The 114996-nt window shown below is 60.1% G+C and carries 102 protein-coding genes and 1 other RNA gene (2 of these 103 only partly in view); 53 read left to right on the top strand and 50 right to left on the bottom strand.

The features are described 5' to 3' along the window. The 3 genes from BSF40_RS13980 to BSF40_RS13970 all read left to right on the top strand — a co-directional run. On the top strand, window positions 1-483 hold the 3' portion of the coding sequence (locus BSF40_RS13980) for a LuxR C-terminal-related transcriptional regulator (RefSeq protein WP_095965554.1). The gene continues 2256 nt to the left of window position 1, outside the view; only the last 483 of its 2739 coding nucleotides appear in the window; the start codon falls outside the window, past its left edge; the stop codon is at window positions 481-483. Between the two features lie 87 nt (window positions 484-570). Then, window positions 571-1212 carry an MBL fold metallo-hydrolase gene (locus BSF40_RS13975; protein ID WP_095965553.1) on the top strand — a complete coding sequence of 214 codons (642 nt, stop codon included), beginning with the start codon at window positions 571-573 and terminating at the stop codon, window positions 1210-1212. Between the two features lie 102 nt (window positions 1213-1314). Continuing rightward, on the top strand, window positions 1315-2055 hold the full coding sequence (locus BSF40_RS13970; protein WP_095965552.1) for an OmpA family protein: 741 nt from the start codon (window positions 1315-1317) through the stop codon (window positions 2053-2055). Between the two features lie 272 nt (window positions 2056-2327). Here the strand turns inward: BSF40_RS13970 and BSF40_RS13965 are convergent, their stop codons facing one another. Then, window positions 2328-2762, bottom strand: a complete 435-nt coding sequence (locus BSF40_RS13965) for a YhcB family protein (RefSeq protein ID WP_007972560.1) — start codon at window positions 2760-2762, stop codon at window positions 2328-2330. A gap of 144 nt (window positions 2763-2906) precedes the next feature. Between BSF40_RS13965 and BSF40_RS13960 the strand changes: the two genes are divergently transcribed. The 3 genes from BSF40_RS13960 (at window position 2907) to zapE (ending at window position 6101) form a co-directional block, all read left to right on the top strand. Continuing rightward, window positions 2907-3536: an alpha/beta hydrolase gene (locus BSF40_RS13960; RefSeq protein WP_095965551.1), complete on the top strand. Its 630-nt coding sequence runs from the start codon at window positions 2907-2909 to the stop codon at window positions 3534-3536. Between the two features lie 24 nt (window positions 3537-3560). Then, window positions 3561-4916, top strand: a complete 1356-nt coding sequence (locus BSF40_RS13955; RefSeq protein ID WP_095965550.1) for a tryptophan--tRNA ligase — start codon at window positions 3561-3563, stop codon at window positions 4914-4916. A 90-nt stretch (window positions 4917-5006) separates the two neighbouring features. Further along, a complete protein-coding gene (gene zapE, locus BSF40_RS13950) occupies window positions 5007-6101 on the top strand; it encodes a cell division protein ZapE (protein WP_033047639.1) in 1095 nt (364 codons plus the stop codon). Between the two features lie 105 nt (window positions 6102-6206). On the opposite strand, the gene BSF40_RS13945 is transcribed toward zapE, so the two are convergent. The 5 genes from BSF40_RS13945 to BSF40_RS13925 all read right to left on the bottom strand — a co-directional run bounded on the left by BSF40_RS13945 (window position 6207) and on the right by BSF40_RS13925 (window position 12707). Beyond that, complete coding sequence (locus tag BSF40_RS13945) at window positions 6207-7190, bottom strand: asparaginase (protein WP_095965549.1); 984 nt, start codon at window positions 7188-7190, stop codon at window positions 6207-6209. Window positions 7191-7267: 77 nt separating this feature from the next. Continuing rightward, window positions 7268-8461 carry a hypothetical protein gene (locus tag BSF40_RS13940; RefSeq protein ID WP_095965548.1) on the bottom strand — a complete coding sequence of 398 codons (1194 nt, stop codon included), beginning with the start codon at window positions 8459-8461 and terminating at the stop codon, window positions 7268-7270. A 16-nt stretch (window positions 8462-8477) separates the two neighbouring features. After that, entirely contained in the window at window positions 8478-9365 is an 888-nt protein-coding gene (locus BSF40_RS13935) for a nitrilase family protein (RefSeq protein ID WP_095965547.1), read from the bottom strand. Between the two features lie 207 nt (window positions 9366-9572). Beyond that, the gene (locus BSF40_RS13930) at window positions 9573-11519 is read right to left on the bottom strand and encodes an FAD-dependent oxidoreductase (protein WP_095965546.1); all 1947 of its coding nucleotides are present in this window, start codon (window positions 11517-11519) and stop codon (window positions 9573-9575) included. 267 nt (window positions 11520-11786) lie between these two features. Continuing rightward, entirely contained in the window at window positions 11787-12707 is a 921-nt protein-coding gene (locus BSF40_RS13925) for a GlxA family transcriptional regulator (protein ID WP_172435712.1), read from the bottom strand. 221 nt (window positions 12708-12928) lie between these two features. Here BSF40_RS13925 and BSF40_RS13920 point away from each other — a divergent pair, with 221 nt between their 5' ends. Then, the gene (locus BSF40_RS13920; protein ID WP_095965544.1) at window positions 12929-14065 is read left to right on the top strand and encodes an acyl-CoA dehydrogenase family protein; all 1137 of its coding nucleotides are present in this window, start codon (window positions 12929-12931) and stop codon (window positions 14063-14065) included. A 104-nt stretch (window positions 14066-14169) separates the two neighbouring features. Here the strand turns inward: BSF40_RS13920 and BSF40_RS13915 are convergent, their stop codons facing one another. Continuing rightward, window positions 14170-15210, bottom strand: coding sequence for an NADP(H)-dependent aldo-keto reductase (locus BSF40_RS13915; RefSeq protein ID WP_095965543.1), 1041 nt, complete (start codon window positions 15208-15210; stop codon window positions 14170-14172). A 246-nt stretch (window positions 15211-15456) separates the two neighbouring features. Between BSF40_RS13915 and rplM the strand changes: the two genes are divergently transcribed. The 7 genes from rplM (at window position 15457) to BSF40_RS13880 (ending at window position 20345) form a co-directional block, all read left to right on the top strand. Then, window positions 15457-15885: a 50S ribosomal protein L13 gene (gene rplM, locus BSF40_RS13910; protein WP_007917032.1), complete on the top strand. Its 429-nt coding sequence runs from the start codon at window positions 15457-15459 to the stop codon at window positions 15883-15885. Window positions 15886-15899: 14 nt separating this feature from the next. Continuing rightward, window positions 15900-16292 carry a 30S ribosomal protein S9 gene (rpsI, locus tag BSF40_RS13905; protein WP_003228056.1) on the top strand — a complete coding sequence of 131 codons (393 nt, stop codon included), beginning with the start codon at window positions 15900-15902 and terminating at the stop codon, window positions 16290-16292. A 268-nt stretch (window positions 16293-16560) separates the two neighbouring features. Next, window positions 16561-17154, top strand: a complete 594-nt coding sequence (gene petA, locus BSF40_RS13900; RefSeq protein ID WP_095965542.1) for a ubiquinol-cytochrome c reductase iron-sulfur subunit — start codon at window positions 16561-16563, stop codon at window positions 17152-17154. Next, a complete protein-coding gene (locus BSF40_RS13895) occupies window positions 17154-18365 on the top strand; it encodes a cytochrome bc complex cytochrome b subunit (RefSeq protein WP_095965541.1) in 1212 nt (403 codons plus the stop codon). The genes petA and BSF40_RS13895 overlap by 1 nt, the downstream gene beginning before the upstream one ends. Then, complete coding sequence (locus BSF40_RS13890) at window positions 18365-19147, top strand: cytochrome c1 (RefSeq protein WP_095965540.1); 783 nt, start codon at window positions 18365-18367, stop codon at window positions 19145-19147. The genes BSF40_RS13895 and BSF40_RS13890 overlap by 1 nt, the downstream gene beginning before the upstream one ends. A gap of 150 nt (window positions 19148-19297) precedes the next feature. Further along, on the top strand, window positions 19298-19915 hold the full coding sequence (locus BSF40_RS13885; protein ID WP_007972581.1) for a glutathione S-transferase N-terminal domain-containing protein: 618 nt from the start codon (window positions 19298-19300) through the stop codon (window positions 19913-19915). Between the two features lie 16 nt (window positions 19916-19931). Further along, a complete protein-coding gene (locus BSF40_RS13880; RefSeq protein WP_007972582.1) occupies window positions 19932-20345 on the top strand; it encodes a ClpXP protease specificity-enhancing factor in 414 nt (137 codons plus the stop codon). A 166-nt stretch (window positions 20346-20511) separates the two neighbouring features. Here BSF40_RS13880 and BSF40_RS13875 read toward each other — a convergent pair whose 3' ends face one another. From BSF40_RS13875 to BSF40_RS13860, 4 genes are all read right to left on the bottom strand, one after another. Further along, a complete protein-coding gene (locus BSF40_RS13875) occupies window positions 20512-21090 on the bottom strand; it encodes a BON domain-containing protein (protein ID WP_095965539.1) in 579 nt (192 codons plus the stop codon). Beyond that, a complete protein-coding gene (locus tag BSF40_RS13870; protein WP_007972584.1) occupies window positions 21087-21680 on the bottom strand; it encodes a phosphoheptose isomerase in 594 nt (197 codons plus the stop codon). The genes BSF40_RS13875 and BSF40_RS13870 overlap by 4 nt, the downstream gene beginning before the upstream one ends. A gap of 104 nt (window positions 21681-21784) precedes the next feature. After that, window positions 21785-22147: a YraN family protein gene (locus BSF40_RS13865; RefSeq protein ID WP_095965538.1), complete on the bottom strand. Its 363-nt coding sequence runs from the start codon at window positions 22145-22147 to the stop codon at window positions 21785-21787. Then, entirely contained in the window at window positions 22147-23958 is a 1812-nt protein-coding gene (locus tag BSF40_RS13860) for a penicillin-binding protein activator (protein WP_095965537.1), read from the bottom strand. The genes BSF40_RS13865 and BSF40_RS13860 overlap by 1 nt, the downstream gene beginning before the upstream one ends. Window positions 23959-24135: 177 nt before the next feature. On the opposite strand from BSF40_RS13860, the gene rsmI reads away from it, so the two are divergent. The 18 genes from rsmI (at window position 24136) to lpxC (ending at window position 43752) form a co-directional block, all read left to right on the top strand. Beyond that, complete coding sequence (gene rsmI / locus BSF40_RS13855) at window positions 24136-25041, top strand: 16S rRNA (cytidine(1402)-2'-O)-methyltransferase (RefSeq protein ID WP_172435706.1); 906 nt, start codon at window positions 24136-24138, stop codon at window positions 25039-25041. 75 nt (window positions 25042-25116) lie between these two features. After that, window positions 25117-25470, top strand: an RNA gene (gene rnpB / locus BSF40_RS13850) — RNase P RNA component class A. 448 nt (window positions 25471-25918) lie between these two features. Further along, the gene (gene mraZ, locus BSF40_RS13845; RefSeq protein WP_007917012.1) at window positions 25919-26374 is read left to right on the top strand and encodes a division/cell wall cluster transcriptional repressor MraZ; all 456 of its coding nucleotides are present in this window, start codon (window positions 25919-25921) and stop codon (window positions 26372-26374) included. Then, window positions 26371-27318, top strand: coding sequence for a 16S rRNA (cytosine(1402)-N(4))-methyltransferase RsmH (rsmH, locus tag BSF40_RS13840; protein WP_007972589.1), 948 nt, complete (start codon window positions 26371-26373; stop codon window positions 27316-27318). Before mraZ ends, rsmH begins: the two co-directional genes overlap by 4 nt. Next, window positions 27315-27608 carry a cell division protein FtsL gene (gene ftsL / locus BSF40_RS13835; RefSeq protein ID WP_007998257.1) on the top strand — a complete coding sequence of 98 codons (294 nt, stop codon included), beginning with the start codon at window positions 27315-27317 and terminating at the stop codon, window positions 27606-27608. Before rsmH ends, ftsL begins: the two co-directional genes overlap by 4 nt. After that, window positions 27608-29347, top strand: coding sequence for a penicillin-binding protein 2 (locus BSF40_RS13830; RefSeq protein WP_172435711.1), 1740 nt, complete (start codon window positions 27608-27610; stop codon window positions 29345-29347). The genes ftsL and BSF40_RS13830 overlap by 1 nt, the downstream gene beginning before the upstream one ends. Next, window positions 29347-30810: a UDP-N-acetylmuramoyl-L-alanyl-D-glutamate--2,6-diaminopimelate ligase gene (locus tag BSF40_RS13825; RefSeq protein WP_095965535.1), complete on the top strand. Its 1464-nt coding sequence runs from the start codon at window positions 29347-29349 to the stop codon at window positions 30808-30810. Before BSF40_RS13830 ends, BSF40_RS13825 begins: the two co-directional genes overlap by 1 nt. Continuing rightward, a complete protein-coding gene (gene murF, locus BSF40_RS13820; RefSeq protein WP_095965534.1) occupies window positions 30803-32170 on the top strand; it encodes a UDP-N-acetylmuramoyl-tripeptide--D-alanyl-D-alanine ligase in 1368 nt (455 codons plus the stop codon). The genes BSF40_RS13825 and murF overlap by 8 nt, the downstream gene beginning before the upstream one ends. Continuing rightward, window positions 32170-33252, top strand: coding sequence for a phospho-N-acetylmuramoyl-pentapeptide-transferase (mraY, locus tag BSF40_RS13815; protein WP_015096766.1), 1083 nt, complete (start codon window positions 32170-32172; stop codon window positions 33250-33252). The genes murF and mraY overlap by 1 nt, the downstream gene beginning before the upstream one ends. Window positions 33253-33258: 6 nt before the next feature. After that, complete coding sequence (gene murD, locus BSF40_RS13810; RefSeq protein WP_095965533.1) at window positions 33259-34605, top strand: UDP-N-acetylmuramoyl-L-alanine--D-glutamate ligase; 1347 nt, start codon at window positions 33259-33261, stop codon at window positions 34603-34605. Beyond that, window positions 34602-35819, top strand: coding sequence for a putative lipid II flippase FtsW (ftsW, locus tag BSF40_RS13805; protein ID WP_095965532.1), 1218 nt, complete (start codon window positions 34602-34604; stop codon window positions 35817-35819). The genes murD and ftsW overlap by 4 nt, the downstream gene beginning before the upstream one ends. Then, complete coding sequence (murG, locus tag BSF40_RS13800; protein WP_095965531.1) at window positions 35809-36879, top strand: undecaprenyldiphospho-muramoylpentapeptide beta-N-acetylglucosaminyltransferase; 1071 nt, start codon at window positions 35809-35811, stop codon at window positions 36877-36879. Before ftsW ends, murG begins: the two co-directional genes overlap by 11 nt. Next, window positions 36872-38332, top strand: a complete 1461-nt coding sequence (gene murC / locus BSF40_RS13795; protein ID WP_007989894.1) for a UDP-N-acetylmuramate--L-alanine ligase — start codon at window positions 36872-36874, stop codon at window positions 38330-38332. The genes murG and murC overlap by 8 nt, the downstream gene beginning before the upstream one ends. Then, window positions 38329-39312 carry a D-alanine--D-alanine ligase gene (locus BSF40_RS13790; protein ID WP_095965530.1) on the top strand — a complete coding sequence of 328 codons (984 nt, stop codon included), beginning with the start codon at window positions 38329-38331 and terminating at the stop codon, window positions 39310-39312. The genes murC and BSF40_RS13790 overlap by 4 nt, the downstream gene beginning before the upstream one ends. Before the next feature lie 4 nt (window positions 39313-39316). Beyond that, the gene (locus BSF40_RS13785) at window positions 39317-40186 is read left to right on the top strand and encodes a cell division protein FtsQ/DivIB (RefSeq protein ID WP_095965529.1); all 870 of its coding nucleotides are present in this window, start codon (window positions 39317-39319) and stop codon (window positions 40184-40186) included. Between the two features lie 15 nt (window positions 40187-40201). After that, window positions 40202-41461, top strand: a complete 1260-nt coding sequence (gene ftsA, locus BSF40_RS13780) for a cell division protein FtsA (protein WP_007972611.1) — start codon at window positions 40202-40204, stop codon at window positions 41459-41461. 73 nt (window positions 41462-41534) lie between these two features. Beyond that, window positions 41535-42728 carry a cell division protein FtsZ gene (gene ftsZ, locus BSF40_RS13775; RefSeq protein ID WP_007972612.1) on the top strand — a complete coding sequence of 398 codons (1194 nt, stop codon included), beginning with the start codon at window positions 41535-41537 and terminating at the stop codon, window positions 42726-42728. 112 nt (window positions 42729-42840) lie between these two features. Next, the gene (gene lpxC, locus BSF40_RS13770) at window positions 42841-43752 is read left to right on the top strand and encodes a UDP-3-O-acyl-N-acetylglucosamine deacetylase (RefSeq protein WP_007939852.1); all 912 of its coding nucleotides are present in this window, start codon (window positions 42841-42843) and stop codon (window positions 43750-43752) included. Between the two features lie 183 nt (window positions 43753-43935). On the opposite strand, the gene BSF40_RS13765 is transcribed toward lpxC, so the two are convergent. The 7 genes from BSF40_RS13765 to BSF40_RS13730 form a co-directional block, all read right to left on the bottom strand. Then, on the bottom strand, window positions 43936-45438 hold the full coding sequence (locus BSF40_RS13765) for a sensor domain-containing diguanylate cyclase (protein WP_095965528.1): 1503 nt from the start codon (window positions 45436-45438) through the stop codon (window positions 43936-43938). Window positions 45439-45685: 247 nt separating this feature from the next. Beyond that, window positions 45686-45910, bottom strand: a complete 225-nt coding sequence (locus tag BSF40_RS13760) for a hypothetical protein (RefSeq protein ID WP_095965606.1) — start codon at window positions 45908-45910, stop codon at window positions 45686-45688. A gap of 280 nt (window positions 45911-46190) precedes the next feature. Next, window positions 46191-47555 (bottom strand): heavy metal sensor histidine kinase, encoded by a 1365-nt coding sequence (locus BSF40_RS13755; RefSeq protein ID WP_095965527.1) that lies wholly within the window; start codon window positions 47553-47555, stop codon window positions 46191-46193. Then, complete coding sequence (locus BSF40_RS13750; RefSeq protein WP_095965526.1) at window positions 47545-48222, bottom strand: heavy metal response regulator transcription factor; 678 nt, start codon at window positions 48220-48222, stop codon at window positions 47545-47547. Before BSF40_RS13750 ends, BSF40_RS13755 begins: the two co-directional genes overlap by 11 nt. A 9-nt stretch (window positions 48223-48231) precedes the next feature. Continuing rightward, entirely contained in the window at window positions 48232-51333 is a 3102-nt protein-coding gene (locus BSF40_RS13745) for a multidrug efflux RND transporter permease subunit (RefSeq protein WP_095965525.1), read from the bottom strand. After that, window positions 51330-52490, bottom strand: a complete 1161-nt coding sequence (locus BSF40_RS13740) for an efflux RND transporter periplasmic adaptor subunit (RefSeq protein WP_095965524.1) — start codon at window positions 52488-52490, stop codon at window positions 51330-51332. The genes BSF40_RS13745 and BSF40_RS13740 overlap by 4 nt, the downstream gene beginning before the upstream one ends. A 573-nt stretch (window positions 52491-53063) precedes the next feature. Continuing rightward, window positions 53064-54032 (bottom strand): LysR family transcriptional regulator, encoded by a 969-nt coding sequence (locus BSF40_RS13730; RefSeq protein WP_095965523.1) that lies wholly within the window; start codon window positions 54030-54032, stop codon window positions 53064-53066. Window positions 54033-54373: 341 nt separating this feature from the next. On the opposite strand from BSF40_RS13730, the gene BSF40_RS13725 reads away from it, so the two are divergent. The 4 genes from BSF40_RS13725 (at window position 54374) to BSF40_RS13710 (ending at window position 59295) form a co-directional block, all read left to right on the top strand. Next, window positions 54374-55873, top strand: a complete 1500-nt coding sequence (locus tag BSF40_RS13725; protein WP_095965522.1) for an efflux transporter outer membrane subunit — start codon at window positions 54374-54376, stop codon at window positions 55871-55873. Window positions 55874-56012: 139 nt separating this feature from the next. Next, window positions 56013-58217 (top strand): FUSC family protein, encoded by a 2205-nt coding sequence (locus BSF40_RS13720; RefSeq protein ID WP_095965521.1) that lies wholly within the window; start codon window positions 56013-56015, stop codon window positions 58215-58217. Next, window positions 58207-58407, top strand: coding sequence for a DUF1656 domain-containing protein (locus BSF40_RS13715; protein WP_015096751.1), 201 nt, complete (start codon window positions 58207-58209; stop codon window positions 58405-58407). The genes BSF40_RS13720 and BSF40_RS13715 overlap by 11 nt, the downstream gene beginning before the upstream one ends. 24 nt (window positions 58408-58431) lie before the next feature. Further along, window positions 58432-59295 carry an HlyD family secretion protein gene (locus BSF40_RS13710; protein ID WP_095965520.1) on the top strand — a complete coding sequence of 288 codons (864 nt, stop codon included), beginning with the start codon at window positions 58432-58434 and terminating at the stop codon, window positions 59293-59295. Between the two features lie 195 nt (window positions 59296-59490). On the opposite strand, the gene BSF40_RS13705 is transcribed toward BSF40_RS13710, so the two are convergent. The 16 genes from BSF40_RS13705 to yaaA all read right to left on the bottom strand — a co-directional run bounded on the left by BSF40_RS13705 (window position 59491) and on the right by yaaA (window position 79821). After that, entirely contained in the window at window positions 59491-59880 is a 390-nt protein-coding gene (locus tag BSF40_RS13705) for a DUF4440 domain-containing protein (protein ID WP_095965519.1), read from the bottom strand. Between the two features lie 137 nt (window positions 59881-60017). Further along, window positions 60018-60842: an SDR family oxidoreductase gene (locus BSF40_RS13700; RefSeq protein WP_095965518.1), complete on the bottom strand. Its 825-nt coding sequence runs from the start codon at window positions 60840-60842 to the stop codon at window positions 60018-60020. Between the two features lie 34 nt (window positions 60843-60876). Continuing rightward, window positions 60877-61341, bottom strand: coding sequence for a multidrug transporter (locus tag BSF40_RS13695; RefSeq protein WP_095965517.1), 465 nt, complete (start codon window positions 61339-61341; stop codon window positions 60877-60879). 293 nt (window positions 61342-61634) lie between these two features. Continuing rightward, window positions 61635-63086 carry a mannose-1-phosphate guanylyltransferase/mannose-6-phosphate isomerase gene (locus BSF40_RS13690; RefSeq protein ID WP_095965516.1) on the bottom strand — a complete coding sequence of 484 codons (1452 nt, stop codon included), beginning with the start codon at window positions 63084-63086 and terminating at the stop codon, window positions 61635-61637. A 213-nt stretch (window positions 63087-63299) separates the two neighbouring features. Continuing rightward, window positions 63300-63956 (bottom strand): alginate O-acetyltransferase AlgF, encoded by a 657-nt coding sequence (locus tag BSF40_RS13685; RefSeq protein WP_095965515.1) that lies wholly within the window; start codon window positions 63954-63956, stop codon window positions 63300-63302. A gap of 14 nt (window positions 63957-63970) precedes the next feature. Next, the gene (locus BSF40_RS13680; protein WP_095965514.1) at window positions 63971-65146 is read right to left on the bottom strand and encodes an alginate O-acetyltransferase; all 1176 of its coding nucleotides are present in this window, start codon (window positions 65144-65146) and stop codon (window positions 63971-63973) included. Between the two features lie 11 nt (window positions 65147-65157). After that, complete coding sequence (locus BSF40_RS13675; RefSeq protein ID WP_015096743.1) at window positions 65158-66723, bottom strand: MBOAT family protein; 1566 nt, start codon at window positions 66721-66723, stop codon at window positions 65158-65160. A gap of 214 nt (window positions 66724-66937) precedes the next feature. Continuing rightward, window positions 66938-68059, bottom strand: a complete 1122-nt coding sequence (locus BSF40_RS13670) for a mannuronate-specific alginate lyase (RefSeq protein WP_095965513.1) — start codon at window positions 68057-68059, stop codon at window positions 66938-66940. An 8-nt stretch (window positions 68060-68067) separates the two neighbouring features. After that, window positions 68068-69516 carry an alginate O-acetyltransferase gene (locus BSF40_RS13665; protein ID WP_095965512.1) on the bottom strand — a complete coding sequence of 483 codons (1449 nt, stop codon included), beginning with the start codon at window positions 69514-69516 and terminating at the stop codon, window positions 68068-68070. Window positions 69517-69526: 10 nt separating this feature from the next. Next, window positions 69527-71104, bottom strand: coding sequence for a mannuronan 5-epimerase AlgG (algG, locus tag BSF40_RS13660; protein WP_095965605.1), 1578 nt, complete (start codon window positions 71102-71104; stop codon window positions 69527-69529). A 26-nt stretch (window positions 71105-71130) separates the two neighbouring features. After that, window positions 71131-72615, bottom strand: a complete 1485-nt coding sequence (locus tag BSF40_RS13655) for an alginate export family protein (RefSeq protein WP_095965511.1) — start codon at window positions 72613-72615, stop codon at window positions 71131-71133. Next, a complete protein-coding gene (gene algK, locus BSF40_RS13650) occupies window positions 72612-74123 on the bottom strand; it encodes an alginate biosynthesis TPR repeat lipoprotein AlgK (RefSeq protein WP_095965510.1) in 1512 nt (503 codons plus the stop codon). Before algK ends, BSF40_RS13655 begins: the two co-directional genes overlap by 4 nt. Window positions 74124-74132: 9 nt before the next feature. After that, complete coding sequence (locus BSF40_RS13645) at window positions 74133-75302, bottom strand: alginate biosynthesis protein Alg44 (protein ID WP_095965509.1); 1170 nt, start codon at window positions 75300-75302, stop codon at window positions 74133-74135. Between the two features lie 36 nt (window positions 75303-75338). Then, complete coding sequence (alg8, locus tag BSF40_RS13635) at window positions 75339-76820, bottom strand: mannuronan synthase (protein ID WP_095965508.1); 1482 nt, start codon at window positions 76818-76820, stop codon at window positions 75339-75341. Window positions 76821-76915: 95 nt separating this feature from the next. Beyond that, window positions 76916-78232 carry a nucleotide sugar dehydrogenase gene (locus BSF40_RS13630; protein ID WP_095965507.1) on the bottom strand — a complete coding sequence of 439 codons (1317 nt, stop codon included), beginning with the start codon at window positions 78230-78232 and terminating at the stop codon, window positions 76916-76918. Between the two features lie 809 nt (window positions 78233-79041). Continuing rightward, window positions 79042-79821, bottom strand: a complete 780-nt coding sequence (yaaA, locus tag BSF40_RS13625; protein WP_095965506.1) for a peroxide stress protein YaaA — start codon at window positions 79819-79821, stop codon at window positions 79042-79044. 279 nt (window positions 79822-80100) lie between these two features. Between yaaA and BSF40_RS13620 the strand changes: the two genes are divergently transcribed. The 6 genes from BSF40_RS13620 (at window position 80101) to BSF40_RS13595 (ending at window position 85443) form a co-directional block, all read left to right on the top strand. Beyond that, on the top strand, window positions 80101-81225 hold the full coding sequence (locus BSF40_RS13620; protein ID WP_095965505.1) for a polysaccharide deacetylase family protein: 1125 nt from the start codon (window positions 80101-80103) through the stop codon (window positions 81223-81225). 336 nt (window positions 81226-81561) lie between these two features. Then, complete coding sequence (locus tag BSF40_RS13615) at window positions 81562-82956, top strand: PhoH family protein (protein ID WP_007972659.1); 1395 nt, start codon at window positions 81562-81564, stop codon at window positions 82954-82956. A gap of 233 nt (window positions 82957-83189) precedes the next feature. After that, complete coding sequence (gene moaC, locus BSF40_RS13610; protein WP_007972660.1) at window positions 83190-83663, top strand: cyclic pyranopterin monophosphate synthase MoaC; 474 nt, start codon at window positions 83190-83192, stop codon at window positions 83661-83663. Next, a complete protein-coding gene (gene moaD / locus BSF40_RS13605; RefSeq protein ID WP_095965504.1) occupies window positions 83660-83902 on the top strand; it encodes a molybdopterin converting factor subunit 1 in 243 nt (80 codons plus the stop codon). The genes moaC and moaD overlap by 4 nt, the downstream gene beginning before the upstream one ends. 3 nt (window positions 83903-83905) lie before the next feature. Further along, the gene (moaE, locus tag BSF40_RS13600; protein WP_095965503.1) at window positions 83906-84358 is read left to right on the top strand and encodes a molybdopterin synthase catalytic subunit MoaE; all 453 of its coding nucleotides are present in this window, start codon (window positions 83906-83908) and stop codon (window positions 84356-84358) included. A 308-nt stretch (window positions 84359-84666) separates the two neighbouring features. Next, a complete protein-coding gene (locus BSF40_RS13595; RefSeq protein ID WP_095965502.1) occupies window positions 84667-85443 on the top strand; it encodes an ABC transporter substrate-binding protein in 777 nt (258 codons plus the stop codon). 134 nt (window positions 85444-85577) lie between these two features. Here the strand turns inward: BSF40_RS13595 and BSF40_RS13590 are convergent, their stop codons facing one another. The 5 genes from BSF40_RS13590 to BSF40_RS13570 form a co-directional block, all read right to left on the bottom strand. Continuing rightward, a complete protein-coding gene (locus BSF40_RS13590) occupies window positions 85578-86219 on the bottom strand; it encodes a transcriptional regulator (RefSeq protein WP_007972668.1) in 642 nt (213 codons plus the stop codon). Window positions 86220-86309: 90 nt separating this feature from the next. Further along, window positions 86310-87437, bottom strand: coding sequence for an FAD-binding oxidoreductase (locus tag BSF40_RS13585; RefSeq protein ID WP_095965501.1), 1128 nt, complete (start codon window positions 87435-87437; stop codon window positions 86310-86312). 150 nt (window positions 87438-87587) lie between these two features. After that, window positions 87588-88532 (bottom strand): ornithine cyclodeaminase family protein, encoded by a 945-nt coding sequence (locus BSF40_RS13580; protein ID WP_095965500.1) that lies wholly within the window; start codon window positions 88530-88532, stop codon window positions 87588-87590. Window positions 88533-88655: 123 nt separating this feature from the next. After that, on the bottom strand, window positions 88656-90146 hold the full coding sequence (gene rhlB / locus BSF40_RS13575) for an ATP-dependent RNA helicase RhlB (RefSeq protein ID WP_095965499.1): 1491 nt from the start codon (window positions 90144-90146) through the stop codon (window positions 88656-88658). Window positions 90147-90255: 109 nt separating this feature from the next. Beyond that, window positions 90256-90912, bottom strand: coding sequence for an alpha/beta hydrolase (locus tag BSF40_RS13570; RefSeq protein WP_095965498.1), 657 nt, complete (start codon window positions 90910-90912; stop codon window positions 90256-90258). 468 nt (window positions 90913-91380) lie between these two features. Here BSF40_RS13570 and BSF40_RS13565 point away from each other — a divergent pair, with 468 nt between their 5' ends. The 6 genes from BSF40_RS13565 (at window position 91381) to BSF40_RS13540 (ending at window position 97791) form a co-directional block, all read left to right on the top strand. Continuing rightward, complete coding sequence (locus BSF40_RS13565; protein ID WP_007972676.1) at window positions 91381-92412, top strand: amino acid ABC transporter substrate-binding protein; 1032 nt, start codon at window positions 91381-91383, stop codon at window positions 92410-92412. Window positions 92413-92477: 65 nt separating this feature from the next. Next, entirely contained in the window at window positions 92478-93659 is a 1182-nt protein-coding gene (locus tag BSF40_RS13560) for an amino acid ABC transporter permease (RefSeq protein WP_095965497.1), read from the top strand. 10 nt (window positions 93660-93669) lie between these two features. Continuing rightward, the gene (locus tag BSF40_RS13555) at window positions 93670-94767 is read left to right on the top strand and encodes an amino acid ABC transporter permease (RefSeq protein WP_095965496.1); all 1098 of its coding nucleotides are present in this window, start codon (window positions 93670-93672) and stop codon (window positions 94765-94767) included. A 10-nt stretch (window positions 94768-94777) separates the two neighbouring features. Then, entirely contained in the window at window positions 94778-95542 is a 765-nt protein-coding gene (locus BSF40_RS13550; RefSeq protein WP_007972685.1) for an amino acid ABC transporter ATP-binding protein, read from the top strand. Between the two features lie 289 nt (window positions 95543-95831). Further along, entirely contained in the window at window positions 95832-96491 is a 660-nt protein-coding gene (locus tag BSF40_RS13545; protein WP_095965495.1) for a FadR/GntR family transcriptional regulator, read from the top strand. Beyond that, window positions 96481-97791: a CynX/NimT family MFS transporter gene (locus BSF40_RS13540; protein ID WP_095965494.1), complete on the top strand. Its 1311-nt coding sequence runs from the start codon at window positions 96481-96483 to the stop codon at window positions 97789-97791. Before BSF40_RS13545 ends, BSF40_RS13540 begins: the two co-directional genes overlap by 11 nt. A 7-nt stretch (window positions 97792-97798) precedes the next feature. On the opposite strand, the gene BSF40_RS13535 is transcribed toward BSF40_RS13540, so the two are convergent. The 5 genes from BSF40_RS13535 to BSF40_RS13515 all read right to left on the bottom strand — a co-directional run bounded on the left by BSF40_RS13535 (window position 97799) and on the right by BSF40_RS13515 (window position 103698). Further along, window positions 97799-98449 (bottom strand): DUF1120 domain-containing protein, encoded by a 651-nt coding sequence (locus BSF40_RS13535; RefSeq protein ID WP_095965493.1) that lies wholly within the window; start codon window positions 98447-98449, stop codon window positions 97799-97801. Between the two features lie 78 nt (window positions 98450-98527). Next, window positions 98528-99136 (bottom strand): DUF1120 domain-containing protein, encoded by a 609-nt coding sequence (locus tag BSF40_RS13530; RefSeq protein WP_095965492.1) that lies wholly within the window; start codon window positions 99134-99136, stop codon window positions 98528-98530. Between the two features lie 86 nt (window positions 99137-99222). Beyond that, window positions 99223-100365: a DUF1120 domain-containing protein gene (locus tag BSF40_RS13525; RefSeq protein WP_095965491.1), complete on the bottom strand. Its 1143-nt coding sequence runs from the start codon at window positions 100363-100365 to the stop codon at window positions 99223-99225. Between the two features lie 10 nt (window positions 100366-100375). Then, window positions 100376-102859: a fimbria/pilus outer membrane usher protein gene (locus BSF40_RS13520; protein ID WP_095965490.1), complete on the bottom strand. Its 2484-nt coding sequence runs from the start codon at window positions 102857-102859 to the stop codon at window positions 100376-100378. Between the two features lie 92 nt (window positions 102860-102951). Beyond that, window positions 102952-103698 carry a fimbria/pilus chaperone family protein gene (locus BSF40_RS13515; protein WP_095965489.1) on the bottom strand — a complete coding sequence of 249 codons (747 nt, stop codon included), beginning with the start codon at window positions 103696-103698 and terminating at the stop codon, window positions 102952-102954. Window positions 103699-104172: 474 nt separating this feature from the next. On the opposite strand from BSF40_RS13515, the gene BSF40_RS13510 reads away from it, so the two are divergent. From BSF40_RS13510 to BSF40_RS13495, 4 genes are all read left to right on the top strand, one after another. After that, window positions 104173-104796 (top strand): response regulator, encoded by a 624-nt coding sequence (locus BSF40_RS13510; RefSeq protein ID WP_095965488.1) that lies wholly within the window; start codon window positions 104173-104175, stop codon window positions 104794-104796. Window positions 104797-104906: 110 nt separating this feature from the next. Continuing rightward, window positions 104907-105377 (top strand): nuclear transport factor 2 family protein, encoded by a 471-nt coding sequence (locus BSF40_RS13505; RefSeq protein ID WP_015096714.1) that lies wholly within the window; start codon window positions 104907-104909, stop codon window positions 105375-105377. A gap of 40 nt (window positions 105378-105417) precedes the next feature. Next, window positions 105418-105702, top strand: coding sequence for a GIY-YIG nuclease family protein (locus BSF40_RS13500; RefSeq protein WP_015096713.1), 285 nt, complete (start codon window positions 105418-105420; stop codon window positions 105700-105702). An 84-nt stretch (window positions 105703-105786) separates the two neighbouring features. After that, complete coding sequence (locus BSF40_RS13495) at window positions 105787-106722, top strand: glutathione S-transferase family protein (protein ID WP_095965487.1); 936 nt, start codon at window positions 105787-105789, stop codon at window positions 106720-106722. Between the two features lie 107 nt (window positions 106723-106829). Here BSF40_RS13495 and BSF40_RS13490 read toward each other — a convergent pair whose 3' ends face one another. Both BSF40_RS13490 and yejK read right to left on the bottom strand, forming a co-directional pair. Then, window positions 106830-107180 (bottom strand): glutaredoxin family protein, encoded by a 351-nt coding sequence (locus BSF40_RS13490; RefSeq protein ID WP_015096711.1) that lies wholly within the window; start codon window positions 107178-107180, stop codon window positions 106830-106832. After that, a complete protein-coding gene (gene yejK, locus BSF40_RS13485; RefSeq protein WP_095965486.1) occupies window positions 107180-108184 on the bottom strand; it encodes a nucleoid-associated protein YejK in 1005 nt (334 codons plus the stop codon). Before yejK ends, BSF40_RS13490 begins: the two co-directional genes overlap by 1 nt. A gap of 396 nt (window positions 108185-108580) precedes the next feature. On the opposite strand from yejK, the gene BSF40_RS13480 reads away from it, so the two are divergent. After that, window positions 108581-108862 carry an HU family DNA-binding protein gene (locus BSF40_RS13480; RefSeq protein WP_007905514.1) on the top strand — a complete coding sequence of 94 codons (282 nt, stop codon included), beginning with the start codon at window positions 108581-108583 and terminating at the stop codon, window positions 108860-108862. Between the two features lie 71 nt (window positions 108863-108933). Here BSF40_RS13480 and rlmF read toward each other — a convergent pair whose 3' ends face one another. From rlmF to BSF40_RS13460, 4 genes are all read right to left on the bottom strand, one after another. Further along, window positions 108934-109962 carry a 23S rRNA (adenine(1618)-N(6))-methyltransferase RlmF gene (gene rlmF / locus BSF40_RS13475; protein WP_095965485.1) on the bottom strand — a complete coding sequence of 343 codons (1029 nt, stop codon included), beginning with the start codon at window positions 109960-109962 and terminating at the stop codon, window positions 108934-108936. Between the two features lie 244 nt (window positions 109963-110206). Beyond that, on the bottom strand, window positions 110207-113053 hold the full coding sequence (locus BSF40_RS13470) for a valine--tRNA ligase (RefSeq protein ID WP_095965484.1): 2847 nt from the start codon (window positions 113051-113053) through the stop codon (window positions 110207-110209). A 244-nt stretch (window positions 113054-113297) separates the two neighbouring features. Then, window positions 113298-114614 (bottom strand): MFS transporter, encoded by a 1317-nt coding sequence (locus BSF40_RS13465; RefSeq protein ID WP_095965483.1) that lies wholly within the window; start codon window positions 114612-114614, stop codon window positions 113298-113300. Between the two features lie 261 nt (window positions 114615-114875). After that, on the bottom strand, window positions 114876-114996 hold the 3' end of the coding sequence (locus BSF40_RS13460; RefSeq protein WP_095965482.1) for a transporter associated domain-containing protein. It continues 1112 nt past the right edge of the window; the window shows 121 of its 1233 coding nt (coding positions 1113-1233); its start codon lies beyond the right edge, outside the window; its stop codon occupies window positions 114876-114878.

Below are 114996 nucleotides of genomic sequence, written 5' to 3'. Positions count from 1 at the left end.
CATGGCCAGCAAAGCGGTCGGCAGATGCTCAGTGCCATGGCGCTGACCCAGAAAGTGGCGTTGCTGCTGGGCAGCGGACGGGAGCCGGAAGCACGCAAGGCACTGGTCCAGGCGCTGGACGCCGCTGGCGGAGGCGTGCTGCAACCCTTCGAGGGTTTGCTGACCGAGCACCCGGACTGGCTGCGCGGGCAGCTTCAACAGTGTTCGCCAACCCCTGTTTCCCTGAGCCTCAGTGAAAAGCTGCCGGCGCTGACTGCTCGCCCCGGACCGGAACCCTGCGCGGCTGCGGAGCAACTCAGTACGCGGGAATTGGCGGTTCTGCGATTGATCGCCCAGGGCTGTTCGAACCAGGAAATCAGCGATCAGCTGTTTATTTCCCTGCACACGGTCAAGACCCACGCCAGCCACATCAACAGCAAACTCGGGGTCGAGCGACGTACGCAGGCCGTGGCGCGGGCGAAGGAGTTGGGGGTGCTGGGTTAAGGATTTTTCACGTTACACATCGCGGCCATTGGCTGGATACTCAATTGTGCGAAAATCGCCCGTCCCCGTTTATCGAGCAGGCCCCCGATGTCCCAGCATCCCACCCTCATCCGCGAAACCTTCCCCGTCGGCCCGTTGCAGTGCAACTGCACGATCATCGGCGATCCGGTGACGAAAAAGGCCATCGTCGTCGATCCGGGTGGCAATCATGAGCTGATCCTGGCGCGTCTCGATGCCCTGGGGCTGAAAGTGGTCAGCATCATTCACACCCACGCCCACCTCGATCACTTCCTGGCGTCCGGTCAACTCAAGGAGAAAACCGGCGCAACCTTGCATCTGCACAAGGAAGACCAGTTTCTCTGGGACAACCTGGAAATGCAGTGCCAGATGTTTGGTGTCCCTTACACCCCGGTGCCGTCCCCGGATCGCTGGCTGGCCGATGATGAAGAACTGGCCTGCGGTTGTGGCGTGGCGCTGCACACACCGGGTCACACGCCGGGCTCCATGAGCTTCTGGTTTTCCGAGGCCAGGTTGCTGATTGCCGGCGATACGCTGTTTCGTCGCGGAGTCGGGCGCACCGACTTATGGGGGGGCGATCAGGCGACCATCGTGCGTTCGATCAAGCAGCGTTTGTACACCCTTGACGAAGAGGCGACGGTGGTGGCGGGGCATGGTCCGGACACCCGTCTGGGCGATGAAATGCGTGAAAACCCCTTTGTACGGGCCTGATTTGTAACGAGCGGAATTTTTGTTCCCGGAAGTGATCCAACACCCGCAAAGGCTGTGCCTTGGTCCGTTGCACCACAGAATGCAAAAAAGTAGGAGCTATACATGTTCACCACGCGTCGTTTGATTATTGTCGCTACGGCTATGGCCGTTTTGTCCGGTTGTGCCTCGCCCAACCCTTACGGCGGTCAAGGCCAGGCTCAGGGGCAGACGGACAGCGGCTCCGAAGGCATGAGCAAGACTGCGAAGTATGGTGGTCTCGGCGCTCTGGCCGGTGCGCTGGCCGGTGCTGCGATCAACCACGATAACCGTGGCAAGGGTGCGCTTATCGGTGCGGCAGTAGTCGGTGCTTCCGCCGCCGGTTACGGCTACTACGCCGACCAGCAAGAGAAAAAACTGCGCGCCAGCATGGCCAACACCGGTGTTGAAGTGCAGCGCCAGGGCGACCAGATCAAGCTGATCATGCCGGGCAACATCACCTTTGCTACCGATTCGGCAAACATTGCCCCAAGTTTCTATCAACCGCTGAACAACCTGGCGGGCTCGCTGAAAGAGTTCAACCAGAACCAGATCGAAATCGTGGGCTACACCGACAGCACCGGCAGCCGCCAGCACAACATGGACCTGTCCCAGCGTCGCGCACAAAGCGTGGCCACCTACCTGACCTCGCAAGGGGTCAGCGGTGCCAACCTGAGCGCTCGTGGCGCGGGGCCGGACAGTCCGGTTGCCAGCAACGGCGACGCCAATGGCCGGGCGCAGAACCGCCGTGTAGAGGTCAACCTCAAGGCGATTCCGGGCCAGCAGTATGGTGGTCAGCAGCAAGGTACAGTTCAGCAGTACCCATAAGCGCCTGACTGAACCCTGGGCGTAAAAAGAGCCCGCCCTATCCTCAACAGATCGGGCGGGCTTTTTTGTGTTGCCAGATCCGGCTCCTTCGCGAGCAAGCCCGCTCCCACAGGTTATGTGTTGAATGCAGATTTTGTGTACGACATCGACCACTGTGGGAGCGGGCCTGCTCGCGAAGAGGCCAGACCAGGCAACAGAAATCTGGAACAGACAGAAATAAAAAGCCCCCGGACAATCACTCGTCCGGGGGCTTTGTCACACCTGAAACCTGTTTACTTCTTCAGGCCGTAATGCTCATCGAGCATGCCCGGTGCGTTCGGGGCTTTTGGTGCGTAGTCGCGAGGCGGCTCCTGATCGCGCGGTGGCGTCAGGCGTTCACGGGGTGCCTGCGCCGCATCGGCGTGCAGGGAGGCCAGCAGGCGTTGGCGAGTCTGTTCGTCCAGGGCCAGGCGGTTGGCACCCTCGGCGAGATGGTCCTGCACTTCCTGATAGCTCGCAGTCAGTTTCTTGACCAATGATGCAGTGCTGTTGAAGTGGGTCACCACTTCGTTCTGATAACTGTCGAAACGTTCCTGAATATCGTCCAGCTGACGTTGCGTGCTGCTAGGCGCGGCATTCGGCGCAAGGCGAGCGATCAGGAACCCAATGGCGACACCCACAACCAGGGCAAGAGTCGGTAGCAACCAAACTAAGAGCGAGTGTTCCACGAGTCCTTCCTCTATAAACGGCTTTGCTTTACGTTAACGGCTCGAACCTGCGCTGTATACCGCGATTCACTCGCAATAGACAGCCACAGACAATTTGCTAGACGAGTCGACCCGATTCGAGGTCACGGAGTTCCTTCCTTGCTTATGCGCGAAACCCCTGTAGTGATTGATGGCCCGGTGGGTCAACTGGAAGCCCTTTACCTGGACAACGAGCAGCCTCGCGGCCTGGCGCTGATCTGCCATCCAAACCCGGTCCAGGGTGGCACCATGCTCAACAAAGTGGTTTCGACCCTGCAGCGCACTGCGCGCGACGCCGGACTGGTCACCCTGCGCTTCAACTATCGTGGCGTTGGTGCCAGCGAGGGCTCCCACGACATGGGTACCGGTGAAGTTGATGATGCCCAGGCTGTCGCCGAATGGTTTCGCAACAAACACCCGGAGTTGCCGCTGACCCTGTTCGGTTTTTCTTTCGGCGGTTTTGTTGCAGCAAGTCTCGGCGGACGCCTTGAGGCCAAGGGCGAGCAGCTCAAGCACCTGTTCATGGTCGCGCCGGCGGTCATGCGCCTGGGGGACCAGGATCAACTGCCGCAGCAGGGCGAGCTGACCTTGATCCAGCCGGAAACCGACGAAGTGATCGATCCACAAATCGTTTACCAATGGTCCGAGAAGCTCGAACGTCCCCATGAGCTGCTGAAAGTGGCAGAATGCGGACACTTTTTTCATGGCAAGCTGACCGATCTCAAGGATCTGATCCTGCCGCGTCTCTCGAATTGATTGCAGTCTGACAAGCGATTACCCATGACGACTCGTACCCGTATCCTCACCGGCATCACCACCACCGGCACGCCGCACCTGGGCAACTACGCTGGCGCCATCCGCCCGGCGATCGTCGCCAGCCGTGACAGCAATGCCGATTCGTTCTACTTCCTGGCCGACTACCACGCCCTGATCAAGTGCGATGACCCGCTGCGCATCCAGCGCTCGCGTCTGGAAATCGCCGCGACCTGGCTGGCCGGTGGCCTGGATGTCGAGCGCGTGACCTTCTACCGCCAATCCGACATCCCGGAAATCCCCGAGCTGACCTGGCTGCTGACCTGCGTCGCCGCCAAGGGCCTGCTCAATCGCGCCCACGCCTACAAGGCTTCCGTGGACAAGAACGTCGAGACCGGCGAAGACCCGGACGCCGGCATCACCATGGGCCTGTACAGCTACCCGGTGCTGATGGCTGCGGACATCCTGATGTTCAACGCGCATAAGGTGCCGGTCGGTCGCGACCAGATCCAGCACGTGGAAATGGCGCGGGACATCGGCCAGCGCTTCAACCACCTGTTTGGCCAGGGCAAAGAGTTCTTCACCATGCCCGAGGCGTTGATCGAAGAGAGCGTTGCCACGTTGCCGGGACTGGATGGCCGCAAGATGTCGAAGAGCTACGACAACACCATCCCGCTGTTCAGCAGCGCCAAAGAGATGAAGGACGCGATTTCGCGGATCGTCACCGACTCCCGCGCACCCGGCGAAGCCAAGGACCCGGACAATTCGCACCTGTTCACCTTGTTCCAGGCGTTCGCCACCCCGGCGCAGGCCGACGAGTTCCGCAGCGAACTGTTGCAGGGCCTGGGTTGGGGTGAGGCGAAGAATCGTCTGTTCCAACTGCTGGACAATGAACTGGGCGAATCCCGTGAGCGCTACAACCAACTGATCGAGCGCCCGGCGGATCTGGAAGACATCCTGCAGCACGGCGCGAAAAAGGCTCGTGCGGTAGCGACACCCTTCCTCAATGAATTGCGTGAAGCGGTGGGCCTGCGCTCCTTCGTTGCCCAGACTCAGGTGGCGGCGACCATCAAGAAAAAAACCGCGAAAGCTGCGCGTTTTGTCAGCTTCCGTGAAGACGACGGCAGTTTCCGCTTCCGTCTGCTGGCCGCCGATGGTGAACAACTGCTGCTGTCGCGCAACTTCGCCGATGGCAAGACCGCCGGTCAGGTGACCAAGCAACTGCAATCGGGTCAGCCACTGGACGTGCGAAATGAAGAACTGAACTTCAGTGTCTGGCTGGAAGGCGAGTGCGTTGCCGACAGCCCGGCCTTTGTCGACAGTGCTGCGCGTGATGCTGCCGTCGAGGCTTTGCGCATCGCCCTGACACCTGTTCAGGAATAAACAACGGTCCGGCCCGACCAAGGGCCGATTGCCATTCCTCCGGGCCGTCGCTACAGTGTCGGCCCGTTTTTGTTGCCTTGCTAACGAATTATGACGCCCCTAGAACGATATCAAGCTGATCTGAAACGCCCGGAATTCTTCCATGATGCCGCGCAGGAAACTGCCGTGCGCCATTTGCAGCGCCTGTACGACGATCTGGTCGCGGCCGAGCAAAACAAGCCGGGCCTGCTGGGCAAGTTGTTTGGCAAGAAGGATCAGACCCCGGTCAAGGGCCTGTATTTCTGGGGCGGCGTAGGTCGCGGCAAGACTTACCTGGTGGACACCTTCTTCGAAGCGCTGCCCTTCAAGGAAAAGTCCCGTACGCACTTCCACCGCTTCATGAAGCGCGTGCACGAAGAGATGAAGACCCTGGGCGGCGAGAAAAACCCGCTGACCATCATCGCCAAGCGCTTCGCCACCGAAGCCCGGGTCATCTGCTTCGATGAATTCTTCGTTTCCGACATCACCGACGCCATGATCCTTGGCACCCTGATGGAAGAACTGTTCAAGAACGGCGTGACCCTGGTCGCGACGTCGAACATCGTGCCGGACGGTCTGTACAAGGACGGCCTGCAGCGCGCGCGCTTCCTGCCGGCCATTGCGCTGATCAAGCAGAATACCGAGATCGTCAACGTCGACAGCGGCGTCGACTATCGTCTGCGTCACCTCGAACAAGCCGAGCTGTTCCACTATCCGCTCGACGAAGCCGCCAACGAAAGCCTGCGCAAGAGCTTCCGAGCGCTAACACCGGAATGCACGGCGGCGGTCGAAAATGACGTGCTGATGATCGAAAATCGTGAAATTCGTGCCCTGCGCACCTGCGATGACGTGGCCTGGTTCAACTTCCGTGAACTGTGCGACGGCCCGCGCAGCCAGAACGACTACATCGAACTGGGCAAGATCTTCCACGCCGTGCTGCTCAGCGATGTCGAGCAGATGAGCGTCACCACCGACGACATCGCCCGCCGCTTCATCAACATGGTCGACGAGTTCTACGACCGTAACGTGAAGCTGATCATTTCTGCCGAAGTCGAACTCAAGGATCTGTACACCGGCGGGCGCTTGAACTTCGAGTTCCAGCGTACCCTGAGTCGTCTGCTGGAAATGCAATCCCACGAATTCCTGGCCCGGGCGCACAAGCCATAAGCGTTTAAATCGGTAGAGTGATTCGGAAAATGAAAGAGGCCTGCAAATGCAGGCCTTTTTTGTCAGCGCAATCCCCCTCCCACAGGTTTGTACATTGTTTTGAAGTCAAATGCCTTCGTTGAGATACCGCGCAAGCTCGTGCTGCCGTTGGCAACCGAGCAGCAGCCAAAGCAGAATCCGGGCTTTTCGCGGACATAGAAAACCCGCCATCGATGCACCCTTGCGGATCAAGTCCATCTCACCGCCGTCAAAACCGTAAGAAGCACGTGCGGTGGAGCCGGAACCGGTTCGGGTCGCAATGATCACGGGGATTCGTTCGGTAATATGCCCAATTCTTGTCGCCCAGCGCTGCGAGATGTGGCCGGCGCCAAAACCGCTGATCACCAGCCCGTCGTAACCGAGTGCGAAAATATTCTCCAGTAGCAGGGTGTCGGCCGAAAGTGAGGCCTCAAGCAGCGCAACTTTCTGTGTGGTCTGTTGCGGCAAAGGCAACACCGTGCGTGGCCCTGGCGGGCGCAGGTAGCGAACACGGTCTTCCAGCAGCAGGCCTGCGGGCCCCACAACTGGCGAGGAAAACGCCTGCAATGCCAGCGAATCGGTTTTGCGTACGCTGTACGCTTGATGAATCTGTCCGTTCATCACGACCTGGACGCCGCGCTGCCGGCTGTTCTGCGCCAGGGCAACGCGACATGCATCCAGCAGATTGGCCGGTCCATCGGCACCTGGCTGCGCTGCGGAACGCATGGCGCCGGTCAGCACCAAGGGGGTGTCGTAGGGCCACAGGTAATCCAAAAACACCGCGGCCTCTTCGAGGGTGTCGGTGCCTTGGGTTATCACGATCCCAGTGGTGCCCTGTTTGACCTGAAACTCAGCCCAGGACAATACGTCCAGCAAAAACTCGAAATCCAGGGATGCACTGGGCAGCAGGCCGAGGGTCTCAACGGTGACTCGGGCCAGCGTCGTCAGTTCCGGTATGGAGGTCAGCAGGGCTTCGCCGCTGACGGTCGGGATGACGCCTTCACCGGCATTGCTCGCTTGCATGCTTACCGTGCCGCCAAGTGCCACGATGGACAGTTTGGGCAGGTCCATGGGATACCTCGCTTGTTTGTAATGAAAAGTGGCTTCATCCGCTTTTGAGGCCGCGATATAGCCGAATGGCCGGGACATTAATCAGCGATCAGAAAGCCGATCAGCGGCACGATCAGCAGTGTGCTGATGGCCATCGACAGTACATTGGCGATGTAGGCGTGCATGTCGGCCGGTAATTTTTTGGCAATCACACAGGCCAGCGGTGGTGCGAGCAACGCCCCCAGCAGTGCACTTGAGACGATAATCTGCCAGCTGCCGCCATAGGCCAGAATCGCCGCGGGCACCACTGAAACCAGCGGGATGTAAGTGGGATACCAGCCGCGCAACATCCATTGTCGACGCCAGATCAGCAGGCCGATGGCCGAGGCCAATGCCTGCGCACCGATGATGTGCAGTAACAGGCCCGATCCGTACGCGGGGCTTGAAGGGTTCAAACTGTACGCCAGCAATGCACCCAGTATCAGGCCAAGGCTGGCCAGCTCATTGCCGAAGAACGGTGCTTCGGAAAAGTCCGCCAGAATCCGGCGCAGGCTCCAGATGACGCCATAGTCGGGCGCCTTGGCGGTGGCGATCAAGGTGGGGGGCGTTTGCGAAGGCCTGGATTTCACCAGATTCGGCCAATAGCGGCAGAACAGAAACGCCAGGACGCTGGCAACCGCCATGCCCAGTACATTGCCAATTACCGCAGGCAGGGCCAGCGGTTGGCACACGTAATTGACGATCAGCAGGCACATCGGTGTGACGAGTACGGCGCCCATGAGTGCGCCGTTGATCGTGACCTTCCAGCCTCCGCCAAACATCAACACCATCGCTGCTGGCAGCGAGACGAATGCTACGAATGTGGGTTGCCAGGTTGTGGCTGTCACCGTCCAGCCCCATAGCAGATTGCTCAGCAGCAGCCCGAGCAACGAGCTGGTGACCAGCCAGGGCCAAAGCCCCGTTCCATAAGAGATGGCAAATCCTTGCCAGGATTTCCCCGTTCGATTCGCCCAGTAAGCCAGATATGCGCCCGCCAGCAGACCGATCGAGGCGAACTCGTGCTTGTAGAAAGCCACCTCGCTGATGTCACCTAACACCCAGCGCAACCAGGCACTCGGTTCGGGTAGCAGCGATACCATGTCGCCGTAGCCGGGCCAATGCGCTCCCCAGAAAGTACGGTTGCTGAAAGAAAGCCAGACGATCAGCAGTGTCGCGCCGATTATTAGCAGGACGACGGCTTTATCAATCGGTGATTTGCGCGATGGTTGGTTTTTGTTGGTTGCAACTTCCATGCGGTAGGCCTCCTGATCAACGTGGGAGGCAAGGGTGTTGGGTGTAGCCGAGCATCTGATCGTAAAGATCGGATCGGCGATCGCGATGCAGATCGTTCAGGTTGTTCCAGATGGGCGCACTGCGGGAGCTGGTCAGGTCGACATCGGCAAACAGGATTTCCTGCCTGTCTGCCGAAGCCACGGCGCCAATCGGCCAGCCGTTGGTTCCGGCAATCAACGAGCAGCCCAGGTAGCGCGCGCCGCGCTCCTCGCCGATCCGGCTGGCGGCAGCGATAAACACGTTGTTGACGTGAGCGGCGGTCATCGTCAGATAAGACGCCATGCACTTACCGGCATCGTCGAACAGCGGCGGCGGTGTCCAGACCCAGTTGTTCAGGCTGCAAATGATGTCCGCGCCTTGCTGGGCGAGGATCCGTGGCACTTCCGGGAACCAGATGTCCCAGCAGATCAACAGCCCGATGCGGCCGATCGGTGTGTCGAAAACCGGGAAACCCAGGTCGCCGGGGGTGAACCAGAGCTTCTCCAGATTCCACAAATGGGCTTTGCGGTACTTACCGATAAAACCGTCTGGTCCCACCAGAACGCCGGTGTTGAAGAGTCGCATGCCGTCGCGTTCAGCCAGACCGGCCACGAGGTAAACGTTGTGTTCGCGGGCGAAGTCGATCCAGCACCGCACGCTTGGTCCGTCGGGAACCGCTTCGGCATGGGCGAAGGCATCCTGTCGATTGCTGAAGAAATAGCCGGTATTGGAAAGCTCGGGCAGAACGATGAGATTCGCACCGCCGTTTACCGCTTCAAGCGCCAATTCCAGGCTGCGACGCAGATTACCTACACATTTCTCGATGCCGACTTGTGGATCGAATTGCACGACTGCTACACGAGCAGGGCTTGTTGGCTCAGTCATTCCGTCGTTCCTCTTTTTATTGTTTTTCAAACTGTTAAATGGCGTGTGTATAAGAGGGGAATCAGGAATGGGGTGTAAGTCAGCTACTTCCGTTTAGGTCGTAGTCCTTGTCCTAAAGTGGATCAGCGTGATGTTTGATGGCAGTGGGTGGCAGGCACGAGAGGTAGAGCCATGTATTGCGTGCATGGCTCTGGAGCGGGGATGTGATCAGGTTTTGAGTTGGTAGTGCGGGTAGTCGCTCAAGGAAAATCCGCCATTGAAGGTCGCGGCGGTTTTGTTGCAGATATGAATCACTGCATCGACAGCACCGCGAAAACATGGCTCCGTCCAACCGGCATCGACGGAAAATGATTCGCCAGACAAATACAAGCCTGATACATGAGCGAGGTCCCGGTTGTACTTCATCAGGCCGACGGCATCGTAGTAGGTGCCCGGTCGGTAAAGCTTGGCACAGCCCAGAGCATTTTTATCAGTGACCCAACGCTGAACCACCGCTTGATCAATGCCGATGTAGGGAGAAATTTTCTCCTGGATATTGGTAGAGTTCATGAGTATGCGATCCAGCTCTTCGGCGCATTTTGATACCAATTCCTTATCGCTGAATGAGGCGAGCTTGGTTGCGTCATCTTCCCAGGTATAACTCAGCAGGATGCAGTCATAGCTGTAGTTGTCGTTGTAGCGGTAGGTATAGACATCGTGGATAAAACTGTCGGTTACGATGGCTTGCGGGATGTTTTTGTTTTTCGAGAGAAATGATTTCTTCAGCGGTGCAAACACTTTGCAGCTAGTTTCCCAGTGTGCGGTTTTGTAGGCGTTAATCGTCTCGAAAGGCAGCATCTCCCGGGTGAAGTTTTCGAGCTTGATTCGAGTTTCAATCAGCCAGGAGGGTAGTGTCATGATGACCGAGTCAAAGTCATCAAATTGCTCCTGGGTTTGCTCGGGTTGACTGTGTTTCCAGTTGTAATAGACGCGTATTTTTTGATTGGTCAGCTTTTCCAGTTTTGTGACGGATGAGTCGGTGAGAAGCCCATTGCTTCTTTCGAGGCAATGTTCGTAGACGGACTTTCCGGTTTCGTCGGCTTTCACAAACAGCAGGCATTCGTCCAACGCGGCGAGGCCGATGTAGCGGGGCTTGTCGAAACTCTGCCCCATTGAGTCAAAAACGGCTTCGCTATTCAGGTAGGGCGAATCCAGTGGATCGCCGTTTGAGTCCACTCGACCATGGATCAGTTGCAATTGGCTGCTGAAACCGAAAATCGCGGTACGCAGAGGGTAGAGGCAGCAGACGTCGTAAAAAGCTCCCCAGCTACCGTCACCGATACCTATCGCGTAAAAAATTGCGGACTCTTGCGCAGTCATTCCCATTCCGCCGAAATCTCCGGGTGAGCGGCCATCCCAAGCTTCCAGTGCTGGCATGCTGACCAGGTCGCGGAACGAGATACTCTCGTATTTTTCGACGATAGAAGCCCATGTGGTTTCCCATTCCTGCCTCGCATAAAGCTCCGCAACGTGGCGGGTCATGCGATCGGCAAAGGTTTTCCACTTGGAATAAACCTTTTGCAATTCATCGCCGGGAGGCGGTGTTTCGCCGTCTTCGTTTTTCCATATCAACATTTGCGGCGCCGATCCGCCGCCCATGCTGCCCTCCCGGAGATAGATGCCTGTCGAGCTAACCCATTGGCTACCGGGGTTGGCGAAGTCTGAAAACGCCAATTCAAATTGATTGGCGTAGTAAGCCATCAGCGACCGACCTTCTGTCGGCGGCTCATCCGCCCGGTTGAAGAAGGGCATGCGCATGGCACCCATTTCAAACGGTGTATGACTTGTTGCTGAGTTTCGGCTACCGGGAACGGTCAGATGCCTGCCGCCGATGCGTCTGGATTGTTCGATGAGAGTGATATGGGTAAAGCCGCAGCGATAAAGTTCTCTGGCGGCGGTCAGGCCTGTGACGCCGGCGCCGATGATGCAGATTTTATGTTGCGGGTCAGTTGCCCTGGCGATGCCGTTTTCCTGTTCTACCAGTGCACGATAGTCAAAGCACAAATCCGGCGGATTGGGAAAGCGAGCTGCCCATTTGTTTTTAGCCGAACGCTTTGTTCGGGCGGCCTCTTTGGCGATGTATGAAGGGTAGTTGTAGCTTGATCCGATAGTCACCTTTGATCTTCCCTGATGGTGTTTGAAGGGGAAGATGTTGAAGCTCTGGATGGCCTGCGTACATTAGTCGGACGAGATAAGTTGATGCTCTATATTCGTTTTTTATCGTAAGAAAAGACGCTGTATGGAGGTCACTGGCGTTTCCGCGCCCAGCGTGGGAATGCACTCCATGACCTTTTTTATCGCATGTCAAAGCGGAGCGCAGAGCGTCTCTGGCTGCATTCCCACGTGAACGTGGAAATGCAGCCAGAGCAAGTTTGCGGGATTTTATGCAGCCTGCTGAAACTGCTGCCGATACTGGTTCGGCGACAGCTCCGTGTGCTGGCGGAACAGCCGCGCAAAGAAGCTCGCATCGTCATAGCCCACCTCATAGCTGATGGTCTTGATGCTCTTGCGGCTGCCGGACAACAAGCCCTTGGCGGTTTCGATGCGCAGGCGTTGCAGGTAATGCAGTGGCTTGTCGCCGGTGGCGGTCTGGAAGCGGCGCATGAAGTTGCGGATGCTCATGCCGTGTTCGCGGGCGACGTCTTCGAAGCGGAACTTGTCGGCGAAGTGTTCTTCGAGCCAGTGCTGGATCTGCAGGATGATCACGTCCTGGTGCAGCTTCTGGCCGCCAAAACCGATGCGTCCCGGCGAGTAGCTGCGCTGTACCTCGTACAGGATGTCCCGCGCTACGGCCTGGGACACATTGGCGCCACAGAAGCGTTCGATCAGGTAAATGTACAGGTCGCACGCCGAGGTGGTGCCGCCGGCGCAGTACAGGTTGTCGGCGTCGGTCAGGTGTTTGTCCTGATTGAGCTGGACCTGTGGGAAACGTTCGGCGAAGGCATTGAAGAAGCGCCAGTAGGTGGTCGCTTCCTTGCCGTTGAGCAGCCCGGCTTCGGCCAGCCAGAACACACCGGTGGCCTCGCCGCACAGCACGGCGCCGCGCGCATGCTGTTGGCGTAACCAGGGCAGGACTTGGGGGTAGCGTTTGCAGAGGCTTTCGAAATCGTCCCAGAACGCGGGAAGAATGATGATGTCGGCGTTTTCCAGCCCACCGTCCACCGGAATCATCACATCGCTGAAGGTGTTGACCGGTTTGCCATCGGGGCTGACCAGGCGGGTTTCGAACGCCGGTGTCAGGCCCTGGCCCAGCTGTTTGCCGTAGCGCAGGCTGGCGAGGTGGAAGAAATCCTTGGCTTGCATGAGGGTGGAAGCGAAAACCCGGTCGATGGCCAGGATGCTGACGCGCCGCAGGGGCGTGGAGGCTTGGTTAGACATAATTCAACTTTATTTTTATAGGGGGAAGTGGTCACCAGACGGCTGGATCGTCTTATTTTTTGTCGGATGTGTCCAGTGTCCTGTATCGGAAGCGAGGCATAGTCTCTGAAGGTCAACTCCTTCTAAAAACAAAGAAAAGGTGCCGCATGATCCCCAGAACCTTGTTCAGTTCCGAGCACGAGCTTTTCCGCGACAGCGTGCGGACGTTTCTCGAAAAGGAGGCAGTGCCCTTCCATGGGCAATGGGAAAAACAAGGCTATATCGACCGCAAGCTGTGGAACAAGGCAGGGGAGGCGGGGATGCTCTGCTCACACTTGCCGGAAGAGTACGGCGGTCTGGGGGCGGACTTTCTCTACAGCGCGGTGGTGATCGAAGAAGTGGGGCGACTTGGCCTGACCGGCATCGGTTTTTCCCTGCACTCGGACATCGTGGCACCGTACATCCTGCATTACGGCAGTGAGGCGCTGAAGCAGAAGTACCTGCCGAAACTGGTGTCCGGCGAGATGGTTACCGCGATCGCCATGACCGAACCGGGCGCCGGTTCCGATCTGCAGGGCGTGAAAACCACGGCCGTGCTCGATGGCGATGAGTATGTGATCAACGGCTCCAAGACTTTCATCACCAACGGCTACCTGGCCGATCTGGTGATCGTCGTCGCCAAGACCGATCCGAAGGCCGGCGCGAAGGGCACCAGTCTGTTTCTGGTGGAAGCCAATACGCCGGGCTTCGACAAGGGCAAGCGCCTGGAGAAGGTCGGGATGAAAGCCCAGGACACCTCGGAGCTGTTCTTCCAGGACGTGCGTGTGCCCAAGGAAAACCTGCTGGGCCAGGCCGGGATGGGCTTTGCCTACCTGATGCAGGAATTGCCTCAGGAGCGCCTCACGGTGGCCGTTGGCGGGCTTGCATCGGCCGAAGCGGCGCTGCAATGGACGCTGGACTACACCCGCGAGCGCAAGGCGTTCGGCAAGTCGATCGCGGATTTCCAGAACACCCGGTTCAAACTGGCGGAGATGGCCACGGAAATCCAGATCGGCCGTGTCTTCGTCGACCGCTGCCTGGAACTGCACCTGCAAGGCAAGCTCGACGTGCCAACGGCGGCGATGGCCAAGTACTGGGGGACCGACCTGCAGTGCAAGGTGCTCGACGAGTGTGTGCAGTTGCACGGTGGCTATGGGTTCATGTGGGAATACCCGATCGCGCGGGCATGGGCGGATGCGCGCGTGCAGCGGATCTATGCCGGGACGAACGAGATCATGAAGGAGATCATTGCGCGGTCGCTTTGATCTGAGTTGGGCAGGCCAGACGCCATCGCGGGCAAGCCCGCTCCCACAGGTACAGCGTAGTCCTTGTGGGAGCGGGCTTGCCCGCGAATGGGTTTAGAGATCAATCAAGGTGCCGGATTCGGGTGATCCTTGTGAATCGCCTCGATCCCCTCCAGCACTTCTTCCGACAGCTTCAAGTCGAAACTGGCGATGTTGCTGTCCAGTTGCTCCATCGTCGTCGCGCCAATGATGTTGCTGGTCACGAACGGCTGCTGCGTCACGAACGCCAGGGCCATTTGCGCCGGGTCCAGACCGTGTTCGCGAGCCAGGGCCACGTACCGGCTGCAGGCTGCTTCCGACTGTGGGTTGAAATAGCGGCTGAAGCGGCTGTAGAGGCTCAGGCGGCCTTTTGGCGGGCGGGCGCCACCTTCGTACTTGCCTGACAGGAAACCGAACGCCAGCGGCGAGTAGGCGAGCAGGCCGCATTGCTCGCGGATGGCGATTTCCGCCAGGCCGACTTCGAAGCTGCGGTTGAGCAGGTTGTACGGGTTCTGGATCGAAACGGCGCGCGGCCAGCCACGGGCTTCGGCCAGGGCCAGGAAGCGCATGGTGCCCCACGGCGTTTCGTTGGACAGGCCGATGTGGCGGATCTTGCCGGCGCGGACCTGTTCGTCAAGCGCTTCAAGGGTGTCCTCCAGCGGGGTCAGGTTGGCCTCGATCTTGTGCTTGTAGCCGAGCTGGCCGAAGAAGTTGGTGCTGCGCTCCGGCCAGTGCAACTGGTACAGGTCGATGTAGTCGGTTTGCAGGCGCTTGAGGCTGGCGTCCACGGCTTCGGTGATGTGCTGCCGATTGTGCCGAAGGTTCTTGTCGCGGATGTAGTCGATGGTATTGCCGGGGCCGGCGATCTTGCTGGCCAGGATCCAGTCGCCGCGGTCGCCGCGGCTTTTGAAGTAATTGCCGATGTAGCGTTCGGTGGTGGCGTAGGTTTCGGCCTTGGGCGGCACCGGGTACATTTCGGCGGTGTCGATGAAGTTGATCCCGGCGCTCTTGGCTCGTTCAATCTGGGCGAAGGCGTCTGCCTCGCTGTTTTGCTCACCCCAGGTCATGGTTCCGAGGCAGAGGGCACTCACGTTCAGATTGGTTCGGCCTAGCTGGCGATAGTCCATCGTGCTGCTCCTTGGGCAAAACAATCATAAAAGCAGGTTGAATTATTTTTCGCAATCTGCATAATTGCGCACCTCTTTCTGCAGTGGAAGTGATGCGCCGCCGCCGAAGAATCTTGCCGTTGAACGGACGCGCCGACCCGAGCCCCCGAAAGCGTCTGTATCCGGCTGCCTTTGACTTGTCAAAGTACGCACTATTCAGTAAGATCCGCCGTCTAATTTACAGGGCGGCCCCTGAGGCTATAAAGAATGAAAACTTTTACTGCTAAACCGGAAACAGTAAAGCGCGACTGGTTTGTCGTCGACGCTGCTGGTCAGACCCTGGGTCGTCTGGCCACCGAAATCGCGAGCCGTCTGCGTGGCAAGCACAAGCCTGAGTACACTCCTCACGTTGACACCGGCGACTACATCGTCGTAATCAACGCTGAGCAGATCCGTGTTACCGGTGCTAAAACCACTGACAAAATGTACTACTCCCACTCCGGTTTCCCGGGCGGCATCAAGTCGATCAACTTTGAAAAGCTGATCGCCAAGGCCCCTGAGCGCGTGATCGAGACCGCGGTCAAAGGCATGCTGCCTAAGAACCCGCTGGGTCGCGACATGTACCGTAAGCTGAAAGTCTATGCGGGCGCTGCACACCCACATACTGCTCAGCAGCCCCAAGAACTGAAGTTTTAACGGAATAGTACATTATGTCGGCGACTCAAAATTACGGCACTGGCCGTCGCAAGACCGCAACCGCACGCGTTTTCCTGCGTCCGGGTACTGGTAACATCTCCATCAACAACCGTTCGCTGGATAATTTCTTCGGCCGCGAAACTGCCCGCATGGTAGTTCGTCAGCCGCTGGAATTGACTGAGACTGTCGAGAAGTTCGACATCTACGTCACCGTGATCGGCGGTGGTGTGAGTGGTCAAGCTGGCGCAATCCGCCACGGCATCACTCGCGCTCTGATGGACTACGACGAGACTCTGCGCAGCGCCCTGCGTAAAGCCGGCTTCGTAACCCGCGATGCTCGTGAAGTTGAACGTAAGAAAGTCGGTCTGCGTAAAGCGCGTAAGCGTCCGCAGTACTCGAAGCGTTAATTCGCTTTCACGTTCAAAAAAGAACGCCCAGTTTCCTCACGGAGCTGGGCGTTTTTTTATGCCTGTGTTTTATCAAAGAATTGCGCTGTGACAACTTGCCACATCCGTAGACGCCCTATACTCCAAGGCTTGAGGGTGGTGGGCTCCGGTAATTACCTTGTCAGAATTGGGGCTTTTCATTACCATTCGGCAAAATTTTTATAAGTACATAGTTTTACTTAGTAGATGCCTGATTTAACAGGCCACAAAGCTGATGGGAGAGGACTGAATGAGCAATGACGGCGTGAATACAGGCCGGCGTCGCTTCTTGGTAGCAGCCACATCCGTGGTGGGTGCTGCAGGAGCGGTGGGGGCTGCGGTCCCGTTCGTGGGGTCATGGTTTCCCAGTGCCAAGGCGAAAGCCGCTGGTGCACCGGTGAAAGTGAATGTCAGCAAAGTCGAGCCAGGCCAGCAGATGATTGCTGAGTGGCGCGGTCAGCCGGTGTTCATCGTCCGCCGTACACCGGAAATCCTGGGGAACCTGAAGAAAATCGAGGGCCAGCTCGCTGACCCGACCTCCAAGAGCTCGACACAACCGACTTACGTTGATCCGGAAACCCGTTCGATCAAGCCTGAGGTTCTGCTGCTGATCGGTATCTGCACGCACCTGGGTTGCTCGCCGACCTTCCGTCCTGAAGTGGCACCTGCGGATCTGGGTAAAGACTGGGTAGGCGGTTATTTCTGTCCCTGCCACGGTTCCCACTACGATCTGGCTGGCCGCGTCTACAAGTCGCAACCTGCGCCTTTGAACCTGCCAGTTCCCCCGCATTCCTATGAGACCGATGAGATCATTGTCATTGGCGTCGATACGGAGAAAGCGTGATGAGCAAGTTCATGGATTGGGTTGATGCGCGCTTTCCCGCGACCAAGATGTGGGAAGACCATCTCAGCAAGTATTACGCTCCGAAAAACTTCAACTTCTTCTACTTCTTTGGTTCCCTGGCATTGCTCGTTCTGGTCAACCAGATCGTTACCGGTGTCTGGCTGACCATGAGCTACACCCCGTCGGCGGAAGAGGCGTTTGCCTCCGTTGAATACATCATGCGTGACGTCGAGTACGGCTCGATCCTGCGTCTGCTGCACTCCACCGGCGCTTCGGCGTTCTTCATCGTGGTCTATCTGCACATGTTCCGTGGCCTGCTCTACGGTTCGTACCAGAAGCCGCGCGAGCTGGTGTGGGTCTTCGGCATGCTGATCTACCTGGCGCTGATGGCCGAAGCCTTCATGGGTTACCTGCTGCCGTGGGGCCAGATGTCTTACTGGGGTGCCCAGGTGATCATCTCGCTGTTCGGTGCGATCCCGGTCATCGGCAACGACCTGACCCAGTGGATTCGTGGTGACTACCTGATTTCCGGCATTACCCTGAACCGCTTCTTCGCCCTGCACGTGGTTGCCTTGCCGATCGTCATCCTCGGTCTGGTGGTGCTGCACATCCTGGCGTTGCACGAAGTCGGTTCGAACAACCCGGACGGCGTGGACATCAAGAAGCACAAGGACGAAAACGGCATACCGCTGGACGGCATCGCCTTCCACCCGTACTACACCGTGAAAGATATCGTCGGTGTGGTGGTGTTCCTGTTCATCTTCTGCTCGATCGTGTTCTTCTTCCCGGAAATGGGCGGCTACTTCCTCGAGAAGCCGAACTTCGAACAGGCCAACCCGTTCAAGACGCCTGAGCATATTGCGCCGGTCTGGTACTTCACGCCTTACTACGCGATCTTGCGTGCGGTTCCGGACAAGCTCCTGGGTGTTATCGCCATGGGTGCGGCCATCGCTGTGCTGTTCGTGCTGCCGTGGCTCGACCGTAGTCCGGTCAAGTCCATGCGCTACAAGGGCTGGCTGAGCAAGATCTGGCTTGTCGTGTTCTGCATCTCGTTCGTGATCCTCGGTGTTCTGGGCGTGCTGGCGCCGACGCCAGGTCGTACGTTGCTGTCGCAGGTATGCACCTTCCTGTACTTCGCCTACTTCATTCTGATGCCGTTCTACACCAGGCTCGAGAAGACCAAACCGGTTCCGGAAAGGGTGACTGGCTGATGAAAAAACTATTTGCTGTATTGATGCTTGCTGCGCTGCCAGTGTTCGCTTTCGCAGCCGAACACGGTGGTCCTGAGCTGGAAAAAGTCGACATCGACGTTTCCGATAAGGCAGCCATGCAGGACGGCGCACGCACGTTCGCCAACTACTGCATGGGTTGCCACAGTGCCAAGTTCCAGCGCTATGAGCGTGTTGCCGACGACCTGGGTATTCCCCATGAGTTGATGCTGGAGAAGCTGGTGTTCACTGGCGCCAAGATCGGCGACCACATGAACATCGGCATGCTGCCAGCGGACGCCAAGGCCTGGTTTGGTGCCGCACCGCCGGACCTGACCCTGGTTGCCCGTGTTCGCGGCACCGACTGGCTCTACGGTTACCTGAAGTCGTTCTACGAAGATCCTTCGCGCCCATGGGGCGTGAACAACAAGGTCTTCCCGAACGTGGGCATGCCTAACGTCCTGGCCGGCCTGCAAGGTCGCCAGGTAGTGGGATGCAAACAGGTTCCGATCGTCGAAGGCGGCAAGAAGCAATATGATCCGCTGACCGGCACGCCGTTGACTCATGAAGCGTGCGATCAGCTGACCATTGTGCCGAAAAGCGGTGCTCTGACTGAAGAGCAGTTCGATGAGAAGGTCAAGAATCTGGTAACCTTCCTGGCTTACTCGGCTAACCCGGTTAAGCTGCAACATCAGCGCATCGGTACGTACGTATTGTTGTACCTGGCGTTCTTCTTCGTATTCGCTTACCTGCTCAAGCGCGAATACTGGAAAGACGTGCACTGATAAAGCTTCAAGCTATTGCTGTTAATCGCGCGCGCCCAAGGGCGCCTCTGAATAGGTAGCGAAACTGGTGATCCAGTCGTTACGGGAGGCGCCCTCTGGGCGCGCTCGTTTTTCCGCTTTCGATAATTTCTACAAGCGAGGAGGATCGCCATGGGCGTGACCAATCGGTTGGCCTGTTACTCCGACCCCGCCGACCACTATTCCCACCGAGTGCGCATCGTACTGGCAGAGAAGGGTGTCAGCGCCGAGATCATTTACGTGGAAGCTGGGCGCCAGCCACCTAAACTGATTGAGGTGAACCCTTACGGCAGCTTGCCAACCCTGGTCGATCGAGACCTGGCGTTGTGGGAGTCGACCGTGGTGATGGAATATCTGGATGAGCGTTACCCGCACCCGCCGCTACTGCCGGTTTATCCTGTGGCGCGTGCCAACAGTCGCCTGCTGATACACCGCATTCAGCGCGACTGGTGTGGTCTGGTGGATCTGATTCTGGATTCGCGGACCAAGGAAGCAGCCCGTGCCGTGGCTCGCAAAGAGTTGCGCGAAAGCCTGACGGGTGTGTCGCCACTGTTTGCCGACAAGCCATTTTTCCTTAGCGAGGAACAAAGCCTGGTGGACTGCTGCCTATTGCCAATACTCTGGCGATTGCCGATTCTGGGTATAGAACTGCCGCGGCCGGCCAAGCCGCTGCTTGATTATATGGAGCGCCAGTTTGCGCGTGAGGCTTTCCAGGCGAGTCTGTCTGGTGTCGAACGCGACATGCGCTAAGGCTTAAGGAGCCGCTATGAACTCCAGTCGACCTTATCTGGTCCGCGCGCTCTATGAGTGGATTGTGGACAACGATTGCACCCCGCATATGCTGGTCAATTCCGAGTATCCGTCGGTGCAGGTGCCTCAAGGCTTTGCCAGTGACGGCCAGATCGTCCTGAACGTATCGCCACAAGCCGTGCGCCACTTGCACATGGATAACGAGGCGGTCAGTTTCGAGGGGCGCTTTGGTGGTGTGCCGCACACCTTGTACGTGCCTATCGCATCGATCCTGGGTATCTACGCCCGGGAGAATGGCCAGGGCATGGTGTTCGATCTGGAATCGCCGATGGGCGAGGACGACGACATCGAGCCGGATGACGACCTTCCGCCACCAGACAGCGAGCCACCGCGTCCAAGCGGTCGCCCCAGTTTGAAGGTGGTGAAGTAATAAAAAAGGCGATCCGGATGGATCGCCTTTTTTATTACTTCACCACCTTCAAACGATGTAGGGGGCGAGCCTGCTCGCGATGGGCGTGAACGATGACGCGGGCTGTCTGAATGAGCGCATTCACCGGACGTTTTTCGCGAGCAAGCTCGCTCCTACAAGATGTGGATCAGTCGATGTACTCGAACAGCTTCACAATCTTCTGCACGCCGGAGACGCCTTGCACCAGGTTGGTCGCCTGCGCAGCTTCCTGTTTGGTCAGCAGGCCCAGCAAGTAGACGATGCCGTTTTCAGTGACGACCTTGATGCGCGAACCAGGGATGTTCGCGTCAGCGAGCATCTGGGTCTTGATCTTGGTGGTCAGCCAGGTGTCATTCTGGCGCGCCAGCAGCGAGGAAGGGGGCATGACTTGCAACTCGTTGTGCACCTGCTTCACGCGCTGGACCGCGGCGGCAGCCTGTTCAGCCTTGGCCTTGAGGTCTGCGCGTGGCGTTTGCCCGGCGAGCAGCACGACACCATTGTAGCTGGTGACGACGATGTGCGAGTCCTTGTCCAGGGCCGGGTCGGCCTTGGCGATGTTCACGCCAACTTTGGTGTCGATCAGGGAGTCGTCGATCTTGCTGCCCAGTGTGCGAGTGCCGCGGTCATCTTCAATGGGTGCTTCACGGCTGGCAGTCACCACCGAGGTGCAACCGCTGATGCCGAGGCACAGAGTCAAGGCCAGTAGGCCAAGGCGATTAGGGGTCATTCTTCACTCCCGAACAATTGGCTGTCGATCAAGTCGCAAAGGCAATGGATCGCCAGCAGGTGGACTTCTTGAATACGAGCGGTGACGTTGGCCGGTACGCGAATCTCCACGTCCTCGGGCAACAGCAGCGACGCCATGCCGCCGCCATCACGTCCCGTCAATGCTACGACAATCATTTCGCGATCATGTGCGGCCTGGATCGCTTGAATTATGTTGGCCGAGTTGCCGCTGGTGGAGATAGCCAGCAACACATCGCCCGGTTGGCCCAGTGCGCGGATCTGTTTGGAGAAGATTTCGTTGTAGCTGTAGTCGTTGGCGATTGAGGTGATCGTCGAGCTGTCAGTCGTCAAGGCGATGGCCGGCAGGCTCGGGCGCTCGCGCTCAAAGCGATTGAGCAGCTCGGACGAAAAGTGCTGGGCGTCGCCGGCTGAGCCACCGTTGCCACAGGAAAGCATTTTGCCTTCGTTGAGCAGGGCGTTGACCATGACCTGGCTGGCTTGCTCGATGTGCGGTGCAAGAACTTCCATCGCCTGTTGCTTGGTGTCGATACTGGCCTGAAAAAGCTGGCGAATTCGGGATTGCATGTCCATCTGTGTGACCTTAATTAGCGCGGCTGTTCGGCACGTGAATGTGCAGCCCGCAAAGCAAAGAGCAAAAGTGTTGGGTGATAGTGTCCGGTTCGTGATGCCGGTGATCAGCCATCGAAGGCATTCTGTAGCCAGTTCAGCTGATCGAGATGGCTGTCGATGGCAATCACGTCGAAGCGGCAAGGGGAATTGGCCCAGCGCGACTCGCGCTGAAGAAAATATTGCGCGGCGAAAATCAGCTTTTGCCGTTTGCGCTCATCGATGCTATCGAGCGCGCCACCCCATTGAGTGTCTTTTCGGTAGCGGACCTCAACGAATACTACTGTATCGCCATCTAGCATGACCAGATCAAGCTCGCCGCGTTTGCACAACCAGTTCTGCGCCAGCAGGCGCAGACCCTGTTGTTGAAGATGCTCGAGCGCGTGGCGCTCGGCATCCATACCGCTTTGCTGGCGTGACCTGTCAGGCATCAGCGGGCGGTGTCCGGCAGGCGCTGGATCTGACCATTGGCGAACTGGGCCCATGGCAACTGGCGCACGACCCGCTGGCTCTGAGTCATGCCGAGGCTGCCCGACTCACCGTCGATGCGGCTGTCGGGCAGAGACTTGAGCTGGCCCAGGCGCGGCGCCAGTCGATAGGCGTCCACGCCCATGGCGTACAGACGCCCCAGGCTACCGGCGGCTTGTGGCCACTGGGCGGTGACCTGGCGGCGCAGTGGGTCGTTGGCGTCCAGCAGCCAGGGTGTTTCGCAGAAACGAATGCCGTTCATGTCGTTGTACTGGTTGACGTCGCCGCTGGCGCTGAACACGTGAGAGGTGGCGTAGACCGGTACATCGCCCGCGTACTGGAAGTTGAGGGTCGGCTTGATCTGTTGGGCCTGTTGCGGCGTGGCGGCGAGGAAGATGAATTCGATGTCCTGGCGGCGCGACGGCTGGGCTGCCACTTGCGAGCCAACAGTGCTTTGCAGGCTCTTGGCGCGACCTTCGCTCTGGCGCAGCTGGAACATGTCGGCAATCTGCTGGGCCAGCTGGACCGGTTGGTCGACGCGTTCGGTGGCAACGATGGTGCCGCCATTGGCTTGCCAATCCTGGCTGAACGCCTTGAGTACGCGATCGCCCCATTCGCCTTTCGGCACCATGATGGCTGCGCGATGCAGGCCGTCGGCGCGAGCGCGGCGCGACACTTCACGGGCTTCGTCTTCAGCGGCAAGACCGAACTGGAACAACTGCGCCGGGCCCTGATCGCCTTCGCTGTAGTTCAGTGCCAGGGTGGTGATCGGGAGTTGCGGGCGAGTGCTCAGCTGTTTGACCAGCGGCTTCTCCAGCGGGCCGACGACCAGTTGCACGCCATCGGCCTGGGCCTTGCGGTAGAACTCGTCCATGGATGTCAGGCGCGAGCTGTCATAAAACTCGATGGCAGGTGGTTTCTGCCCGGCCTGTTGTGCCTGGTAGTGGGCAGCCATGAAACCGTCGCGCAATGCTTTGCCAACCGAGGCCAACTGGCCTTCCTGAGGCAGCAGCAGGGCAATCTTGCTCAGGGGCTGGCTGGCCAGTTCCTTGAGTTGGGTCAGTGGCTGCGGCAATTGAAGGGCGGCCGGGTGTTTCGGATTCTGCGCGCGCCAGTTGTCGATGGCGGCCTGTTGCTGCTCCAGGGTGCCGGCGGATTTCACCGCCAGGGCCAGGGCCATCCAGCCACCGAGATCGTCGCTGGCGTTCGGCTGCAACTGCTCGGTCGGCAGCGAGGCGATCAGGGTCCAGATCGCTTCATGGTTTTTGCTCGCGGCTTCACCTTCAAGCATCGGGGCAATGGAAATGCGCTCGCGAGCGGCGGCGAGGGTCTGGCCATCGGCCTCCAGGGCGCGGGCGTGAACAGTGCCGGTGCGGACCTGTTGTTCCTCGGGCAGTTCGCTCAAGTACTGCATGCTTGGGTGGCTCAAGGCGGCCAGTGCGGCCTTGGGCTGATTGCGGGTCATGGCCAGTTCAGCCGCCAGGGTGTTGGCGAAAATCTGCGGGCCCGGCTTGAGCTGCTCGACCGGGACCTGTTGCAGGATTTGCGCGGACTGGCCGGCATTGCCCTGGCGATAGGCCAGGTCGGCAGCGCTCAAGCGCAGAAGGGCGGCATCTTCCGCAGATTTGCTTTGGGCGGCCTTCTCAAGCAGTTGCTCGATACTGGCGTCCGGTGTCCGTGGTAGTTCGCCAAGGCTGGACGAGGGCGAGCTGGCGCAAGCTGCCAGCAAGGCAGCGAGGCAGAGGGCAGATAACAGCCGCAGGCAAGCGATCATGTAAGCGTTCCTGATACTCGATCAAATTAGCGTGGAATTGTACCCAAGCACTGGCCGGGGCGCGATGTTACTGGCGTGAATCGATCAATTTAGCTGGTGTAAATGTTGCGCCAGCGCACAAACGCTCGCCGATGGCGCGATTGCATGCGCGTAGCATGAGCGTCGCTACGCGCTACAATGGCGACTTTTACCGATCATGAGGTGTGCGCTTTGACTGCTCCAGGTGCTTTGAATTCCGCTGCTGGCTCGCTTTATGTGGTGGCGACGCCCATCGGCAACCTGGATGACATCAGTGCGCGGGCGCTGAAGATTCTGCGTGAAGTGGCCTTGATCGCCGCGGAAGACACCCGTCATTCCCAGCGCTTGATGCAACACTTCGGCATTTCGACGCCATTGGCCGCCTGTCATGAACACAACGAGCGGGATGAAGGTAGTCGCTTTATCACGCGTCTGCTTGCCGGTGACAACGTGGCATTGATCTCTGACGCCGGAACGCCGCTGATTTCCGATCCGGGGTATCACCTGGTGCGGCAGGCCCGGGCTGCGGGGATCAATGTGGTGCCGGTTCCGGGTGCCTGCGCCCTGATTGCGGCGTTGTCGGCGGCGGGGCTGCCTTCCGACCGTTTCATTTTCGAAGGTTTTCTGCCGGCCAAGGCTGTGGGCCGGCGAGCGCGTCTCGAGCAGGTAAAGGAAGAACCTCGCACATTGATCTTCTATGAGGCCCCGCATCGCATCCTTGAATGCCTGCAAGACATGGAGCTGGTGTTCGGCTCCGAGCGCCCGGCACTGCTTGCCCGTGAGCTGACCAAGACGTTTGAAACCCTCAAGGGGCTGCCTTTGGCCGAGCTGCGCGAGTTTGTCGAGTCGGACGGCAATCAGCAGCGCGGCGAGTGCGTAGTGTTGGTGGCGGGCTGGTCTGCCCCCGAGGAGGAGGGCGCTGTCAGCAGCGAGGCGATGCGTATCCTCAATTTGTTGCTCGAAGAAATGCCGCTCAAGCGTGCGGCGGCTTTGGCGGCGCAAATCACCGGTGAACGAAAGAATGTGCTGTACCAGATCGCGCTGGATAAGCAGAAGGGCGAGTAAAACCCGACGCGCAGGCGTGCGCACCGGCGCTTAACGCTTGTTCTTCGGGCGCTCTGCCGGTAACCTTCGCGGCGGAGAGTCGATCGGACAGTCGCTGCCCTCTATGAAAATTAGGGGGGGGAGGAAAGTCCGGGCTCCATAGGGCGAAGTGCCAGGTAATGCCTGGGAGGCGTGAGCCTACGGAAAGTGCCACAGAAAATAACCGCCTAAGCGCTTCGGCGCCGGTAAGGGTGAAAAGGTGCGGTAAGAGCGCACCGCACGTCTGGCAACAGTTCGTGGCTAGGTAAACCCCACTTGGAGCAAGACCAAATAGGGTCCCAAGGCGTGGCCCGCGCTGGGACCGGGTAGGTTGCTAAAGATGTCCAGTGATGGCCATCGTAGACGAATGACTGTTCAAGACAGAACCCGGCTTACAGATCGACTCTCCACCTTTTTCTCCCTCCTGCTTAAATCATTGAGCAAGGGGAATGGTGATAGCAATTTCCCTCCTTGCACAAGCGTCGGGAGAAGCGGTTTTGTGATATCGATTAGCCCGCGCTTGTAGGAATCGCATAAACTCCACGCAGCACCGGTTTCTCTCCTTACACATTCATCCGCAGAACCTCTTTTGTAATACCAAAAAAATCTTACTCTTAATAAAATACTTTAACTTCCGAACGCAGCCTCCTGCGCTGATTCAAGTTATCGGGCAGTTTCATGTGCCGGATTCTCGCTACCCCTCCGCTAATGATCCTAAATCTCAGTTCTGTAAGGGTTTTCCTTTAATCCGCGCCTTGACGGTGTGGTGGGCGCATTCCTATAGTGTGCGCAAGTGGCGGAAAGTGGCATGAAGTGGGTTTTTTGAACTCAAAACGCTAGAATTTGGAGAAACGCTGACGTGTTTCGCGGAGCCAACGCTATCAGTCTCGATGCAAAGGGCCGTCTCGCAATGCCGAGCCGGTACCGTGACGAGCTTGATTCGCGTAGTTCCGGTCAATTGATCGTGACAATTGATGCCGTTGATCCTTGTTTGTGTGTTTACCCCCTCGATGAGTGGGAAATTATTGAAACCAAATTGCGCGCACTGCCTTCGCTTCGCGAAGAGAACCGCCGCCTGCAACGTTTACTGATTGGTAATGCCGTCGATCTCGAGCTCGATGGCAGTGGTCGTTTTCTGGTTCCGCCGCGTCTTCGTGAATATGCCAAGTTGGATAAGCGCGCGATGTTGGTAGGCCAACTGAACAAGTTCCAATTGTGGGACGAGGATGCCTGGAACGCGGTTTCTGCCGCTGACCTGGCTGCTATTCAACAACCGGGCGCGATGCCTGATGAACTGCGTGATTTGATCCTGTGACTATTGATAGCGGCTTTAACCACATCACCGTACTGCTTGACGAAGCCGTCGAGGCTCTCGCCGTACGTCCTGATGGCTGCTATCTGGACGGTACGTTCGGGCGCGGCGGGCACAGCCGGTTGATCCTCAGTCAGCTCGGTCCCGATGGTCGCTTGCTCGGATTCGATAAAGATCCACAAGCGATTGCCACCGGGCAGACGCTAGCGGCCGAAGACGGCCGCTTTGTCGTTGTGCAGCGCAGCTTTGCCGAGCTCGGTTCGGAAGTCGCCGAACGCGGTCTGGCCGGCAAGGTCAGCGGTGTTCTGCTGGATCTGGGCGTGTCTTCGCCACAGCTCGACGACCCTGAGCGCGGTTTCAGCTTCCTCAACGACGGCCCGCTGGACATGCGCATGGATCCGTCCCGTGGCATCAGCGCCGCCGAATTCGTCAACACCGCACCTGTGGAAGAAATCGCCCGGGTGTTCAAGGAATACGGCGAAGAGCGTTTCTCCGGCCGCATGGCCCGTGCCGTGGCCGAGCGCCGCGACATCAAGCCATTCGAACGCACCGGTGACCTGGCAGAAGTCCTGAAGGTCGCCAACCCGGCATGGGAAAAGGGCAAGAACCCCGCAACCCGCGCGTTCCAGGGCCTGCGCATTCACGTCAACAACGAACTGGGTGATCTGGAAACCGGTCTCGAAGCCGCGCTGGAGTGCCTGGAAGTGGGCGGTCGCCTGGTGGTGATCAGCTTCCATTCGCTGGAAGACCGTATCGTCAAACTGTTCATGCGCAAGCTGGTGAAAGGCGAAGCCGACAACCTGCCGCGCAACCTGCCGGTTCGGCATGTCGCCTTCGAACCGAAAATCAAAGTCCATGGCAAAGCGCAGACGGCCTCTGACGCCGAACTCAAAGCCAACCCACGTTCGCGAAGCGCAGTCATGCGTGTGGCGGAGAAGCTGCGGTGAGCAAGCTTTTCGCCAAGCCATTGCCCGGCGGAAGCTTCTTCATGCTGCTGCTGTTTGTCGGCGTGCTCGTTTCGGCCATCGGCGTGTCCTACAGCGCGCACTGGAACCGTCAACTATTGAATTCGCTGTACAACGAATTGAGCGTGCGCGACAAGGCGCAGGCGGAGTGGGGGCGGTTGATTCTGGAGCAGAGCACCTGGACCGCCCACAGCCGTATCGAAGTGCTGGCCACCGAACAATTGAAAATGCACATCCCCGGTGCCGCTGACGTGAAGATGGTGGCGCCATGATGAAACTCGAAGGTGCACTCTTTCCTTGGCGGTTCCGCCTGGTGCTGGGTTTGCTCGGCATCATGGTGGCCGCGATTGCCTGGCGCATCATCGATTTGCAAGTGGTCGACCGTGCCTTCCTTAAAGGTCAGGGCGATGCCCGTAGTGTTCGTCATATTCCGATTCCGGCTCACCGTGGCCTGATCACCGACCGTAACGGCGAGCCTTTGGCCGTGAGTACTCCGGTCACCACCCTTTGGGCCAATGCCAAGGAAATGCAAACGGCCAAAGAGAAGTGGCCGGCACTGGCGGCTGCCTTGGGGCAGGACCCTAAAGCCCTGGCCGAACGACTCGAAGCCCAGGCCAACAAAGAATTCATTTATCTGGTGCGCGGGCTGACCCCGGAGCAGGGCCAGGCTGTGCTCGATCTGAAAGTGCCGGGTGTTTATGGCATCGAAGAGTTCCGGCGCTTTTATCCTGCCGGCGAAGTCACCGCCCATATGGTCGGGTTTACCGACATCGACGATCATGGTCGTGAAGGCGTCGAACTGGCCTACGACGAATGGCTGGCCGGGGTTCCCGGCAAGCGTCAGGTGATCAAGGACCGGCGCGGCCGGCTGATCAAGGATGTCCAGGTCACCAAAAACGCCAAGGCCGGCAAGCCCTTGGCGTTGTCCATTGACCTGCGCCTGCAATACCTGGCCAACCGCGAATTGCGTAACGCGATCATCGAGAACGGCGCCAAGGCCGGCAGCCTGGTGATCATGGACGTGAAGACCGGCGAGATTCTCGCGATGGTCAACCAGCCGACCTACAACCCGAACAACCGTCGCAGCCTGCAGCCGGCGATGATGCGTAACCGCGCGATGATCGACGTGTTCGAGCCGGGTTCGACCATGAAAGCGATCTCGATGAGCGCCGCCATCGAAACCGGTCGCTGGAAACCGAGCGACACCGTCGAGGTGTATCCGGGCTCCTTGCAGATTGGCAAGTACACCATCAAGGACGTTTCCAAGACCGAAGGCCCGGTGCTCGACCTGACCGGCATCCTGATCAACTCCAGTAACGTCGGGATGAGCAAGGTCGCGTTCGATATCGGCGGCGAAACCATTTTCCGTCTGGCGCAGAAACTCGGCCTCGGCCAGGACACCGGCCTGGGCTTCCCGGGTGAACGCGTTGGCAACCTGCCGAATTATCGCGAATGGCGTAAGGCGGAAACCGCCACGCTGTCCTATGGCTACGGTATTTCCGTGACCGCGATCCAGTTGGTCCACGCCTTCTCGGCCCTGGCCAACAACGGCCGCCTCGCGCCGCTGACCCTGATCAAGACCGACAAGGCACCGCAAACCACGCAGGTATTGCCAGAAGCTGTCGCGAAAACCATGCAAACCATGCTGCAACAAGTGATCGAAGCCCCGCGCGGTGTGTTCCGTGCGCAGGTGCCGGCGTATCACGTGGGTGGCAAGTCGGGTACTGCGCGTAAAACCTCGGTTGGCACCAAGGGTTACGCCGAGAACTCCTACCGTTCGCTGTTCGCCGGTTTCGGCCCGATGAGCGATCCACGCTACGCCATCGTGGTCGTAATCGATGAACCGACCAAAGCCGGCTACTTCGGTGGCCTGGTCTCCGCGCCGGTGTTCAGCCGCGTGATGTCGGGCACCCTGCGCCTGATGAACATCACCCCGGACAACCTGCCACCTACTCAACAAGCGAACGCAACACCGGTCGTTCCGCTGAAAGCCAATGGAGGGCGCGGCTGATGTCTCTGAGCCTGAACAAGATTTTCCCTCACGCCGGCCACGATCTACTGATTCGCGAGCTCGCCCTGGATAGCCGCAACGTGCGAGCGGGCGATCTGTTCCTCGCCGTGCCGGGCGGGAAATTCGATGGGCGTGCGCACATTGCCGACGCCTTGCAACGCGGCGCGGCTGCGGTGGCCTATGAGGTGGAGGGCGCCACTGTGCTGCCAATCACCGAGGTTCCCTTGATTCCGGTCAAAGGGCTGGCCGCTCAGTTGTCGGACATCGCCGGACGTTTTTATGGCGAGCCAAGCCATCATCTGAACCTGATCGGCGTGACCGGCACCAACGGCAAAACCAGTGTCACTCAACTGGTTGCCCAGGCGCTGGATCTGCTTGGTCAGCACTGCGGCATCGTCGGCACCCTCGGTTGCGGTTTCTACGGTGCACTGGAAAGCGGCCTGCACACCACGCCGAACCCGATTGCCATGCAGGCGACGCTGGGCGACCTGAAAAAAGCCGGTGCCAAAGCCGTGGCGATGGAAGTTTCTTCCCATGGTCTGGACCAGGGCCGCGTGACGGCACTGGCCTTCGACGTGGCGGTGATGACCAACCTGTCTCGCGATCATCTGGATTACCACGGCACCATGCAGGCCTACGGTGAAGCCAAGGCCAGGCTGTTCGCCTGGGACGATCTGAAATGCCGGGTGGTTAACCTCGACGACGACTTCGGGCGGCAACTGGCTGCTGAAAAACGTGAATCGCGGTTGATCACCTACAGCCTGCTCGACAGCAGTGCCTACCTCTATTGCCGTGAAGCGCAGTTCGACGACGAAGGCGTGCGCGCCACGCTGGTCACGCCGCAGGGTGAACACCATCTACGCAGTACCTTGCTCGGCCGTTTCAACCTGAGCAACGTGCTTGCAGCGGTTGGCGCCTTGCTTGGCCTGGATTACGCACTGGACGAAATTCTCAAGGTGCTGCCGAAGCTCGAAGGCCCGGCCGGTCGCATGCAGCGCCTCGGCGGCGGCACTCAACCCCTGGTGGTAGTCGATTACGCTCACACCCCGGATGCCCTGGAAAAAGTCCTGACGGCCCTGCGTCCACACGCCAAGGGTCGGTTGCTGTGCCTGTTCGGCTGTGGCGGTGACCGCGATCGCGGCAAGCGTCCGTTGATGGCCGAAGTGGTCGAGCGCCTGGCCGATGGCGTGCTGGTGACCGATGACAACCCGCGCACTGAAGATCCATCGGTGATTTTCGATGACATCCGCGCCGGTTTCACGGCTGTGGATAAAGTGGAGTTCGTTGCCGGTCGTGGTCAGGCGATTGCCCGCCTGATCGCCAGTGCCTCGGTGGATGACGTGATTGTCCTGGCCGGCAAAGGTCACGAGGACTATCAGGAAATCAACGGCGAGCGTCATGCCTTTTCCGATCTGGTCGAGGCCGATCATGCCTTGACCGCATGGGAGGTGGCCCATGCTTAAGGCCTTGCAACTGAGCGAGCTGACCGGCGCGCTGAATGCTCGCCTGGTGTCGACCGATGCCGGTTTCGACGGCGTCAGCATCGACAGCCGCGCCATCAAGCCGGGTCAGCTGTTTATTGCCCTGACCGGTCCGCGCTTCGATGGTCATGATTATCTGAATGAAGTCGCTGCCAAGGGCGCCGTGGCCGCGCTGGTCGAGCGCGAAGTCGCCGGCAGCACACTGCCGCAGTTACTGGTCAGCGATACTCGTCAGGCACTCGGGCAGTTGGGCGCGCTCAATCGCGCCGCCTACACCCATCCGGTCGCGGCTGTCACCGGTTCGAGCGGCAAGACCACGGTGAAGGAAATGCTGGCGAGCATCCTGCGCACCCGTGGCCCGGTACTGGCGACCCGTGGCAACCTGAACAACGACCTCGGTGTGCCGCTGACCCTGCTCGAACTGGCGCCGGAGCATACGGCGGCAGTGATCGAACTCGGTGCATCGCGCCTCGGTGAAATTGCCTACACCGTTGGCCTGACCAAACCACACGTGGCCATTCTCAACAATGCCGGGACCGCCCACGTCGGCGAGTTCGGTGGCCCGGAAAAAATCGTCGAAGCCAAGGGTGAGATCATCGAAGGGCTGGAGGCCGATGGCGTCGCAGTGCTCAATCTCGACGACAAGGCATTCGGTATCTGGAAGACGCGTGCCGGTGCTCGCAAGGTGCTGACGTTTGCATTGAGCAACACCAGTGCCGATTTCTACGCCAGTGACCTGGCCACCGATGCCCGTGGCTGCCCGGCATTCAATCTGCACAGCCCTGAAGGTGTAGAGCGCGTTCAACTGAACCTGCTCGGCACCCATAACGTCGCCAATGCCATGGCCGCCGCCGCTGCCGCCCATGCCCTGGGTGTGTCGCTGTTCGGTATCGCCACCGGTCTTGGTGCGGTGCAACCGGTCAAGGGCCGCACTGTCGCGCAATTGGCCAGCAATGGCATGCGCGTGATCGATGACACTTACAACGCCAACCCCACCTCCATGTGCGCTGCCGTTGATATACTGGCCGGCTTTTCCGGTCGCACCGTCCTGGTGCTCGGGGATATCGGCGAGTTGGGCGAATGGGCGGAGCAGGGGCACCGCGACGTGGGCGAGTACGCCCGTGGCAAGGTTTGCGCGCTGTACGCCGTCGGGCCAATGATGGCTCACGCCGTGAAGGCATTCGGTCCAGAGGCTTTTCACTTCAGCACGCAGGCTGAACTGATCAATGCCCTGGGCGCCGAGCAAGACACAAACACCACCATTTTGATCAAGGGGTCGCGCAGCGCTGCGATGGAAAACGTCGTCGCCGCCTTGTGCGGGTCCAGCCTGGAGAAACATTAATGCTGCTGCTGCTAGCGGAGTATCTGCAACAGTTCTACAAAGGCTTCGCGGTCTTCCAGTACCTGACCCTGCGCGGGATTCTCGGTGTACTGACCGCGCTGGTCTTGTCGCTGTGCTACGGCCCGTGGATGATCCGCACTTTGCAGAACCGTCAGATCGGTCAATCCGTTCGCAATGACGGCCCGCAGTCGCACCTGTCCAAGTCGGGCACACCGACCATGGGCGGTGCGCTGATCCTGTCGTCCATCGGCGTCAGTACCCTGCTTTGGGCTGACCTGAGCAACCGTTACGTCTGGGTCGTACTGCTGGTGACCTTGCTGTTCGGCGCCATCGGCTGGGTCGACGACTACCGCAAGGTGATCGAGAAAAACTCCCGTGGCTTGCCAAGCCGCTGGAAGTATTTCTGGCAATCGGTGTTCGGCCTGGGCGCGGCGATCTTCCTTTACATGACTGCCGCCACGCCGGTGGAAACCACGCTGATCCTGCCGATGCTCAAGGACTACAGCATTCCACTGGGCGCAGGCTTCATCGTCCTCACCTATTTCGTGATTGTCGGTTCGAGCAACGCGGTCAACCTGACCGACGGCCTCGACGGCCTGGCGATCATGCCGACGGTGATGGTGGGCGGCGGCCTGGGCATTTTCTGCTACCTGTCGGGTAACGTGAAGTTCGCCGAATACCTGCTGATTCCCTATGTACCGGGCGCGGGCGAACTGATCGTGTTCTGCGGCGCACTGATTGGCGCCGGTCTGGGCTTCCTGTGGTTCAACACCTATCCGGCACAAGTCTTCATGGGTGACGTCGGCGCACTGGCGCTGGGCGCGGCCCTGGGCACCATCGCGGTGATCGTCCGTCAGGAAATCGTCCTGTTCATCATGGGCGGCGTGTTCGTGATGGAAACCCTGTCAGTGGTCATTCAGGTCGCCTCTTTTAAACTGACCGGTCGCCGCGTATTCCGCATGGCGCCCATTCACCACCACTTTGAACTCAAGGGTTGGCCTGAGCCACGAGTGATCGTCCGTTTCTGGATCATCACCGTGATTCTCGTGCTGATCGGCCTTGCCACCCTGAAGCTGAGGTAGAAACTCGTGTCTCTGATCGCTTCTGACCACTTCCGCATCGTTGTCGGCCTCGGCAAGAGCGGCATGTCCCTGGTTCGCTTCCTGGCGAACCGGGGCGTGGCGTTTGCTGTGGCCGATACGCGGGAAAATCCACCGGAACTGGCCACGCTCAAGTGTGACTATCCGCACGTGGAAGTGCGTTGTGGCGAGCTGGACGTCGAATTCCTGTGCCGCGCCGACGAGCTCTACGTGAGCCCCGGCCTGGCGCTGGCGACCCCGGCCCTGCAGGCCGCCGCCGCCCGTGGCGTGAAATTGTCCGGTGACATCGAGCTGTTCGCGCGTAACGCGAAGGCGCCGATCGTGGCCATCAGCGGTTCCAACGCGAAAAGCACCGTCACCACCCTGGTCGGCGAAATGGCAGCGGCGGCGGGCAAGCGCGTTGCCGTCGGTGGCAACCTCGGTACACCGGCCCTGGATCTGCTGCGCGACGACGTCGAGCTGTACGTGATGGAGTTGTCGAGTTTCCAGCTGGAGACCACCGATCAACTCAACGCCGAAGTGGCGACCGTGCTCAATGTCAGCGAAGACCACATGGACCGTTACAGCGGTCTGCCGGCCTATCACCTGGCCAAGCACCGGATCTTCCGTGGTGCCAGACAGTTTGTGGTCAATCGCCAGGATGCCCTGAGCCGTCCGTTGATGGGTGAGGGCCAACCGTGCTGGACCTTCGGTCTGAGCAAACCGGACTTCAAAGCCTTCGGCATCCGTGAAGAAGACGGCGAGAAATACCTGGCCTTCGAATTCCAGAACCTGATGCCGGTGCGTGAGTTGAAGATTCGTGGCGCCCACAACCAGTCCAACGCCTTGGCGGCCCTGGCCTTGGGCCATGCGGTCGGCCTGCCGTTCGATGCCATGCTGTCGAGCCTGCGCACCTTCGCCGGTCTCGAGCATCGCTGCCAATGGGTCCGCGACCTTGATGGCGTGGGTTACTACAACGACTCCAAGGCCACCAACGTCGGTGCCGCGTTGGCCGCCATCGAAGGCCTGGGCGCGGACATCGACGGCAAGGTCGTGCTGATCGCCGGTGGTGATGGCAAGGGTGCCGAGTTCAAGGACCTGCGCGATCCGGTAGCGGCCAACTGCCGCGCCGTGGTGTTGATGGGCCGCGACTCGGACAAGATCGGCGACGCCATTGGCGACGCCGTTCCGCTGATCCGCGTCGCTTCCCTGGTCGAAGCCGTCGAACAATGCCGCGCCGCCGCCCAGCCGGGCGACGTGGTGCTGCTGTCACCAGCCTGCGCCAGCTTCGACATGTTCAAGAACTACGAAGACCGTGGTCACCAGTTCGTCCAAGCCGTGGAGGATCTGGCATGAGCCTCAAAGGCATCATCAAGCCGTATCCATCGCCGCTCATCACCGGGCGCGGTATCGACCTCGACTTCCCGATGCTCGCCGGTTGCCTGACGCTGCTCGGCCTGGGACTGATCATGATTGCCTCGGCATCGACCGAAGTGGCGGCCGTGCAGTCGGGCAGCGCGCTGTATTACATGATCCGCCACCTTATTTACGTGGTGCTGGGCCTGGGTGCCTGCATCGTCACCATGATGATCCCGATCGCCACCTGGCAGCGCCTGGGCTGGCTGATGTTGCTGGGTGCTTTCGGCTTGCTGATCATGGTGATCATTCCGGGGATCGGCCGCGAGGTTAACGGCTCGATGCGCTGGATCGGCTTCAGTTTCTTCAACGTCCAGCCTTCCGAGATCGCCAAGGTGTTCGTGGTGATCTACCTCGCCGGTTATCTGGTGCGTCGCCAGAAAGAAGTGCGTGAAAGCTGGATGGGCTTCTTCAAGCCGTTCATCGTGCTGTTGCCGATGGCGGGTCTGCTGCTGATGGAGCCGGACTTCGGTGCCACCGTCGTGATGATGGGGGCGGCGGCGGCAATGCTGTTCCTTGGCGGCGTCGGGCTGTTCCGTTTCTCCCTGATGGTGGTGCTGGCCGTCGGCGCGGTGGTGCTGTTGATTCAAATGCAGCCGTATCGGATGGCGCGCCTGACCAACTTCGCCGACCCGTGGGCCGACCAGTTCGGTGCCGGTTATCAGTTGTCCCAGGCATTGATCGCTTTCGGTCGCGGCGAATGGCTGGGCGTTGGCCTGGGCAACAGCGTGCAGAAACAGTTCTACCTGCCTGAGGCCCACACTGACTTCGTGTTCTCGGTCCTGGCCGAAGAGCTGGGCGCGGTGGGTTCGTTGTGCACCGTGGCACTGTTTGTCTTCGTGTGTATTCGTGGCATGTACATCGGACTGTGGGCCGAGAAGGCCAAGCAGTTCTTCGCCGCCTATGTTGCCTACGGCCTGTCGTTCCTGTGGATCGGCCAGTTCCTGATCAACATCGGCGTGAACGTCGGCCTGTTGCCGACCAAGGGGCTGACCCTGCCGTTCCTCAGTTACGGCGGCAGTTCGTTGGTGATCTGCTGTGCCTGTCTCGGCTTGTTGCTGCGCATCGAGTGGGAAAGTCGAACCCACCTGGGCAGCGAGGAGATGGAGTTCCATGAGAGCGACTTCGCCGAGGAGCCGCACCATGGGCGCTAACGTGATGATCATGGCTGGCGGCACCGGGGGCCACGTGTTCCCGGCGCTGGCCTGTGCCCGCGAATTCCAGGCGCGCGGTTATACCGTGCACTGGCTCGGCACCCCGCGTGGCATCGAGAACGATCTGGTGCCGGCAGCCGGCATCGAACTGCACCGGATCAACGCCAGCGGTCTGCGGGGCAAGGGCAAATTGTCCCTGCTCAAGGCACCGTTCATGTTGTTCAAGTCGGTCTGGCAGGCACGGACGATCATTCGCCGTCTGCAACCGGTCTGCGTCGTGGGCTTTGGTGGCTTTGTGACCGGCCCTGGCGGTGTCGCAGCCAAACTGGCCGGTGTGCCGGTGATCGTTCATGAACAGAACGCCGTGGCCGGTACCGCCAATCGGTTGCTGGTGCCGTTGGCCGCCCGAGTCTGTGAAGCGTTCCCCGACACCTTTACCCTGTCGGACAGCCGCCGGACCACCGGTAACCCGGTGCGCACCGAGCTGTTCCTCGAGACATCGCGACCTGCCCTGGCCGGTCGCAAGGCGCGTTTGCTGATCCTGGGCGGAAGCCTTGGCGCAGAGCCGTTGAACAAGTTGCTGCCTGAAGCCCTGTCGCAAGTCGCTGCCGATTTGCGTCCGGAAGTGTTCCATCAGGCCGGCAAAAACCACGATGAAGTGACTGCAGAGCGCTATCGCGCGGCTGGCGTCGAGGCGCAGGTGCAGCCCTTCATCAAAGACATGGCCCAAGCCTACAGCTGGGCCGACCTGGTGGTCTGTCGCGCAGGTGCGCTGACCATCAGTGAACTGGCCGCCGCCGGTCTGCCCTCGATGCTGGTGCCTTTGCCCCATGCCATCGACGATCACCAGACCCGCAACGCCGAATATTTGGCCCGTGAAGGCGCAGCCTTCCTGATGCCACAAAGAACGACTGGTGCAGCGGATCTTGCCGCTCGCCTGACAGAGGTCCTGATGCAACCACAACGACTCAACGAAATGGCTACCGCGGCACGCCGCCTGGCCAAACCCGATGCCACCCGTAACGTCGTCGATAGCTGCCTGGAGGTGGCCCATGGTTGAGAGTCAGAAAGCCATGCCTCAACCGGAAATGCGCCGCATCCGTCGCATCCACTTCGTCGGTATCGGCGGTGTGGGCATGTGCGGGATCGCCGAAGTGCTGCTGAACCTGGGTTATGCCGTGTCCGGCTCCGACCTGAAGGCGTCCCCGGTCACCGAGCGCCTGGAATCCTTCGGGGCGCAGATCTTCATCGGCCACCGCGCCGAGAACGCCGCCGCCGCTGACGTACTGGTGGTGTCGAGCGCCGTGAACACGTCCAACCCGGAAGTCGCTACTGCGCTGGAACGCCGCATTCCGGTGGTACCGCGTGCAGAGATGCTGGCTGAGCTGATGCGTTATCGCCACGGTATCGCCGTTGCCGGTACCCACGGCAAAACCACCACCACCAGCCTGATCGCCTCGGTGTTCGCCGCCGGTGGCCTGGACCCGACGTTCGTCATCGGTGGCCGCCTGAATGCCGCGGGCACCAATGCCCAGCTTGGCACCAGCCGCTACCTGATTGCCGAAGCCGACGAAAGCGACGCCAGCTTCCTGCACTTGCAGCCGCTGGTGGCCGTGGTCACCAACATCGACGCCGACCACATGGCGACCTACGACGGTGACTTCAACAAGCTGAAGAAAACCTTCGTCGAGTTCCTGCACAACCTGCCGTTCTACGGTCTGGCAGTGGTGTGCCTGGACGATCCGGTGGTGCGTGAAATCCTCCCGCAGGTCAAGCGTCCGACCGTCACCTACGGCTTCGGCGAAGACTGCGACGTGCGCGCCATCAACGTGCGCCAGCAAGGCATGCAGACCTTCTTCACCGTGCTGCGCCCTGACCGCGAGCCGCTGGACGTGTCGGTGAACATGCCGGGCAACCACAACGTCTTGAACGCACTGGCAACCATCTGCATCGCCACCGACGAAGGCGTCAGCGATGAAGCCATCGTCCAGGGCCTGTCCGGCTTCCAGGGTGTCGGCCGACGCTTCCAGGTCTACGGCGAACTGCCGGTGGACGGCGGCAACGTGATGCTGGTCGATGACTACGGCCACCACCCGACCGAAGTCGCGGCTGTGATCAAGGCCGTGCGCGGTGGTTGGCCGGAGCGCCGCCTGGTGATGGTCTACCAGCCGCACCGCTACAGTCGCACCCGTGACCTGTATGACGATTTCGTCAATGTACTGGCCGACGCCAACGTGCTGCTGCTGATGGAGGTCTATCCGGCCGGCGAAGAGCCGATTCCGGGAGCCGACAGCCGCAAACTGTGCAACAGCATCCGTCAGCGTGGTCAGCTCGACCCGATCTACATCGAGCGTGGTGTCGACCTCGCGCCTGTGGTCAAGCCGCTGCTGCGTGCCGGCGACATCCTGCTGTGCCAGGGCGCCGGTGATATCGGCGGTCTCGCACCAAAACTATTGAAAAGTGAGTTGTTCGCCGGTGCCGTTGCCGCACCGGAGAAGGGGAAGTTGAAATGACTGCTGCCTACGCCAACCTGGTCTCCACGATCGCGCCGAAAGACTTCGGCCGCGTCGCCGTGCTGTTCGGCGGCAAGAGTGCCGAGCGCGAGGTGTCCCTGAAGTCGGGCAACGCGGTTCTCGACGCGCTGCTAAGTGCCGGTGTCGACGCGTTCGGCCTCGACGTGGGCGATGACCTGCTGCAGCGTCTGCAGAGCGAAAAGATCGACCGCGCCTTCATCATCCTCCACGGTCGTGGCGGTGAAGACGGCAGCATGCAGGGCCTGCTCGAATGCCTGGGCATTCCGTACACCGGCAGCGGCATCCTGGCGTCGGCCCTGGCGATGGACAAACTGCGCACCAAGCAGGTCTGGCACAGCCTGGGCATTCCGACGCCACGTCACGCAGTACTTTGCAGCGAGGCCGATTGTATTTCGGCAGCGACGGAACTGGGCTTCCCTTTGATCGTCAAACCGGCCCATGAAGGTTCAAGTATCGGTATGGCCAAAGTGAGTTCCGCGTCCGAATTGATCGACGCATGGAAAGCGGCCAGTACCTACGATTCGCAAGTGTTGGTCGAGCAATGGATTCACGGTCCGGAGTTCACCATCGCCACCCTGCGTGACCAGGTGTTGCCTCCGATTGCCCTGGGCACGACGCACAGCTTCTACGACTACGACGCCAAGTACATCGCCAACGATACCCAGTACCGCATTCCATGCGGTCTGGACAGCGCCAAGGAACAGGAACTCATGGAACTCACGGCGAAAGCCTGTGAAGCGCTGGGTATCGCCGGTTGGGGCAGGGCAGACGTGATGCAAGACGCCGAAGGGCAGTTCTGGTTCCTGGAAGTCAACACCGCACCGGGCATGACCGATCACAGCCTGGTGCCGATGGCGGCCCGTGCCGCCGGTCTGGATTTCCAGCAACTGGTCCTGGCGATTCTGGCCGAGAGCGTTGCCGGCAATGCTGCCGGTCACCAAGAGTCGACGAGAGGTTAAGGCCATGCAAGGCGCCCAGCTCAGACATCAGCCTACCGCACCGACCGGCCGCAAGCCGGTACCGCGGGGTGCCAGCCGAATGGTGGCCAAAGAGCCGATGTCCGCGCGCCTGCCGAAAGCCAACTTCGGTTTTCTCAAAGCGTTGTTCTGGCCGGTACTGCTGGTGGCGTTGGGGTTCGGTACTTACGAAGGCGCGACACGCTTGTTGCCGTATGCCGACCGGCCGATCACCAAAATCAACGTGCAGGGCGACCTGAGTTACATCAGCCAGCAAGCGGTGCAGCAGCGGATCGCCCCGTACGTGGCGTCGAGTTTCTTCACCATCGACCTGGCGAGCATGCGTACCGAGCTTGAAACGATGCCATGGATTGCCCACGCCGAAGTGCGCAGGGTGTGGCCGGATCAAGTGGTGATCCGCCTGGAAGAACAACTGCCGGTGGCCCGTTGGGGTGACGAATCGCTGTTGAACAACCAGGGCCAGGCCTTCACCCCGCGCGAGCTGGCGAACTACGAACATTTGCCCCAGCTGTTCGGCCCGCAGCGGGCCCAGCAGCAGGTGATGCAGCAGTACCAGGTGTTGAGTCAGATGCTCCGGCCTCTGGGCTTCTCGATTGCACGCCTGGAATTGCGTGAACGCGGCAGCTGGTTCCTGACCACCGGACCCGGCAGTGCCGGCCCGGGGATCGAACTGCTGCTCGGACGCGGCAACCAGGTGGAAAAGATGCGCCGCTTCATCGCCATCTATGACAAGACGCTCAAAGAACAGATTACGAACATTGCGCGCATCGATCTGCGCTACGCCAACGGCCTCGCCGTTGGCTGGCGGGAACCTGTAGCGCCCACGGCAGCCCAACCCGCTGTCGCGAAGAATTAAGAAGAGGCAGGACCCATGGCAAACGTGCAAAGCGGCAAAATGATCGTCGGTCTCGATATCGGCACCTCCAAGGTGGTGGCGCTGGTAGGCGAGGTCGCGGACGACGGCACGCTGGAAATCGTCGGGATCGGTACCCATCCATCCCGTGGCCTGAAAAAAGGCGTGGTGGTGAATATCGAATCCACCGTGCAATCGATCCAGCGCGCCATCGAAGAAGCGCAGTTGATGGCCGGTTGCCGCATTCACTCGGCATTCGTCGGCGTGGCCGGCAATCACATCCGCAGCCTGAACTCCCACGGCATCGTGGCGATTCGTGATCGCGAAGTCAGCTCGGCCGACCTCGAGCGCGTGCTCGACGCTGCCCAGGCCGTGGCGATCCCGGCTGACCAGCGCGTGCTGCACACCTTGCCGCAAGACTACGTGATCGATAACCAGGAAGGCGTCCGCGAGCCGCTGGGCATGTCCGGCGTGCGTCTGGAAGCCAAGGTCCACGTGGTCACCTGCGCCGTCAATGCCGCGCAGAACATTGAAAAATGCGTGCGTCGCTGCGGCCTGGAAATCGACGACATCATTCTCGAGCAGCTGGCTTCCGCCTACTCGGTGCTGACCGATGACGAGAAAGAGCTGGGCGTGTGCCTGGTGGACATCGGTGGCGGTACCACCGACATCGCGATCTTCACCGAAGGTGCGATCCGTCACACCGCGGTCATCCCGATTGCCGGTGACCAGGTGACCAACGACATCGCCATGGCGTTGCGCACTCCGACCCAGTACGCCGAAGAAATCAAGATTCGCTACGCCTGCGCCCTGGCCAAACTGGCCGGTGCCGGTGAAACCATCAAGGTGCCAAGTGTTGGCGACCGTCCGCCCCGCGAACTGTCCCGCCAGGCCCTGGCCGAAGTGGTCGAGCCGCGCTACGACGAACTGTTCACGCTGATCCAGGCCGAACTGCGCCGCAGCGGCTACGAAGACCTGATCCCGGCCGGCATCGTGCTGACCGGCGGTACCGCGAAGATGGAAGGCGCTACCGAGCTGGCCGAGGAAATCTTCCACATGCCAGTGCGCCTGGGTGTACCGCATGGTGTGAAAGGTCTGGATGACGTGGTCCGCAACCCGATCTATTCCACCGGCGTCGGCCTGTTGATGTACGGCCTGCAGAAGCAGTCCGACGGCATCTCGTTCTCGGGCATCGGCAGCCGCGACAGCTACAGCAACGAAGAGCCACAGGCTCCGCTGCTGGACCGCCTGAAGAAGTGGGTCCAGGGCAATTTCTGAAGATTTACCGCAACACCGTTACACCGAAGCACGCAGTAGGCGAAAAAACTAGAGAATGTAAAGGAGAGGGAAAATGTTCGAACTCGTAGACAACATCCCCGCAAGCCCGGTAATCAAAGTTATCGGTGTCGGCGGTGGCGGCGGCAACGCTGTCAACCACATGGTCAAGAGCAACATCGAAGGCGTCGAGTTCATCTGCGCCAACACCGATGCTCAAGCGCTGAAAAACATCGGCGCGCGTACCATCCTGCAACTGGGCACCGGCGTGACCAAGGGCCTGGGCGCTGGCGCCAACCCTGAAGTCGGCCGTCAAGCCGCTCTGGAAGACCGTGAGCGCATTGCCGAAGTCCTGCAGGGCACCAACATGGTGTTCATCACCACTGGCATGGGCGGCGGTACCGGTACCGGTGCTGCGCCGATCATCGCCGAAGTGGCCAAGGAAATGGGCATCCTCACCGTTGCGGTGGTGACCCGTCCGTTCCCGTTCGAAGGCCGCAAGCGTATGCAGATCGCCGACGAAGGCATCCGCATGCTCTCCGAAAGCGTCGACTCGTTGATCACCATTCCCAACGAGAAGCTGCTGACCATCCTCGGTAAAGACGCCAGCCTGCTGTCGGCTTTCGCCAAGGCTGACGATGTACTGGCCGGAGCCGTTCGCGGTATCTCCGACATCATCAAGCGTCCGGGCATGATCAACGTCGACTTCGCCGACGTGCGTACCGTGATGAGCGAAATGGGCATGGCGATGATGGGCACTGGCTGCGCCAGCGGTCCGAACCGTGCACGAGAGGCCACCGAAGCGGCCATTCGCAACCCGCTGCTGGAAGACGTGAACCTGCAAGGCGCTCGCGGCATCCTGGTAAACATCACCGCCGGTCCGGATCTGTCCCTGGGTGAATACTCCGACGTGGGCAGCATCATCGAGGCATTCGCTTCGGAACACGCGATGGTCAAGGTTGGTACCGTTATCGATCCGGACATGCGCGACGAGCTGCACGTGACTGTCGTTGCAACCGGTCTGGGCGCTAAAATCGAGAAGCCTGTGAAGGTCATCGACAATACCGTTCACACTTCGATGGCTGCACAGCCACAACAACAGGCCCCTGTTCGTCAGGAAGCTCCAGCGGTGAACTACCGTGACCTGGACCGTCCGACCGTCATGCGCAACCAGGCCCAGGCCGGTGCTGCGACTGCCGCGAAGATGAATCCGCAAGATGACCTGGACTACCTGGACATCCCGGCTTTCCTGCGTCGTCAGGCCGATTGATGAAATGTATCAGGGCTATGAAGGTGATTGGTGTTCAGCAAAGGCGTGGTCTGCTATCATCGCCAGCCTTTGTTGATACCAGTTCGCAATTTGCGCTGAAGCGGCCCATGCCATGATTAAACAACGCACCCTGAAGAATATTATCCGTGCCACAGGTGTCGGCCTGCACTCCGGGGAGAAGGTCTATCTGACCCTCAAGCCAGCGCCTGTCGACACTGGCATTGTGTTTTGTCGCGCCGACCTCGATCCCGTGGTGCAGATTCCTGCCCGCGCGGAAAACGTTGGTGAAACCACTATGTCGACCACGCTCGTTAACGGTGACGTCAAAGTGGACACGGTAGAGCACTTGCTCTCGGCCATGGCAGGCCTGGGCATCGATAACGCCTACGTCGAGCTCTCCGCGTCCGAAGTCCCGATCATGGATGGTAGCGCCGGACCTTTCGTATTCCTGATTCAATCGGCTGGCCTGGAAGAACAGGACGCCGCCAAGAAGTTCATCCGCATCCTGCGTGAAGTGACAGTGGAAGATGGCGACAAGCGCGCTACTTTCGTCCCTTTCGAAGGGTTCAAAGTGAGCTTCGAGATCGATTTCGATCACCCGGTTTTCCGTGACCGCACCCAAAGTGCAAGCGTGGATTTTTCCAGCACTTCGTTCGTAAAAGAAGTCAGCCGCGCCCGTACCTTTGGTTTCATGAGTGACATCGAGTACCTGCGCAAGCACAACCTCGCACTCGGCGGCAGTGTTGAAAACGCTATTGTGGTCGACGCCGATGGCGTACTGAACGAAGACGGCCTTCGCTATGAAGACGAATTCGTGAAGCACAAGATTCTCGATGCAATTGGTGACCTCTACCTGCTGGGCAATAGCCTGATTGGTGAGTTCAAGGGCTTCAAGTCCGGCCACGCACTGAACAACCAGCTGCTGCGCAAGTTGATTGAGCAGACAGATGCCTGGGAAGTCGTGACGTTCGAAGACGCCAGCACTGCACCGATCTCTTACATGCGCCCGGTTGCGGCCGTGTAAGCAAAAAACCTCTCTAGTTTTTAAAGGCTACCTTCGGGTGGCCTTTTTTTATGCCCTGATTTTGATGGTGGCAGTGAAGGCCCCTTCGTCGGAACGCCGCCCGGAGCAAGCCCGCACAGTTGACCGCGTTCCCCTGTGGGAGCGGGCTTGCTCGCGAAGAGGCCAGTCGGTTCAGCATAAAATTCAGCTGGCATACACCACCCGGTTACGCCCCCTCTCCTTGGCCTGATACAGCGCCTTGTCCGCATTGAATAGCAACTGTTCCAGGGTGATATCGATGGTCGCTGTCCAGGTGGCAATACCGATACTCACGCTCATCGGTCGCTCACCGGCGTCGACCAGTGGCAGTTTTTGTACAGCCTCACGAATATGTTCGGCAATCTGCCGTGCACCGTCACCGCTTGTTTCGGCCAGGATCACCGAAAACTCTTCGCCCCCGTAGCGCGCCACCAGATCTGTGGGGCGGTGGACATTGGCACTGATGACCTCGGCCAATGCCCGTAACGCTTCGTCGCCGGCCTGATGCCCGTGCCGGTCATTGAAGGCCTTGAAGTGATCGGCATCGATCATCAGCAACGACAACGGCTTGCCACTGCGCTGCGCGCGAAACCATTCATGGCGCAGAGTCTGATCAAGGGATCGGCGGTTGGCCACGCCGGTCAAGGCATCGGTGGCCGCCAGTTGCGACAATTCCTGCTCGGCACTCTGGCGCAGGCGCAGTTCGCGGCAGAGCAGCCAGGTCAACCACAGCAAACCTATGCACAAAACCCCGGTAGCACCGCTGATCACATAGGCCGTACGGTTCCAGGTGGCGAACACCTCATCCACAGAAAGGGCCACGATGACAGTCAGTGGCAGGTTGCCGACCCGGGTAAAGGTGTACAAGCGCCGTTGATGGTCGACACTCGACACACTCTCAAAGGTGCCATTGCGCTCCTGCAGCATGCGTACGACGTTGGGGCGGCTGGAGAAGCTTTTGCCGATGGAGTGCGGTTCCCGGTACGGCTTCTGCGCCAGGAGGATCCCGTCATTGTTGATGATGCCCAGCGTACTGCCGGTGCCGATGTCGAGGCTGTTGAACAACTGATCGAAGTAGCTCATGCGCATCGAGGCTACCGCGACTCCCAGAAACTCACCCGTGGGCGAGGAAATGCGCCGGCTGAAACTGATGCGCCATTGGTCGTTGTCATCGCAGTCGCAGCGCGGCTTGAACGGTCGGCTGATAAACATGCCGGTATCACGATTGAAGACATGGGCCAGGAAATAATCGCGGTCAGCGAAGTTACCCGGTTTCGGTTCGATCAACGATGAGTCGGCCAGCACGTCGCCGTGCTTGTCCAGCAGCAGGATGTCGCCCTTGTAGCGCGCGGTGGTGGAGCGGTCGAACAGCGCCAGATGACGAATCTGCGGCGAAACCTGTTTCAGGTCGTCCCGTTGGGCAGCGGCGATCAGGCCCTGCAAGGTCAGGTCATAGAGCTCGACCGTACGCAGGACATCGGCATCGATCAGTTGCGCAATGGTGGTCGCGCTGCGTGTGGCGATCTGCTGGGCGTAGGCGTGTTCGCGGATCAGCAGAAAAGTGACGATGCACAGGATCGAGATGACCGTCAGGGTGCTGCCGAAGATCACCATGATCTCGGGTCGCCCGGACGGGCCTTGAAAATGTGGGGTGCGGCTTGCGGTCATAGGGCTGACGTCTGCTAAAGGGACGTTGTAAGCGTAGTTGCATTAACGTAGCAGCCGGGTGAATCGTGCCTGTTGCTCTAACGACTGATCAATGGCGTGGGCATCAGCGCTTGTCGTTGCGAAAATTGCAATGAAAGTTGAATCGCCATTGTAAAAAAAGCCGCTGAAAACAGCGGCTTTGCAGACAACTTTTCAAAGGGAAGAGCCGATGAACAGTGTCGTGGGAAGCGGGAGTGAACGGTGCGGATCAGCTGTCCTTCTCGACCTGTGGCCGGGCCTGAGTGGTCGAGGCTTGCGGGGCTTGGGCGTCTTGCGCAGCCTTGGCCGTCATCTCGATCTGATGCTCTTCGAGCGCTGCAGCGCGTGCGGCGTTATGTGCGACGAAAGTCTGCGATTCTTCCGCCATCGCCAGTGGCGACAGGAACAAAGAGGACAAAACGAAAGCGCTGGCAATACCCATACGGTTGTACATCTTTAAAACCTTCTTGCTTGGCAAGTGCTGTTTGGTGCGGGCAAAGATAAGGATCTTGAGCGAGGGGAAAAAGAGCGGATTCATGAAAGGACTGTTGCGACTTGAGCAACAGTTGGTGGTGTCGAGCTCTTTTGTGGCGAGGGAGCTTGCTCCCGCTCGGCTGCGCAGCAGTCGCAGGTCCGAGGAACATGGACTGTCTGAAAGAACGCGCGCTCAGGTTTTTAGGGCTGCTTCGCAGCCCAGCGCGAGCAAGCTCGCTCGCCACAGTAGTTTGTGTTTTTCAGACAGGAAGATGAATCCCGAACGTATTCATCCCATGGTCACTGCGCACGAACACATCGCCGCCATGCATCAATGCAATCGCCTTGACGATGGCCAGCCCAAGGCCATGATTGTGGCCGCTGTTGCTGCGCGAGGCATCGACCCGGTAGAAGCGTTCGAACAGCCGTGGCAGGTGTTCGCGGGCAATCGGTGAGCCGGGGTTGGCGACGCCGATGCTGACCTGATGTTCGGCGGCTTCAATGTGCACTTCAATCACCTGGCCGGGCGCAGTGTGCTGCACCGCGTTGTTCAGCAGATTGATCAACGCCCGGCGCAGATGGGCGATCTCGATGCTCACTTGCGCGTCACCACTGACCTCTACCTGGACCTGAGCGTCCTCGAGAATGAAGTCCAGGTATTCCAGGGTCGTGGCCACCTCATCGGCCAGTGACGTGGACGTCAGTTTGGTTGCCTTGCTGCCCTGATCGGCACTGGCCAGGAACAGCATGTCGTTGATGATCGAACGCAGTCGCTCAAGCTCTTCGAGATTCGATTGCAGCACTTCAAAGTAATGCTCGGCGGAGCGTCCGCGGGTCAATGCGACCTGGGTCTGGCCGATCAGGTTGGTCAGTGGCGAGCGCAGTTCGTGGGCGACGTCGGCATTGAACGATTCAAGGCGTGAGTAAGCCTGCTCGACCCGTTCCAGGGTCGAGTTGAACGAGCTGACGAACTGATCGAGTTCCGGCGGCAACGGTGACAATCGCAAGCGTCCTGAGCGCAACGGCGGAGCCAGGCGCCGGGCTTCCTGGGACAGTTTGATCAGCGGCTTGAGGCCGATCCGCGCCACCCAGTAACCCAGTGCCGAAGCCAGCAGCACCCCGACAATCGCCAGGCTGATCAGCGCAATCAACAGTTGATGCTGGGTATGGAAAAACGTCTCGGTGTCGATGGCGATCATGAAGCGCAGCGGTGGGCGCTGGTCCTTGGCCGGGAATTCGCTGACCAACACTTTCAGCGGATAGGGGTGATCCGGCAGATGCATGTCGCGCATGCCCAGTGGCCCTTGGGCAAAGGTGCGGACCTGCGGGGTCAGGTTGCCGTATTCGTAATGCGGATCGCCGCTGATGATCCAGAAGCTGATGCGCTTGTCTTCTTCGCTCAGCAGGTTGAGCTTGTTGTTGATCTTCACCCAATGCTCAGGCGTGCCGTAACGGCCGACCGTGGATTCGAGCACGCTGTAGCGCGCATCCAGCTCGGCTTCGGGCAACAGGCCCAGGCCTTTGTCGACCTGCTGGTACAAGGCCCAGCCGATCAACAGGAACACAAGCAGCGCCACTAGCGTGAACATCCCGCTCAGGCGCAAGGCGATACTGTTACTGGACACCACGGCTCTCCAGCACATAACCCATGCCGCGAATGGTGTGCAGCAATTTCTCTTCGAACGGCCCGTCGAGCTTGGCCCGCAGGCGTTTGATCGCGACTTCGACGACGTTGGCGTCGCTGTCGAAATTGATGTCCCAGACCATCTCGGCAATGGCGGTTTTCGAGAGAATTTCACCCTGGCGGCGCGCCAATACGCTGAGCAGCGAGAACTCCTTGGCGGTCAGGTCCAGTCGTGTGCCAGCGCGGGTCGCCTTGCGGCTGATCAAATCTATCCACAGGTCGGCAATGCTCACTTGCACCGCTTCATGACCGCCGCTGCGCCGGGTCAGTGCTTGCAGGCGTGCCACCAGCTCAAGGAAGGAAAACGGTTTGCCCAGGTAATCATCGGCGCCGTCACGCAGGCCCCTGATGCGATCTTCCACACGCTCGCGGGCGGTGAGCATGATCACCGGGGTCTGCTTGCGCGCACGCAAGGCGCGCAACACGCCGAAGCCGTCGAGGCCCGGCAACATCACGTCGAGGACGATCACCGCGTAGTCGCTCTCCAGCGCCAGATGCAGGCCTTCGACCCCATCCCGCGCCAGGTCCACGGTGTAACCCTGTTCCGTCAGGCCGCGGTGCAGATAGTCCGCGGTTTTTTCTTCGTCTTCGATAATCAGGACGCGCATGACCCCGCCTCAGTCTGTGGTCGCCAGCGTCGGTACTGGCAAAGGTTTGGGCCTATGAAATAACCGCTCCAGCCACAAGTATATGACCGGCGTGGTGAACAGCGTCAGCGCCTGGCTCACCAGCAAGCCGCCGACTACCGCGATCCCCAGGGGTTGGCGCAACTCGGCGCCGGTGCCGTAGCCGAGCATCAGCGGCAGGGCGCCAAGCAGCGCGGCGAGGGTGGTCATGATGATCGGCCGGAACCGCGTGATGCAGGCCTTGAAGATCGCTTCTTCAGGCGACAGTCCGCCATTGCGCTGCGCTTCGAGGGCGAAGTCGATCATCAGGATGCCGTTTTTCTTGACGATACCGATCAACAGCACCAGGCCGATCAAGGCCATGATCGAAAAGTCCTGGCCGCAGATCCACAGCATGATCACTGCGCCGAGGCCCGCAGAAGGCAAGGTCGAAATGATCGTCAGCGGATGCACGAAGCTCTCGTAGAGTACGCCGAGAATGATGTACACCGCCAACAGTGCCGCCAGGATCAGCCACGGCTGGCTGGCCAGCGAACTCTGGAACGCCTGGGCCGCGCCCTGGAAATTACCGCTGATGGCGGTTGGCATGCCGATGTCGGCCTTGGCCTGGTTGAGCATGATCACCGCATCGCCCAAGGCCACGCCGGGCGCCAGGTTGAACGACAGGTTGGCGGCCGGGAACATGCCGTCATGGGCGATGGACAGTGGGCCGATGGTGGGTGCATCGAACCTGGCCAGGGCCGACAGCGGTACCATTTCCCCGCTCAGGGGTGAGCGCAGGTAGAAATAGTTGAGGCTTTCGGCTTTGCCGCGTTGCTGTGTGTCCAGCTCCAGGATCACGTTGTACTGGTTGACTTGGGTCTGGAATTCATTGATCTGGCGCTGGCCGAAGGCATCGTACAGGGCTTCGTCGACGTCGCTGGCGCTCAGCCCGAAACGCGCCGCGGCGCTGCGGTCGATGCTGATGTGGGTGATGCTGCCGCCCAGTTGCAAATCGTTGGAAATATCGCGGAAGGCCGGGTTGGCGCGCAATTTTTCCGTCAGGCGCTGGGTCCAGGTGCTCAGGGTCGGGCCATCGTTGCTCTTGAGCACATATTGGTACTGGGCACGGCTCGGGCCTGAACTGAGGTTGATGTCCTGGCCGGCGCGCAGGTACAGGACGATGCCCGGTACTTTCATCAGTTGCGGACGAATCCGGTCGATGAACTGACTGGCCGAGACATCGCGGTCGCTGCGTTTTTTCAGGGTGATCCAGAAACGGCCGTTGGCGATGGTCTGGTTGCTGCCGGAGACACCGACCGAGTGCGAGAACGTTTCCACGGCCGGGTCGGCGGCGACGATTTCCGCCATGGCGAGGTGTTTTTTCACCATGTCGCCGTACGAAATGTCAGCAGCGGCTTCGGTGGTGCCGAGGACGAAGCCGGTGTCCTGGATCGGGAAGAAGCCTTTAGGAATGAAGATGTAACCGGCGACGGCCAGACCCAGCGACAAAGCGAACACGCCGATCATCGTTTTCTGATGGGCGAGGGCGTGGCGCAGGCCTTTTTCGTACCAGGCCAACAGACGCTCACCAAAGCCCGGTTTGTCGTGGGCATGATGCACCGGCGCGCGCATGAACAGCGCGGCCAGGGTTGGCGCCAGGGTCAGCGACACCACCACCGAAATCAAGATGGTCGAGGTGGCGGTCAGGGCGAACTCCTTGAACAGTCGCCCGACCACGCCCCCCATGAACAGCAGCGGAATGAACGCCGCCACCAGTGAAAAGCTGATCGACACCACGGTGAAACCAATCTCGCCCGCGCCCTTGATCGCCGCTTCGCGCATGCCGTCGCCGGCCTCCAGGTGCCGGTGAATGTTTTCCACCACCACGATCGCATCATCGACCACAAAGCCCACGGCCACCACGATCGCCACCAGCGTCAGGTTGTTCAGGCTGAAGCCCATGACGTACATCAGCGCAAAACTGGCGACCAGCGAAACCCCCAGCACCGCCGACACAATCAGGGTCGCCGACAACTGGCGCAGGAACAGCGCCATCACCGCCACCACCAGCATGATCGCGATCAGCAGGGTGATTTCCACTTCATGAAGGGAGGCGCGAATGGTCTGGGTGCGGTCGATCAGCACCTTGACCTGCACCGAGGCGGGGAGCATCGCTTCCAGCGCCGGCAAGGCGGCCTGGATGCGGTCCACGGTTTCGACGATGTTGGCGCCTGGTTGGCGGAAGATCACCAGGTTCACCCCCGGTTGTGAGCCCGCCCAGGCCTGGACGTAGGCATCTTCCGATCCGTTGACGACTTTGGCGACATCGCGCAGATGAACCGGCGCGCCGTCCTTGTAGGAAACAATCAGCTGGCTGTAGTCCTCCGGGTGGAACAACTGGTCGTTGGTGGACAGGGTCGAGATGCTCGACTCCCCGTACAGCGCACCCTTGGCCAGGTTGAGGCTGGTCTGCTGGATCGCCAGGCGGATGTCGGCAAGGGTCAGGCCGATGGCGGCGAGTTTGTCCGCCGAAACCTGGACGCGGATCGCCGGACGCTGCTGACCGGTGATGGCGACTTGGCCTACACCGTCGACCTGACTGAGCTGACGGGACAACAGGGTTTCCGTCAGGTCGCTGAGCTCCGGACCGGGCATCAGCGAGGAGTTGACGCTGAGGATCAGCACCGGGCTGTCGGCCGGGTTGACCTTGCGCCAGGTCGGCAGGTTCGGCATGTCCTTGGGCAGCTTGCCCGCGGCCGTATTGATCGCCGCCTGCACTTCCTGGGCGGCGGTGTCGATGCTCTTGTCGAGGGTGAATTGCAGGGTCAGGATGGTTGAGCCCAGTGCACTGCTCGAGGTCATCTGGGTCACGCCGGGAATGGCACTGAATTGCACCTCAAGGGGCGTGGCCACCGAGGACGCCATGGTTTCCGGGCTGGCGCCGGGCAATTGCGCGGCCACCTGGATGGTCGGGAATTCTGCCTCCGGCAACGGCGCTACCGGCAAGCGTGGAAAGGCGATGACGCCCAGCAGCACCAGGGCGAACGTCAGCAGGACCGTGGCCACCGGGTGGTCGATGCACCAGGCGGATATCGAACCGTGGCCCTTCATTGTGCCGCCTCCGATTGCACCACTTGCGGCGGCTCGGTCATCACCTGCACCGTCGACCCCGGTTTGAGCCGCGACTGACCATCGCTGACCAGTACATCACCCGGTTTCACGCCCTTGATGATGTCCTGGCCGCTGCCTTGATAGACCATTTGCACCTGAACGGCTTCGACCTTGTCGCCATTGACCCGGTACACGAAGTGCTGGTCGAGGCCGCGTTGTACGACCGTCGGCGGCACCACCAGCGCATCTTTATCCAGGGCTGTCTGAATCTTTACCGTCACCAGCAGACCCGGCCACAGCTTCTGCCCCGGATTGTCGAACTCGGCCTTGGCGCGAATGGTGCCAGTGTTGGCATTGATCTGGTTGTCGATCAGGGTCAGGTGACCTTCGCCGAGCAGGTTGCCGGTTTCGCCGTCGGTGTCAGCTCCGATGTAGGCCTTGACCCGGGCGTGCTGTGGGTCGTTGATCAGGCCCTGCAAGGTCGGCAGCATTTGTTGCGGCAGGGAGAACTCCACGGCGATCGGGTCGATCTGGGTCACGGTGAACAGGCCTTGGGTGTCGGTCATGCGCAGGAAGTTGCCTTCATCCACGGTGCGAATGCCGACGCGACCGGTCACTGGGGAGCGAATCTGTGTGTAGGAAAGTTGTACCTGGGCTGCGTCGATTGATGCCTGATTGCCTTGGGCGGTGGCTTTGAGTTGGTTCACCAGCGCCTGTTGCTGGTCGTAGGTCTGCTTGGAAACGCCGTCGTCAACGCTCAGCAGTTTGTAGCGTTTAAGGTTGACCAGCGCCACTTGCAGCTGCGCCTGGCTTTCGCCCAGCTGTGCCCGGGCCTGGTCGAGGCTGGCGCGGATCGAGCGGTCGTCGATGGTGGCCAGCAGGTCGTCTTTTTTCACCAGTTGGCCTTCCTTGACCATGATTTTGGTGAGGATGCCGTCGATTTGCGGGCGGACCACGACGCTGTGCAGGGACAGCACCGAACCGATGCCGCTGACGTAGCGTGGCACGTCTTTTTCGACGACGGCGACCACGCGCACCGGGATGGCGGTGGGGGTGGCGAGTTTGGTCTTGACCGGTTGGGTGGCGTACCACAGGCCCAGCGCTGCCAGGACGATCAGAAGGGCGACGAGCAGGGCGGGTTTTTTCTGGGTTCGCATGCGAGTGGGGCGCCGGGGCTGGGTTTTGGTCGAAGGGGAGTTTCCTTTATAAACCTGTTTGGCGGTCAGGAGGGTGACGGCTAACTGACGGCGCTGTCAGTTTTTGTGTCTTGGCGGCCTTTGGGCCGACCAGGCTTTGGGGTGATGGAGTACATATCCGTTTTTTGGGTAACGGCGGCTTATGGTTTCGCCCTTACGGCGACTCCCTTTTTTACAAGCGCCTAAAAAAGGAAGCAAAAAACGCTCGCCCCGAACGTACGGCCCCTCGCCTAGGCTCGGGGTTCCTTCGCTCCGGCATTCATCCGGGGGCATCGCCTCCGGTCGGCTTCGCTTCGACCTCCTCTCGATGTGTTCGGCTTCGCCGAACGGCGCTGCGCGCCCACCCCCGGATGAACGCCTCCACTCAGCCTTCCGAGGGGGCGGGTGGATCAAGATCAAGAGCTGCAGGCGAGCTAACGCTCGGCCTGTAGGAGCTGCCGAAGGCTGCGATCTTTTGATCTTGATCTTCCGCTCTTAAAAATAAAAATCAAAAGATCGCAGCCTTCGGCAGCTCCTACAGGGTCAGGATTTGGCTCAATTCGCCAGCCGAACTCCACCCAGACTCCCGCTCAATTCATAAGCCGCCAATTCCGCCTGATGCGCCGCCAGCAACTCCGGCAACGATCCGCGCAAATACTCGACCCAAGTCTTGATCTTCGCGTCCAGGTACTGGCGCGAAGGGTAGATCGCATACAGGTTCAGTTCTTGTGAGCGGTACTTGGGCATCACCCTCACCAGCGTGCCGTTGCGCAGGCCTTCAATGGCGGCGTACAGCGGCAGGACGCCAACGCCCATGCCGCTGATGATCGCGGATTTCATCGCGTCGGCGGAGTTCACCAGAAACGGGGAGCTGTTGATGGTGACCATTTCCTGGCCATCAGGGCCGTCGAAGGCCCATTTTTCCAGCGGGATCACCGGGCTGACCAGGCGCAGGCAGGCGTGGTTGAGCAGGTCGCCGGGTTTTTGTGCGCAGCCGTTGGCTTTGACGTAAGCCGGCGAGGCGCAAACGATGCTGTAGGTGATGCCCAGGCGTTGGGAGACGAAACCCGAATCCGGCAGTTCGCGGGCGAGGACGATGGACACGTCGTAACCCTCGTCGAGCAGGTCCGGCACGCGGTTGGCCATGGTCAGGTCGAAGGTTACGTCCGGGTGGGTCTTGCGGTAGCGGGCGATGGCGTCGATCACGAAGTGCTGGCCGATGCCGGTCATGGTGTGCACTTTCAGTTGCCCGGCCGGGCGGGCGTGGGCGTCGCTGGCCTCGGCTTCGGCTTCTTCGACGTAGGCCAGGATCTGTTCGCAGCGCAACAGGTAACGCTTGCCGGCTTCGGTCAGGGCGATGCGGCGGGTCGTTCGGTTGAGCAGGCGGGTTTGCAGGTGGGCTTCCAGGTTGGAGACCGCGCGCGAGACGTTGGCCGTGGTGGTGTCCAGTTGCACGGCGGCGGCGGTGAAGCTGCCGGCTTCGGCCACGTAACTGAAGGCGCGCATGTTTTGCAAAGTGTCCATGGGGTGCTCTCTCGTCGAATGACAAATTGTGACACGAAGTTTCTGTTTATTTACAGGCGACTAAAGATCGACTTACGGATTATCTCGTTAACGGTAACAAAGATTCACAGGAATCCCAGCTTATCGCCATTCAGGCCTCCCCATAGAATTGCGCAACTGGGCAACCGGGGCTCGACCCACCGCACAACCTGTGGGAGCGGGCTTGCTCGCGAAGAGGGCATCACATTCAACAGAGATGTTGACTGACAGACCGCTTTCGCGAGCAAGCCCGCTCCCACAAAAGCGGATCTCCGGTTTTCAGAAAATTTCGTGCCTCCCCCTATTTTCAGGAAATCGCAGCAGTGCCGCGTCGCATCAGCAGAGCGCTTCAGCCGCTCAGTGTTTTGGCTTTAACCCTGGCAATCAGCGGCTGCATCGGAACCGGAGGTATTGCCCCGCAGGGCAAGGCGCTGGAGGCCAATTCGCTGGCCACCGACGAAGCAATCCAGAGCGCCGCGCAAGATGCGAATTGGCCCACCGCGCAATGGTGGCAAGTCTATGGCGACCCGCAACTGAATCGCTGGATCGACCTCGCCCTGCAAGGCAGTCCGACCCTGGCCATCGCCGCCGCTCGGGTGCGTCAGGCCAGGTCCATGGCCGGCGTGGCCGAATCGGCCGAGTCGCTGCAGATCAATGGCGATGCCACCCTCAAGCGCCACAACTGGCCCACCGACCCGTTCTACGGTCCGGGTGAGCTGGCCAACGCCACGACCTGGGACAACAACGCCGCACTGGGTTTCAGTTATGCCCTCGACCTCTGGGGCCGCGAAAGCAATGCCGCCGAGCGTGCGGTGGACATGGCACACATGACGGTCGCCGAAGCGCGACAGGCCCAGCTGGAATTGCAGGACAACATCGTGCGCGTCTACATCGAACTCTCGCTGCATTACGCGCAACGGGACATCGTTGATGCGACCTTGAAGCAGCAACAGCAGATCCTTGAGCTGGCGCAGAAGCGTTTGAAGGGCGGCATCGGCACCCATTTCGAAGTCAGCCAGGCCGAGACGCCGCTGCCGGAAACCCATCGCCAGCTCGATGCCCTCGACGAAGAAATCGCCCTGAGCCGCAACCAGCTCGCCGCCCTCGCCGGCAAGGGGCCGGGTGAGAGCGCGCAGCTGCAGCGGCCAACGCTGTCGCTGGGGGCACCACTGAAACTGCCGTCGTCGCTGCCGGCGCAATTGCTCGGCCAGCGCCCGGACGTGGTCGCCAGCCGCTGGCAGGTGGCAGCACAGGCGCGGGGTATTGATGTTGCCCATGCCGGTTTCTACCCGAACGTCGATCTGGTCGGCAGCCTCGGCTATATGGCTACTGGCGGCGGGGCCCTGGAGTTCCTGACCGGCAAGAAGCTCAACTACGGCGTGGGTCCGGCGATTTCGTTGCCGATTTTTGATGGTGGGCGTTTGCGTGCCGAGCTGGGCGAAGCCTCGGCCGGGTATGACATCGCCGTGGCCAAATACAACCAGACCCTGGTCAATGCCCTGAAAAACATCTCCGACCAGTTGATCCGCCGCGAGTCCATGGACAAGCAGCAGGCGTTCGCCGCCGAGTCGGTGGCCACCGCGCAGAAGACCTACGACATCGCGATGATCGCCTACCAGCGTGGCCTGACCGACTACCTCAACGTGCTCAACGCCCAGACCTTGCTGTTCAAGCAGCAGCAAGTGCAGCAGCAGGTCCAGGCGGCGCGTTTGAGCGCCCATGCGCAGTTGGTGACGGCGTTGGGCGGTGGTCTCGGTGCCGGCAACGACGTGCCGAACGACAGCCAGACCCAGGCGCCGAAAACCCCGAGCCTTTTGCGTTGAACACAAAACCTGTGGGAGCGGGCTTGCTCGCGAAGGCGGTGTGTCTGATGACACTTTTGTTGCCTGACACACCGCTATCGCGAGCAAGCCCGCTCCCACAGGTTCCGGGTCTTCACTGAATTTTATTGAGCAGGATTAGATGACTCCCTTGCCCGCACCCTTGCGCTGGCTGTACTCCCTTGAATGGCGCCGGGGCTTCTTCGACTGGGCACGCAGCGATGGCGTGACCTGGGTCTACATTTTCAAGGTGTTGTTCGCGGCATTCCTGACGCTGTGGCTGGCCATGCGCCTGGAACTGCCGCAACCGCGCACGGCGATGATCACCGTGTTCATTGTCATGCAACCGCAAAGCGGTCAGGTGTTCGCCAAGAGTTTCTATCGCTTTCTCGGCACCTTGGCCGGGTCGGCGGTGATGGTCGCGCTGATCGCCCTGTTTGCACAAAACACTGAACTGTTCCTCGGTTCGCTGGCGATCTGGGTCGGTATCTGCACAGCCGGTGCCGCCCGCTGCCGCAACTTTCGCGCTTATGGATTTGTCCTCGCCGGATACACCGCCGCGATGGTCGGTCTACCCGCGCTGGCCCATCCGGATGGCGCGTTCATGGCGGCGGTCTGGCGGGTGCTGGAGATCTCGTTGGGCATTCTCTGTTCGACCCTGGTCAGTGCGGCGATCCTGCCGCAATCGGCCAGCGCGGCGATGCGCAATGCCTTGTATCAGCGCTTCGGCGTGTTCGCCCTGTTCGTCACCGACGGCTTGCGTGGTCGCAGTCAGCGCGAGGCGTTCGAGGCTGGCAACGTGCGTTTCATCGCCGAAGCCGTGGGTCTGGAAGGCTTGCGCAGCGTCACTGTTTTCGAAGACCCGCACATGCGTCGGCGCAATGGCCGGCTCAGTCGCCTGAACAGCGAATTCATGGGTATCACCACGCGCTTCAACGCCTTGCACCAGTTACTCGAACGCCTGCGCAGCAGCGCGGCAGACCAGGTGGTGGAGGCGATCAAACCCGGCTTGCAGGACCTCGCCGAGCTGCTCGACGGCTTCAGCGGTCGTGCCCTGACCAGCGCCGATGCAGCGCGCCTGGTTACAGTGCTGAGCGCCTACAAGGAAGGTTTGCCAGCGCGGGTGCGCTGTCTGCGGGCGACGTTCCAGCAGAGCAATCCGAGCGAGGCCGGGCAACTGGATTTCCACACCGCCTACGAACTGCTCTATCGCTTTGTCGACGACTTGCACAGTTATGCACAGACCCACGCGTCCCTGGCCGATCACAGTCACGAACGGGAGCGCTGGGACGAGCCGTTCACCCCGCAAACCAACTGGCTGGCAGCGGCAGCATCGGGGATACGCGCGGCGTTCATTCTGGTGGTGTTGGGCAGCTACTGGGTGGCAACCGCCTGGCCGAGCGGTGCGACCATGACCCTGATTGCCGCCGCGACCGTGGGCCTGTCCGCCGCCACCCCGAACCCCAAGCGCATGGCCTTTCAGATGGCGTGCGGGACATTGCTCGGGGCGCTGATCGGCTTCGTCGAGATGTTTTTCATTTTCCCGTGGATCGATGGATTTCCGTTGCTGTGCGTGATGCTCGCACCGGTGATCGTACTTGGCTCGTTCCTGACCTCGCGGCCGCAATACGTGGGCGTCGGCCTGGGCTTGCTGATCTTCTTCAGCACCGGTTCAGTGCCGGACAACCTCACGGTCTACAACCCCTATACCTTCATCAACGACTACATCGCCATGGTGATGGGCATGCTGGTGTGCGCAGCGGCCGGGGCGATCATTCTGCCGCCCAACAGCCGCTGGTTGTGGCGTCGCCTGGAGCAGGACCTGCGTGGTCAGGTGGTGTACGCCATCAGCGGCAAGCTCAAGGGCCTGGCGTCGAGTTTCGAGAGCCGCACCCGTGACCTGGTGCATCAGGCCTACGGCTTCGCGGCGGGCCAACCGCAGGTGCAGCGGGACTTGTTGCGCTGGATGTTCGTGGTGCTGGAAGTCGGCCACGCGATCATCGAATTGCGCAAGGAGCAGGCGATTCTGCCGGTGCATCCGGCCTATGCCGAATCCCAGCCGTGGCGCCAGGCGATCCGGGTGATGGGGCGTGCGCTGGTGCGGCTGTTTTTGCAACCGAACAGCAGCAACCTCGAACGCGCGCTGATCGCGGTCGATCACGCGATCAGCCGTGTGCAGTCCACCGACGAACCTTTCGCCCCGCATTTCGATACCTCGGCGTTGCGCCGGGTGAAGAGCTACCTGCACTTCATCCGCACCTCGCTGCTCGATCCGCAATCACCGCTCGCCGGCTACATGAATGCCAGTGCCAGCGCCAAGCCACAAGGACTTGAACATGCCTCGTGAAATCGCTTTCCACGGCGTGTACATGCCGACCATGACCCTGATGTTTTTCATCGCAGCGGCGTTGGCCTGGGCGCTGGACCGGTTTCTGTCCGGGTTCGACCTGTACCGTTTTTTCTGGCACCCGGCGTTGCTGCGCCTGAGTCTGTTTACCTGCTTGTTCGGTGCCATGGCGCTGACTGTCTACCGTTGACTCTCTATCACTGAGAATGCCCTGATGAAAAAGTTTTTCAGCCTGCTCGCGACCCTGCTGGTGCTGGCCCTCGCGCTGTGGATCGGCCGCTCCCTGTGGGAGCACTACATGAACACGCCGTGGACCCGCGACGGCCGCGTGCGCGCCGACATCATCAACGTCGCCGCCGACGTCACCGGCGAAGTGGTGGACGTGCCGGTGCGTGACAACCAGCTGGTGAAAAAAGGCGATTTGCTGATGCAGATCGACCCCGAGCACTACCGCCTGGCGGTCAAGCAAGCGCAGAGTCTGGTGGCATCGCGCAAGGCGACCTGGGAGATGCGCAAGGTCAACGCCCATCGTCGCGCCGATATGGACAACCTGGTGATCTCCCGGGAAAACCGCGACGACGCCAGTAACCTCGCCGACTCGGCCCTGGCTGATTACCAGCAGGCCCAGGCGCATCTGGAAGCCGCTGAACTCAACCTCAAACGCACTGAAGTACGCGCCGCGGTAGACGGCTACGTGACCAACCTCAACGTGCATCGCGGCGACTATGCGCGCATCGGCGAGGCGAAAATGGCTGTGGTCGACATGAATTCGTTCTGGGTCTACGGCTTCTTCGAGGAAACCAAGCTGCCCCACGTACGCGTCGGTGATAAGGCCGACATGCAACTGATGAGCGGCGAAGTGCTCAAGGGCCATGTGGAAAGCATTTCGCGCGGCATCTACGACCGCGACAACCCGGAGAGCCGTGAACTGATCGCCGACGTCAACCCGACCTTCAACTGGGTACGCCTGGCGCAACGGGTACCGGTGCGCATTCACATCGATGAAGTGCCGGTGGGTGTGGTGTTGGCGGCGGGGATTACCTGTACGGTGGTGGTGAAGCAGGAGGGTGGGGCATAGCCGGTAGACCGAGTCGCCTGCTTCGCGAGCAAGTCGGATCGCCGCACCGCCGCTCCCACAATTTGGAATGCAACCCCCTGTAGGAGCGAGCTTGCTCGCGATGAACCAGACCGCGCCGCGTGTATTCAGAATGCACGCGTTATCGTTGACGTCCATCGCGAGCGAGCTCGCTCCTACAGTTGATCACCCTCGGTTTCAGCAGAAAGTTTCCTGCAAATGCCGCCAAAGAATCCTGTCATCTACCTTCTCGAACACAACCGTGGAACGACGATCCGAGTGCAGCCCGGTTGCATCGGTCTGTTGTTCGCGGTAACTCACGGTCGCGCCCGCGTCGTGCAACGCAATGCCACGCAACTCGCTGAGCTCAATGCGGAACCCGAGTTTCTTGCCACCCGCCAGCGTGAACAGTTCGTTCAGCGCGTCTAAGTCCAGCACCCGGCCGAGCGGCGAGACCATGGAGAACTGCGGCGAAAAACGCGTCAGCAGTTTTTCCAGCTCGGACGCGTCACGCTCCTCGGCCAGCCATTGTTCGATGGCCACGTGGGCCAGGATCACTTCGTCGAAGTATTCGGTGTAGTCGGTCATTGTGCTGTTACCTGAAGTTTTGTAGAGACTGTGCGGGCCTCTTCGCGAGCAAGCCCGCTCCCACTGGATTAGCGCTATTTCAAAATCTGCGCATGACCTGTGGGAGCGGGCTTGCTCGCGAAGGGAGCGACGCGGTCTCAGAGTTGCCCACGCAACCCGAACCGCTTCATCAGCCCGGATTCGAGCAAGCCCTTGGGCAGCAAACTGGCCATCAGCGGCAACGCGCGGCTGCCATTGCCCAGGCGGATCAGCCGTGGCGGTTTGGCTTGCTGCACGGCCTTGAGCAATCCGGCGGCAAACTCACTGGCCGGGGTCGGCCTGTCCTGGGAAGCCCTGGCCCGTGCGCGTATGCCTTCACGCAGCGGAAACCACGGCGATTGTTCACTGATCAGTTGCTCGGCTTGGTGTCCGGCATTCTTGGCAAAACTGGAAGCGATGGCCCCCGGCTGCACCTCCATGACCCGCACGCCGAACGGCGCCAGTTCCATGCGCAAGGCATCGCTCAAGGCATGCACGGCGGCTTTCGAGGCGCAGTAGGCGCCGGCGAATGGTGTGACCAGTACGCCGGACACGCTACCGATATTCACCACCAGCCCCTTGGCCCGACGCAGCACCGGGAACAAGGCGCGGGTGACGCCGACGATGGCGAACACATTGGTTTCGAACTGGCGCTGCATGGCCGGTACGCCGCCATCGAGCAATGGCCCCATGGCGCCATAACCCGCGTTGTTGATCAGCACATCGAGGCCGCCGGTTTGCTGGTTGATTCGCTCGCTCAAGGCTTCGAGTGCCACGGCGTCGTTGACATCCAGTTGCACGGCGGTGAAACCCGCAGCGGTGAGTGCCGCGACATCTTCGGCCTTGCGGGCACTGGCCCAGACTTCATAGCCGGCGACCTTGAACGCATCGGCAAGGGCACGGCCAATGCCGCTGGAGCAACCGGTAATCAACGCAACGGGCATGGCGCATTCCTTGTGCAAAAAATGGGGGGAGGGATCAGTCGGAAAAACTACCCTGCAATCGCTCGGCGCGAAACTCCAGGGTTTCCGGTCGGTAGCCAGGGCGCAACGGCGGCAGTGGCAAGCAATCTTCCCAGTTGCCACCGGCCTGCAATTCGCCGGGTCCGCGATAACGCGGGGCGGTGTATTGGTTGTCGGCCAGGTTCACCGTATCGCCCGGCGCATAGGCCGCAACCCGCCAGCGCAGTTCCGTCAGCGGCACGTCATTGCCATTGTTCATCGTCAGTTTCAGCGGTCGGTCGGCCGGGCAGTGCCCGGGCGCATAGCTGATGCGCAACTCCAGGCGTTGCAGTTGCTTGAGTTCGCGGTGGTCCATCCAGATGACCCAGGTCGCGACGATGCCCAACCCCACGGCGGCGGCCACGGATACGGGCAAAGCCTTGGCCGGGTAGCGCAGCAGCAGGATCAGCCAGGTGATGACCAGCAGGACGCCGATGAACATGACGCGCAAACCTCGGGAGCAGAGAAGTGCATCCTACCTAAGCGTAGGTGCGATTGGCGATGGGAGAGATTTCGCGGTGACTGTGGGGGCCCCTTCGCGGGCAAGCCCGCTCCCACAGGTTTTTTGGTTGTTCACGAATGTTGTGTTCCACCCGGTCCACTGTGGGAGCGGGCTTGCCCGCGAAGAGGCCAGTCGAGGCACTACAAAAAACCAGTACAAAAAAAGCCCCCGAACCACCCGCTGCGGATAGGGAACGCAGCAGGCTGGACGAGGGCTTCTTGTTTTACTGAGCGTTACTGCGCGATCGTCTTCACCGCAACTCCACGCTCAACCGGCGTCGAGCGCCCGTAGATATCCTCAAACCGCTCGATATCGTCCTCACCCAGATAGCTCCCGGATTGCACTTCGATGATCTCCAACGGGATCTTCCCCGGGTTACGCAGGCGATGCACCGAAGCAATCGGAATGTAGGTCGACTGGTTCTCGGTCAGCAGGAACACGTTCTCGTCACAGGTCACCTCGGCGGTGCCACTGACCACGATCCAGTGTTCAGCGCGGTGGTGGTGCATTTGCAGCGACAGGCAGGCGCCCGGTTTGACCGAGATGTGCTTGACCTGGAAGCGGCCGCCCATGTCCACCGAGTCGTAGGAGCCCCACGGACGGTAGACTTCGCAGTGGTTCTGGGTTTCGCTGCGGCCCTGTTCGTTGAGGGTGTTGACCATCTGTTTCACGCCTTGGACCTTGTCCTTGTGGGCGATCATCATGGCGTCCTTGGTTTCGACCACGACGATGTTTTCCAGGCCGATCACCGACACCAGTTTGCCGTTGCCGTGGATCATGCAGTTTTTGCTGTCCTGGATCACCACGTCGCCCTTGGTGACGTTGCCGTTGGCGTCTTTTGCATTGACTTCCCACAGCGACGACCAGCAGCCGACATCGCTCCAGCCGGCGGTCAGCGGCACGACGCAGGCGCGTTGGGTTTTTTCCATCACCGAGTAGTCGATGGAATTGTCCGGGCAGCAGGCGAAGGTGGCTTCGTCGAGGGTGATGGTGTCGGCGTCCTGGTGGCTGCGTTCCAGAGTCAGCAGGCAGGTGTCATAGATGTCCGGATCGTGCTTTTTCAACTCTTCGAGGAAGCGGCTGGCGCGGAACAGGAACATGCCGCTGTTCCAGAAGTAACCGCCGGACTGGACGAACTCGGTGGCGCGCTTCACGTCGGGTTTTTCGACGAAGTGCGAGACGCGGCTGACGCCTTCGGGCAGCAGCGAGTCGTTGGTCGACTTGATGTAGCCATAACCGGTTTCCGGCTTGGTGGCCGGTACGCCGAACAGCACCATTTCACCGTTTTCGGCGGCGACTGTGGCCAGGGCCAAGGCGCGCTGCAGGGCTTTCTGGTCTTCCAGGACGTGGTCGGCCGGCAGTACGAGCATCAGTTCGTCGCGACCTTCATTGACCAGCATCATCGCGGTCAGGGCCACGGCCGGCGCAGTGTTGCGCCCGAACGGCTCCATCAGGATGCGCTGGGATTCCAGTTTGCGCGCCGCTAACTGCTCATTGACGATGAAGCGGTGCTCCTTGTTGCAGACCACGATGGGCGTGTCCATGCCTTCGAACACCAGGCGTTCCAGGGTTTGCTGGAACAGGGTGTGTTCGCCGGTCAGGGCCAGGAACTGTTTAGGGAATTGTTTGCGGGAAAGCGGCCAAAGACGTGAGCCACTACCACCTGACAAGATCACCGGAATCATATTGTTACTCCTTGAATATCGATTGGTTAGAGCTACTGCGTTCTGTCGTTTCACTCTTGTTTTTGTTCCGTGTCCGGGCTGGCCTTTGTAGGAGCGAGCTTGCTCGCGATGGACGTTAACGAAAACGCGCGCTATCTGAGTAAACGCGTTGCCCTTACGTTTTTCGCGAGCAAGCTCGCTCCTACAGGGGACATGGGTCAGTCCGGAAATTTGTTAGCGCGTCGATACCGGGCGTTTTACCCAGACCGGCGACAGGCTGCTGCCGCTGCCGGTGACGTACAGCACCGCGGCTTCACCGCGTTCCAGGGCGACCGGTTTCACGTCGCCGACTTTGGTGGTGCCGTCATAGAGCGCCAGGCTGACTTTCACCGGGTTGATTTCACGCTCGCCGCGACCCTTGGGCGCAACGTTCGGGACCACGTCGGTCTTGCCATCGGCGGTTTTCAGGGTCAGCGCCTTGTCGCTGAGGTTTTGTACGCGGACCAGGGACTTCTGCTTGTTCTTGAACGGCGGCTCCTCGATCAGTTGCGGTGCGCCGCTGGCGTTGTTGACCAGGGTGTAATAGTGGTCGCCGGCCAGTTTCACCGGCAGGCTCTGGCTACCGACCTTGGCGCTGTAGTCGCCGCCCGGCATGAAGCTGAAGTCAGTGCTCGACAGTGGCGCGACATCGCTCAGGTTGGTGCTGCCAACGGTGGCGCTGACTTCGGCGTTGCTGGCGTTGTAGATGCGCACGAAGGTCGAGCCTTTCGGTGCGGTCGGGCCGTACAGGGCGGCGTCGCCTGCGGCGAAAGCCTGTACCGACAGCACGCTGAGGCCGGCAACCAGGGCAAGGCGTTTGGCGAGACGACGAGGAGTAGTAGTGAAAGTCATGGTGTACCTCTCTTTCAGTTTTGCGCCCGGTCGGGCGTCTCGGATTTGTTGTTGATGGCTACGTTTTGTTGGCGGGCGCCGGCTTGTTTAAGCTCTGCGACCCACTGCGGGTCGGCGTCGCCGATTTCGTTGTTCACAGGCAGATATCGTTCAGGGAACTCCCAGATCAGCACCTGTGGCGGGCTGTTCTTGAAGGCATCGCTTTTCAGGTAGCTGAGCATCGGCAGAATCGGGCCGTGACCGTCTTCGGCGTAATTGACCACGTCGCTGTTCAGCGCTTGCTTGAGCGCACCGACGAAGTTCCAGTTCGGGTTGGCGCTGTAGCTGGTGCCGATCAGGGCCACCGGCACTTCGGTGTTGGCGAACAGCGCGTCGTCACCGGCGGGCTGGTCTTCAGCCGCGACCGTATTGCGCTTTTGCAATTGCTCTTGTTTAGGCATCAGGTTTTCGAACAGCGGGTCCAGCGGCAGGAACAGACGCAGGTCGCCCTTGTGGGTGATGGTCTCGGCAGGTTCGGTGACGAAGCGTTGCGGCTCGCCGCTCAGCGGGTACTTGTCGGCGATGGTCCTGGCCAGACGGTTGGCGGCGATCTCGGCGCCTTGCGGCGTCCAGTGGGTGTCGGTGCGCAGGAACACTTGCTGGCCATTCTGCTTGGCCTGTTGCAGCGGGCCGAGCAGGTCAGGGGCCGGAATCCGGTCGGCGGCCAGGCGCTGGTGGAAGTCCTTGTAGAGGTTGGCGTGGATGCTCGCCGGTTTCACTTCACCGAGGTGTTCCGGGTACAGGCGCGCCTTGGCCGGCACCACTGCCATCACCAGTTGCACGCCTTTTTCCTTCAAGGTCTGGCGCACGCCTTCGACCAGCGCGTAGTTGCCTTGCAGGTTCAGCTCTTCGTTGACCACCGGGTGGAATTCTTCATCGCTGTACAACCACTGGTCGCGACCGAGCACCACGCCCGGACGACCTTCGTTGAACAGTTTGAAATCCAGCGCGGCCCAGAGGTTGGTGCCCAGGCGCTTGATCGGGAACTCGTCGTCGTAGTGCGTTTCCACGGCTTTGCTCCAGCGGCCGTTGAGCACCGTTGCATCCGCGTTGGTGCTGAAGCCGAAGAAGCTGCGTACCGACCACAGACCGAGCACCAGCAGGGTCACCAGGAACAGCGCGATGTAGAAGATGCGTAATGAGCGGGTCATGGTCAGATCCCTCAGAACTGGAAGTAAAGGAACGGCGAGAAGCTTTGCGCCGAGAGTTTGAGAATCGAGGCGATGAACAGCAGCAGCACCAGCGCACGCATCACGTAGCGCGACCAGTCAGCGGTCCAGTAGGCCGGTTGCACCTGGGCTTCGACGCCGACGGTGTAGCCAGGCTGGTGGATGCTCGCCGGGTTATCCCCAGGCACGGCCTTGATCGTTCCCGGTGTCGCAGCGGCAGGGCCGTCGGCATCGACGTTCACTGCAGGCCTGGTCTTGACCGGAGGCTGATTGCTGTAGAAATCGCGCAGGCCGAAAAACGCCAGGGTCACGTAGGCCACGATCAGGGTTGCCACTTGCAGGCCGGTGAGGCTGGCCTGGTTGAGTTCCGACAGCGACCAGTCACTGAAGCTGAACATCGCGCCGTACATGCGCCCGGCCACGTGCAGGTTTTCCGCACGGAAGATCACCCAGCCCATCACCACCAGCAGGAAGGTCAGTGCCCAGCGGATCGGGTTGATGCTGCGTGGCGAGGTGTTCAGGCCGATGGCTTTTTCAATCGCCAGCCACATGCCGTGCCATGCACCCCAGACGATGTAGGTGATGTTCGCGCCGTGCCACAGACCACCGAGCAGCATGGTCAGGAACAGGTTGCGATAGGTCATCAAAGTGCCTTTGCGGTTGCCGCCCAGGGTGATGTACAGATAGTCACGCAGCCAGGTCGACAGGCTGATGTGCCAGCGCCGCCAGAACTCGGTGATCGACTGGCTGATATACGGCTGCTTGAAGTTTTCCATGAAACGGAAACCCATCATCAAGCCCAGGCCGATGGCCATGTCGCTGTAGCCGGAGAAGTCGAAATACAGCTGCGCGGTGTACGCCAGGGCGCCGAGCCAGGCATCGCCCGTGGTCGGGTTTTGCAGGGCGAAGCAGTGGTCGGCCACCACCGCGAGGGTGTCGGCGATGAAGACTTTCTTGATGAAACCCTGCATGAACCGCGTGCAGCCCTCGGAGAACTTGTCGAGGGTATGGGTGCGGTTGTTGAACTGGTCGGCCAGGTCGCGAAAGCGCAACACGGGACCTGCGATCAAGTGCGGGAAGATCGCCACGAACGCCGCGAAGTCGATCAGGTTGCGGGTCGCCGGGGTGTCGCCACGGTAGACGTCGATGATGTAGCTGATGGACTCGAAGACGTAGAACGAGATCCCGATCGGCAGCAGCACGTGAGTCAGGATGAAAGGCGAAAGACCCACCGATGTCATCATCGCGTTGATGCTGTCGACGCCGAAGTTGGCGTACTTGAAGTAGCCGAGGATGCACAGGTCGACGGCCACGCCGAGCAGCAGCCAGCGCTGCGCCGGTTTGGTCCTGACCCCGGCGGCACCGACTTTCAGGCCGATCCAGTAGTTCCACAGCGTGACGCCGGCGAACAGTGCGAGGAAGTCCACACGCCACCAGGCGTAGAACACGTAACTGGCAATCAGCAGCAGCAGATTGCGATAGCGTTGCCCGCTCAGGTAGTACAAGCCGAGGAAGATCGGCAAGAACAGAAACAGGAACACGTTGGATGAAAATACCATCCCGATCTCTCCATGTTTAACCAACAGTCAAGGGCCAACGGCCCCCCCAAACCCCCCACAGAAATTCGGGGGGCATCACACATAACTAACGTCTTGCACTGACCCGGTGTGGGAGCGGGCTTGCTCGCGAAAGCGGTGCGTCAGTCAACATCTTTGGTGGATGTCAGACCGCATTCGCGAGCAAGCCCGCTCCCACAGGGAATCTGTATTTGGTCTAGGAACCCTTGCCCTTTTCATTGGCTGGGTCGTAGACCTTGGTCAGGTCACCGCCGAGGCGGAAGGTCTTGAACGGTTGCATCTTGTGCTTCTTCGCCAGCACCTCGGGCGAGCAGGTGTAGAGCGAGCAGTACGGTTCGAGCCAGGCGAATTTCGAGTCGACCTTCAGGTCGGTCATGTCCTGTTCCTTGCCGCTCTTTTCCTCGAACTCATCCGGGTCTTTCACCCCGGCGAGCACGCGATCACCGAGGCGTTTCAATGCACCGTTGTTTTCCTGACGCAAGTCCACACCGTTGACCTGGGCGAAACTGGCGATCATCGCCAGCGGCGGCAGGGCATAGTTGTGGTACGCCAGCGCCCGTTGTTCACGCTTGAGTTCGTTGGGCAGATAACCGCTGGCGTCGACCTGGTTGGCGCCGACCTTGAATTCCTTCACGGCCCAGTCGAACAGGTCGCGGCGGTTGGTGGCGACGGAAGTGGCCATCACCGACCAGGCGGCCCAGTACGAGTGGTTGTTGGTCTGCTCGAGCGGCAGGTTGTCCCAGTCGCTGACCACCTGGTCGGCCATCTTGCTGAACCAGGCTTCGATCAACTGCGACTCTTGCTGATGGTTGGCCAGCGGACGGGAGTCGGAAAACTTCAGGCGAATGTATGAAGACGCCATGCTGCCCAACGCCCATTTACGCATCGACTTGCCGGTGTGGTTGAAGTCCTTGGACATCAAGGCATCGGCCTTGGCCCACGCGGTCAACCAATTGAGCGTGCATTCCAGTTGTTCCGGGCGACCGTCACGCATGAACTGCATCACTCGCTTGCTGGTGCCGCGCTCGATCTTGGTGATGTCGGCAGTACTTTCACGGAAGGCTTTTTCCGACTGCACGTTCAGGGTCGAGCGGGCCTTGTCCGAACCTTCGTACTTGCTGCGAAATTGCAACGAGCCGGTGTAGGGCGTCGGCATCGCATCGCAGCCTTCGCTCTTGTCGCCGGTTTTGACCTTTTCTATCGGTGCGAAGTAACCCTGTGGCGGACGCAATGGCGCCGCCGCTTGTGTGGCGCCAGCAAACATCGCCAGGCTCAACAGCGTCGGTACCAACAGATGCTTCAGTTTCGGATTTCGCATAGCAGACCTCATTGCCCGACCGAAGCAGTACGCTGCTCGGCGCTCGGGAATACGTTGCGTTTGCAGATTTTCGCTTCGACTTTCTGAGGCGCGGCACCGGCTTCGGGGCCCTGGACTTCAACGGCCAGCAGGTTTTGCGAGGCCCAGTCTTCGTCCGTGCGCAACTCGAAAGCGAAACGCCCGTCAGTCTCGGAAGTTTCCGGTTTGTCGATCTTGATGTCCTCGTGGCGACCGTTCATGTACCAGAGGGTGGCTTGCAGGGTTTTCACCGACGTATCGGCGAAGCGGATGTCGACCTGGTGGCTGCTGTTGCGCAGGTCCATGTTCTTGCTGTTGACCATCAACTCGTTTTTGCCCGGCTTGAGCGTGGCGCTGCCGGACATCTGCGCATCCTTGCCTTCGCAACCGTTGTCCAGCAGCGCCATCATCTGGCGGTAGATGGTTTCCTGGTCGAGGCGGTACAGCGGCGAGAATTCCCAGATGAGAATCTTCGGCGGGTTCTTCTGGAACTCGTCGCTGCCCAGGTACTGCAGCATCGAACCTTCCAGGCCGCCGCCGGGGAACGCCACGTTGAGAATGTCGGCGCCGATGGCCTCTTCGAGGAAACCGGCGAAGTTGTAGTTCTTGCCACTGTGGGAGGTACCCACGAGGGTGATTTGCGGGTTGCCGGAATCGCCGAACAGATCGCCATCGCCCGCTTCGCCCTTCGGCTCGGTGGTGAACTGATCCATGTACTGGATCGCGTAGCTGGTGCCACAGAGTTGACCGGCCATGTTGTGCAATGTTCCGGTCTTGCCCATGCGACCTGACTTTTTGGTCTCGAATTCGCGCTTGGGAATGTCGGCGAATTCAGGCAATTGCTTGACCTTCTCGGCGACGATTTTCGCCGTGCGCTGGGCACCGTACGGGGTCCAGTGCTGGTCGCCACGGAAGTAGAAGTCGTGGGCGGGCAGGGTCTCGGGCAGCGACTCGTCGGTCAGCGGCGACAGGTCCGGAACGACATAGCCCATCTGCGCGAAACGGCCCAGCATGGTCTTGTAGTTCCTCAGCGCCTTGTCGAAGTCGAAGCTGGCTTTCTCCGCCGGGTTGAGCTTGTTGCGGTTCACCAGGCCACGGGTCGGCTGGTACACGACAACCAGTTCCACGCCTTTGCTCTTGAACGCATCGTGCAATTGCTTCATGCGTTTGTAGCCGGCGGGCGTGGTGTCGAATTCGGTGCGCAAGTCTTCCTGCGTACGGAACAGCCAGTCGCCCTGGGCCTGCACCAGCGTGGTGAAGTTCTGCTGATAACGGGTGGTGTAGTTCTTCGCGTCGTGGGCGGCCGGACACAGGCTGCAGCACGGTTCGGCGCTGAACTTGGGCGCTTGAACTTCATCGGCACGCGCGCCAGTGCTGGCCGCGAGAATGCCGACGGTCAGGGCCGACAGGCTGAGTAATTTGATCAAGTGTGGGTGCATAAGATTATCCTCAGTCCCGCATTTCGGTCTGGCGTTCGACGGGGTCGATCAGCACGGCTTTCTGCTGGCGCACCAGCAGGTCGAGAATTTCATCCTGGCGCTCGCCAAGGATGCCGGTGAAGCTGATGCCGCTGGATTTGGTCGGTGCGAGCATGGACACGCGATACAACTCGACACTCAGCGGCGAGTCGATGGACAGCGGGCCGCTGCCGTTGGCCGCCAGCTCGCCGCCGACCACGATCAGCGACACCTGGGCGTCGAACGGGTCGAGCTTGATGTCACGGTCGGTGTTGCTCAGGTCCTTGATGTGGCCGTAGACGCCGGTCAGGCCGTTGGCCATGGCGACGTTTTCGTACAGGCGAATGTTCACGCTGTTACGAATGCGGATGCCGTGGCGCCGGTTGCTCAACACGCGATTGCCCCACAACAGGTTGTCGGCACTCTCGTAGAGGGTGATGCCGTCGGTGTGGTTCTGGTAGATCTCGTTGTGGGCAATCAGGTTGTTCACGCTGTTACGGTCGATCACCAGGCCCGACAACTTGTTGTCGTAGCTGCGGTTGTTGAAGATGAAGCTGTCGTTGACCTCACGGGAAATAATGATCCCGTGCTTCTTCTTGGTCCCGTACACCGTGTTGTCGGCAATGATCAGGCCGTGGGAACGGTCGTGGGGGTCGATGCCGTAGACGATGTTGTCTTTGTAGGTGTTGCCCTTGACCACGAAGTCGCGGGTTTCGTAGCAGTAGAAGCCGTACCACATGTCCGAGAACTCGGAGCCGACGATCCAGCCGGTCGGCTCAGGGCGCTTGAGCACCTTGGCCATGTTCGGCGTGTACTGGGAAATACTCACGCCGTAGGACTTACTGTTGGCATAACCGAAACTGGCGATCTTGCTGTTGGCGATGTAGGTCTCGGTGCCGCCCCAGGACAGCAGGAACGGACGGAATTCCTTTGGCGAATTGAACGTCGCCGGGCCGTTGTCCTTTTCCCGCCAGCCAGTGATTTTGGTATCACGCACGAACAACTGACCGTCGTTGACCAGGAACGCACCGCCCTCCTGGGACAGGCGCAGTTCCTGGGTCTGCTTGTCGATTTCGAGGATGCCGTGACGACCGACCACGATCGGCAGCCTGGCGAGGTACACGCCCGGTGACGTTTCGATGACGTACTTCGGCAGTTTCTTCGCCACGTCCTTGAGGTTCATGTAGCCGTCGTCGACGAAGATCGCCTGCGGGATGCCGTGCTGACGCACCACCCATTCGGCCATCTTGTTGTCACCGCCGATGAAGTCCTTCAGTGCGTCTTCCTGCATCATCCGGCGCACGCTGACTTTGCCGACCTTGCTGCGCACGATTTTTTTCGCGATGGCCTCGGCGGTGTAGCCAGAGACGTCCGGAAGCGTCGGCTTGGCCAGTTCCAGCGGCGCGGTCGGCGCGCTGCTGACGGTGTAGGTCTTGGCCTGTTGCAGTTCCTTGGCAACAGTGGCCGGCTTGGCGGGGGCAGCCGGCTCCACAGTCGCGAAGGCTGCCGCACTTGCCAGTAGCATCGCGCCGGCCAGCAAGGTCAAGGAACCTTTCTTGGCACTGTTCATGTCGAGGACTCCCTTCGCGCTCTGCATCAGAATTTCCAGACCACGTCGATGAACGCGCGATGCATGTACGAATCGACTTCCTTGCCATAGGCGTCGCCGGGCTTGAACACACCGCCACGGAAGCGCACCAGGGCCGAAGGCTCATCGATCGCCTGGCTCATCGACGCCGGCAACAGGCCTTGCTTGAAGTACTTGGTGACCACCAGGTCCATTTCCTGGCCGAGGTCTTTTTCGCCATCGTTCAGCGGCAGGGAGGTGCTGGACAACACGGCGCCGGTCACGTCGTCGGTGTTGTTCTGCACCGCGTCGATGCCGTCGCTGGTGATCGGTTTGTTGCCGTCGACGCGCCAGAATTTGTGGTAGATCAGGCTGGCGTCGTACTCGTCGTTGAGCATCCACGAACCGAACAGCGTGGCCGATTGCATGTTGTTCATTTCGCCACGGAAGGCTTCGCCGAAACGGTGCACGCGTGAACGTGTACCGGTGTAGTTCGAGCGGTTGCTTTCCAGGCCGTTCTGTTCGTAATCGGCGCTGGCCCGGGCGTAGGCCGCACCGACTTGCCATTGCGGATCGAGGCGCAGGCGCACGCCCAGGTCGGTGGCCCAGCCATCGACATCGCCGCTGCTCTTGGGTTGTGCGGGAGCGGTGCCATCAGCGTTCAGCGGGTTGACCGTGTCGCGGTCGCCACTCATGCCGGTGATGCTGCCCCAGTAGTTGAAGGTATTGGTGTTGCGCCAGTTGTAGGCATCGCTGTTGGCCTGCAAGCCCAGCCAGCTGATGTCGCCATTCTGTTTTTTGTCCAGCGAATCGGAAGGTACACCCGGTTCCGGATAGTCGAGCTTGCCGTCATCGTGAGTGTGGTGACCGCGAATGCCGGCCCAGTGACCCGGTGTCCATTGGTATTCGGCATCGGCGTAGGCGTGCAGGCGATCCTTGTCCTTGGGGGACAGTTCTTTCAGGTCAGTGCGGTACTCGCTGAAGCGCTCGGCGACACCCGCGTTGGCGCGCAACAAGGTGGTGTCGAAGGTCCAGTTCAGGGCTTCGATGTTGGTGTCGCGCCATTGACCGTCGTCGTTGTGCAGACGCTGACGACCGAGTTTCAGGATCTCGCCGGGGTAGGGCGTGAAACCGCTGTAGCCGACCCAGAATTCGCGCATCGCCAGGTAGTTCTTCTTGGTCTGGCGGTCATTGTTGCTGGTGTTCTCGGTGCCTTCGGACTCTTGCAGTGTGTCGGTCTCGATGATGTCGGTGGACGTCACCGCCTGCCCCATGGCGTAAGCGCTCCACGCACCGCTTTCGCCATACACCCACGGGCGCAGGTCAAGGCCGAGGCCGTTGACGTCGCCGCCGCGCTGGGTGCCGAGGTCACGGTCGTCTTCGGACTGGCCGGTGATTTTCACGTCCAGGCCGAAGTTCTTGGTTTCTTCAGTCATCGCAGCAAGCGTCGGGCAAGACCAGATCAGCGCGAATGTCAGGCCGATGCCGGCCTTCATGAATGGATTCAACTTCATTGGGTTTCCTCGCTGACTTCTTCTTGCAGGGTGTGCAGTTCCGGCGTGTTCGGGCTCAGGGCACCGCGCACGGCCTGTTCTTGTTTCAACAGGCGTTGGGCTTCGGCCAACCGGTCGGGCGGCAATTGCGTTTGGATTGTTTGCGCAAGCTCGGTGGCTTGCGGCGTGTTCTGGGCCAGGGCCAGTTGGCTGAAGACGTAGGCGTTCAGCGGATCAGGCTTGGTGCCCTTGCCTTGGGAAAACAGTTGGGCGATGGCGAAGTCGGCGCTGTTCTGGCCGTTGCGCGCAGCGGTCAACAGATGGTCGAGGGCCTTCTGCGGATAGACCTTGCCCAGGTAGCCACGGCGATAGATCTGGCCGAGGTAGTAATCGGCGGCGACTTCACGGCCGACGGCTTTCTGGAAATGCTCCTCGGCGACCTTGGCGTCGGCCGGCACCAGTTTGCCTTCGAAGTAGAGCTTGCCCAGCAACAGCTCGGCGCGGGGCTGGTCGGCGGCGCGGCCGTTGCCCAGGTACTTCATCATCTGGTCGACGTCGCCCAGTTCGGGGAAGTCGTAGATCAACTGCGCGAGGGTGACCCACGACGCCGGGTAGCCCGGTGCGATCGGTTCGAGCAGCGATTGCGCGGTCTTCTCGTCGGTCTTGCCCAGGGTCGCATCGGCGAGCACACGGGCGACGCTGTCGACGCGCTGCGCCGAAACGCTGCCGCGAGCGTGAGCCGCTTGCATCTGCTTGATCAGCTCGGCCTGTTGCTCTGGCTTGGCCTGTTTCTGGTAGACAGTGGCCAGTTCGACGTAGCAGATGTCGCTGGTGTTGAGCGCGGCCTTGCAGATCTTTTCCACGTCATCCAGATGCTGGTCGTAGGTGCCCTGGGTGCGATAGAGCAGCACTTGCGCCAAGCCGGCTTCCGGCTTGTTCTCGGCACGCCATTGGCTGATCTGCTGCTGGGCATTCACGTTGGGAAAGCTGTGCGGGTATTGCAGGTACAGCATCGCCAGCGGAATCAGCGTGTTGCCTTCGCCCGCGGCGGCCGCTTTTTTCAACAGGGTTTCGGCTTCGTGCTGCTCGGCTTCGGTGGAACCGGGCTTGGCCACCAGCAGGCGACCTAGGCGTGCCTGGGCGCGCGGAGAAACGCTGGCCGCGGCGCGGTAAGTCGCCTCGGCCTGTTTCATCTGCGCCGGGTCACGGCTGTCGACCTGGATATCGGCCAGGCCGACTTGGGCTTCGCTGTAGCCCAGGTCTGCCAGTTGCCGGTAGTTCGCCGCAGCGGTGGCGGTATCGCCGCGCTTGAGCGCTTCGTTGGCCAGGCGCTGGTCGGGCAGACCGGCGCAACCGGCCAGGCTCACCGCCAATGCCACTGCACACAGAGACCCCATGTGGGAGCGGGCTTGCTCGCGAAAGCGGTGTGTCAGCGAGCATTGATTCTGAATGTTCAACCGCATTCGCGAGCAAGCCCGCTCCCACAGGGGCTGCGGCGTGTTTTGAGTTTTTGTGATGGTCACAGGCATATCCTCGACTTAAAGACCGACAGCCATGGCTTTGTCGATCAGCCAGTTCAGGTTCGGGCCACGGTCGCTGCTGACTTCCACCGGGCGGCCGGCGAGGGCGCTGTCCAGGGTTTCGTCGGGCTGGATCAGCACGCGGATATCCGAAGAGAGGTCGGCGCTTTTCAGGCTGGTGCTGCTGACGATCTTGCCGGTGCGGCTCTTGTCTTCGCCGGCGATCTGGAACCGCACCGAAGTACCCGGGCGTACGTCGCCGAACTGGCGATAGGAGAAGCGCGCTTCAACATTGGCTTCGCCGCCCCGCGGGACCAGTTGGAAGATCACGTCGCCCTTGCTGGCGTACTGACCGTTGGCGACCATTTGCTGGGCCACGGTGCAATCGCAAGGCGAGGTCAGGGTGCCGGTCATCTGCTTGCCGAACAGTTCTTCAACCTTGGCCGGTTGCAGTTGGTCTTCGTCCAGATGGCCCTTGAGCACGTCGAGCATGCTGGTGCTGAAGGTCGCCAGCGGTGCGCCCTTGGCGGCCACGCCGTCGGCTTTCACCAGGCTCTGTACGGTACCGTCGCGGGGCATGGTGATGTTCACGCCCGGCACGCTGACCAGACCGGCCTGGGCGTGACTGACGAAATACATGCCATACACCGATTTGAAAACGAAGCCGAAGGCGGCAACACCCACCACAAAGATCCCCAGGCTGAAGGTCACGGCTTTCAGGCGTCCGAACGCGGTCATGCCGTGGCCGCCGTCCTTCATCTTGCGCGCCTTGGTGAAGTTGTCGCGCTGCAGGGTCGCCAGCATTTCACCCACGCTGACGATGTCGCCAGCCAGGTGCGAAGTGATCAGGTGGCGCAGGGTCGAGATGTCCCGTGGTTCCAGGTTCTGGAACTGGCAGCCGGAGCGTCCCGTCTCGCGGTCGAAGGAGCGGACCTGCAACTCGACGTCCATGGCCAGGCCGAGGTTGTCGATGACGAACTGCAGGCGGGCCTTGTACACATCGCCAATTTTCAGCGGCAACTGACCGGCGTTGAACGCCAGGCCACCGGCGGACAGGTCGATCACCCGGGCTTCGACCGGCGTCCGGTCAGGGCCGAAGAAACGCAACTTGGCCGGGATTTTCACGCGGGCGTGTTGACGCTGGGCTTCGGATTCGTGCACTACGTTGGCGTTGACGGCGGTATTCATAAGGGCGATTTCCTGGTTAATTCAATAAGGGGGCGGTCAGACCATCAACAGCAGCACGGCGACAAAAATGCTGCCGGCAGAGAAGGTCATGGTCCGAGACGACCAGGTGTTGAACCAACGTTGAAAGCTGGCGAGATCACGGGTCAGAGAAGTGGGTTGGCGAGTCCAGGACTGTTGGTCGAGGCGGAAGAACACGTAGATCTTCACCAGCGCGCCGACGATCTGGTTGTAATAGAGAATCGCCGGGTAGGCCGGGCCGATCCGGTGTCCGGAGCACGACAGCAACAAGGTCAGGATGAACCGGGTGATGCCGATCCACAGCAGGTACACCAGGATGAACGCGGTGCCGTACTTGAAGCTGGCGATCAGCGCCACGGTCAGGCCCAGCAGCGAGGTCCACATCGACACGCGCTGGTCGAACAGCACCACCGAAGTGAACATGCCGAGGCGTTTGATCCCCAGGCCCAGAGCACGGGAGTTCTGCCGCAGGTTGTTGCCGTACCAGCGGAACATCAGTTTGCGACTGGCCTTGATGAAGCTCTTTTCCGGCGGGTGTTCAACGGTGTTGATCGCCGCGTCGGGCACGTAGAAGGTGTCGTAGCCCAGGCGCATCAGGCTGAACCAGCTCGACTTGTCATCGCCGGTAAGGAACTTGAAGCGACCCAGGCGCCAGTGTTGCAGCGAGTCGCTTTCCACGTCGGCGATGAATTCCGGGTTGGTGACCACGGTGGCGCGGAACACCGACATGCGCCCGGTCATGGTCAGCACGCGCTTGGACAGGGCCATCGAGCACATGTTGATGTGGCGCTGGGCGAAACGCAGCTTGTGCCATTCGCTCATGATGTAGCCGCCGCGCACTTCGCAGAATTCGTTGGTGGTCAGGCCGCCGACGTTGCCGAACAACTGGAACCACGGCACGGTCTTGCGCACCACGCCTTCGCCGAGCACGGTGTCGCCATCGATCACTGCGACCACGGCGCGATCGTCCGGCAGGTGCCGGGAGATGGCGCGGAAGCCGTAGGCCAGGCCATCGCGCTTGCCGGTGCCGGGAATGCGCACGAAGTCGAGCTTGACCCGGGCCGGTGGGTTCATCCGGTTCCACAGGCTTTTGACCAGCAGCTCATCGGACATTTCCACGATGGAGCAGACCACGGTGGTCGGCAGGTCGCAGTCGATGGCTTCGCGGATCACCGAGCTGTAGACCTGCGCAGTGGTCAGCGCATCGATACGAAAGCTGGTGACCATCAGAAACACGTGGGACGGGTCAGCCGCTTTGCCCAGCTTGCGCACTTTGCGCCGCAGGTGCGGGTAGACGACGTACAGAAAAATCATGCCGCGCACAAAGTGCGTGGCACCCATCGAGTAGCGCCAGATACCCACGGCGCCAATCAGGAAAATGAAGTCCTTCGACTCGGAGTCGAACGTGGACACGGGCAACGCCATGGCGAGGCCCATCAGTAAACTCAGGTAGAACAGCCAACCGGCGGCCTGGAGTAGGCCGTGCTTTAGCCTGTGCATAATCGGAATCCTAAAGTCAGTTGAAAGCTTCAAGCCTCAAGCTGCAAGTGAGGAGCGCTTAACTTGCCGCTTGAAGCTTGTCGCTTATGGCTGCTTTACCAGCAGATCCCTTCGGTGCGACCGTTGACGCTGGTGGCCTTGGACATGAAGCCCACCAGGTCGATCACCTGCTTGCCGTGTGGTACGTCCTGCACCAGGGCACGGAATTTCTCGTCACGGTTGCCGAGGATGATCACGTCGGAGTTGTTGATCACTGCGTCGAAGTCGGCGTTGAGCAAGGACGAGACGTGCGGAATCTTCGACTCGATGTAGTCCTTGTTGGCACCGTGAACGCGGGCGTACTCGACGTTGCTGTCGTAGATGCTCAGGTCGTAGCCCTTGCCGATCAGCATTTCCGCCAGGTCAACCAGCGGGCTTTCGCGCAGGTCGTCGGTACCGGCCTTGAAGCTCAGGCCCAGCAGGGCGACTTTGCGTTTGTCGTGGCTGGAAACGATATCGAAAGCGTTCTGCACCTGGGATTCGTTGCTGCGCATCAGCGAGTTGAGCAATGGCGCTTCCACGTCCAGGGAACCGGCGCGGTAGGTCAGTGCACGCACGTCCTTTGGCAGGCACGAGCCGCCGAAGGCGAAGCCCGGGCGCATGTAGTACTGGGACAGGTTGAGGGTCTTGTCCTGGCAGACCACGTCCATCACTTCGCGACCGTCGACGCCGACTGCCTTGGCGATGTTGCCGATTTCGTTGGCGAAGGTGACCTTGGTGGCGTGCCACACGTTGCAGGTGTACTTGATCATCTCGGCGACTGCGATGTCCTTGCGGATGATCGGTGCGTCGAGTTCTTCGTACAGCGATTGCAGAACGTCACCGGACGCTTTGTCGAACTCGCCAATGACGGTCATTGGCGGCTGGTCGTAGTCGGCGATCGCAGTGCTTTCACGCAGGAACTCAGGGTTCACGGCCACGCCGAAATCAACGCCGGCCTTCTTGCCCGAGCAGTCCTCGAGAATCGGGATGACCACGTTGGCCACTGTGCCCGGCAACACGGTGCTGCGCACGACGATGGTGTGGCGGGTGGTCTTGTCACGCAGGACAAAACCGATTTCGCGGCACACTGCCTCGATGTAGTTCAGTTCCAGGTCGCCGTTTTTCTTGCTCGGCGTGCCCACGCAGATCATCGACAGATCGGTGTCGCGAATCGCCTCGGCGAAGTTGGTGGTGCCACGCAGGCGACCGGTCTGGATGCCCTGGGCCAGAAGTTCGCCCAGGCCTGGTTCAACAATCGGCGATTTGCCGGCATTGATCATATCGATCTTGTCTTTGGCCACATCGACGCCAACGACGTCATGACCCCGTGCAGACAGGCAACCGGCACATACTGCGCCAACGTAACCCAAACCAAATATGCTGATGCGCATCGCAATTACCTCTGTATTGATCAAGCCATTAGAAGGCCGGAGTTAATGGTGTTCAGCGTGTTTTAGTGCACTCGCAAGTGCGCCTTACAGGCGCAGCAATGCCCTGTGCTGGCATATAAGTTACGAGTGTCTAAATAAATGCACTCAAGGGGTGCGCAACTAGGCCTTGTTGTTATGATTTGCCCTGTTATGCAGCCGATCCTCCTTCCGAAGGATGCAGGTGCAACGGCCTTGCACGCTTGATGTCAGGCCGAAAGCCCGTAAATCAAGCGGTTGGGTGCTCGGGTGAGCACGTTTATAGGGGCGCTGCCGTGGCCTTGTAGGGGATAGTCATACCGCGTTATCTCCTGTCCGCTCGCTGTTGTTCAAATCAGTGATTAGTCAGCGCAAGTTAGTATTGCAACTTCGCTACAAGAATCGCTTATCTGCGTAAGTTATCTCGTACAGGTTCGGCGAGAATCGTTACCGGTGGTATGAGCGGCGCGTTTGGACATAGTTCCGGTCCGCTCATCGTGAAATCTGAAATTTCTTGAAATATTGAGAAAGATGGCACTGCTCTCAAATTGATAGCACTTGCCGTTTGGCCCTTTATATATAGGCGGATAATTGGGGCGGATAGTTTTTTGCCACTACTGTTGAAAAAAGTCAGTGCCACTACGCAAAAAAATGATTGAAGTCGAGTGAAACTAAAGTTAGGAAAACGATCGATGGTTTTTTGACGCCAATAGGCTGGCGATCAGGAGGGGAATTGTCGGACGATCAATGGGCAGCGCATGAGGGGGTGTTCGCTCATGCGCCGACCGGCTGCATCACTCTGGTGCGTGATCGCGCAGAAACACCAGGTTGTCCGGTTTGGACTGTTCAGCGCTGTAGCGATAACCTTGAACGTCGAATTGCTTGAGGGTGGCCGGATCGTTGATGCGTTCTTCGATGACGAAGCGGCTCATCAAGCCACGGGCCTTTTTCGCGTAGAAGCTGATGATCTTGTACTGGCCGTTCTTCAGGTCCTTGAACTCGGTATTGATGATGCGTGCGTTCAAGGCGTTGCGTTTGACCGCCGAGAAGTACTCGTTGGACGCCAGGTTGAGCAGCACGTCATCGCCTTGATCGACCAGGGCTTCGTTCAGCCATTCGCTGATGCGTGTACCCCAGAAGGCATACAGGTCCTTGCCCCGGGCGTTGGGCAATTTGGTGCCCATTTCCAGGCGATAGGGTTGCATCAGGTCCAGTGGACGCAGCAGGCCGTACAGGCCGGACAACATGCGCAGATGCTGCTGGGCATAGTCAAAATCGGCTTCGCTGAAGGTTTGTGCATTCAGGCCGGTGTACACATCGCCCTTGAAGGCCAACAGCGCCTGCTTGGCGTTTTCCGGGGTGAACGCGGGCGTCCAGCTGCCGAAACGCGCGGCGTTGAGCCCGCCGATCTTGTCGGAAACGTGCATCAATTCGCTGATCTGTGCCGGGGACAACTCGCGCAATTGCAGGATCAGCTCCTGGGAGTGGTCGAGGTACTGCGGCTGAGTGAAGCGCTGGGTCGCCGGCGGTGTTTCATAATCGAGGGTCTTGGCGGGTGAAATCACCATCAGCATGAGTCGTCTCCTTTAATCGTGGCGGCGATTCTAGGGGGTTGTCGGCGTTGACTCCAGCTATGGCGTCCATAGGTGATGGCCGGTGGTATGCGCTGAACCTGTGGGAGCGGGCTTGCTCGCGAAAGCGGTATGACATTCACCAAAAATGTCGACTGATACACCGCTTTCGTCGGAACGCCGCCCGGAGCAAGCTCGCTCCCACAGTGGTTCAGTGTTGCTGCGGGAGTTGTGCCTGGATCAGCTATAGTGCCGCGCGGGTTTTGTTATGGAGACATCCCATTGCGTATCGCTTTTCTCATCTCGATCTGGCTACTGAGCGTCGCTGCCATCGCGGCACCGGGCGATGTGGCGACGCTTGATCGCAGCACCTGGCCAGAAAAACTCGTCAGTCCAACGCTGTTCGACGTGGCGTCGAGGGCCGAGATCCTCATGTTTTCCAGAGTGCTGTTGGCCAGCGAAGCGCTGGATGAACCCGCCCTGGCCCAGCGCCTGGGCTTGCGTACGATCAACCTGGAGTCGGTCAACCGGGTTCGCGAGCATCTGTGGCAACGGCTGCTGGCCAACTACAACTACGCCCAACAGAGTTGCGACCAGGATGCGTCCTTCTGTTTTCTGGTCGAAGACATGCCCACCCTGCGCGAACAAGCTGCCAAGTTCCAGGTCAGTGCAGACAGCTACTACATCAAGTGGGCCGAACCGAGTCGTGTGTTCCACACCCAGTACCTGGACGAACAATTGCGCAAGGCCGCCCTGTTCCCGCAAACCAGCAGCGAAGTCGATCATTTTGGTGACTATGAGCGCTCCGGCGACGGGATGCACGACCGGCTGTTTCTGCTGACCTTCGACAGTGCTGCCAACGCCGCGCCGGACAACACCGCCTGGGTCACCGAGTACCTGCGCAAGTCGAACATGAGCGGGACGTTCTTCGTCCTCGGCAAGGACATCCAGGCCCGTTTGGCCGAAGCTTCGGTGAGTCACCTGCAAGGGACCTACTCGAGCCAGTGCATCGGCGTACAAGGCTGGGAGTTCCGTTCCCACAGCCACTGGCAGGACTGGCAGGATTCGGTGCGCCGCAGCGCCGAACTGGTCAAAAGCAAGCTGCCGGAGAACTACGTGCCGCTGTTCCGTCCGCCCGATGGCCAGCGCCGATCCGATGCCGAAGGTTTCTTCAAGGCTCAGGGTTTGCAGGTAGCGCTGTGGGACATCGACGCCCAGGACGGCGCCGGCAAACTCAAGGGCAACCCGAGTGCGCAACGGGTGCTGACCCTGATGCTGCTGTGGCGGCACGGGGTGATCAATTTCAATGTGAAGCAGGATGGGGTGAAAACGGCGTTGCCGTGGCTGGTCACGCAAACGGCGCCGGTCGGGATCGGTTGGGAGGATTGCCAGGATGCGTTTCGCTGAATATGACAAAACCCCGTAAATATTGGTTTTTTGCCGATTTTGGAAGGGGATTCGTTGCAGGTGGACTTCCGACTTTAAACGGGTGATGGCAGTCCGCCAAGTGTTATTGGTCACTCTGAAAAATAAACTTCAAAAAAACGTCAAAGTACTTTTTTCTGTCACACGTTTTGGAGTATTACGAAGACAGACCGCCGAAACCTGCAACACAGGTGGCGTCTTCCAAGACCCCGCATGTATGCAGAACACTTGAGTCCCCGCAGGTGTATTCGGCAGTCACTTCGAGGCGCAGCACCGTCAAGGTATTGCGTCGAATGGCTCCCACAAAGGTGACCGAGTATGGATGATCACGGACGTAGCTCTTCTTCCAACCAGCCAATCCTTTATGTACTCGATACCAACGTATTGATTCACGATCCAAACGCGCTGCTCAACTTCGAAGAACACCACGTCGCAATCCCGATGACCGTGCTTGAAGAGCTCGACAAGCTCAAGAGCGGGCATCACAGCGTTGCCGCCGAATGCCGCCAGGCCATCCGTCTGATCGATAAGACCCTGGGCGATGCCTCACCCGAGGATGTCGAGCAGGGTGTGCCGATCCAGCGTGGCAAAAGCGGACCCAAGGGTTTGCTGTCAATTCTGATGAGCAAGCATGCCGAGCCGAACCTGATTCTGCCCGAGCACCTGAATGACAACAAAATCATCAATCAACTGATCGATCTGCACACACGCGACCCGAAAAAGCCCGTGGTGCTGGTCACCAAAGACATCAACATGCGCCTCAAGGCGCGCGCCTGCGGGATCGCGGCCGAGGACTACAGCACCGACCAACTGGTCGATGACGTGTCCTTGCTGCCCAATGGCTACCACAACATGACCGGCTCTTTCTGGGACCGTGTGAGCAAGGTCGAAACCCGTCAAGACCACGGCCGCACCTGGCATCAGGTGCAGTTGATCGACAACCTGCCGGCGGTGCACATCAATGAATTCATCATTGATGAACAGGGCTTTGTCGGCTGGATCAAGGAGATCGAAGAGGACCGCTTGCTGATCCTCGACCTGCACCAGGAACCACTGTTGCACCAAGAGGCCTGGGGCCTGAAACCGCGTGATATCTATCAGAGCCTGGCGCTGTACGCCTTGCTCGATCCGGACATCCACCTGGTCAACCTGTCGGGTGCCGCAGGCTCGGGTAAAACCATCCTGGCGCTGGCCGCTGCGATCGAGCAGACCATGGTCAGCAAACGTTATCGCCGCATCATCGCCACCCGCAGCGTGCAGGGCCTGGACCAGGAAATCGGCTTCCTGCCCGGCACCGAGGCGGAAAAAATGGAGCCGTGGCTGGGCGCCATCACCGACAACCTCGAAGCCTTGCACATGGATGACGAAAGCACCCATGGCAGCGTCGACTACATCCTCAGCAAAGTGCCGTTGCAGTTCAAATCCCTTAACTACATCCGGGGCCGCAGCTTCCAGCAGAGCCTGATCCTGATCGACGAATGCCAGAACCTCACGCCGCACCAGATGAAAACCATCATCACCCGTGCCGGCGCCGGTTCCAAAGTGGTGTGCCTGGGTAACCTGGCACAGATCGACACCCCTTACCTGTCCGCGACCAGCTCCGGGCTGACCTACCTCACTGAACGCTTCAAGGACTTCCCGAACGGGGTGCACATCACCTTGCAAGGGGTACCACGCTCGATCCTGGCCGAATACGCCGAATCGCATTTGTAATTGTCCACCGAAACCGGGCGGCCCTACAGCCGCCCGGTTTTTGTGGAAGTATGAAAAACCTGTGGGAGCGGGCTTGCTCGCGAATGCGGTGGATCAGTCACCCATGCATTGACTGACCTGCCGCTTTCGCGAGCAAGCCCGCTCCCACATTGGTTTGTGGTGGGCCGATAATCGTGCGTGCGAAAAATTGACCCACAGGTTTACAATCGATGCTCCTGATCAGGAGTAAATCCGTGCTGACTCATCTCGATTCCCAAGGTCGCGCCAACATGGTCGACGTCACCGAAAAAGCCGTGACGTTCCGTGAGGCGACGGCCCAAGCGCTGGTGCGCATGCTGCCCGAAACCCTGCAGATGATCGTCAGTGGCGGCCACCCCAAGGGTGATGTGTTTGCCGTGGCGCGCATTGCCGGCATCCAGGCGGCGAAGAAAACCAGCGATCTGATTCCCCTGTGCCATCCGCTGATGCTGACCGGCGTCAAGGTCGAGCTCAGTGCTGAAGGCGACGATTCGGTGCGCATCGTGGCGCGCTGCAAGCTGTCCGGGCAGACCGGCGTCGAGATGGAAGCCCTGACCGCCGCCAGTGTCGCCGCGCTGACCATCTACGACATGTGCAAGGCCGTGGACCGTGGCATGACCATCGAAAGTGTGCGTCTGCTGGAGAAGGTCGGCGGCAAGAGCGGACATTTCCAGGCGGAGCAGCCATGAACGTGACCGTGAAGTTTTTCGCCCGTTATCGTGAAGCGCTGGGGGTGGACTCGGTGAAAGTTGAAGGCAACTTCGCCACTGTCGACGATGTCCGCGCGCTGTTGGCGCAACGTGACGGTGCCGAGGTATTGAGCGAGCAGAACCTGATGTGCGCCCGCAACGAAGACCTCTGCCAGCTCGACGAGCCGGTCAGCGAGGGCGATGAAGTGGCGTTCTTCCCGACCGTGACCGGAGGCTGAACCATGGCCATTCGCGTGCAGTCCACGCCGTTCGATCCGGGCGCCGAGGTCAATGCCATGCACGACGCCAATGTCGGTGTGGGTGCGGTGGTGAGCTTTGTCGGCTATGTTCGCGACTTCAATGACGGTCTGGACGTCGCCGGGATGTTCCTCGAACACTATCCCGGCATGACTGAAAAGGCCTTGGGCAAGATCGCCATTGAGGCCGGGCAGCGCTGGCCGCTGCTCAAGCTGGAAGTACTGCACCGCATCGGCGCCCTGGAGCCGGGCGAGCCGATTGTCTTCGTCGGCGCGGCCAGCGCCCATCGTCAGGCGGCATTCGACGCCTGCGCCTTTGTCATGGATTACCTGAAAACCCGCGCACCGTTCTGGAAGAAGGAAAACACCAGCGACGGGCCGCGTTGGGTGGAAGGGCGTGACAGCGATCATGCGGCGGCGGATCGCTGGAAGCAGTAAGCACTGCGGCGCTCTCAAGTCAGCCTTCGCGAGCAAGCCCGCTCCCACAATGGATCTGGTTGAATACAAATTTTGTATACAACACAGAACCCTGTGGGAGCGGGCTTGCCCGCGAAGGGGCCATTCGACTCACCCAATACCTTGCAGAACCACCACCCGACCATCGGCCGGCACGGGCTGCATTTGCCTGATTGACGACTAATACATAAAAGTCCAAGATGGAATTATAAGTACAAAAAAGGTTTCCACCCCCGTTTCAGCTTTTTCTTCTGTCTTGCCAAACCAACAACAACCGCGAGAAAACGAACATGAAGAAGTTCCCCCTCATCACCGGTCTGGCCCTGAGCCTGTTGGCGTGCAGTTCTGTGTTCGCCGCCGAGAAAACCCTGCGCATCGGCATCGAAGCCGCGTATCCACCGTTCGCTTCGAAAACCGACAAAGGCGAGATCGTCGGTTTCGACTATGACATCGGCAACGCCCTGTGCGCGCAGATGAAGGCCAAGTGTGTGTGGGTCGAAGGCGAGTTCGACGGTCTGATTCCTTCCCTGAAGGTGAAGAAAATCGACATGGCGCTGTCGTCCATGACCATCAATGAAGACCGTAAGAAGTCGGTGGACTTCACCCACAAGTACTATTTCACTTCGTCGCGCCTGGTGATGAAGGACGGCGCGGTGGTGGATGACCAGTACGCCAGCCTCAAGGGCAAGACCGTCGGCGTGCAGCGCGCCACCACCACCGACCGTTACGCCACCGAGGTGTTCGAGCCCAAGGGCATCAACGTCAAGCGCTACAGTAACAACGAAGAAATCTACATGGACCTGGCAGCCGGTCGCCTCGACGCGATTTTTGCCGACACCATTCCACTCAATGACTTCCTGTCGATGCCGCGTGGCAAGGGTTACGCCTTTGTCGGGCCGGAGCTGAAAGATCCGAAGTATGTGGGCGAGGGTGCCGGGATTGCCGTGCGCAAGGGCAACACTGAACTGGTCAGCGAGCTGAACACGGCCATTGATGGCATTCGTGCCAGTGGTGAGTACCAGAAGATTTCGGACAAGTACTTCAAGTCGGATATCTACGGCGACTGATAGTCCGCTATCGCGAGCAAGCCCGCTCCCACAATGGATCTCTACCAAACACAGATTTTGTGTTCGATGCAGAACCAGTGTGGGAGCGGGCTTGCTCGCGAAGAGGCCAGATCCAGCTATACAAATTTCAGGGCCTAGCCCTTCAATTCCTTCAAATGCTTGTACACCGTCGCCCGGCCCATGTTCAGCACATTGGCCACGTAGTTCGATGCGCTTTTGCCCTTGAACGCGCCTTCGGCGTGCAACGCCAGCACCAGCTCGCGTTTGTGGTCGCGGGTCAGCAGGTTCAGGCTCAACTGGCGCTCGCGCAGCCAGGCGTGGAGGAAGGTGTTGATCCGCTCCTGCCAGTCATCGCGGAACAGTGCATCCGGTTGCGGGATCAGTTTGGTCGGCGACAGGAACAGGTCCAAAGCGGCCTTGGCATTCTCGAACAGCGAAATATTCAGGTTGATGCACAGCACCGCCAGCGGATGACCTTCGCTGTCGCGCAGTACCGTGCTGAGGCTGCGAATCTTCTGGCCATCCCAATTTAGCTTTTCGTACGGCCCGATGTTTCGTTCGCTGACATCGTCGCTGAGCATGTCTTCCAGCGCCGAGTCGTCGCCGATTTCCCGCTTGGACAGGTTGTTGGCGATGTAGTCGACCTTTTGCGTGCGCAGGTCGTGCAGCACCACTTCGGCGTGGGGGAAAAACAACGTGGCGATGGCGTCGGCGATCGCGTGGAAGTTATCCAGGGACGTGTCGTCCAGGGCCGAGTCTTTTTCGGGGGCGTTCATACAGTGGAACTCCAGGCAGCGTCAGCGCCCCATCAAAGGGGCGCTGAAAGTGTGCCGTAATCGTGGGGGCACGTCACCTGAGGATCAGGCTCAGCCGAGGCGGGCAGGGGAGAGCATGTCGGCATTCAGGCCAAACCGGCCGAACGACTCGGGCAACGCTGCACCGCGCACCAGTGCCGCGCTGGCCTGGCCCATGGCCGGCGAAGTCTGAATGCCATACCCGCCTTGCGCCGCGACCCAGAACAGCCCTGGCACCTGTGGATCGAAGCCGGACAGCAAATCGCCGTCGCTGACGAAGCTGCGCAGGCCGGCCCAGGTGCGGGTCGGGCGGCGAATGGTCAGGGTCGTGGCTTCTTCGATCTGGTAGATGCCCATGGCGATGTCCAGTTCTTCAGGCTGTACGTCATGGGGTTCCACCGGATCGGCGTTGGCCGGCGAACCGAGGAACATCCCGGCGTCGGGTTTCATGTAGAAGGATTCGTCGAGGCTGACCAGCATTGGCCAATGATGGATGTCCACGCCCTCCGGGCCGGCGAAGATGAACGCGGCACGGCGTTTCGGTTGCAGGCCCAGGGGTCTGGCGCCGGCCAGTTCGCCGATCCTGTCGGCCCAGGCGCCGGCGGCGTTGATGATGACCGGGGCGCTGAACGTCTGAGTGCCGGTCTGGACGTGCCATGTACCCTGGTCATCGCGGCTCAGGCTGACGACTTCGGCGTCGGTGTGGACTTCGCCCTGATTGCGGCGGATGCCTCGCAGGTATCCCTGATGCAGGGCGTCGGTGTCGATGTCGGTGGCGGTCGGATCGTAGATCGCGCCGTGGACTTTTTCCCGGCGCAGGACAGGTACCAGCGCGCAGGCCTCGTCGGTGCTGAGCAATTGCATCTCCGGCACCGTGGCTTTCGCGCTCTGGTATTGCCTGTTCAGTTCGTCCGGGTCGCCGGTGAAATCCACGGTCATTTCGCCGCGTGGCGTCAACAGCGGGTGTTCACAGAAGCCGCTGGGCGGATTGTCGAAAAAATCCCGGCTGGCCAGGGTCAGTGCGCGAACCTGCGGGGTGCCGTAGGCGGCGGTGTACAGGGCGGCCGAACGTCCGGTGGAATGGTAGGCCGGATGGGATTCGCGTTCGAGCACGATCACGCGGCCATGCTGCGACAGCCAGAAACCGGTGGAAGCGCCGGCGATACCGCCGCCGATGATGATGAAATCTGCCTGGCTCATGAACGTCTCCTGATGGGGCGTAAATGCCAATGGTGTAGAGATTTCCTGTGGGAGCGAGCCTGCTCGCGAAAGCGTCGGATCAGTCAACATCTATGTTGAATGAAAGATCGTATTCGCGAGCAGGCTCGCTCCCACAGGTGAGTGGTGGTGTCAGCGGGACAGGCGATAGATGGCATTGGCCAGCGCAATGTCTTCCAGGCCCAGCCCGATGGAGCGGAAAAACACATGCCGATCGTAACCGGGGCGCTGGACTTTATCGCTGAGCAGGTCCGGCAGGTCGCCGACAATCGCGCTCTTGTCCCAGCCATGTTGTTCGCCGGCAATCAGCATTTCACCGGCTGCGCCGGGGGTGGTCAGGCGATAGTCGCAGAACACCTGCATGTCATTGAGGCTTTGCGGCGGCACTTCGTGGGCACGCGGCGCGTTGGTACTGATGGAGGTGATCAGCGCCGGTTTGCGCAAGCTCGACGGATCGATCACCGGACCGGCGGATGAGGTGCAGAGCATGATCACGTCGGCGTCCTGCGCGGCAGCTTCGCGACTCTCGACGATGTTCAGGCGTGGTTCGATGTTTTTCAGCAGGCTCACGGTTTGAGCATCATCGCTCAGGTGCGGCGCATACAGGCTGATGCTCTGCCAGTCGCGCAGGCCTTTCACGTAATGCAGGTGCGCCTGGGCCACTTTGCCGCTGCCGATGATGGCCAGGCGATTGGCAGTCAGCGGCGCGAGGGCATCGACCGCCACGGCGGTGGTCGCGGCGGTGCGTGCGGTGGTCAGTTCACCCGCGTCGCACAGCAACAGCGGCTGGCCGGTGTGCATCGACATCAGCACAGTCCATGCAGTCACCAAGGGTCCTTGCTCACGGACGATGTAGGGTGAAGTCTTGATGCCGTACACGCCGTCTTCGGCCAACACACCCAGGTAGTTGATGAAGTCACCGGCGCCCTGGGGAAATTCCACCCGTTGTTGTGCCGGTTGCACGGCTTGCCCGGCCGCCAGGTCACGGAACATTTTGCGCAGGATCTGCGGCACGTCGACCTGCGCCAGCAATTCGCGAGCCTGGTTCTGGTTGATCACTTGGGGCGTATTGGACATGGTCGGCTCCGGGACTGAAAGTAAACTAATTTGTCCATTATGGACTTTTAGTTTTATCTCACAATATCCGGGCGAAAAAAAAGCGCAGTCCGTTTCCGGCTGCGCTTGTCTTTTCAGCGTCCTTTAGTGTGGGCGCTTGCGCTCAACCGCCCGCAGCAGATGCGTCGGTGGTGTTTCACAGCTGATCTTGCGCCCCAGTTTTTCCTCGATGGACGGTAACTGGTAGGAGTCGTCTTCACCGGCAAAGCTGATGGACACACCGTCGGCGCCAGCACGACCGGTCCGTCCGATGCGGTGCACGTAGTCGTCCGGCACTTCCGGCAGGGTGAAGTTGATCACGTGACTGATGCCGTCGATGTGGATACCGCGACCGGCCACGTCGGTGGCGACCAGGACGCGGATCTTGCCTTCGCGGAAACCTTCGAGGGTTTTGATGCGCTTGTGCTGCGGCACGTCGCCGGACAGTTGCGCAGCGTTGATGCCGTCGCGCACCAGGCGTTCTTCGATGCGTCGCACTTCATCCTTGCGGTTGGCGAACACGATCACCCGTTCCCAGCCATTGTCGTTGACCAGGTTGTAGAGCAGCTTGTACTTGTCGGCAGCGGCCACGGCGTAGATATGCTGCTCGACGTTTTCGTTGGCCACGTTGGTGACTTCGATTTCGACGATGGCAGGGTCGGTGGTCCATTGCTTGGCCAGGTTCATCACGTCTTCGGTGAAGGTCGCGGAGAACAGCAGCGTCTGGCGCTCGGCCTTCGGCGGCGTCTGGCGAATGATCTGGCGCACTTGCGGGATGAAGCCCATGTCGAGCATGCGGTCGGCTTCGTCCAGCACCATCACTTCGACCATGTCCAGATGCACGTCGCCGCGCTGGTTGAAGTCCAGCAGGCGGCCCGGCGTGGCCACCAGGATGTCGCAGTGGCGGGCTTCGAGGTGCTTGAGCTGTTTGTCGAAGTCCATGCCGCCGACGAAGGTCATGACGTTGAGGCCGGTGTACTTGGTCAGGTCGGCGGCATCCTTGGCGATCTGCACCACCAGTTCGCGGGTTGGCGCGATGATCAGTGCCCGAGGCTCACCCATGTAGCGCTCTTTCGGCGGCGGGGTTTGCAGCAACTGGGTGATGATCGAGATCAGGAACGCAGCGGTTTTGCCGGTACCGGTCTGGGCGCGGCCGATGGCATCTTTGCCGGCGAGGGTGAAGCCCAGCACCTGTGCCTGGATCGGTGTGCAATACGGGAAGCCCAGGTCCTGGATGGCGTGCATCAGTTCAGGGGCCAGCTTGAAATCGTGGAAGCGGGTTTTGCCTTCCTGGGGCTCGACAACGAAGTCTTCGAGTTTCCATGGGATGACCGGCGCCTTGGGCTTGGGTTCGCGGCGCGGTTTGGCGGGTTTCGGTGTTTCGCTGAGCGGCTGTTCCGGGGCTGCTATCGCCACAGGCTGGGCAGCGGGTGCGGGCTTGGGCTCATGCTTGGGTGCCGTCGTGGTGGCGGCCCGTTCAGGCTGATTACCGTCGGTGCGGTGGCTGGGAGCGTGAGACGGAGCGCTGGGGACTGGCGCGAGTTGCTCAGTCTCGCTTTTACCGAACATTTTCTTGAGTGCTTTGAGCACGGTCATCTCATCAATTGGTTAAGGAATGTACGCCGGCCAGTGTAATGCAAGAATCGGGCGCGGCGTAGTGGGATGGATCAAAGGGGCCTTTAAACAAAGAAAGGAACCTGGAGGGTCAACGCAAGCGCTCGGTGAGCCAGGTGCCGATGTCGCGAATTTCCTCGGGTAACACTTCGTGGCCCATTGGGTATTCCTGCCATGTCACGGTGACACCACGATGCTTCAAGTGCTCGTAGGCGCTGCGTCCCATCGAGTTCTGCACCACATCGTCGTATTGGCCGTGCATCGACAGTACCGGAATGCGCTGCTGGCTGGCGGACAGTTGCAGTTCGTCGCTGAAGGTCGGTGCATAAGTAGAAAGGGCAATGACGCCACCCAGCGGTCCCTGCCACTTCAGAAAAGCGGTGTGGATCACCACGGCACCGCCTTGGGAAAAGCCGGCCAGGAAAATCCGCGAGGCGTCTATTCCGCTGGCCTTCTGCGATTCGATCAGTTCGATGATCCAGTTGGCAGACTCTTCCAGTTGCTCGCGGTTGATCGCGCGCGCGGGGCTCATGGCCAATATGTCGTACCAGCTCGGCATCTCGTATCCGCCGTTGATGGTGACGGCGCGGCTCGGCGCCTGGGGCAAAACAAAGCGGGTGCTCAACAGGGATTCCTGCAGGGCTTCGGCCACTGGCAGGAAGTCGTAGCGATCGGCACCCAGGCCGTGCAGCCAGATAACGCAGGCGTCTGCGGTCTTGACGGGTTCAAGAATCAAGGGGTTGGTCATGGCTGCTCCAAAAGTGTGCGTGCGCTCTCATTGAGTGCGAGGGCTGAGTGCGTGTCTGGTTGATCAGTTACGAAGATGTCGCAAGGTTACAAGTTTTGCTATTGACCTGCAGCTGAACCGCTTCGGCGAGCGGTGTGGTACGGGCTTTGCTATGGCGAACTCTGTATGAAAAATCCTACGCCTGTCGGTAACACTATCAGGCCGAGGTTGTTAGTGGGATTGAAAAGAATCCGGTGATGGATGTTCGCCAAAGGCCGATACGGGGCTTCGCGAACGTGAAAGGGCTACAGCCCGTTCGGCCGACTGGTGAGAGCGAGTTTTCCATGACGTGGATTTTCTCCTACTAGACTCATAGCTAACGTCTTACGTCGGTTGACCCAAAAACAAGCCAACACGGGTCGACTACGCCTCAAAAGGGTGCGACAGGACTCACGCTCCGACACAACAAGAGCAAAACTGGAGGTTTGAATGAAGATGTTGAAATCCACCCTGGCTATCGTGACTGCAGCCGCGGTACTCGGTGTCAGCGGGTTTGCCCAGGCGGGCGCAACCCTGGATGCAGTGATGAAGAAAGGTTTCGTGCAGTGTGGCGTCAGCGACGGTCTGCCAGGCTTCTCGGTTCCGGATTCCACCGGCAAGATCGTCGGTATCGATGCTGACTACTGCCGTGCAGTGGCGGCGGCTGTCTTCGGCGACGCGACCAAGGTCAAGTTCAGCCAGTTGAACGCCAAGGAGCGCTTCACCGCGCTGCAGTCCGGCGAAATCGACATTCTGTCGCGCAACACCACCATGACCAGCTCCCGTGATGCGGGCATGGGCCTGAAATTCCCGGGCTTCATCACTTACTACGACGGCATCGGCTTCCTGGTAAACAACAAGCTGGGCGTGAAAAGCGCTAAAGAGCTGGACGGTGCAACCATCTGCATCCAGGCCGGTACCACGACCGAGCTGAACGTTTCCGACTACTTCCGCGGCAACGGCCTGAAATACACCCCGATCACCTTCGACACCTCCGACGAAAGCGCCAAGTCGCTGGAATCCGGTCGTTGCGACGTACTGACCTCCGACAAATCCCAGCTGTTCGCCCAGCGCAGCAAGCTGGCTTCGCCGAAGGACTACGTGGTTCTGCCGGAAACCATTTCCAAGGAGCCTCTGGGCCCGGTCGTGCGTAATGGCGACGACGAGTGGCTGGCCATCGTGCGCTGGACTGGCTACGCCATGCTCAACGCTGAAGAAGCCGGCATCACTTCGAAGAACGTCGAAGCCGAAGCCAAGGGCACCAAGAACCCTGACGTTGCCCGTCTGCTGGGTACCGACGGTGAATACGGCAAAGACCTGAAAGTGAAGAAAGACTGGGTCGTGCAGATCGTCAAGCAGGTTGGTAACTACGGCGAAGTGTTCGAGAAAAACCTCGGCAAGAGCACTCCGCTGGAAATCGACCGCGGGCTGAACGCTCTGTGGAACGCTGGCGGCATTCAATACGCACCACCAGTGCGCTGATGGTTCTATCACCCGGTGGGCCAACCACCGGGTGATGTTCTGTTCCATTATTTCCGGGGCACTTCATGCAAAATTCAATCGGCGCACCAAAGCAGAGGCTCAGCCTCAGCGATCCACGAGTGCGCGCGTGGGTATTCCAGATCATCACGATTATCGGGGTGGTCTCGCTGGGCTGGTATCTGTTCGATAACACCCAGACCAACCTGCAGCACCGGGGCATTACCTCCGGTTTCGACTTTCTGGAGCGCAGTGCCGGTTTCGGCATCGCTCAACACCTGATCGACTACACCGAAGCGGACACATATGCCCGGGTGTTTGTCATCGGCCTGCTCAACACGCTGCTGGTGACCTTCATCGGCGTGATCCTGGCGACGATCCTGGGTTTCATCGTGGGTGTGGCGCGGCTGTCGAAGAACTGGATCATCGCCAAAGTGGCGACGGTGTACGTGGAAGTCTTCCGTAACATTCCGCCGCTGCTGCAGATCCTGTTCTGGTACTTCGCGGTGTTCCTGACCATGCCTGGGCCGCGTAACAGCCACAATTTCGGCGATACCTTCTTCGTCAGCAGCCGCGGCCTGAACATGCCGGCGGCGTTGATGTCGGACGGTTTCTGGCCGTTTGTGACCAGCGTTGTCGTCGCCATCGTCGCCATCGTGCTGATGAGCCGCTGGGCGACCAAGCGCTTTGAAGCCACCGGTGTGCCGTTCCACAAGTTCTGGGTCGGCCTGGCGTTGTTCCTGGTGATCCCGGCCCTGTGCGCCCTGATTTTCGGCGCGCCGGTGCACTGGGAAATGCCGAAGCTGCAAGGCTTCAATTTCGTCGGCGGCTGGGTACTGATCCCGGAACTGCTGGCCTTGACCCTGGCGCTGACGGTGTACACCGCAGCGTTCATCGCCGAGATCGTGCGTTCGGGCATCAAGTCGGTCAGCCACGGCCAGACCGAAGCGGCGCATTCCCTCGGCCTGCGCAATGGTCCGACCCTGCGCAAGGTGATCATCCCGCAAGCCCTGCGCGTGATCATTCCACCGCTGACCAGCCAATACCTGAACCTGGCGAAGAACTCCTCGCTGGCGGCCGGTATCGGTTATCCGGAAATGGTCTCGCTGTTCGCAGGAACGGTGCTGAACCAGACCGGCCAGGCGATCGAGGTGATTGCGATCACCATGAGCGTGTACCTGGCGATCAGTATCAGCATTTCCCTGCTGATGAACTGGTACAACAAGCGCATTGCGCTGATCGAGCGGTAAGGAAAAGCGCATGAGCACTCATACTTTCAAACCTGACATGCCCCCACCGAGCAGCAGCATCGGTGTGGTGGCGTGGATGCGCGCGAACATGTTCTCCAGCTGGCTCAACACGCTGTTGACCCTGTTTGCGTTCTATCTGATTTACCTGGTTGTCCCGCCGATCCTGCAGTGGGCGATCCTCGATGCCAACTGGGTTGGCACCAGCCAGGCCGACTGCACCAAGGAGGGCGCCTGCTGGGTGTTCATCCAGCAGCGCTTCGGCCAGTTCATGTACGGCTACTACCCGCCGGAACTGCGCTGGCGCGTGGACCTGACGGTGTGGCTGGCGATCGTTGGCGTGGCGCCGTTGTTCATCTCGCGCTTTCACCATAAGGCGGTGTACGGGCTGAGCTTCCTGGTGCTGTACCCGATCATTGCCTGGTGCTTGCTGCACGGCGGCGTCTTCGGTCTGACCCAGGTGGCGACCAGCCAGTGGGGCGGCCTGATGCTGACCCTGGTGATTGCCACCGTCGGCATCGCCGGTGCGCTGCCGCTGGGGATTGTCCTGGCCCTGGGGCGTCGTTCGAACATGCCGGCGATTCGCGTGGTCTGCGTGACCTTCATCGAATTCTGGCGCGGCGTGCCGTTGATCACGGTGCTGTTCATGTCCTCGGTGATGCTGCCGCTGTTCCTGCCTGAAGGCATGAACTTCGACAAGCTGCTGCGGGCCCTGATCGGCGTGATCCTGTTCCAGTCGGCCTACGTGGCCGAGGTGGTGCGCGGTGGTCTGCAAGCGATTCCCAAGGGGCAGTACGAAGCGGCTGCAGCGATGGGGCTGGGCTACTGGCGCAGCATGGGCCTGGTGATTCTGCCGCAAGCCCTGAAGCTGGTGATCCCCGGCATCGTCAACACCTTCATCGCGCTGTTCAAGGACACCAGCCTTGTGATCATCATCGGCCTGTTCGACCTGCTCAACAGCGTCAAGCAAGCCGCCGCCGATCCGAAATGGCTGGGCATGGCCACCGAAGGCTATGTGTTTGCCGCCCTGGTGTTCTGGATTTTCTGTTTTGGTATGTCGCGCTATTCCATGCATCTGGAACGCAAGCTCGACACAGGCCACAAGCGTTAGGAGTTCTTTTATGAGCGAAGCAAATAAAAAGCCTGTGAGCCCTGAAGGCATTATTCAGATGCAGGGCGTGAACAAGTGGTACGGCCAGTTCCACGTGTTGAAAGACATCAACCTCAACGTCAAGCAGGGCGAGCGTATCGTGTTGTGCGGCCCGTCGGGTTCCGGCAAGTCCACCACCATCCGCTGCCTCAACCGTCTGGAAGAACACCAGCAGGGCCGCATCGTGGTCGATGGCGTGGAACTGACCAACGACCTCAAGCAGATCGAAGCGATCCGCCGCGAAGTCGGCATGGTGTTCCAGCATTTCAACCTGTTCCCGCACCTGACCATCCTGCAGAACTGCACGCTGGCGCCGATGTGGGTGCGCAAGATGCCCAAGCGCAAGGCCGAGGAAATCGCCATGCACTACCTGGAACGCGTACGCATTCCGGAGCAGGCGCATAAATACCCGGGGCAGTTGTCCGGCGGTCAGCAGCAGCGTGTGGCGATCGCCCGCGCGCTGTGCATGAAACCGAAAATCATGCTGTTCGACGAGCCGACGTCGGCCCTCGATCCGGAGATGGTCAAAGAGGTGCTGGACACCATGATCGGCCTGGCCGAAGACGGCATGACGATGCTCTGCGTGACCCACGAAATGGGCTTCGCCCGCACCGTGGCCAACCGCGTGATCTTCATGGACAAGGGCGAGATCGTCGAACAGGCCGCGCCGAACGACTTCTTCGATCACCCACAGAATGATCGCACCAAGCTGTTCCTGAGCCAGATCCTGCATTGATCGAGCCCCGGCACTGAAATAAACCCGGACTGAGTTCCGGGTTTATTTTTGTCCGCGATTTAACGTCCGAATGCAAAACCCTGTGGGAGCGGGCTTGCTCGCGAAAGCGGAGTGTCAGGCAACATACTCGTTGAATGTTAAGCCGCCTTCGCGAGCAAGCCCGCTCCCACAGGGGGTTGTGCTACCGACTCCATTGATCACACGCCAATTCTGAACGGTTGCCCTCTTGGAATATGTTGACTACCATGTCAGAAAATTCATCCTATGATTGGATGAGAGGGCGAATTCCATGTCAGAAATCTCTCCGTTGGTAAAACGATCCCTGGTCGATCAGGCCCTGGACCAACTGCGCCAGCGTATCAACCAGGGTATCTGGGTCGTCGGCCAGCGTTTGCCCACCGAGCCCGAGTTGTCGGCGGAACTGGGCATCAGCCGCAACACCGTGCGCGAAGCCATGCGCGTGTTGGCGTTTTCCGGGTTGATCGAAATCCGCCAGGGCGACGGCAGTTACCTGCGGGCGGTGGTCGATCCGCTCGATACCCTGAAGGCGTTGTCCCGTTGCTCTCTTGAGCAGGCGCGGGAAACCCGGCACATCCTCGAAGTCGAGGCCATCGGCCTGGCAGCCATGCGCCGCACCGATGAAGACCTGGTGGCATTGCGCGAGGCGCTGGGTGTCAGCGGCAGTCACTACCACGGCGATCTCGACACCTACATCGCCTGCGATCTGGTGTTCCACCGGCGCCTGGTGGACGCCGCTCACAACCCGACCCTCAGCGAGCTGTATCGCTATTTCTCCAGCATCGTCGGCGCGCAGTTGCGCCAGACCCTGAGCATCGTCCCGCGCCGCCAGGAAGTGTTCGACCTGCATATCGAATTGCTCGAAGCCGTCGAACAACGCGATCCGGAGCGGGCCAAATCCTTGTCGAGGCAGTTGATCAATGAACCTTGAAACCGGGAAGTCGATACCGCGCAGTGAATTATCCACAGCCGCAAAACGTTCGGCAGAGCTGGAAGAGCTGCTGATCGACGCCGAGGCCGATGACGAACAGGTTCAGCAAACTCACCCGGTTCTGCGCCGGCCGTGGCTGTTGCTGCTGGGTCTGATTCTGGTGGCGCTGAACCTGCGCCCGGCGCTGTCGAGCATGGCGCCGATGCTCAGCGACGTCTCGAAGTCCCTTGGCTTGTCGGCATCGCAGGCCGGTTTGCTGACGACGTTGCCGGTGTTGTGTCTTGGCCTGTTTGCGCCGCTGGCTCCGCTGCTGGCCAGACGTTTTGGGGCTGAGCGGGTGGTGTTGAGCATTCTGCTGACACTCGCTGGCGGGATCATCCTGCGCAGTTCGTTCGGTGAGATCGGCCTGTTTGCCGGCAGTGTGCTGGCCGGTGCCAGCATCGGCGTGATCGGTGTGTTGCTGCCTGGCATCGTCAAACGTGATTTCCCGAAACAGGCCGGAACCATGACCGGCGTCTACACCATGGCCCTTTGCTTGGGCGCGGCGATGGCGGCGGGTGCGACCGTGCCGCTGAGCGAGCACTTCGACAAGCGCTGGGAGCTGGGCCTCGGTTTCTGGGTTGTTCCGGCATTGGCGGCGGCGCTGTTCTGGCTGCCGCAAATCAGCCAGAAACACGGCGCGCACAACGTTGCCTACCGCGTTCGAGGCTTGCTGCGCGATCCGCTGGCCTGGCAGGTGACCTTGTACATGGGCCTGCAATCGTCCCTGGCCTACATCGTGTTCGGCTGGTTGCCGTCGATCCTGATCGGTCGCGGTCTGACCCCGACCCAGGCCGGACTGGTGTTGTCGGGTTCGGTGATCGTGCAACTGGTCAGCTCCCTCGCCGCGCCCTGGCTGGCTACACGTGGCAAGGACCAGCGCCTGGCGATCGTGATTGTTATGGCCCTGACCCTCGGTGGTCTGTTCGGTTGCCTGTATGCGCCGATCGAAGGCTTGTGGGGCTGGGCGATCGTGCTGGGGCTGGGGCAGGGTGCCACGTTCAGCCTGGCTTTGACCCTGATCGTGTTGCGTTCGCGGGACTCCCACGTCGCCGCGAACCTCTCGAGCATGGCCCAGGGTTTTGGTTACACCCTGGCGTCCATGGGGCCGTTCGCGGTCGGTATCGTGCATGACTGGACCGGTGGCTGGACGGCGGTGGGCTGGATCTTCGGTGTCATCGGCCTGGGTGCGATCATCGCCGGTCTCGGGGCCGGGAGGGCGCTGTATGTGCAAGTCAGCAGCGAGAGAATTCAACCGTGACAGATGCCTATAAATAGACAACCTCCAGGGTTGCGGAACCGTCGAGTATTGCATCGTCACTCAGGTCCAGCGTTGAGGTGGGGGCAATGACGGCGACGAGGGTGACCCGGCTGCTCAGGTTCTTGATCTCGACAGGACCTGCGGTGCTGCCCGCCAAATCGGTGAAGCCAAGCCAGCTATTGGCGGCAATCGGTATGGGGCTGAAACTGGATGTACTCCACCCCCGCCCGCCAGTGGTGGAGTCGGTTCGATACACTTGCGGCAGAGCGTCCGCTACGGTGCGGGCAGGATCGAAGTGCAACGAGTACAGACCGATCCTGTTGCCGCTGCGGTCGACGTTCAGACCGTAGTAGATCTCACTGTTGACGATGGCCGAGCCTTCGCGGTTATCGCGCATGATCAATGCGAAAGGAGCCGCGGTGTTGCAGCTGATGTCGAGGTCGAGGAACTCGTCACGCAGTTGCGTCCTTGTGTCGACGTTCAGGTCCTTTCGGGAAATTTTTCCGTAGTCGACAAGTCCGTTGTTGGAGAAAATCGGGATGCAGGCGACCGGGGTGATCGTGCCTTTGACCAAGAGTTCATTGGGGGGCACCGCAAGGGCTGCAGTCGCCATGCCCATCAGCAGTCCGGTGGTCAGAGCCATGGGAATACGCTTCATCGATAAATTCCTTTTTCTCGTAGAAGTTTAGGCACTGAACCGTTCATTCAGGCAACGAACGGTTCAGTGCCTTGGCCCTTAGTAGTACGCCACTTCGAACGTTGCGGAGCCGTCAATGGTGACGTCCTGGTCCAGGGTCAGTCCGTTGGCGGGGGCGATATAGGTATCGACCCTAAAATCAAAGGTGACAACTTCTGCATCAATCGGTGAGGTGCCGCCAATAGCGGCAACGGACAAGTAACGTCCCGGTTTGGCAGAGGTTGCTTTCGACCAGTTTGCCTCGTCTATTGAGTCGATTGGGTCCAGCGGTGTTGCACCGTCCTTGACACTCAGAATTTCGGGGTAAAAGTAGCCCAACTTTTCTAAGTTGGTGGTCAGACCAAGGCCAAACCAATCACCAGTTGATGTCTCGCGTCGATTGTCAATTGGATTCAGTGAGAACCTTTGTGGAGCACTACAGGTTACGACCAGTTGAATGTTATTTTCCCTGACCTTTTTATGGGTGTCTGGATTAAGCTCTTTGGACGAAATCTTGCCTAGTTCGATGATGCCATCATTGGAGAAGACCGGCGTGCAAGCGACTGGAATGATAGTGCCTTTGACCTCCAGGGTATTGTCCACCGCGAAGGCCTGAGGGGCGGTGCTGATTACAGCTGTAGTAGCAAGTGCTGCGAAGTACTTTTTCATGGGTGAAACTTCCTTTCTTTAGTTGTTGGCCTTGAATGTTCCGAGGGGCGTAAGTGCCCCGCGGCTTCAACAAGGCAGGGTGGGTGTTACTGGTAAAAAATCTCGATCGTCCCCGAGCCGTCGAGGTGAACGGCGCTGCTCAGGTCCAGGCTATTGGTGGGGGCAATGATGGCCTCGACCGTCACCGTGGTGGTGAGGTTCTGGATTAAGGCCGGGCCTGCGGTGCTGCTGGCCCTGTCCGTAAAGCCCAGGTAGCTTCTCTGGGCGAACGGAATCGGGTTCGAACTGGAGGTTCTCCAGGCCGCGCCCTGGGTGGTGGAGTAGGTTTGATACAGGCGTGCGAAGCTGTCGGCGCTGGCGTTAGCGGGATCGACATTGAGTGAGTACAGGCCGATCTTGTTGCTGCGGTGATCCAGACCCAGTCCGTAGTAAATCTCGCTGTTGTCCGTTGCCGAGCCCGGGCGGTTGTCATGCATGACCAGGGCAAATTCCATCGGGGCGTCGCAGTCGACCCGCAGGGTCAAATCCTTGGGCGGCAGTCGGGTGCTTTTGTCAGGGTTCAGATCGTTTTTCGTGAGCCGACCGAAATCCACCAGGCCGCCATTGGACAGTTCCACTTTGCACGCGGTGGGGGCGAAACGGGCGCGCAGGGTTATCTCCCTTGAGAGGCCTGTCGCGACCGCGTCGAACAGGCCGGTGGTTTCCCAGACTACGGCGTCACGTACCTGCAACGCCTTGTCCGACGCCCAGGCTGTCAGCTCCAGTTGCGCCGAAAGATTTTGCCCTTGCGCCGCCACACCGCCCCGAACCGGAACGATGGCCTGCTGCGGTTGCCAAAGCAGACTCGAAGTGGTTGCTTCAGGTGCTTGGCCGATGGCAGAAATCAGGCCCAGGTCCACCGGTTGCCCATCGAGCACGGCGTCACTCATGCGCACGGCATAGCTGCCGTGCTCGGCAAAGCGAAAGCGCTCGGCGGTCGCGGCCATGGCACGGTAGAACAGGGTCATGTCAGTGGGTTGGGGGCAGCTCAGGTTCAGGCTCAGGCGGCGCTCGCCCAGGGTTCGCTCTGCGGAGCCATTGGCGCGTATAGCCCGATTCGTCAAACCGTAATCGAGTACCGGCTGACTCAGGGTGAGCTTGCATTCATCGGCGAGGGCCCAGGCGTGCGGCGCCAGTCCGCTTAACATCAACGTGCCGAGTGTTAACAGCAGAGGGTGGGACAGCTTCATGGGGAGATCCTCAAAGTGTGCGGCACCGGGCGTCGGCGGTCTCGTAATACACCTGGGTATTGGCCTTGGCCGGCAGTTCGAAACGCAGCGCGCAGCGCTCCAGCCCTGGTGCGGTTATCCACAGGTCGCGGGTGGTCAGTGCGTTGGGCAGAAACACCAATCCACCTTCTTGAGCGAGCGTGATGAACTCACCGTCTGCGCTGCTTACCGTCGCGCCACGGGGCAGGGGGGTACCGTCGTCCGTGGTGACTTTGAGCAGGGCACGGCGGGTCAAGGTGACGCCGAACTCGACCTTGTCGACGGCCCCGCGTCCGGCGGAAACCACGGCCAGTCCGTTGTTGATATCGAGGTTGCGCGGCAGCGAGCGGGTGTCGACTTCTACCGGGCTGCGCCCATAGGCGCTCACTTGAGGCACAACGGCCTGACCTTTCCAGTCGGTCCAGACCGGACCGCTTGGGGTCGAGACTTTGATGGCGCTTTCGTCGCCAACCGAAAGCAGCGCGAAGGTGTCCCGTACGGCGTATGGCGATAACGTCAGGCCGTCGCCGTGCAGAACGGCACCGCCACGCGCGCCCATCTGGTAGCTGGAGCGTTCGGCATCGGAGCGGGTGTAGTTCAAGTCCAGTTGGCTGTAGCGCGGCAGCAGGGAAACCCCCGCGGAGGACTGCACTTGTTTGTCTCGTGTGTCGTGCTCGACACCGACCCGGTAGCTCAACTGGTCGTTGATCTGCTCGTTCAAGCCGACACCGCTGCGGTATTCGCCAGCGGAACGGCGTACCCAGGTGCGCGCCCGGCGACTTTCACCCAGTGGAATGCTGAGGCTCAGGTAAACACTGTCGTCGCTACGTTGGGTGCCGCTGACTTGCCATTGCGCGGTGGCCGACACTGACACGTCGCCAATCCGGGTGCCCCAGGACGCCAGGGCGCGGCTGCTGTTTTGCCCATCGAATGTCGTTGAGCGGCTGAAGCCACTGCTGAACGCTCCAAACCCGGGAGTTGACCAGGTCAGTGACAAGCTTTGCTGATCGCGGTAACGCGACTGGCTACGTTCCGATCGAGTGTCAAACACCGCCTCCGACAGTTCGCGATAACCAAAGGTCCGGTGCGAAGTTGCGGCATTGATCGACCACTGTTCACCCAAGCGTTGCGAAACATTCAGATCGGCCTGAAGCCCCCTGTCGGCTTGATGGGTGCTGGTGTCGGCCGCTTGCAAGGTGGTCTGGATCTGTGTGCCGGGCCCTGGCAGCAGGCTCAGGCCAGCGCCCGCGGCACGGTAATCGGCGGTGCCGGTAGCACCGGTGCTGAGCAGGACATTCGGGTTGAGTGCTCCACTCCAGCCACCGCTGATCACCCAGGGGTTACCGCTCCGGGCATCGCCGAGACTGCGTACCTGGCCGGTGGCCAACGAAAAACCGGGGGCCGGCAGGCCAACGCCGAGCATGGCAACGGGGACCGTGAAGCGTTGCTCGCTGCCATCCGCTTCCTTGACGGTGACTTCAACATCGGAGCGACTGTCGAGCCGACGTACGTTACTCAGGGAAAACGGTCCGGCCGGTACCACGGTCGAGTGGATCAGCGAACCGTTCTGGCGTATTTCGACCTGGGCCTGGCTGCGGGCAATCCCTTCGATGGGATTGCCTTGGCCTTCGACCTGGAGCGCCTGCTCCGTCATGAGCTGGACGCCGGTGATCTGCGCGCCGGCCAGTACCGGGTTGTAGAGATTGACCTGACCCGCTTGAAGCACTGTTTCGTGGCTGGCAAAGGTGCGCTGGGCGTAAGCCGCCAGGTGAGTGGTGCGCGACACATCGTTCTGCCAGCTCTGTACCTGACGGCTGCGTACAATCCAGTCGCTGGCATTGAAGCCGACTTCGGTGTTGGCTGAGAGGTAGCGGTTCGATCGATTGCCGTATTGGCTGTGGAGGCTGTTGATGTCGTAATTGAGTAACCCGGCGATACCACCGGTTTGATAACCGGAGATATCCCGGACCACCGGACGTATCGCCTGGGTGGGCACTATCAATGAAAGGCCGAGATTGGCCGGATCCTGTTCGATTCGGGCCTGCGGCCAGGTGGCGAGTACATCGAAACAGCCTTTGTCGTTGGCTGGAATCGATGGCTCGCTCAGGTTTGCCGCATCAAGCAGGGAACGGTCAAAGCACAAGTCGCCCTCCCGGTTGAACGTGACGTCGACCCGGCCGCGACGCTGGCCATTGACCGTGAGGGTGATCGGATGTCGGCCAGCGGTGAAGCTAGGGGCGGCCAATAGTTGGGTTGCGAGACTGGGGTCGATACCACGTTGACTCAGCGTTTTCTGGTCGAACGAAGTCAGCAACGAAGCAGCATCGAGGTCGTCGGCATTGGCTTCGAGCCCTATCAGCATGTTGCCAAGCAGCAACACCATGCCGGTCCGGACTCGCGACAGATGAGGGGGAGGGCTGGCCGGCCGAATCGCAGGCATGGCTTCGCCATCACGGTATTTCAATACGGCGTTCATGAGATTCACTTGGGTTATGCCAGGGTGTCGGCTTGATCCGCTTCGGATTCCGTCACGCTGAAATGTCGACGCCTGCTTTTTCCTGCACGGCGCTATCGATGATGTCCGCCCTGGAAGGCGAGCGGCGCGTCATAGGGAGGCACGGCAAAGCCATAGACCGTCGCTGGATAGATTCGAACCTGGGTGGCAGCTTTTGCAGGGACCGAAACGCTGATCTGCTCACCGGGCAGTACGTAGGTTCGCGGTAGCATCGCGGCGCTTCCGGAAGGCAGCAGTTGTACTTCCTGAGCCAGGCGTACGACATAAGGTGTTTCGTTGCGTACGGTCAGTTGCCCCTCTTGTAGCGACCATTTCAGGTCGGTCCATGGTGTGCGGCTGGGCGCCAGGCCAGCGGGGTGGAGAATGATCGGCAGGTTCTGGCGTACCGTCATACCCACACGGGCATGCCCGGCTTCGGAAACCGGTCTGCCTTGGGGGATACCTTCAAAAATCACCCGCTTCAAACGCTGGGTGAGCAGGGGCTTTTCCGATTGCAGGATGAAACGCACCAACTGTGTCCTGGAGGCTTCAACGCGTGCCAAGGGTGGCGTCACGAACACCAAGGGTTCGGTGTCTTCGGGAATGTTTTCGATGGTGACGTGTAGCAATGCCAGGCTGGCGTCGGTATTGGTCACGGATACGGCGGTTTCCCCGTTGGCTTCATTGACGATGATCACGGAGGTATCAGGCACCATGCCGTCGGCGTGGACCTGTACGGTCCATATCAGCGCGCACGCACCGATACCCGTGTGGGTCAGGCGGCGCAACTGCTTCAAAAATATTGCCTTGATGTCGCTCATTGAATTTCCCGGATAAAAGACTGTTGGCATGGCTCGCAATACAGGTAACGCAGGGATTCCGTGAACAAGCAGGCAGTGCTCAGGGGCGTAGGCGTCTTCTTCATGTAATGGGTCGTCAGGCAAAGAGTGAGCGCAGTTCCGGGCAGAGGGGCCGGACTGCTTGGCAGGCGACAACTTAGCGAGCAAGGGGGCGTTGGAGGAATGCAACTAATACGAAAAGAGAGCGGGCGTGTATGAAAGAGTGTTGCGTACTACGCAGCGTTTTTCTGATGAGGAATCTTTTTAAGTGTGGTCCTCCTGCGTAGTCTTCAGCGCGCTGCAATGTAGGAACCATCTATTTGTTAGATGGGCAAAAAGTTAGCCCATTGAATACATTGGGCACGCGGCGTCAGAGTTTTTTTCGAGGCGTTGTGGGCGGTGCAGGAAGGACGCTACTTTCCGCGCTTTTGCGCCACCCGCAGGAGGTTTCCCACAATGCGAGTCATTATTGCTGACGACCATTCAGTCGTTCGTGTCGGGCTGCGCATACTCGTCAACGCCAGTCGACGATGCGTGATCGTCGGCGAGGCCGACGGTGTCGACAACTTGATGTATCTGCTTTCAAGTACCTCCTGCGAACTGCTGATCACCGACTTCTCCATGCCGGGAGGGCAGCAGGCCGATGGCTTGAAAATGTTGAGTACGATTCAGCGTCATTACCCGGCCTTGCCGATCATTCTGGTGACGATGTTTACCAGTGTGGTGACGGCGAGGGCTGCACTGGCGCAAGGGGTGATGGCCATCGTTGCCAAAACCGCATCGGCGACGGAGTTGCCCCTGGCAATCAATGCGGTGCAGGAAGGGCGTCATTACCTCAGCAAGTCCCTGCGCACGCTGTTGGCCAACACCCGCGATCAGTTTCACGAATCATCCTTGTCAGCCAAGGAGTACGAAGTGGTCCGAATGCTTGCCAGTGGCATGACCGTCAGCGAAATCGCCGTTCACTTCAATCGCAGCGTGTCGACCATCAGTAAACAAAAGAAAATGGCCATGCACCGGTTAGGTGTTTGCACAGACGTTGATCTTTTTTCCTACGCCCGGGACAGCGGAATGATGTGAATAGTCATCGCGTTATTTTCGTCGTGAATGCCGATAGTGTTCGATGCATTTGCAGACTATCGTGCAGGCACTCTTTCGAAGTCACTATGCAAACCCAGGGGAACCCGCAGATGAGTGAAGCCCATAGCGCCTTGATCACCCGTTTCTACCAGGCTTTCCAGCGCCTGGATGCCGAAGCCATGGCTGCCTGCTACACCGATGATGTGGTGTTCAGTGACCCGGCGTTCGGTGAGCTTCGCGGTCGCGATGCCGGTGACATGTGGCGCATGCTGACTACTCGGGCCAAGGATTTTTCCCTGACCTTTGATCATGTTCACGCCGACGGGCGCACCGGTGGCGCCCATTGGGTGGCGACCTACCTGTTCAGCCAGACCGGCAACACCGTCGTCAACGACATCCAGGCGCGCTTCGTCTTTCGTGACGGCAGGATTTGCGAGCATCACGACAGCTTTGATCTCTGGACCTGGTCACGACAGGCATTGGGTTTCAAAGGTCTGCTGCTGGGCTGGACGCCACTGGTGCGCAACGCCGTTCGCGCTCAGGCATTGAAGGGGCTGAAGGCATTTCAGGCCGGTCGCTGATAAGATCGCGGCTCGTTTCCTTTCAAGTCTTGAGCGTGCCGTGACCACCCCAAGCGAGTCTCCCGTCAGCAAGCCCTGGTTCGTCTACCTCGTTCGCGCGGCCAATGGTTCGCTGTATTGCGGGGTCAGCGATGATCCCGTGCGCCGCTTCGCCAAGCATCAAAGTGGCAAGGGGGCACGGTTCTTTCTGTCCAGCCCGGCCATGGCGCTGGTCTATACCGAACTTTGTCGCGACAAAAGCGAAGCGCTGCGCCAGGAACGGCTGATCAAGAAACTGCGCAAAAGCGCCAAGGAATGTCTGGTCGCGTCTTATCAATCTGGTTGATCGGCTCCCATCAGGCACATCTGTAGGCTGCCAACCGATTGCGCGCTAAGCTGCGGATTCCTAATTTGTGCGGCGGAGCCGAGCATGTCCGAGTTGATTCTGCATCATTACCCGACGTCCCTCTTTGCCGAAAAGGCCCGCTTGTTGCTGGGCTTCAAGGGGTTGTCATGGCGCTCGGTGAAGATCTCGCCAGTGATGCCAAAACCGGACCTGACGGCGTTGACCGGTGGCTACCGCAAGACGCCGGTGTTGCAGGTCGGTGCAGATATTTATTGCGATACGGCATTGATTGCCCGGCGACTGGAACAGGAAAAAGCCTTGCCGGCGTTCTTTCCGCAAGGTCAGGAAATGATCACCGCGTCGTTTGCAGCCTGGGCCGACTCTGTTGTGTTCCAGCACGCGGTCAGCCTGGTGTTCCAGCCGGAATCGATAGCGGTGCGCTTTGGCAATTTATCGCCGGAAGCGATCAAGGCGTTTCTGGCCGACCGTGCCGGTTTGTTCAGTGGTGGTAGCGCGACAAAATTGTCTACTGAACAGGCCAGGCATCAGTGGCCAACGATCATGTCGCGGCTGGAGCTGCAGTTGCAGCGTGAAGAGGGTGATTTCCTGTTCGGTGAGCCGTCGATTGCCGACTTTGCCCTGGCCCATTGCCTCTGGTTCCTCAAGGCCACACCGGTGACGGCTCCGCTGGTCGAAGCTTACCCGGCAGTCAATGCGTGGCACGCTCGGGTATTGGGCTTTGGTCATGGCGCCTCCAGCGAGATGACGTCCGAAGAGGCACTGGAGGTGGCGCGCAGGTCCACGCCAGCGGCATTGCCGGATGAGCGGTTCGTCGATCCCAACGGATTCACGGCGGGTCAGCAGGTGGTCATCGCGGCCACGGACTATGGCGTTGATCCGGTCGTGGGAGAGCTGCTGTTTGCCGGCAGCGAAGAGTTGATTGTGCGGCGCAAGGACGAACGTGGCGGCGTGGTGCATGTGCACTTCCCGCGGTTTGGTTTCCGTATCGAAGCCATCTGACCTTTGTAGGAGCGAGCTTGCTCGCGAAGATCGTGAACGATAACGCGTAAAACCGGATGCCCAGCGGCGCCCATGGTTTTTTCGCGAGCAAGCTCGCTCCTACAGGGTTATTTCAACGCGGCCAGAATCGCATCCGGGTCATACCCGCGAATCAGCGTCCCGTTCACATCGATGATCGGAATCCCTCCGCCACCCAGGGCCTCGTAATCCTTGCGCGCGACGGCATCCTTCTCGATATCGAATTCCTTGTACGGAATGCCTTTCTGATCGAGAAACCGCCGGGTCAGTTTGCAGTAACCACACCATTCGGTGGCGTAGAGCACGACGTTGGCCTTGGTCTGCGTCTGCTCTGACACCACTTGCGAAGGGTTGAAGACCCGCTCGATCTTGCCCCAGTTCTGGTAAGCCACAACCACCAGCAGGATCAGCAGGAATTTTTTCAGGACGCCGCCGAGCATCAGTTGCGACGCTTCAGCTGATCGGTGAGCGAAGTGGGCAGGCCCTTGATGATCAACGTGCCGGCTTCTTCGTCGTACTCGATCTTTGAGCCCAGCAGGTGTGCTTCGAAACTGATCGACAAGCCTTCGGCGCGGCCAGTGAATCGACGGAACTGGTTCAGGGTGCGTTTATCGGCCGGGATTTCCGGCGACAGGCCGTAGTCCTTGTTGCGAATGTGGTCGTAGAAGGCCTTCGGGCGTTCCTCGTCGATCAGTCCCGACAATTCCTCCAGGCCCATCGGCTCACCGAGCTTGGCCTGGCTGCTGGCGTAATCCACCAGGGTCTTGGTCTTCTCGCGGGCGTCGTCTTCCGGCAGGTCTTCGCTTTCAACGAAATCACTGAAGGCCTTGAGCAGGGTGCGGGTTTCACCCGGACCGTCGACGCCTTCCTGACAGCCGATGAAGTCGCGGAAATACTCCGAAACCTTTTTGCCGTTCTTGCCTTTGATGAACGAAATGTACTGCTTGGATTGTTTATTGTTCTGCCACTCGGAAATGTTGATCCGCGCCGCCAGGTGCAATTGGCCCAGGTCCAGGTGACGGGACGGGGTCACGTCCAGTTCATCGGTCACGGCCACGCCTTCGCTGTGGTGCAGCAGGGCGATGGCCAGGTAGTCGGTCATGCCTTGCTGATAGTGTGCGAACAGCACATGGCCGCCGACGGACAGGTTCGATTCTTCCATCAGTTTTTGCAGGTGCTCGACCGCCACGCGGCTGAACGCCGTGAAATCCTGGCCGCCCTCGAAGTACTCCTTCAGCCAGCCGCTGAACGGAAATGCACCGGATTCCGGATGGAACAAGCCCCAGGCTTTACCCTGTTTGGCGTTATAGCTTTCGTTGAGGTCGGCGAGCATGTTCTCGATGGCCGCGGACTCAGCCAGTTCGGAGTCACGGGCATGGAGAACTGCAGGTGTGCCGTCGGGTTTTTTGTCGATCAGGTGGACGATGCAATGACGGATCGGCATGGGCTTCTCGGCTGAATGAGGAGAGGAGGGCGTGCTCCCCCGAAAAAGCGCTCAGTGTACCGCAACCACTGGTTTTGGCGCGGCGCGAAGGGCAATTGGCAGGCGACCGACGGTTCTTATGCGTTTTTTTCCTGTTTTAGCGCAATAAAGCTGACCAAATGGGTAGCTAGAGGCGGATATTTCCACGTCTGTGTGCTAGCTTTGCCCGGTCTTGCGCGAAGTCACTGCGTTAAGCGTGCAGTCAGCATTTGTCAGGTCGAACCAAACCCTGATTTCGGTATCTATAACCCCGATCCCGAGGTTATTTGGCCGAGGGTGCCAGATCCAGAAGATCGGGCTCGATGGCTGACATTGCACTCTGCAATCCATATGAATTTGATAGGGAAGGAACACTAAATGGCTCTTACTAAAGACCAACTGATCGCCGACATCGCTGAAGCTATCGACGCGCCGAAAACCACCGCGCGTAACGCTCTGGACCAACTGGGCCAAATCGTTGCCGATCAGCTGGAAAACGGCGGCGAAATCACTCTGCCAGGTATCGGCAAGCTGAAAGTGACTGAGCGTCCTGCCCGCACTGGCCGTAACCCTTCGACTGGCGCAGCCATCGAAATCGCTGCCAAGAAAGTGATCAAGCTGGTTGTTGCCAAAGGCCTGACCGACGCTGTTAACAAGTAAGACTTGTTAAGAAAAACCGTGCGCCGGAGCGATCCGGGCACGGTTTTTTTGTGGGCGCGATAAAGCACTCGCTACGCTTGAGCGTTGCTCCATCGTGCCTGGCGCCAGGCCTGTTGCTGCGCTTTGGTCTGGAAGGTCCAGGCGACGAAGCGGCTCTGCTTCTGCCCTTGGGACATTTCCACTACCTGGCTTTCCAGGGCGCCGGCCTTTTTCAGGGCGGTCTGGATCGCCGGCAGGTTGGATGCCTTTGACACCAATGTACTGAACCACAGCACCTGTTGGGCGACCTGCACGCTTTCGCTGACCAGTTGGGTCACGAAGCGTACTTCCCCGCCTTCGCACCACAACTCGGCCGACTGGCCGCCAAAGTTCAACACCGGCAGCTTGCGTTTCGGATCGGCTTTGCCCAGGGCTCGCCATTTGCGCGTACTGCCCCGCGTAGCCTCGTCCAGCGAGGCGTGGAATGGCGGGTTGCACATGGTCAGGTCGAAGCGCTCTGCGCTCTCCAGCAGGCCTGTGAGGATCTGCTTGGGGTTGCTCTGCTGGCGTACCTGGATCGCCTTGTTCAGGCCGTTGGATTGAACGATGGCCTTCGCCGCGGCGATGGCGGTCGCATCGATATCGGAACCGAGGAACTGCCAGCGATAGTCGCTGTAACCGATCAGCGGATACACGCAGTTGGCGCCCATGCCGATGTCCAGCACCTTCACGGCGGCGCCACGGGGGATCACGCCGTCATTGCCACTGGCCAGCAGATCGGCGAGGAAGTGCACGTAATCGGCACGACCTGGCACCGGCGGGCACAGGTAGTCGGCGGGAATGTCCCAGTGAGCGATGCCATAGAACGACTTGAGCAGCGCCCGGTTGAACACCCGCACGGCTTCCGGGCTGGCGAAGTCGATGCTTTCCTTGCCGTACGGATTGATGATCACGAACTTCTTCAGTTCCGGCGCGCTTTTGATCAGCGCCGGAAAGTCGTAGCGACCCTGATGGCGATTGCGCGGGTGCAGGCTGGCCTTCTCACGCGGCGCCGCGGCTTTGGCCGCAGGCGCGGATTCAGGCTTTTTGCGCGCAGCTTTTGGTGTGCGGGGGGCGGTCATGGCGGTGGTCGATTCGGGTATGGCTAAAAGTGGCGGGCATTGTCCCACATCTGAGAGTCACACTAATCAAATGTGGGAGCGGGCTTGCTCGCGAAAGCGGACTTTCACTCAATATTTATATCGAATGTTACGGCCTCTTCGCGAGCAAGCCCGCTCCCACAGGAGATCTTCATTAGATGTAAGAAAGTGGCACGCACAAAAAAGGGAGGCCACTTGGGCCTCCCTTTTTCATTGCGATCCGCCGTTACAGGCTGGCAATCCGCGCATGCTGCTCGGCCAGCTTGCCGAGGGCCTGTTCAGCCTCGGCCAGTTTGGCGCGTTCTTTCTCGATGACTTCGGCTGGCGCCTTGTCAACGAAACCGGCGTTGGACAGCTTGCCGCCGACACGTTGCACTTCACCTTGCAGACGCTGGATTTCCTTGTCCAGACGCGCCAGCTCCGCACCTTTGTCGATCAGGCCGGCCATTGGCACCAGCACTTCCATCTCGCCGACCAGTGCGGTGGCGGACAGTGGTGCTTCTTCGCCGGCAGCCAGCACGGTAATCGATTCGAGGCGCGCCAGCTTCTTCAGCAGGGCTTCGTTCTCGGTCAGGCGGCGCTGGTCCTCGGCGCTGACGTTCTTCAGGAACAGCGGCAGCGGTTTGCCCGGGCCGATGTTCATTTCGCCACGGATATTACGGGTGCCGAGCATCAGGCCCTTGAGCCATTCGATGTCGTCTTCGGCCGCCTGATCGATGCGTGTTTCGTTGGCCACTGGCCAAGGTTGCAGCATGATCGTCTTGCCTTCGATGCCGGCCAGCGGTGCGATGCGCTGCCAGATTTCTTCGGTGATGAACGGCATGAACGGGTGCGCCAGGCGCAGGGCCACTTCCAGTACGCGCACCAGGGTGCGACGGGTGCCGCGCTGGCGTTCAACCGGAGCGTTTTCGTCCCACAGCACAGGCTTGGACAGTTCCAGGTACCAGTCGCAGTACTGGTTCCAGATGAACTCGTACAGCGCTTGTGCCGCCAGGTCGAAACGGAACTGGTCGAGTTGGCGGGTCACTTCGGCTTCGGTGCGTTGCAGCTGCGAAATGATCCAGCGGTCAGCCAGGGACAGCTCATAGGCTTCGCCGTTCTGGCCGCAGTCTTCGCCCTTGTCCAGCACGTAGCGCGCCGCGTTCCAGATCTTGTTGCAGAAGTTGCGATAGCCCTCGACGCGGCCCATGTCGAACTTGATGTCACGGCCGGTGGACGCCAGCGAGCAGAAGGTGAAGCGCAGGGCGTCGGTGCCGTAGCTGGCGATGCCTTCGGCGAACTCGTCGCGGGTCTGCTTCTCGATCTTCTTCGCCAGTTTCGGCTGCATCATGCCGGAGGTGCGCTTCTGCACCAGGGCTTCGAGCTCGATACCGTCGATGATGTCCAGCGGGTCCAGGACGTTGCCCTTGGACTTGGACATTTTCTGGCCCTGGCCGTCACGCACCAAGCCGTGAACGTACACGGTCTTGAACGGAACCTGCGGCGTGCCGTCTTCGTTTTTCACCAGATGCATGGTGAGCATGATCATCCGGGCAACCCAGAAGAAAATGATGTCGAAGCCAGTCACCAGGACGTCGGTGGAGTGGAATTTCTTCAGGAATTCGGTTTTTTCCGGCCAGCCGAGGGTGGAGAAGGTCCACAGGCCCGAGCTGAACCAGGTGTCGAGAACGTCGTTGTCCTGTTGCAGCGCAACGTCCGGGCCGAGGTTGTGCTTTGCGCGCACTTCGGCTTCGTCGCGACCGACGTAGACCTTGCCCGACTCGTCGTACCAGGCCGGAATGCGGTGGCCCCACCAGAGTTGACGGCTGATGCACCAGTCCTGGATGTCGCGCATCCACGAGAAATACATGTTTTCGTACTGTTTCGGCACGAACTGGATGCGGCCGTCTTCAACGGCGGCGATCGCAGGTTCGGCCAAAGGCTTGGTGGACACGTACCACTGGTCGGTCAGCCACGGTTCGATGACGGTGCCGGAACGGTCGCCTTTCGGCACTTTCAGGGCGTGATCGTCAACGCTGACCAACAGGCCGGCAGCGTCGAACGCGGCCACGATCTGCTTGCGCGCTTCGAAGCGGTCGAGACCGGCGTATTCGGCCGGGATCTTGCCGTCGATGGTTTCGTTCAGCGTGCCGTCGAGGTTGAATACCTGGCAGGCCGGCAGAACGGTGGCGTTCTTGTCGAAGATGTTCAGCAGCGGCAGGTTGTGACGCTTGCCGACTTCGTAGTCGTTGAAGTCGTGGGCCGGGGTGATTTTCACACAGCCGGTGCCGAATTCAGGGTCGCAGTAATCGTCGGCGATGATCGGGATGCGGCGGCCAACCAGCGGCAACTCGACAAATTTGCCGATCAGGGCTTTGTAGCGTTCATCGTTCGGGTTCACCGCGACGGCGGAGTCGCCGAGCATGGTTTCCGGGCGAGTGGTCGCGACGATCAGGAAATCATTGCCTTCAGCAGTCTTGGCGCCGTCGGCCAGCGGGTACTTCAGGTTCCACAGGAAACCTTTTTCGTCGTGGTTTTCCACTTCGAGGTCGGAAATCGCCGTGTGCAGCTTGGTGTCCCAGTTGACCAGTCGCTTGCCGCGGTAGATCAGGCCGTCTTCGTGCAAACGAACGAACGCTTCTTTAACGGCTTCCGAGAGGCCGTCGTCCATGGTGAAGCGCTCGCGGCTCCAGTCGACGGACGAACCGAGGCGACGGATCTGGCGGCTGATGTTGCCACCGGACTCATCCTTCCATTCCCAGACTTTCTCGAGGAATTTTTCGCGGCCCAGGTCGTGGCGGCTCTGGCCCTTGGCTTCGAGCTGACGCTCGACCAGCATCTGTGTGGCGATACCGGCGTGGTCGGTACCCGGCTGCCACAGGGTGTTGCGACCCTGCATACGGCGGAAACGGATCAGGGCGTCCATGATCGCGTTGTTGAAGCCGTGACCCATGTGCAGGCTGCCGGTGACATTCGGCGGCGGGATCATGATGGTGTAGGACTCGCCCGCGCCTTGCGGGGCGAAGTAATTCTCTGACTCCCAGGTGTTGTACCAGGAAGTTTCAATGGCGTGCGGCTGGTAGGTCTTATCCATGCGCGGCGGGACCCTATTGGCATTTATTCAGGAAAAGCCGGGAAGTATAGCGGGGATGAGCCGATGCGCGTAGAGCGAGGTGACAATGGGTGGGGGAAAAGTTGTGGTGGGTGTTTTGTCTGTGAGGGCCCCTTCGTCGGAACGCCGCCCGGACCAAACCCGCTCACACAGGTTGTATGTCGTACAGCTATCTTGTGATCGACACCAACCCTGTGGGAGCGGGCTTGCCCGCGAAAGCAATTTGTCAGGCGACCTGATTCAAATCGTTATGCCGCGTTTCCTTCAGGCACAGCACCGCAATCAAACTCAGCACCGCCGCCCCGGATACATAACCGCCGACAAAGCTTAGTCCACCCATCGCCACCAGTTTCTGGGCGAAGAAGGGCGCCGCGGAGGCGCCCACGATACCGCCCAGGTTGTAGGCCGCCGAGGCACCGGTGTAGCGCACGTGGGTGGGGAACAGTTCCGGCAGCAGCGCGCCCATGGGCGCAAATGTCACGCCCATCAGAAACAGTTCGATGCACAGGAACAACGCCACACTCCAGGTCGAGCCTTGGGTCAGCAGCGGTTCCATGAGGAAGCCGGACAGGATCGCCAGCACGCCACCAATGATCAGCACCGGCTTGCGCCCGTAACGGTCGCTGGCCCAGGCCGACAGCGGGGTGGCGGCCGCCATGAACAGCACCGCGAAGCACAACAGGCCGAGGAAGGTTTCGCGGCTGTAGCCGAGCGTTGCAACACCGTAGCTCAGGGAAAACACCGTGGAGATGTAAAACAGCGCGTAGCACACCACCATCGCGCCGGCGCCCAGCAAGACGGGCGCCCAGTATTGGCCGAACAGCTCGAACAGCGGGATCTTCACCCGTTCCTGGCGCGCCATGGCGTTGGCGAATACCGGGGTCTCATGCAGCTTGAGTCGCACGTACAGGCCGACCATCACCAGCGCGGCGCTGAGCAGGAACGGAATACGCCAGCCCCATGAGCGGAACTGTTCATCGTCCAGCACCACGGCCAGGGTCAGGAACAGGCCGTTGGCCGCCAGGAAGCCAATGGATGGACCCAGCTGTGGGAACATGCCGAACCAGGCGCGCTTGCCTTTTGGCGCGTTCTCCGTGGCCAGCAATGCCGCGCCACCCCATTCGCCGCCCAGCCCCAGGCCCTGGCCGAAGCGAAGGATGCACAGCAGGATCGGTGCCCAGGCGCCAATGCTGTCGTATCCCGGCAGCACGCCGATCAGTGTGGTGCACACGCCCATCAACAGCAACGAGGCGACCAGGGTCGACTTGCGGCCGATACGGTCGCCAAAGTGGCCGAAAAGGGCCGAACCCAAGGGGCGGGCGAGGAAGGCGATGCCGAACGTGAGAAACGCTGACAGCATCTGGGCGGTGCCGGATGTCTGCGGAAAGAACACCGGGCCAATCACCAGCGCCGCGGCGGTGGCATAGACATAGAAATCGTAGAACTCGATGGCGGTACCGATGAAGCTTGCAGTGGCCACGCGGGTGGCGGAGTTCGTCGGTTGTGCAGGTGTGGAGTCGCTGTAAGTCGTGCTGGTCGTCATGCGGTGATCCCTGACAGTCATGTGCCCCAGTGGAGCGAATTATTATGGTCGAGAACCCAGGGATGTGGGTGGAGGCACGGTCGCTGTTCAAGGTAGGAACAGTCGTCGGTTCGTTGCGGGCTTTGCGGGTGGACAGGCCGGAAGCTGCGAGGTGCGGGGTAAGCACGGGGCCGGCGAGGCTTGGGTAAGCGTTTCGATTATAGGAAGGTGGCTAACTATCGAACAAGTGGCTTGAGTGGCCATGGGGATTTGTGTCGGGTTTTAGATAACCACAGGCATCGAGCTGGTCTGCCAGATCAGCACCCGCGTGACACGGTTGTCCTCGGTCTCGAGAATTTCCAGGCGATACCGGCCGATCTTCAGGCACACCGCACTATCGGGA

This window comes from Pseudomonas sp. ACN5, assembly GCF_002303975.1.
GTDB classification, from domain to species: domain Bacteria; phylum Pseudomonadota; class Gammaproteobacteria; order Pseudomonadales; family Pseudomonadaceae; genus Aquipseudomonas; species Aquipseudomonas laurylsulfatiphila.
Note: the sequence above shows the minus strand (reverse complement) of the source record. Positions and strands in the feature narration are given on the sequence as shown.

Coding starts and splice junctions, on each gene's coding strand:
- BSF40_RS13975 (WP_095965553.1), top strand. CDS start 571: ATGTCCCAGCATCCCACCCTCATCCGCGAAACCTTCCCCGTCGGCCCG.
- BSF40_RS13970 (WP_095965552.1), top strand. CDS start 1,315: ATGTTCACCACGCGTCGTTTGATTATTGTCGCTACGGCTATGGCCGTT.
- BSF40_RS13960 (WP_095965551.1), top strand. CDS start 2,907: ATGCGCGAAACCCCTGTAGTGATTGATGGCCCGGTGGGTCAACTGGAA.
- BSF40_RS13955 (WP_095965550.1), top strand. CDS start 3,561: ATGACGACTCGTACCCGTATCCTCACCGGCATCACCACCACCGGCACG.
- zapE (WP_033047639.1), top strand. CDS start 5,007: ATGACGCCCCTAGAACGATATCAAGCTGATCTGAAACGCCCGGAATTC.
- BSF40_RS13945 (WP_095965549.1), bottom strand. CDS start 7,190: ATGGACCTGCCCAAACTGTCCATCGTGGCACTTGGCGGCACGGTAAGC.
- BSF40_RS13940 (WP_095965548.1), bottom strand. CDS start 8,461: ATGGAAGTTGCAACCAACAAAAACCAACCATCGCGCAAATCACCGATT.
- BSF40_RS13935 (WP_095965547.1), bottom strand. CDS start 9,365: ATGACTGAGCCAACAAGCCCTGCTCGTGTAGCAGTCGTGCAATTCGAT.
- BSF40_RS13925 (WP_172435712.1), bottom strand. CDS start 12,707: ATGCAAGCCAAGGATTTCTTCCACCTCGCCAGCCTGCGCTACGGCAAA.
- BSF40_RS13920 (WP_095965544.1), top strand. CDS start 12,929: ATGATCCCCAGAACCTTGTTCAGTTCCGAGCACGAGCTTTTCCGCGAC.
- BSF40_RS13915 (WP_095965543.1), bottom strand. CDS start 15,210: ATGGACTATCGCCAGCTAGGCCGAACCAATCTGAACGTGAGTGCCCTC.
- rplM (WP_007917032.1), top strand. CDS start 15,457: ATGAAAACTTTTACTGCTAAACCGGAAACAGTAAAGCGCGACTGGTTT.
- rpsI (WP_003228056.1), top strand. CDS start 15,900: ATGTCGGCGACTCAAAATTACGGCACTGGCCGTCGCAAGACCGCAACC.
- petA (WP_095965542.1), top strand. CDS start 16,561: ATGAGCAATGACGGCGTGAATACAGGCCGGCGTCGCTTCTTGGTAGCA.
- BSF40_RS13895 (WP_095965541.1), top strand. CDS start 17,154: ATGAGCAAGTTCATGGATTGGGTTGATGCGCGCTTTCCCGCGACCAAG.
- BSF40_RS13890 (WP_095965540.1), top strand. CDS start 18,365: ATGAAAAAACTATTTGCTGTATTGATGCTTGCTGCGCTGCCAGTGTTC.
- BSF40_RS13885 (WP_007972581.1), top strand. CDS start 19,298: ATGGGCGTGACCAATCGGTTGGCCTGTTACTCCGACCCCGCCGACCAC.
- BSF40_RS13880 (WP_007972582.1), top strand. CDS start 19,932: ATGAACTCCAGTCGACCTTATCTGGTCCGCGCGCTCTATGAGTGGATT.
- BSF40_RS13875 (WP_095965539.1), bottom strand. CDS start 21,090: ATGACCCCTAATCGCCTTGGCCTACTGGCCTTGACTCTGTGCCTCGGC.
- BSF40_RS13870 (WP_007972584.1), bottom strand. CDS start 21,680: ATGGACATGCAATCCCGAATTCGCCAGCTTTTTCAGGCCAGTATCGAC.
- BSF40_RS13865 (WP_095965538.1), bottom strand. CDS start 22,147: ATGCCTGACAGGTCACGCCAGCAAAGCGGTATGGATGCCGAGCGCCAC.
- BSF40_RS13860 (WP_095965537.1), bottom strand. CDS start 23,958: ATGATCGCTTGCCTGCGGCTGTTATCTGCCCTCTGCCTCGCTGCCTTG.
- rsmI (WP_172435706.1), top strand. CDS start 24,136: ATGGCGACTTTTACCGATCATGAGGTGTGCGCTTTGACTGCTCCAGGT.
- BSF40_RS13830 (WP_172435711.1), top strand. CDS start 27,608: ATGAAACTCGAAGGTGCACTCTTTCCTTGGCGGTTCCGCCTGGTGCTG.
- BSF40_RS13825 (WP_095965535.1), top strand. CDS start 29,347: ATGTCTCTGAGCCTGAACAAGATTTTCCCTCACGCCGGCCACGATCTA.
- murF (WP_095965534.1), top strand. CDS start 30,803: ATGCTTAAGGCCTTGCAACTGAGCGAGCTGACCGGCGCGCTGAATGCT.
- mraY (WP_015096766.1), top strand. CDS start 32,170: ATGCTGCTGCTGCTAGCGGAGTATCTGCAACAGTTCTACAAAGGCTTC.
- ftsW (WP_095965532.1), top strand. CDS start 34,602: ATGAGCCTCAAAGGCATCATCAAGCCGTATCCATCGCCGCTCATCACC.
- murG (WP_095965531.1), top strand. CDS start 35,809: ATGGGCGCTAACGTGATGATCATGGCTGGCGGCACCGGGGGCCACGTG.
- murC (WP_007989894.1), top strand. CDS start 36,872: ATGGTTGAGAGTCAGAAAGCCATGCCTCAACCGGAAATGCGCCGCATC.
- BSF40_RS13790 (WP_095965530.1), top strand. CDS start 38,329: ATGACTGCTGCCTACGCCAACCTGGTCTCCACGATCGCGCCGAAAGAC.
- BSF40_RS13785 (WP_095965529.1), top strand. CDS start 39,317: ATGCAAGGCGCCCAGCTCAGACATCAGCCTACCGCACCGACCGGCCGC.
- ftsA (WP_007972611.1), top strand. CDS start 40,202: ATGGCAAACGTGCAAAGCGGCAAAATGATCGTCGGTCTCGATATCGGC.
- ftsZ (WP_007972612.1), top strand. CDS start 41,535: ATGTTCGAACTCGTAGACAACATCCCCGCAAGCCCGGTAATCAAAGTT.
- lpxC (WP_007939852.1), top strand. CDS start 42,841: ATGATTAAACAACGCACCCTGAAGAATATTATCCGTGCCACAGGTGTC.
- BSF40_RS13765 (WP_095965528.1), bottom strand. CDS start 45,438: ATGACCGCAAGCCGCACCCCACATTTTCAAGGCCCGTCCGGGCGACCC.
- BSF40_RS13760 (WP_095965606.1), bottom strand. CDS start 45,910: ATGTACAACCGTATGGGTATTGCCAGCGCTTTCGTTTTGTCCTCTTTG.
- BSF40_RS13750 (WP_095965526.1), bottom strand. CDS start 48,222: ATGCGCGTCCTGATTATCGAAGACGAAGAAAAAACCGCGGACTATCTG.
- BSF40_RS13745 (WP_095965525.1), bottom strand. CDS start 51,333: ATGAAGGGCCACGGTTCGATATCCGCCTGGTGCATCGACCACCCGGTG.
- BSF40_RS13740 (WP_095965524.1), bottom strand. CDS start 52,490: ATGCGAACCCAGAAAAAACCCGCCCTGCTCGTCGCCCTTCTGATCGTC.
- BSF40_RS13730 (WP_095965523.1), bottom strand. CDS start 54,032: ATGGACACTTTGCAAAACATGCGCGCCTTCAGTTACGTGGCCGAAGCC.
- BSF40_RS13720 (WP_095965521.1), top strand. CDS start 56,013: ATGACTCCCTTGCCCGCACCCTTGCGCTGGCTGTACTCCCTTGAATGG.
- BSF40_RS13715 (WP_015096751.1), top strand. CDS start 58,207: ATGCCTCGTGAAATCGCTTTCCACGGCGTGTACATGCCGACCATGACC.
- BSF40_RS13710 (WP_095965520.1), top strand. CDS start 58,432: ATGAAAAAGTTTTTCAGCCTGCTCGCGACCCTGCTGGTGCTGGCCCTC.
- BSF40_RS13705 (WP_095965519.1), bottom strand. CDS start 59,880: ATGACCGACTACACCGAATACTTCGACGAAGTGATCCTGGCCCACGTG.
- BSF40_RS13700 (WP_095965518.1), bottom strand. CDS start 60,842: ATGCCCGTTGCGTTGATTACCGGTTGCTCCAGCGGCATTGGCCGTGCC.
- BSF40_RS13695 (WP_095965517.1), bottom strand. CDS start 61,341: ATGTTCATCGGCGTCCTGCTGGTCATCACCTGGCTGATCCTGCTGCTG.
- BSF40_RS13690 (WP_095965516.1), bottom strand. CDS start 63,086: ATGATTCCGGTGATCTTGTCAGGTGGTAGTGGCTCACGTCTTTGGCCG.
- BSF40_RS13685 (WP_095965515.1), bottom strand. CDS start 63,956: ATGACTTTCACTACTACTCCTCGTCGTCTCGCCAAACGCCTTGCCCTG.
- BSF40_RS13680 (WP_095965514.1), bottom strand. CDS start 65,146: ATGACCCGCTCATTACGCATCTTCTACATCGCGCTGTTCCTGGTGACC.
- BSF40_RS13675 (WP_015096743.1), bottom strand. CDS start 66,723: ATGGTATTTTCATCCAACGTGTTCCTGTTTCTGTTCTTGCCGATCTTC.
- BSF40_RS13670 (WP_095965513.1), bottom strand. CDS start 68,059: ATGCGAAATCCGAAACTGAAGCATCTGTTGGTACCGACGCTGTTGAGC.
- BSF40_RS13665 (WP_095965512.1), bottom strand. CDS start 69,516: ATGCACCCACACTTGATCAAATTACTCAGCCTGTCGGCCCTGACCGTC.
- algG (WP_095965605.1), bottom strand. CDS start 71,104: ATGAACAGTGCCAAGAAAGGTTCCTTGACCTTGCTGGCCGGCGCGATG.
- BSF40_RS13655 (WP_095965511.1), bottom strand. CDS start 72,615: ATGAAGTTGAATCCATTCATGAAGGCCGGCATCGGCCTGACATTCGCG.
- algK (WP_095965510.1), bottom strand. CDS start 74,123: ATGCCTGTGACCATCACAAAAACTCAAAACACGCCGCAGCCCCTGTGG.
- BSF40_RS13645 (WP_095965509.1), bottom strand. CDS start 75,302: ATGAATACCGCCGTCAACGCCAACGTAGTGCACGAATCCGAAGCCCAG.
- alg8 (WP_095965508.1), bottom strand. CDS start 76,820: ATGCACAGGCTAAAGCACGGCCTACTCCAGGCCGCCGGTTGGCTGTTC.
- BSF40_RS13630 (WP_095965507.1), bottom strand. CDS start 78,232: ATGCGCATCAGCATATTTGGTTTGGGTTACGTTGGCGCAGTATGTGCC.
- yaaA (WP_095965506.1), bottom strand. CDS start 79,821: ATGCTGATGGTGATTTCACCCGCCAAGACCCTCGATTATGAAACACCG.
- BSF40_RS13615 (WP_007972659.1), top strand. CDS start 81,562: ATGGATGATCACGGACGTAGCTCTTCTTCCAACCAGCCAATCCTTTAT.
- moaD (WP_095965504.1), top strand. CDS start 83,660: ATGAACGTGACCGTGAAGTTTTTCGCCCGTTATCGTGAAGCGCTGGGG.
- moaE (WP_095965503.1), top strand. CDS start 83,906: ATGGCCATTCGCGTGCAGTCCACGCCGTTCGATCCGGGCGCCGAGGTC.
- BSF40_RS13595 (WP_095965502.1), top strand. CDS start 84,667: ATGAAGAAGTTCCCCCTCATCACCGGTCTGGCCCTGAGCCTGTTGGCG.
- BSF40_RS13590 (WP_007972668.1), bottom strand. CDS start 86,219: ATGAACGCCCCCGAAAAAGACTCGGCCCTGGACGACACGTCCCTGGAT.
- BSF40_RS13585 (WP_095965501.1), bottom strand. CDS start 87,437: ATGAGCCAGGCAGATTTCATCATCATCGGCGGCGGTATCGCCGGCGCT.
- BSF40_RS13580 (WP_095965500.1), bottom strand. CDS start 88,532: ATGTCCAATACGCCCCAAGTGATCAACCAGAACCAGGCTCGCGAATTG.
- rhlB (WP_095965499.1), bottom strand. CDS start 90,146: ATGACCGTGCTCAAAGCACTCAAGAAAATGTTCGGTAAAAGCGAGACT.
- BSF40_RS13570 (WP_095965498.1), bottom strand. CDS start 90,912: ATGACCAACCCCTTGATTCTTGAACCCGTCAAGACCGCAGACGCCTGC.
- BSF40_RS13565 (WP_007972676.1), top strand. CDS start 91,381: ATGAAGATGTTGAAATCCACCCTGGCTATCGTGACTGCAGCCGCGGTA.
- BSF40_RS13560 (WP_095965497.1), top strand. CDS start 92,478: ATGCAAAATTCAATCGGCGCACCAAAGCAGAGGCTCAGCCTCAGCGAT.
- BSF40_RS13555 (WP_095965496.1), top strand. CDS start 93,670: ATGAGCACTCATACTTTCAAACCTGACATGCCCCCACCGAGCAGCAGC.
- BSF40_RS13550 (WP_007972685.1), top strand. CDS start 94,778: ATGAGCGAAGCAAATAAAAAGCCTGTGAGCCCTGAAGGCATTATTCAG.
- BSF40_RS13545 (WP_095965495.1), top strand. CDS start 95,832: ATGTCAGAAATCTCTCCGTTGGTAAAACGATCCCTGGTCGATCAGGCC.
- BSF40_RS13540 (WP_095965494.1), top strand. CDS start 96,481: ATGAACCTTGAAACCGGGAAGTCGATACCGCGCAGTGAATTATCCACA.
- BSF40_RS13535 (WP_095965493.1), bottom strand. CDS start 98,449: ATGAAGCGTATTCCCATGGCTCTGACCACCGGACTGCTGATGGGCATG.
- BSF40_RS13530 (WP_095965492.1), bottom strand. CDS start 99,136: ATGAAAAAGTACTTCGCAGCACTTGCTACTACAGCTGTAATCAGCACC.
- BSF40_RS13525 (WP_095965491.1), bottom strand. CDS start 100,365: ATGAAGCTGTCCCACCCTCTGCTGTTAACACTCGGCACGTTGATGTTA.
- BSF40_RS13520 (WP_095965490.1), bottom strand. CDS start 102,859: ATGAACGCCGTATTGAAATACCGTGATGGCGAAGCCATGCCTGCGATT.
- BSF40_RS13515 (WP_095965489.1), bottom strand. CDS start 103,698: ATGAGCGACATCAAGGCAATATTTTTGAAGCAGTTGCGCCGCCTGACC.
- BSF40_RS13510 (WP_095965488.1), top strand. CDS start 104,173: ATGCGAGTCATTATTGCTGACGACCATTCAGTCGTTCGTGTCGGGCTG.
- BSF40_RS13505 (WP_015096714.1), top strand. CDS start 104,907: ATGAGTGAAGCCCATAGCGCCTTGATCACCCGTTTCTACCAGGCTTTC.
- BSF40_RS13495 (WP_095965487.1), top strand. CDS start 105,787: ATGTCCGAGTTGATTCTGCATCATTACCCGACGTCCCTCTTTGCCGAA.
- BSF40_RS13490 (WP_015096711.1), bottom strand. CDS start 107,180: ATGCTCGGCGGCGTCCTGAAAAAATTCCTGCTGATCCTGCTGGTGGTT.
- yejK (WP_095965486.1), bottom strand. CDS start 108,184: ATGCCGATCCGTCATTGCATCGTCCACCTGATCGACAAAAAACCCGAC.
- BSF40_RS13480 (WP_007905514.1), top strand. CDS start 108,581: ATGGCTCTTACTAAAGACCAACTGATCGCCGACATCGCTGAAGCTATC.
- rlmF (WP_095965485.1), bottom strand. CDS start 109,962: ATGACCGCCCCCCGCACACCAAAAGCTGCGCGCAAAAAGCCTGAATCC.
- BSF40_RS13470 (WP_095965484.1), bottom strand. CDS start 113,053: ATGGATAAGACCTACCAGCCGCACGCCATTGAAACTTCCTGGTACAAC.
- BSF40_RS13465 (WP_095965483.1), bottom strand. CDS start 114,614: ATGACGACCAGCACGACTTACAGCGACTCCACACCTGCACAACCGACG.